The organism is Rhodococcus jostii RHA1, from assembly GCF_000014565.1.
Lineage (GTDB): Bacteria > Actinomycetota > Actinomycetes > Mycobacteriales > Mycobacteriaceae > Rhodococcus_F > Rhodococcus_F jostii_A.
In genome coordinates, this window is record NC_008268.1 from 3491649 (window position 1) to 3603565 (window position 111917).

Consider the following 111917-nt stretch of genomic DNA (forward strand, 5'->3'; position numbering starts at 1 on the left):
CGCCTGCTCGTCGAGGAGCGTGTCGAACACCCGCGCCGACCCCGCCTTCTTCATCAGACCCCGGGTCACCCCGTACACCCCGCCCTTGCGGGCGACGTCCTCACCGAACACCAGCGCCTCGGGGTACCGGGCCAGCACGTCGAGCAGGGCACGGTTGATCGCGAGAGCGGTGGTCAGCGGACCTTCGTCCTCGGGAAGCGGGGATCCGACGAACTGCGCGCGACGGTCCGGGTCGACGCGTTCCGGCGCGGCCGCGGCGGCCTGCTCGGCGCTGTCGGTGAGGGGCTTCATCACGGCCGCGGGACTGTCCAGTTGAGGTAGTTCGCCGACCTGCTCGGCCAGTTCGAGGACCTCGGCGCGCTTCTTCTCGTAGAGGTCGAGGATCTCGGTGGGACTCAGATGTCCGCGCTCGATCAGCAGTTTCGCCGTGCACAGCACCGGATCCCGCTCGAAGTCGGCGGTGATCTCCGCAGATGTCCGGTACGCGGCCTCGACATCGGAACCGGCGTGACCCATCAACCGGATGGTGCGCAGATGCAGAAACGCGGGCTTCCGATTCCTCCGGACCCACTCGGCGGCCGACACTGCCGTGGCGTACGCCGCCGGCAGGTCGGATCCGTCCGCCTCGAAGTACTCGAGGCCCGCACGGTCACCGAAGTTCGCGGCGATCCAGCCCTTCGGAGTCTTGGTGCTGATCCCGATCCCGTTGTCCTCGCACACCAGCAGCAGCGGCAACGGCAACCCCTGATAGGCGGCGTGCACCGCGGTATTGATGGCACCGACGGCGGTGGAATGGTTCGCGGACGCATCCCCGAAGCTGCCGACGGCGATCGCGTCCGCCGGCCACGGCGAGGGCACATGCACCTTCTCCGACCGGGCGATGGAGAAGGCGACACCGACAGCGCGTGGGAGATGCGAAGCGATGGTGGAGGTTTGGGGAATGATGTTGAGATCGTGGCGGCCGAACACCTTGTGCCGACCACCCGATATCGGTTCCTCCGTCGCGGCCACGAGACCGAGGAGGACGTCGCGCAGCGGATCACTGCCGTCCACCTGCTGCGCCCGCGCCAGGAAGAAACCACCGGAACGGTAGTGCAGCAGAGCGGGATCGGTGGGTCGCAGCGCGGCCGCGACAGCGGCATTGCCCTCGTGCCCGGAAGAGCCGATCGTGTAGAAACCCTTGCCCCGCGACCGCAACCAGCGGGCCGCCAGATCGAGATGCCTGCTGCCGACCTGGGCGTCGAAGAGGTCCAGAGCGCCCTGCACCGACAACGGGGACGGCGGCTGGATCGGATCCTCCGGACCGACGCCGGGGCGGCTCTCCACGGGGACCAGCCCCGACACGACAGAGGTGAAGTAGTCGTCGATCTGTTCGGCCATTCCTCGATCATCCTGTGGCGCCGACCAGCGGGCAAGAGTCGCAGGATGGCAGCATGTCTGATTCAGCAGGTAGTGGATGCGCTCGACGGCACCACTACCTGCCGGGACAGACGTACTGCACATTCGAGAGACTGTGATCATGACCAATTCCCCCGCCGCCGAATACACGCTGGTGCGTGCTCGATGACCACGACGAGGACCGGTGTCGCCGTGATAGGTACCGGCACGATGGGCTCCGCAATCATGTGGAGACTGTCGGAGCGGGGTGTTCCTGCCGTCGGTCTCGAGCAGTTCACTCCCGGACACGATCGTGGCTCCGGGCACGGCGAGTCGCGCATCTTCAGAACCGCATATCATGAGGATCCCGCGTATGTCCCGATGCTCCGGGCCGCACTCCGAGGATGGCGGGAACTCGGTGAGCAAACCGGCGAACCCGTCCTGACGATGACCGGGGGCCTCAGCATCGGCCCCTCGACCGGCGTGATCGTGGGTGGCTCCCTCGAAGCAGCCAAGGTCCATGCCCTCACCCAGGAGATTCTCGACCCGGCCGAGTTCGCTACCCGGTTTCCTACTCAGCGATTGCGTGAGGGGGATACGGCCATCTGGGAGAAGGACGCCGGCGTGATAAGGCCGGAGTTGGCGATCACCGGTGCCGCGCGCCGTGCGTGCGAACTGGGTGCCTCTGTGCGTCCCGAGAGCCGCGTACTGAATATCGAGGACGGTCCCGGTGACACGGTGCTCGTGCGGCTCGACGACGAGGTCATTCGAGCCGACCACGTCGTGGTCGCGGCCGGCGCCTGGATTCCCGGCCTCCTCCCGGCCGCCCAGCTCCCGTTGACTGTGGAGCGCAAGATCCTCGCATGGTTCCCGGCCGAAGATCCGACGCAGTTCGGGCCGGACCGGTTCCCGGTATTCCTGAGGGACAGTCCGGAAGGTACGTGGTACGGCTTCCCCAGCATGGACGGCAAGACGGTCAAGATCGCGCTCCATCTCGGCGGGCGCGAGACCGACCCTGACGAGTTGGATCGTGTGGTCCACGACGAGGACACCGCTCCGTTGCGGGATCTCGTTCGTCGTTATCTGCCTGGATTGGGTTCGCGCCCCGTGCGGGCCGCAGTGTGTATGTACACGAACACACCCGACGGCCACTTCGTCATCGGAAATCCACCCGCCTACAGGAACGTGACGGTCATCTCCGCGTGCTCTGGTCACGGTTTCAAATTCGCACCGGTGATCGGGGAGATCGCAGCCGATCTCAGTTGCGGCTCGACCCCCGAGTTCCCTTTGGAGTTGTTCGATGTCAACCGATTCGCGGATTGACACACCGGAATACGGCGTTCGTGCGGTTGCGATCGAGGGGAAGGGCCGCCGGCCCTCCCCCTCGCTGCTGCCTATGCGGAGAAGTACACCGGGGGTGTCGTCGAATCCAGTGCCAGTGCCACAGCCGCACGCGCCGCGACGGGACCCACCAGGTTTCCAGTCCCGTTGTACCCACCGATGGCGATGACACCGGGAAGAACCTCGGAGCAGAGGGGACGGCCGTCGGTGGTGTAACTCACGGACGCACCCCATCTGCGAACGACGTCGACGGGCTTGCCCGCCATACGTTCCGCTACTCGTTCGATGTAACCCTGGACGTCCGGAGTGGGTGACGTGTCGAATGTCCACTCGGTGTCGACGAAACGGTCTCGTCCGCCCCCGACGAACAGGCGCCCATCCTTCGCTTGCTGGGCGTAGTCGTATCCCCAGCGTCCGTACACAGGGCACGGCAGGCGTTCAGGGAGACCCGGCGCCGTCCCGAGCATTTGCAGGCGTGCCGTCCGGACCCGCCCCTGCAAGTCCGGGAGGACCTGTTCGAGTTTGCCGTCCACCGCGACAATGACGACCGGCGCACTGACCGTACCGTGTTCTGTTGTCACCCTTCCACTCTCCACGGAGGTGACAGCCGAGTGCTCGTACAGGCCGGCCCGCCCCCGAAGGAGTGACGCCAGCCCCAGAGCTCGGCGGGAGGGGTTCATGGCCGCGTCGTCGGGCAGAAACAGGCCGCGCCCGAGCTCGCCGTCGTATTCTTCGACAGCGATGTCGCGCTCCCGCAGCACCGCTTCCAGTGCTGCGCAATCCGCGAGTTCCGCCACACGGTCGGCGGCCTCGGCGTCGTCGACAGGTTCGCCGGGCAATCCCGCGAGGCGAATGGAGCCCGTCCGTGCGATGATCTCCGGCCCCAGCATGTCGGCAAGCCGGTCCAACTCGAGAAGAGTTGCGCGATAGAGATCGACCGACGACGTCCCCCAGGTCGAGAGGGACGAGTGGAGGAACGTCGCCGGGCCGCCCAGGAGGAAGCCGCCGTTGCGCCCCGCCGCGCCGGCCGCGACCCGCCCGGCGTCGACGCCGACAACCTGCAGCCCACGTTCGACCAGGGCGCCGATCGCCGCGAGACCCGACCCGCCGAGGCCGACGACACACACGTCGGCCGTGACATTCTGTTCCAACACCGGAAGACCGTTCCACGACGCGACCACCGGGTCGTCGTCCCAGGCGCTCACCGAGTCCCACTGGGTCTCGGATCGACGATTCGTCATCGCATTTCCCTATCGTTCAGCTCGATGCGTTCCGGTACGCCGGGCGGCGACTCTACCCCGTGCCCCTCGGTCGTTCCCGACATTCGCCAGGCGGTGCCGAGCGCGGTGCGGGTCGCGGAGTCCAGCAGGTGAGTGTCATGGCGTTCTCCGATGATAGATCGCGGACGATGCGGCTCAGCTCACCTTCTTGATCAGGTCGGCGAGCTCGGCCAGTTCGACGGCGTCGAGGTCGGTCAACGGCGCGCGGACGGGGCCGGCGGGTCGGTCGATCACCGTCATGCCGGCCTTGATGATGCTGACCGCGTAGCCCTGTTTCTTGTTGCGCAGGTTGCAGTACGGGATCACGAACTCGTTGAGCGCGTTGATGACGAACGCGTTGTCTCCGCTGCGGAGTGCGTTGTAGAAGTCGATCGCGAACTTCGGCACGAAGTTGTAGATGGCCGAGGAGTAGGTGGTGACGCCCAAGGCGAGATAGGGCAGTGCGAACATCTCGGCGGTGGGCAGTCCGCCGATGTAGGTCAGCCGGTCGCCGAGACTCGCGTAGATGCGCGTCATCTGCTCGATGTTTCCGACCCCGTCCTTGAAACCGACCAGGTTCGGGCAGCTGTCCGCGAGCTCCGCGACAGCGGCCTCGGTGTAGACCGCGTTGGCGCGGCTGTAGATAGTCACCCCGAGAGTGGTTGCGGCACACACCTCTTTGACGTGGGCGACGAGGCCGTCCTGGCTCGCCTCCGTGAGATACGGGGGAAGCAAAAGGATGCCGTGCGCGCCGACGCTCTCCGCCGACCGGGCCATCTGCACGGCGGTGGAGGTGCCGTAACCGGCGGGTGCGATCACCGGGAGACCGTCGGGTGCCTCCTGTACCGCGGCCCGGACCACCTGCTCCACCTCGGGCGGGGTGAGCGAGAAGAACTCGCCCGTGCCACCGGCGGCGAACAACCCGGAGGCGTCGAACTGCCCGAGCCAGCCGATGTTCTCGCGGTACGCGGCCTCGTCGAACGAGTGGTCGTCCTTGAAGTGGGTGACCGGGAACGACAACAGACCGGAGCCGAGCTTGTGAGCGATCTCGTGGGGGGACGCAGTGGCCATGGGTTTCGTTCTCCTCGTTCGCAATCGCGCCGCCGTCGGTGCGCGCTGTGTCCACAAGGCTAGGAGCGTCAACCATTCAAGTCCAACACTAGTTATGGATCTTTTGATACCGAAAAGGCATCAAAGGATCCGTCTGCGCCGAACCAACGGGACGCTCGTTCGATCTGACGCAACGAGCGTCCCGTTCGTTCAGGAGATGTCGAGTGCGGCGCGGACGATGCTGTCGGTGTCGATGCCGTGGTAGAGGTACACATCGTCGAGGGAGCCGACCTGCCCGAACTTGCTGACACCGAGCGCGGCACCGGGGACGTGGTTGATCCCGGCCAGGAACGCGAGGGTGTGCGGGTGCCCGTCGAGGACGGTCACCATCGGTGCCGCCCGGTCGGCGGGGAACACCTGGTCGAGGATCCACGACGGGCCGTCGGCGAGTCCGCGGCGCGCCTGCATCGCCTCGAACAACAGTCCGGGGCTGGTCACGCACACGACGTCCGCGGCGATGCCCTGCTCGGCCAACCGGTCTGCGGCGGTCAGGGTTTCGGTGATCATCGCACCCATGCCGACCAACGTGACGGCGGGCTTCTCGGTGTGGCGGAGGGTGTATGCGCCGGCGACGACCTGACGGCGGCGACGTTCCCGGGCGGCCGGGTCGGTCGGCACGGCCGCGAGGGTCTGATCGACCGGGCGGGTCGACAGCCGCAGGTACGACGAGGAGCCGTCCGGTCGGCCCAGCCGGGAGATGCTGTCGAGCAGCGTCCACTCGACGTCGATCGCGAAGGCCGGTTCGTAGCTGACACAGCCGGGTTGCTCGAGGCCGATCGACGGGGTCTTGATCGACTGGTGCGCCCCACCCTCGGCGGCGAGGGTGACCCCGGACGGGGTGCCGACCAGGATCGACTGCCCACCCGCATAGATCCCGTACGACCACGGCTCGAGGGCCCGTTCGACGAACGGGTCGTACATCACCCCGATCGGGAACAGCGGCTGCCCCCACCGGCTCCAGGTGGCACCGAGCTCACCCATCAACCCGACCAGGTTCGTCTCGGCGATGCCGAGTTCCATGTGCTGCCCGGTGGGCTTTTCCCGCCAGTGCATGATCGTCTCGGCGTCGTCGTCGAACCAGTTACGGCGCTCGTTGGGCGACCACACCCCCACCTTGTTCAGCCACCCCGCCAGATTCGTGGTCGAGGAGACGTCGGGGCTGACCGTGACCACCCGCTTCGCCGCGTCGGGGGCCTCCCGGGACAGGTCGAGCAGCGCCCGACCCAGTGCGGCCTGGGTGGTGGAGGTGCCGGACGGGGTGCGGCCGATGTCAGCCGGCACCGCGGGCGGGGTTGCCGGTTCGACGGGGTTCCGCCGCAACCGGTCCGCGGTCGTCGCGCACACCCGGCCCGCCGCACTGCCGGCCTCGAACCGGGCCCACGGGTTCGCCGGGTCCATGCCCAGTTCCGCGGCCAGCTGCTCGTACTGCTCGACGGTCAGCAGCGACGAATGGTTCTGCGGATGCCCCTGCGTCGGCAGGCCGCGGCCCTTGATCGTGTAGGCGATGATCACCGTCGGCCGGGTGTCGTCGATCTGCCCGTACGCGGCGCGCAGGGCGTCGAGGTCGTGCCCGCCGAGGTTCCGGATCGCCCGCAGCAGGGTGTCATCGTCGAGGTCGGCGATCAGCGACGCGATCGCCGCCGCATCGGGGCCGTTCCCGGGCAGCCGCACCCGCACCTGCTCGGCGTCGCACCGCAGCAGCCGCTGATATTCGGGGTTGGGCATCTCCAGGATCCGGGTCCGCAGCGCCGCACCACCGGTCCGGGCGAACAGCGACTCGAGCAGGGTCCCGAATTTCACGGTGATCACCTGCCACCCGGCGGCAGCGAACATGGCCTCGAGCCGGCCGGCGGCGATGTTGGGCACCACCCGGTCCAGGGACTGCCGGTTCAGGTCGACGATCCACACGATCTCACCGAGCTCGGACACAGACGTGTCGAGGATCGCCTCCCACACCGCACCCTCGTCCAGCTCGGCGTCACCGACGAGGGAGTACTGCCTGCCCGTCCCCGCCGAACCGATCTGGGTGTTCACGTAGCGGCGGGCGATGGCACCCCAGATCGGGGCCGTTGCACCGATGCCGACCGAACCGGTCGAATAGTCCACCGGATCCGGATCTTTCGACCGGCTCGGGTACGACTGGAGGCCACCGAACTCCCGCAACGTCGTCAGATACTTCTCGTCCAGCTCACCGAGCAGGTAGTTGATACCGTGCAGCACCGGCGACGCGTGGGGCTTGACCGACACTCGGTCACCCGGCCGGAGCTGCTCGAACCACAGCGACGTCATGATCGACACCATCGACGCGCACGACGCCTGATGGCCACCCACCTTCAACCCCGTCGGATTCGGGCGAACCCGGTTGGCGTGGTGGATCATCGACGTCGCCAACCAGAGCACGCGCTTCTCGATCTCCACGAGCGCTTCCGGAGTGGCCGCGCGCGGGGTGAGCTGCGCCGTGTGGTCGTCGATCGTGCGGGCGTCGTTCATCGTTTCGTCCTTGCCTGTGAGTTCCTGGCACCGAATCCGATCCTCCTCGGCCCAGTTCGTGAGCGAGGCGTATCGGCGGTGACGGGCAGGCGGACCTGTGGGAACCGACCTCACCGCATCTTCGAGGTCTCGTGTGCAGATCTCTCACAACAGTCGACCACCGGAACGCACTTTGAGCAATACCGAGCGTCACGTTTGAGCATCCTGCGCATGTTCGGAGCAGCCACCGTGGGCGGCGGTTGGCAAAATGCCCAGCACGACCGCCGCCGCTACCCTCCGGCGCTACCCTGACCGGGAGGGCTCCGCACCGCGCACACCGACCCGGGGGGAAGCTTGACCACCACACCAGACCGCGTTCGCACGGCGTTCCCGGAGATCAGCTCTCGTGCGTGGGAGCACCCCGCGGATCGGGCGGCGCTCGTCACCCTGCGCACCTTGAAGGGGTTCGACACGGTCTTCCGGACCATCTCGGGTCTGTTGCAGGAGCGCCAGCACCGGCTGATGTACCTCGCGACGTCCGTGCGCGTCGACGAACGGCAGTTCAGCGATCTCCACGACCTGCGCAGCGACTGCGTGCGCATTCTCGGCGCCGACGAAACACCCTCTGATGCGCTTGGCCGGGACCATCGGCTGGATCCCGATCGGCGGGTGGGCGCTGCGCGCGATCATCGCCGCGCTCATGGAATGGCAGCGTAAGTCGGAACTGTCCGGTGACCGTGCCGGATTGCTGTGCGGGCAGGACGTCCACACGGCTCTTCGCGTGCAGCTGAAGTTGGCCGGTGGTTCCCGGGTCAGCGAGATCGACACCGAGGCCTTCCTGGCGCAGGCAGCCGAGTACGACGCCAGCGGCGACCTGCGCGACGGTGTCCTCAAGCTCCTCAACATCGAACTGCTCTCCCACCCGTTCTCGGTGCTGCGCGCCGCCGAGCTGAAGAAGTGGGTGGACAGCGGCGCCTACGCGGCGATCCTCCGCGGGGAGTACCCGCGCCGCAGCGAGGACGACGACGCCAAGATCAGCGAAGAATTTCGCAAGGCCGCGAAATCGTACAAACAGAATTTCGACACCTCGAACGACCCGCTGATCCGCATGCTCCGCGAGATCGGCAGCGGACTGGGCACCACCGTGGACGCCGTCGGCAACGGCGTCGGCGACGTCGCGGCGGACATCAAGGAGCGGTTCACGCACTGGCGCAGGAACTCCGACGGCAAGAAGGATTCCGACGGCGACAGCTGACCGGGAACCCATCGGAGGTCGGGCGCGTTTTCGCGCGCCCGACTCTCCTGTCAGTCGGCCATCGCCTCGGCCAGCTCCTCGACCTCCTGGATGACCGGTTCGGGCACCCGCACGGGGCCGGGGATGTAGGTGACCGACCGCAGTCTGCCGGTGAATCGGAAGGTTCCGCGTCGTTCCCTCAGATTCCACACGACGGGTCCGCGGGCGTCGACGCCCACCGAGATCCCGGTCCACGGCGCCATGCCGACCAGCTGGAACTGGTCGTCGAGTGTGGCCACGTCGGTGGTGACCCCGGCCGAGTCGGTGAGGGTGACGGTGAAGTTCCACCGAACGGATTCGGTGGCCTCCGCCCGCACCTGCACACCCACCACATCCGCACCGAGGGGCGCGGAGGTGTGCGCGACGCGGCCGTAGCTGTTGACCGCGAACACGATTCGGCCGCCCTCGACGTAGAGCACGTATCCGCCGTGCGGGTCACCGTGCGCGACGAGCACACCTTCGTCGCCCGCGGCGATCGCATGGGTGGCGACGTCGATGGTGAAGTCGCGGTACTGGATCAGCACACTGGACCGATAGCGTTCCAGCGTCGGCGTGCCCGCGAGGATCTTCACCGGCTCCGCGAGGCGACGCTCGTCGGGTCGCCGCTGCACGGCCTTGCGGTCGTTGAGGATCGGGAACACGGTGTTGTGCCACGCCGCTCGATCCCACGCCTCGGCGAGTTCCCGCACCTTCTCAGGGAAGAGATGCGCGACGTCCGTGGTTTCGGCGGGGTCGGATTCGACGTCGAACAGCTGCCACTGCGGATCGTCGACCCGGGTCGGATCCGTGTGCAGCGACAGCAGTTTCCAGCCGTCCCGGTAGAACCCGCGGTGACCACCGAACTCGGCGTACTGCTCGGTGTGCGGGGTGGGCTGCGCGGCGTCCCGCAGAACTTCGGCGATGCTGACACCGTCGCGCTCCTGGGCGGGAAGCCCGTTCCGGTGGCTCGGAGTTTCGAGTCCGGCGAGATCCAGGAGCGTCGGGGTGATGTCGGTGACGTACGAGTACTGCTTGCGCAGTCCGGTGTCACCGTCGGCGCGCCCGAGACCCGCCGGCCAGGACAGCAGGAACGGCACCCGGACTCCACCGGCGAACGTCTGCCCCTTGTAGAACCGGAACGGGGTATTCGACGCCTGTCCCCAGCCGCGCGGGTAGTGGACGCCGATCTTCTCCGAGCCGATCAGTTCCTCGTCGTGCGGAACGTCGCGCACCCAGTCCGACGGGACCGGTCCGTGCACGAATTGACTGAAATACGAACGCGTTCCCGCCGCGCCGCCCTCGGCGGTGCCGCCGTTGTCGGACGTGAACACGATGATGGTGTTGTCGGTCTCGCCGAGTTCGTCGAGGGTGTCGAGCACCCGCCCCACGCTCTGGTCGATGCTGTCGACCATCGCGGCGTAGACCTCCTGGTACCGGGCGAACCGCAGCTGCTCCTCTTCGGTGAGCTCGTCCCACGGCGGCGCGTCGTAACCGGGTTCGGTGTTGCGCTCGGCCATCTGGGTGCCGGGCGGGAAGAAGCCTGCCTCGAGCTGTGCGTCGAAGCGGCTGCGTCGCACTGCGTCCCAGCCCTCGGTGTAGCGGCCGCGGTACTTGGCCAGGTCTTCGGGCTTGGCCTGGTGCGGTCCGTGCATCGCGATGTGCGAGAAGTACAGGAAGAACGGCTTGTCGGCGTCGTGTGCGCGCAGGCTCTTGATCCGCGAGACGGCCTTGTCCGTGATGTCGTCGGTGACGTAGTAGTCCGACGGATACTCCTCGACGTCGACCACGGAGTTGTCGGAGATCAACTCGTTCGGGTAGTAGAACGAATTCAACCCTTCGAGCGAGCCGTAGTAGCTGTCGAATCCACGCTGCAGGGGCCAGGAGTCGCGGGTGCGACCCGGCGCGAGGTTGGTGTCGCGCGCGAGATGCCACTTGCCGACCGCGTGCGTGGCATACCCGTTCGCACGCAGAATCTCCGCGAGGCTGAGCGCGTCGTCGGCGAGTTCCATCCGCAGGCCGGGGAAGCCGGGATCGAAGTTGGCGACGCTGCCGTAGCCGGCGCGGTGCGGGTTCAGGCCGGTGAGCAGCGCCGCGCGAGCCGGTGAGCAGACCGAGGTGGTGTGATAGTTCGACAGCCGGTAACCGCTGTCGGCGAGCCGGTTCAGGTTGGGCGTGTCGATCTCGGAGCCGAACGGTCCGATGTCCGAGTAGCCCATGTCGTCGATGAGGATGACCACGATGTTCGGCGCACCGGCGGGGGCTTTCGTCTCCGGCGCCCACCACGGCGTCGACTCCGCACTCGTCCGCCCGATATGTCCGCCGAATCCGTCGTACCCTCGCGCGCCCGAAGGGATCTGCTGCCCCCCGGAACCCTGCCCGTCTCCGCTGGTTGCCGAATCCGTCACAATCACAATCCCTTTCACGATCCGAGGCGTCTTTCCCCACAGAATCGGAGAAATATTTCCCCGTGCAATCCGGGAAATACTACGGTCGCCCAAGGGCCCGTCGAGTGGTTAGAATCATGCAGATTTCAACCACTGATCGAACTTGGTCGGGCCTCCGAGCCGGTGCTAGCTTCGATCCCATGGGTACCCCGACCAGCTGCGATCGCGCCTCCATGCGGTGTCGCTGCCGTAGCTGAACGTCCCCTCACGCCTCTCGTCGTCCGGACAACGCGATCCGGGTTGTTCACGGGTTCCGCGTATCTCCTGCCCTTCCCACTTCCCTTCGGGTGACCCTTAGGACACAGCCATGTCTTCTCGTTTCCGCACGTCGACCACGCACCGGCGACAGGGCCTTGTCGTGTCGGCGGTTGTCGCTGCCCTCGTGGTGCTGGTCAGCGGGTGCACCTCGGCGGTCGGCCTGCAGCGGTCGGGTACGGAATCGGTGCTCCAGCCGGGAGAGGACGTGCCGACGGGCGGGACGGCGCGGATCGGTGTCGGTGCCGACCTGATCCCGGCGACGTTCCTGTCGCTGGGCAACAACCCCACCAACGGCGGGGTCTCGGCCAACGTCTTCGACACCCTGGTCCAATACCCGCACGGCAGTCTCGAGCCCGAGCCCCGGCTGGCCACGGCGTGGCAGCTGTCGGACGACGGACGTCGACTGGAGTTGGCGCTGCGTGACGATGTCCGCTTCCACAACGGCAAGGAATTCACGTCGAGAGACGTCGAATTCACGTTGCGGACCTACACCGATCCCAGTTGGAACGCGCAGTTCCGGCGCACCGCGGCAGCGATCACCGCATTCGACACCAGCGACCCTCACCGCATCGTGCTCACCCTGTCGCAGCCGACCGGGAACATCTTCGACCTCCTGGCGGTCGCGCCCATCCTCGACGGCGACACCGTCGACGGGCTGAAGGAGGGGCGGGTGTTCAACGGCACCGGACCGTTCACGTTCGTCTCCTGGCAGCCGAAGGTCGCGCTGTCGCTGGCCCGCAACGCCGACTACTGGGGTGATCCGCCCCACCTGGACGGCGTGACGTTCGCCGTCGTCTCCGACGATCAGGCGCTCGTGACCAAATTGCGGACCGGCCAGATCGACGCCGCCTACGATCTGCCCTCGCTCGACGCCGAACTCGCCGTCTCCCGGGGCGGGTTCCGCTCCCACGTGCTGGAAGGCGCCGCGTCCGATCAGTACATCGGGATCAACGTCTCCGCACCGCCGCTGAACGACGTACGGGTCCGGCAGGCGATCGCGTACGCGATCGACCGGGACCGCATCCTCACCGACGTCTACCGTGGCAAGGGTTACGCCTCGAGCCTGCCGTGGCCGCGGACCTCGCCGGCCTACGACGAACAGACCGCGAACACCTACGGCCGGGACGAGGAACGGGCGCGCGCACTCGTCGCCGAGGTCGGTGACGTCCCGACCATTCCGCTGAACTACCCCGCCGACCGCACCTCGCGGATCATCGCCGAGATCATCCAGGCGAACCTTCGCGACGTGGGCATCGACGTCGACCTGATCCCCACCGACGCAGCCCAGATGACCAGTCTGCTGGTGGCCGGCCAGTTCCCGGGGCTGTGGGTCACCCAGCACGGGTTCGCGCAGATGACTCCGTCCACCCTGGCCGTGGCCGCCTTCCCGTTCAACGCGGTGAAGAACGCCTCCAACTTCCTCGACCCGGAGTATCAGGCGCACGCGGTGGCGGCCTGGCAACAGCAGGACCCCACGTCACCCGCGGCGATCGACGCCTACCGTGCGCTGAACGCGGACTTACTGGAGTCGCTGTTCCTGGTGGAGATCGGGGTGGTGCAGACCGAGGTCGTGGTGTCCACCAACCTCGGCGGATTCGACTGGTCCCGCACCAACGACCCGCGCTTCGACTCCACGTACCTGCTCCGCACTTGATCCGGCGACCGCCCGCTCACCCACCGACACAGGACTCGACATCATGGTGACCTATCTGGCCAGGCGGCTCCCGTCGGCCGTCCTCGTACTGTTCCTCGCCTCACTCCTCATCTTCGCGATCCTCCGCCTGGTTCCCGGCAGCCCGGAGGAGACACTCGCCGGGGCGGACGCCTCACCGGAACAGTTGGCGGCCGTGCGCGCCGATCTCGGTCTGGACCGGCCGCTGGTGGCGCAGTACCTGTCCTGGCTCGGCTCCCTGTTCCGCTTCGACCTCGGCAAGTCCTACATCGTCGGCGGGTCGATCGGTGACCTGATCGCCTACGGTGCCCAGAACACGGTGGTGCTGGCGGCGTCCGCGCTGCTGATCGCGGTCGTGTACGCGCTCGTCGTCAGCACCGCTTCGGTGATCTTCCGCAATCGAGTGCTCGACGCCGTGGTGACGGTGAACAACTCGATCGCGGCGGCGCTGCCCATCTTCATCACCGGGACGCTGCTGGTGCTCGTGTTCGGGATCCTCTGGCCGATCCTGCCGTCGGGTGGGACCCCACCCGACGGGTTCCTGACCCGGCCCGACATCGCCGCGCAGTATCTGGTTCTTCCGGCGATCACCCTGGCGATACCGGCGGGGGCCGCCCTGACCCGATTCCTGGTGGAGGCGTTGCACACCGAGCTGCGGCAACCGTACGTGGTGACGGCCCAGTCGATCGGTGTCAGTCGTCGCCGCATCGTCCTGGCACACGCGCTGCCGAATGCGCTGCCGTCGGTGTTGACCGTTCTCGGACTGACCGTGGGCGGGTTGCTCGGCGGGGCCGTCCTCGTGGAATCGATCTTCGTCTGGCCCGGCCTGGGGCTTCTCACCGAGGAGGCGATCAACAGCCGTGACTATCCGCTCGTGCAGGTGCTGCTGGTCCTCTCCGTCGCGGTGTTCGTGGTGCTGCAGCTGCTCACCGACGTCGCCCACGCCTGGCTGGATCCCCGTATCCGATTGGGAGGACAGGCATGAGTGAGCTGGTCGATCGTGATCTGACGACATCGGAAGCGTCGCCCCCCGGTGGCCTCGCGGACCTGCGGCCCGGCCTGGTCCCGGAAACCCCGGCGGATCGGGATCCACGCCGCAGCACGGAACCGCTGTGGCGCAGCCTGACCCATGGCCGAGGTCTGGCCGGCGCGATACTCGTCGGAATCGTGGTACTCCTCGGGGCGCTGGCCCCGGTACTGGCTCGGTTCGCGCCGGACGAGCAGTTGGACGCGTCGTTCCTCCTCGGCCCCAGTTCCACACACTGGCTGGGCACCGACGACGTGAACCGTGACGTGTTGTCCCGGGTGCTGTTCGGTATCCGGGCCGACCTGGGGATCGTGTTCCTCGCGGTGCCCGCCGGCGCGTTACTCGGATCACTGATCGGCCTGGTGGCCGGCATCCGGGGGTACACCGACGTCGTCGCGCAGCGCGTATTCGACGTGATCCTCGCGTTCCCGGCGCTCGTCCTGGCGATCGCCCTGACCGCCGTGCTCGGGCCCGGGGTCCGCGCGATCGTGCTGGTGATCGTCCTCGCCGAGATACCCGTGTTCGGCCGGCTCATACGAACGTCTGTATTGAAGGTGCGCGAGCTTCCCTACGTCGAGGCCGCCGTGGTCTCCGGCGCGAGCACCGGCTGGGTTCTCCGCAAGCACGTACTGCCGAACTCGATCGAACCGCTCGGAGTGCAACTGGCACTGTCTATGTCGGTCGCCGTGTTCATCGAGGGCGCGATGAGCTTCCTCGGCATCGGTGTGGTGCCACCGACTCCGTCGCTCGGCTCCATCCTCAGCGACGGCAACCGCTATCTCGAAACCAACCCGCTGTTCGCGGTCGGCCCCCTGGTGGTCGTCTCCCTGCTGACACTCGGCTTTCTGCTGATCTCCCAGGCATTCGCGCACGCGCGGCGCCTGTAGAAAGGACACCTCGTGACCGCAGCATCCACTACTCCCGCCCTCGACGTGACGGACTTGCAGGTGGCGTTCAGCCACCCGCGCCCCGCCGTCCGGAGCATCGGCCTCCGGGTGAATCGGGGCGAGATCGTCGCGCTCGTCGGCGAATCCGGATCCGGCAAGTCGATCACTGCCCGCGCCGCGATGGGACTACTCCCGCCCACCGCAATCGCGACCGGCTCCGTGAAGGTCGACGGCGTCGAGGTGCTCGGCGCATCCGCACGCGAACTCGAGGCCGTCCGCGGCGGACGGGTCGCGATGGTCTTCCAGGAGCCGCAGACGGCGCTCAATCCTGTGCGCACGGTCGGCTGGCTGATCGGTGAGGCCCTGCGTGCCCACGGCCACTCGGGCCGAAAGCAGTTGCGCGAACGCGCCATCGAACTGCTGACCCTGGTGGAGATCCCGGAGCCGGACAAACGCATCGACTACTACCCGCACCAACTTTCCGGCGGCCAGAAGCAGCGTGTGGTCATCGCCCTGGCCCTGGCCAACGACCCCGTCCTGCTCCTGGCCGACGAACCCACCACCGCGCTCGACGTCACGGTGCAGGCCGACATCCTCTCCCTGCTCCGTCGGCTGCGGGACCGCACGAACGCCGGCATCCTGCTGATCACCCACAACCTGGGTGTCGTCGCCGATATCGCCGACAGCGTGGTGGTACTCCAGCTCGGCGAGGTCGTCGAACGCGGCGAGGTCACCGAGATCTTCGCTCGAGCCGAGCACGAGTACACCCGGCACCTGCTGGACTCGGTCCTCCGACTTCCGCAGCCGAGCGACGTTGCAGAACCGGACGCCGAGGTCGAAGAAGCAGGCACACCGGTCCTGGACGTCGACACCGTGTCGGTCGTCTACCCGGGTCGGCGCGGTCAGGCGGCGTTCCGCGCGCTCGATAACGTGTCATTGAAGCTGGCCGCGGGTGAGGTGCTCGGTGTGGTCGGCGAATCCGGTTCGGGAAAGACCACTTTGGGTCGCACGATCGCCGGATTGATTGCTCCGGCGACCGGGGCGATCCGCGTCGACGGCCGAGATGTCGCCGCCACCCGCGGATCCGCGCTGCGGGAACTGCGTCGTCGGCTGGCGTTCGTGCCGCAGGATCCCGCCGCCTCGCTCGATCCCCGCTTCACGCTCGAGGAGAGCATCGCCGAGCCCCTCGACATCCACCGGGTCGGCACCCGCGCCGAGCGACGCAAGAAGGTTGTCGACCTGCTGGACGCGGTAAGGCTGCCGACGTCGTTCGCCACACGGCTGCCGTCCGAGTTGTCGGGCGGGCAGCGTCAACGGGTCGCTTTGGCCCGGGCCCTCGTGCTGGAACCCACCCTGCTGATCGCCGACGAACCGACCAGCGCCCTGGACGTCTCCGTGCAGGCCGACGTGCTCGAACTGTTCGCCACCCTCCAGCGTGAGCTCGGCTTCGCGGCCGTATTCATCAGCCACGACCTCGCCGTGGTCGAGCGGGTGTCCACCACGGTCGCCGTGCTCCGGGCCGGACAGCTGGTCGAGACCGGCCCCGCCACGACCGTGCTGACCCACCCTCAGCACGATTACACCCGGCGACTCGTGGCCGCTCTCCCGATCCCGGACCCCGTGGCACAGCGTGCCCGGCGACAAGCGCCGGCAGCGCTGTGACCTGCATCGCCCGAAACCAGGTGGATAACGTGATCTGCGCGATGAAAGCGGCGACTTTTACACGGGCGTAAGAAATCCAGGACAAGCTTTGCGAAGGCTTGTCCACCGGCGATCGTCGGCCGCGGCGGGCTCTACAGAATGTGCTCCTGCCCACGTGTGACCGTCCAGAAAGCTGTACCGCTGTGCTCCAGCTCATCTCGATACTCGCTCTTCTCCGGAAGGTCGGCTCCTCCGCGCTGCCGTCAGTGCGCGCCGCGTTGCTTCGCTTCGCGGGGTACCTGGTGCCGATTGCGCAGACGGCGGTCACCGCGGGGGCAGCGTGGTGGGTGTCGGTCGAGGTGGCCGGTCACGAACAGCCGCTGCTGGCCCCGCTGGCCGCGGTCGTGTGCCTGAGCGTCGCGCGGGGTGCCCGCAGCCGCCGGGCCGGCGAGCTGATCGCGGGTGTCACCATCGGAACGATCGTCTCGGACGTCGTCGTGCGATACATCGGCAACGGGCCGTGGCAGATCTGCCTCGTGGTGGCGGTGGCGATGTCTTTCGCGGTGCTCCTCGACGGTGGTTCGGTGATCGTCCTGCAGGCGGGTTCGTCGGCGGCGTTGGTCGCAGCCATGGCATCCGCTACGAGCGCCCACCCGTTCGACCGTGTCGTAGACGCACTGATCGGGGGTGCGCTCAGCCTGGTGGCGCTGTCCGTGTTGCCCACCGACCCGGTGCGACGGACACGCCGGTGCGCGGCCGCTGTGCTGGACAGCGTGGCCGCAGCCCTCCGGCAGACGTCGAAGGGCCTGGCCGCGGGTGACGTCTCCGCGCTTGAGGATGCTCTCGCACTTGCCCGTTCGACGCAGTCGACCATCGACAGCATGCGCGTCGAACTGCGCTCCGGATCCGAGGTGGCCCGGATTTCACCGATTCACTGGCGGGGACGTCGCCGCATCGGCCGGCTGGCATCGATCGCCGACCCGATCGACAACGCCGCACGCAACACCCGGGTCCTGGTGCGGCGCGCCCTGATCGCCACGTACGACGGCGAGCGAGTCGACCCGCAATTGGCGGACGCCGTCTCCGATCTGGCGCACCTCGCCGACCGGATGCGGCTGATGATTCTCGCGACTCCCGCGAAGAAACCCAACGAAATCCAGATCAGCGACGAACTCGAGCGATTCGCCCGTTCACTGCCGCAGCAGGAGATCTCGGCGGGGTTCTCCGCGGCGGTCGTCTCCGCCCAGGTCCGGTCCATCGTCATCGACTTCTTCGAAGTGTGCGGCATCCCGCGCGCCGTCTGCCGGCCGATGCTGCCCCGTCCCGCCCACTACGCGGGTGCCGCGTAGCCGGCGACCTCAGGGAATGTCGAGCCGGCACTGTTCCGGCGCGCGAGAGTTGTCGATGACGCAGAACCTGTTGCCCTCGGTGTCTTCCAGGACCACGAAGTCCGAGTCCTCGGGGTACCGGTCCCACAGCACCCGCTGCGCGCCGAGACCGACGAGCCGTTCGATTTCCGCGGCCTGGTCCTCGCTGTCGCGAGCGTGCAGGTCGAGGTGCAGCCGAGGCTCGGGTTCCGCGTCGTGTTCGCTCTGCTGGATCGCCAGCAGTGGTCGGCCGTCGGGCAGCGTCAGGTTGGTGAAGTCGTTGTCGCCGACGGGCGGGAGCGCAGTCAATCCGAGTGCCTCGGTCCAGAACCTGGTTGCACGCCCGATGTCGCGTGCTCCGATCACTGTCGTTCCCAAGATGAGCATGAACCGAATTTATCCGCTGCGCCGGGCCGGGGTGGACGATGTGGGGTGTGGAATTCGACGACCTGGTGTTGCGTCCCCTGGCCGAACGCTTGTGCCGCATCGACGGCGTCGTCGGCGTCACCCTCGGCGGCAGCCGCGCCCGAGGGACGCATACGGCGGAATCCGACTACGACCTGGGCGTCTACTACCGCGGTGCCCTCGACACCGGCGGGCTGAACGATCTCGCGCGGGAGTGGGCGGGCGCCGAGGCATCGGCGACGCGGACGGGTGAGTGGGGACCGTGGGTCGACGGCGGAGCGTGGCTGTCGATCGACGGCCGGGCAGTCGACTGGCTGTACCGCGACCTCGACCGGGTGACCACGGTGTGGCAGGACACCCAGCGGGGTGTGTACGGGTTTCACGCCCAGACCGGACACCCGTTCGGGTTCGCGGACTTCGCGTACGCGGGCGAACTCGCGTCGGCGGTGATCCTCGCCGATCCGTCCGGACGCATCGCTGCTCTTCAAGCCGACATGCAGCACTACCCGGACCCCCTGCGTGAAGCCCTGGTGCGGCGACTGTGGGAGGCGGACTTCGTCACTGTGCTGGCCCGCAAGGCGATCCCGCGTGCCGATGCGACGTATGTGGCCGGTTGCCTGTTCCGCGCGGTGTGCCTGTGCGCGCACGCCCTACACGCCCACGCCCGGCGCTGGCTCATCAACGAGAAGGGCGCCGTTGCCGCCGCCGGTGCCCTGCCGAACGCACCCACCGACTTCAGCGCTCGCGCTCATCTCGTCCTCGGCCGACTCGGAACGACGCCCGACGAACTGACCGCCGCCCTCGCCCTGGCCGAACAACTCGTCGACGACACCCGGAACGCCTGCCCCCTGACGTGATCGTGCGAACCCTCAGGCGTTCTCCCCGAACCGCCCGCGGGCCTCGACCGGAATCAGCGGCTTCTCCGCCCGTGCCTTGATCTGCTGGACCGCCCACGTATTGCCGTCGGGATCGGCGAATCCGAAGAAGGTTCCCCCGTCACGCTCGTCGAACACGGTGACCTCGCTGACCTCGACACCTCGATCGAGCAACTCCTGGCGGGCCGCGGCGGCGTCGGCGACCACCAACTGCAGTCCCCTCATCGACCCCGGTGCCATCTCCGTGTGCGACGGGAGGTCGCCGATCACGATCGAGCAACCCGAACCGGTGGGGGTCAGCTGAACGACGTGCATGTGCTCGTTGGTGGTGTCGTGGTCGAGATGGAAGCCGAGCTTGTCGCGGTAGAACGCGACGGAACGATCGATGTCACTGACGGGCAGAACGACCACTTCGAGTGTCCAGTCCATGATGCGAGTTCCTCCGTATAGGTGGGGAGCGAGATTGCTCCGCATCAGATGGTGGCGCATCCGGCACGTTGTTGCCGTCGTTCTGCTGAGAGATCGGTGCTACCAGCCGCGCAACCCGTCCGGGGTGACGCGGACGAGCGTCGAGTAGTCCTGCCGGAATTTCTCGGGCGTGTAATCCAGACCGGCCATGTCCTCGTGGTACTTCTCGACGTAGGTCTCCCACTCCTCCGGCGACGGACCGTCCGCGTCGACGCGGGCTTTCCCGGTGAACACCGACACGTCACCACCCGTGGGGCTGCTGTTGAAATTCAGCGCGACCTGCGGATTCCTGCCGATGTTCGCCAGCTTGGCGGTGCCCGGTTGGCTGAAGATCAGGAACTCGGTGCCCGACCAGCTGAACCACACCGGGGTCGGAACCGGTGTGTCGTTGCGACCGACGGTCGTCAACCACACGATGGATTCGCGGGCCAGCCGGTCTGCGACGGATGCGGTGATCGCGGACGCTGAAAGAGTCATTGCGTTCTGCTGTGTCGTTTCCGATGTTGACTTCCTCTCGGCCGTGAACGACCGAGAATCCCCTCGAGACTCGGGTCCCGAGGTTCCTGTTTCACCGACAGTCGCCACCCCGCACGTTATGTGCGAGGTGGTCTCACACCGTCTCCGCAGGCAGCCACCGTCAGACCGACGGCCAAAATGTTCCTTGCCGCGTTCACATCCCGATCGTGAACGGCGCCGCATCGGCACGTCCACTCCCGCACGTTCAGCGGCATCGCCGAGGCGACCTCCCCACACACCGAGCAGGTCTTCGCCGACGGACAGAACCGGTCGATCACCACCACCCGCCGCCCGCACCAGTCGGCCTTGTACTCGAGCATCTACCGGAACTCGGACCAACTCGCATCGGAGATCGCCCGAGACAACGACCGATTCTTCACCATGTTCCGCACACTCAGACCCTCGATGGCGATCACTTGATTTTCGCGCACCAGTCGAGTGGAGAGTTTGTGCAAATAGTCGCGGCGCCGATCGGCGATCCGACCATGAATCTGCGCGACCTTCAGTCGGGCCTTGGCCCGGTCCCGGGATCCCTTCTGCTTCTTGGCCAGCACATGCCTTCGCCAGCCGCGCACGGTCCCTGCCCTCGTGTCGCGGGTTGGTGATCTTCTCCCCCGTCGAGAGCGTGTAGAGGCTGGTGATTCCGGCGTCGAGCCCGACCACCCGACCGGTCGACGGGGGCTCGGCGATCGTGTCCTCGACGAGGATCGAAACATGGTACTGACCACGAGCGTTACGCGACACCGTCACCTGCGACGGCACGGCCCCCTCCGGCAGTGGCCTCGACCACCGAATATCCAGGGGTTCGGACTGCTTGGCCAACCGGATCTGCCCGCCGCGGTAGGTGAAGCAGTTCGAATAGTAGGTCGCCGACTCCTTCGACTGACCCTTCCTCTTGAACTTCGGGTAGCCGGCCTGCTTGCGCCAGAACCTGTCGAACGCACCCTGCAACTGCCGCAGCGCCTCCTGCAACGGCCCCTTCGACGGCTCCGCCAACCACTCCGTCTCGGCATCCCGCTTCCATCCGGTGAGCATCTTCGAGGTATCCGCATAGGTCACCCGATGCCGCTCCTGCGACCAGGCACGCGTCCGCTCCGCCAACGCCCGGTTGTAGACATACCGGGTGCACCCGAACGTCCGAGCAAGCTGTTCCGCCTGCACCGCAGTCGGATAGAAACGGTACTTGAACGCCCGCCTCACCACCCTCCCCGCCATGACCCAGACACTAGCCACACAGTCCGACAAAACCAGATCGGCTCACCCGGACCTGAAGGACCGGGTTTGCGCCGAAAGACTCACGGATCAACCGGTTTCAACCGCGGACCGGTGCGCGATCTTCCCCGACGCGGATCAAACGCGTTCAGCCGTGCGCGTGCAGCGGTTTCCCCGACAACGCCAGCATCGCTTCGCTCAGTGCTTCGTTCTGGGTGGGGTGCGCGTGGACGAACGGCGCGACGTCGGTGGGCAGCGCTTCCCAGGCGACGGTCAGTTGGGCCTCGCCGATCAGTTCGCCGACGCGGTCGCCGACCATGTGCACACCCACCACCGGGCCGGCATCGCCGGCGCGTATGACCTTGATTCCGCCCGACGTCTTCAGAATCTGGCTCTTGCCGTTGCCTGCGAGGTCGTACACGACGGACGTGACGTCGCCGTACCGCTCGCGGGCGGCGTCCTCGGTGAGTCCGACGGACGCGACCTCGGGGTGCGAGTACGTCACCCGCGGAACGAGATGCTCGGCCACGGGAACGGGATCGAGGCCGGCGATCTCTTCGGCGACGAACACGCCCTGCTGAAAACCGCGGTGCGCCAGTTGAAGTCCGGCCACGACGTCCCCGACGGCATACACACCGTCGACGTCGGTGCGCAGCCGCTCGTCGGTGACGACGAACCTACGGTCCAGTGTGATGCCGTGTTCCGCGAACCCGCTGTCACCGGTGCGCGGCGCACGTCCCACCGCCACCAGCAGGATCTCCGCCTCGAGGGTCTCGCCGCCGTCGAGTTCCACGAGAATGCCGTCCGCGGTTTCCTTCGCCGCCGCGACCGTCACGCCCGCGCGGGCCGCGATACCGCGCTTACGGAATGCGCGTTCGAGTTGCTTCGAGCACCACGGATCCTCCGCCGCAACCAGGCGGGGGAGCGCCTCGACGACAGTCACTTCGGCGCCGAACGACGCCCAGACGCTGGCGAACTCGACGCCGATCACGCCACCGCCGAGAACGATGGCCTTCTTCGGGACGAACCCGAGATTCAATGCGTCGTCGCTGGTGACGATGCGCTCACCGAGCTCGATGGACGGCACCGTCCGGGCGTAGGAGCCGGTGGCGAGAACCACGGACGTCCCGGTGTAGCGGGTGCCGTCCACCTCGATCGTCCTGTCTCCGGCATACTTTCCGTGCCCGCTCACGCCGCTGATCTTGTGATGGGCGACCAGACCCTGCAGTCCCCTGTGCAACCGGTCGATCGTGCCGTTCTTGTACTGGTGCACCGCCTCGATGTCGATGCCGTCGAACGTCGTTCGCACGCCGAACGCGGCACCGGTCCGCGCGGTGTCGGCGACCTCGGCGGAATGGAGCAGCGCTTTGGTCGGGACACAGCCCCGGTGCAGGCAGGTTCCGCCGATCTTGTCCGCCTCGATCAGCGTGACCGAGAGCCCGAGCTGCGCGGCGCGGAACGCGCAGGCGTAGCCGCCGGACCCGCCACCGAGGATGAGCACGTCACTGTGCGCGTCGGCCATCAGAGCCTCCCCAGCGCGGTGATCGGGTTCTCGATGTAATCGGCGAACAATCTGAGGAACCCGCCCGCGACACCGCCGTCACACACGCGGTGATCGAAGCTCAGCGACACCTGGGTCACCTTCCGAACGGCCAACTGCCCGTCTATGACCCACGGTTTGTCGATGATGCGGCCGACGCCGAGGATCGCGGCCTCGGGATGGTTGATGATCGGGGTCGAGCCGTCCACGCCGAAGACGCCGTAGTTGTTGAGGGTGAACGTGCCACCGGTCAGCCGTGCCGGCGGGAGCGTCCCCTCACGGGCCAACGCCGTGGTGTCCCGCAGTTGCCGGGCCAGTTCGACGGTGGTGAGCGAGTCGGCCCTTTCGATCACCGGGACGACCAGGCCGCGCGGAGTCTGCGCCGCGATGCCGAGGTGGACGTGACCGTATCGGACGATCTCGCCCCGTTCGGTGTCGACGGTCGAGTTCAGTTCCGGGTACTGCTTCAGCGCCGCGAGGGCCAGGCGCGCGAGCAGGGCCATCAGGCTCACGCCGGCGTCGGCGTCGAGGGTGGCGTTGATTGCCCGGCGGGCGACGAGGAGTTCACTGGCGTCCACGTCGACCCAGGTTGTCGCGTCCGGGATTTCGCGTCGACTAGTCGACAGCTTGTCGGCGACCGCTTTCCGCAGGCCCTTGATCGGAATCCGCTGCGCGTCGGCTGGCGCGGGTGTGGTGGCGAGTGCCTTCTCGACGTCGGCACGGTTGATCACACCGCCGGGACCGCTCCCCGACAGCCGCGACAGGTCGAGGCCGTTCTGCCGCGCGAGGTTGCGGACGACCGGCGAGATGACCCGTGGCGCAACACCGGTGCGGTTCGGTTCCGGCCGTGTGGCCTCACGTGTCACGCCGACGCGTCGCCGACGCCGGCGGGTGTCCTCGCTGGTGCCGTACCCGATCAGGACGTTGCCCGAGCCTGCTTGTTCTTCTTCGCGGTACTGCTCGTGCGCGGCGGGGGTTCCGCTGACGGTGATCAGCGGGGTGCCCACCTGCAGCGTCGAGCCTTCGTCGCCGTGCAGGGAGATCACCGTGCCCTCGAAGGGAATCGGCACCTCGACCGCGGCTTTCGCGGTTTCGACCTCGACGACCACCTGGTCGATGGTGACGGTGTCGCCGACCCGGACTTTCCATTCGGCGATGTCGGCCTCGGTGAGTCCTTCGCCGAGGTCGGGGAGCAGGAAGACCTGGTTGCTCATGCGGTCACCGCCCAGCGGGTGTCGGCGGAGTCGTTCCACTGCAATCGGTCGACGCTGTCGAGGACACGGTCGACGCTCGGCAGGTGGAGGCGTTCGAGTTTCGGTGCCGGATAGGGGATGTCGAATCCGCTGACCCGCAACACCGGCGCGTGCAGGTGGTGGAAGCAGCGTTCCTGGACGCGGGCGGCGATCTCGGCGCCGACACCGGCGAATCCCTGCGCCTCCTGAATGACGATGCAGCGACCGGTCTTCCGGACCGATGCCATCACGGTCTCGTCGTCGAACGGCACGATCGACCGCAGGTCGATCACCTCGATGTCGTGACCCTCCGCCGCGGCCGCTTCGGCGGACTCGAGCGCGACGGTCACCGATGGCCCGTACGCGACGATGGTCGCGTCCCGACCGGGACGCCGGACGGCGGCCTGCCCGATCGGCGCGCCCACCGCGAGGTCGACGTCGGCGCGGGAGAAGTACAGGCGTTTCGGTTCGAGGAAGATCACCGGGTCGGGGTCGTCGATCGCCTCGCGCAGCAGGGTGTACGCGTCCTCGACGGTGGACGGGGCGACGACCTTCAGTCCGGGGGTGTGGGCGTAGTAGCCCTCGCTGGAGTCGCAGTGGTGCTCGACCCCGCCGATGCCGCCCGCGAACGGGATTCGAATGACGATCGGCGCGGACAGCGCACCCTTGGTGCGGTTCCGGATCTTCGCGACGTGGGAGACGATCTGCTCGAACGCCGGGTACGCGAACGCGTCGAACTGCATTTCGACGACCGGCTTGAACCCGGACATCGCCATGCCGATCGCGAAGCCGATGATGCCGGACTCGGCGAGCGGGGTGTCGAAGCACCGGTCGTCGCCGAAGTCGCGGGTCAGGCCGTCGGTGACGCGGAAGACGCCGCCGAGGGCGCCGACGTCCTCGCCGAAGACGACGACGTTCTCGTCGGCGGCGAGGGCGTCGCGCAGTGCGGTGTTCAAGGCCTGGGCCATGGTGAGCACGGGCATGGGGTCAGTTCTCCTCGGACTCGGCGGACAGTTCGGCTTCCGCCTGCGCTTGCTGCTCACGAAGTTGCGGGGTCTGTTCGGCGAAGACGTACCGGAACAGGTCCATCGGGTCGGTGGGCCGGTCGACGTTCATGCCGGCACGCAGCGCCGATGCGGCGGCCTCGGCGTCCGCGGTGAGGGCCTCCGACGACGCATCGTCGAGCAGACCCGTTCCGCGCAGGTACTTCTCCAGCCGGGCCAGCGGGTCGCGCCCGAGCCACTGCTCCACCTCGGACGAGTCGCGGTAACGGGTGGCGTCGTCGGCGTTGGTGTGCGCATCGATCCGGTAGGTGTGGGCTTCGACGATGACCGGACCATTGCCGGCGCGGACGAAGTTCGCTGCCTCGTCCATCACGGCGAGCATGGCGACCGGGTCGTTGCCGTCCACCTGCTCCGAGCCGATTCCGTAGCCGACCCCCTTGTGCGCCAACGTGGGCGCCGCGCTCTGCCGGGCGAGGGGCACACTGATCGCGAATCCGTTGTTCTGCACCAGAAACACCACCGGCGCCTTGAACACGGCGGCGAAGTTGAGGGCCTCGTGGAAGTCGCCCTCACTGGTGGCGCCGTCGCCGCAGAACGCCAGGGCGATCGTGTCGTTTCCCTTGCGGTGCTCGCCGTAGGCCACACCCGTCGCGTGCAAGAGCTGGGTGGCCAGCGGGGTGCACTGCGGGGCGCTGCGGTGGGCGGCCGGGTCGTAGCCGCAGTGCCAGTTGCCGGCGAGCATGCTGAGGATCTCGACCGGATCGATGCCGCGGGCGGCGAGCGCAACCGAATCGCGGTAGGTGGGGAACATCCAGTCGCCGGGTTGCAGGCTCATGGCCGCCGCGATCTGGCAGGCCTCCTGACCACGCGACGACGGGTACACGGCCAGCCGGCCCTGCTTGGTCAGCGCCGTCGCCTGCTGATCGAAACGCCTGCCCAGCACCATGTTCCGGTACATCTCGACCAGACGGTCGTCGCTCGGCCTCGGATACCGGGCCTCGCTCTCGGTCAGCTCGCCGGCCGCGTCCAGATACTGCACCGCACACTCGGCGGGAAGGAACTTCCGATACGGCCTCGCCAGGGGCGGCTCTACGAGCGTCACGTCTACCTCCAGATGCATTGTGTTCGTCAATGCTCGCAACTGAACGACCTATCGACAACGACAAGGAGAAATCAGAGACAACCGGTTTAGAATCGGCTCATCGGGAGCAGAATGTCTCACCGGAGTGTGAGCGACCACAGTAGGGATGGACAGATGGCCGGCGGCACAGCGGACACGTATGAACTCGACGCGATCGACCGGCGCATCATCAAGGAACTCGTCGCCGACAGCCGCATCTCGATGCGGGCGCTGGCGGAGAAGGCGCACATCTCCCGCGCGCACGCCTACGTCCGCATCGAGCGGTTGCAAAAGGCGGGGATCATCGAAGGTTTCACCACCCGGATTTCGCACTCCAAGGCGGGACTCGGCTCGTCCGCGTTCATCGCCCTCTCGATCCGGCAGGACTCGTGGCGGGGGATCTCCACCCAGCTCCGGACACTGCCCTTCGTCGAGCACTTCTCGTTGCTGGGTGGCGATTTCGACGTTCTCGTCCTGGTGCGCGCACCGGACAACAGCGCACTGCGCCATGTCGTGCTCGAACGGTTGCAGAGCCTCGAAGGTGTGCAGTCGACGAAGACGTGGCTGATCTTCGAGGAGGCCAACGGGCCCGGACCGGAGTGGGTTCGTTGACGGGACGGATAGGATTCCGTCATGCGCAGCGACCTGATGAAGAACGCGGAACGCAGTGGTGAACCGGGCACCTTCGTGCTACAGAATCCCCGAATGCTCAAGGTGGACTTGGCCGGCACCAGCGGTCACTTCTTTGCCCGGCAAGGATCGATGGTCGCCTACCAGGGCGACGTCGACTTCGCCTACCAGGGCAGCGGCGGCGTCGGAAAGTTCTTCAAGAAGGCCTTCACCGGTGAGGGCATGTCGCTGATGAAGGTCTCCGGCAGCGGCGACGTGTTCCTCGCCCGCGACGCCGACGAGATCTTCCTGCTCGAACTCGAGGACGAGTCGGTGACCGTCAGCGGTTCCAACGTCCTCGCGTTCGACAGTTCCCTGACCTGGGACATCAACCGCGTCGAGGGCGCGTCGATGCTCAGCGGCGGACTGTTCAACACCACGTTCACCGGCCGCGGTGTCCTCGCCGTCACCATCTACGGCACACCCGTCGTCCTGAACGTGGACACCCCCACCTACGTCGACATGCAGAGTGCGGTGCTGTGGTCGACCGGTCTGCACTCGACGATCCGCAAGACCGCGAAGATGGGTGCCGCGATCGGCCGGGGTTCCGGTGAGGCATATCAGCTGTGCCTCACCGGAAACGGCATCGTCGTCGTCCAGGCCTCGGAGGGGCACCCGGTTCCCAAGCCGTAACCGCCGCGGCTGCACGGGTGCCCCGGTCACTCACCCTGCCCGGGTGCGGGCGAGGGCGCCGATCGCGACGTCGACGAGCAGGAACGCGAGGAGACTGACGCCGAGCAGCGGAACGAACCAGCCGACGAGGACGACGCAGGCGGCCCCGGCCACCGCCGCGGCCGGGTGGATTCGGCGCCAGGTGCCCCGCACCGGCGGCCTGCCCACCGCCCGGGTGGTGCCGCGGGTGGGCCTGCGGCGCCACCACAGGAGGTAGCCGCGGACGATCACGGCGAGCAACGCCACCGCGAGGGCGGCCAGGACCAGCTGGTTGAGCAGGCCGAACAGCAACCCCATGTGCAGGGCGATCCCCCAGGACGTCAGCTTCGCGGCGAGCGGCCAGTCACCGAATCGCGACACGTCCGTCACCGCGCCCGTCGCCCCGTCGACCGCGATCGAGTCGGTCGAGAACTGCCACGGTTCGCGGGTCTGCGTGACGGTGAACGCGGTGCCCGCGTCGGCGGGAACGGTCGCCTCGACGGCGCCGGTGACACCGCCCCGCCGGGCCACCTCGAGGACGGTGTCGAGTTCGCCCACGTTGCGGTCGAGGATTCCCGGATCCGACGCGGGGGTGTGCCCGGCGCCGTGCCCGCCGTGACCGCCCGATGCGGCGGCGCCGGCAGCGGGCGCCGAGTCCAGCTTCTTGTCGATCTTGGGGGTGGTCCAACTCAGGGCGGAGCGAAGTTCGCCGACGTTCTCGCCCGCGTACCGCGACCAGGTCAGGCCCGTGGCCGAGAGGAACACCAGGCCGACCGCGATCCAGATGCCGACCACGCCGTGCCAGCCGAGGGTGCGGTTGCGGCCGCGGCTCGACCGGTCGAGCGTCCACAGCCTGGCGGCGTCTGCGTTGCGGGCGCGGGTGGTGCGGTAGCGCTGCACCCACAGGTACACGCCACCGAGCGCGATGACCCACAGCCACGACGCGGCGAGCTCGCTGTAGAGGCGGCCGGGCTCGCCCAGGTGCAGGTGCCGGTGCAACTGCGAGATCCAGGTGCGCATCGGCAACGCCCCGCTGCTGCCGTAGACGACGAGCTCGCCCACCGACTCCGCGGTGACGGGATCGACGAAGACCGCGCGGCGCTCGGACTCTCCCAGGGTGGGATCGGTGAACATCACCTGCGTCGTGTCACCCGCTTCGGTCGCCGGGCGCACGGCGGCGACGGTGAGGTCCGGGCGAACCTGCTGCGCGGCCCGCACCTGTTCGGACATCGGCAGGTCCGGGCCGGTCGAGTCGACGTGCAGGTAGTCGCGGTAGACCAGCTGCTCGACCGACGGCGCGAGAGCGTAGAGGCCGCCGCTGACGGCGGCGATCACCAGGAACGGGGCCACCAGGATCCCAGCATAGAAGTGCAGGCGCAGGATCAGTGGCCGGAAAATGCGCGGCGGCGCGGAGACCTTCGACGCCGGGGAGGACGCGACCGGTGTGTCGCGTTCGAGGTCAGGGATGGACATGACGATCTCGCTTCGAATCGGGTGAGACGGGCACCCAGCGCCGTCGAGGCCGCGCACGTCAGGGGTGCGCTGGGCAACTCGAGGTCAGGGATGCACCGACTCAGGAAGGCGTCGGCACCGGGACCCGCCGGGGAGTCCGCTGGTGCCGCGTGAGGACACGCCGAACCGGCGACGACACGTCTGGTGTGCGCCGGGAAGGCAGTGAGAAAGGATTCGACTAGACGAGAGCAGGTGGTCCGCGGGTGCCGGCGCCCGCGGCGACCAGCAACCACAACGACAGCTTCGCGCGGTAGATCGGGGTCGCGGTCCAAGTGCCGGTATCGACCTGCAGCGGGGCGAGGACGGCGAGAACGATCCGCGACAACGCGGCCAATGCCCTGAGGCAGGCGCGTTCGGCGGACCGGACCAGCACCGCGGCCACCGCGATCGCGGCGAGGTGCGCGGCGATCATCGGGGTGGAAAGCCCCAGCCCATGGGAATGATCGGCGGCCAAGGCCAGCGTGGTGTGGCCGATCAACTGGCCCGCAGCGAGCACCGACAGCACGAACAACCATTCACGGGTGGCCACCCGGACAGCGGCGACCGACGCCCCGACCGCGGCACACGCCGCGAGAAGCAGCACCACCGAGCCATCGCTCGGGGGCATTCCGCCTCCACCGATGCCGTGGGCGGCGACGCTGACCGCGCCGGACAGTGAACCCACGACGGAGCCGCGCACCCGCGCGACCACCTCCAACCGTGAATTCACCCCGCGAGGGTACCGCTTCCGATGCCAGCCCCGGCCGCGGGGCGCAGACGCGCGAGGACGTCGGTCAGGGTGACGACACCGATCAGCTCACCGTTGTCGGTGACGATCGCGAGATGGCTGCGGGTCTCGCGCATGGTGCGCAGTGCGTCGTACACGGCGGCGTCCGCATCGAGGGTCAGCACCGGGCGCATGAGGTCGGCGGCCGTAACAACGGGACCGGCCCGCAGGCTGTCGCGAACGTGCACCACCCCCTTGATCCCGTCCTCGTCGCGCACGAGCAGTCGGAGGTGGCCGCTTCGATCCGCGACCGCCCTGATCGCAGCCGCAGACGCGTCCGGGGCGACGCTGCTGGGGGTGGTGTTCGGCCGCACCATGTCTCGCACGGCGAGCGATTGGAGTTCCAGGGCGCTGGTCAGTTGGCCGTGGTACCGCTCGTCGAGCGTGCCGACGGTCGCCGAGTGCTCGACGAGGTGCCGCAGCGCGTCGGGATCCTGCCCGGCCCCCACCTGGTCGACCGGTTCCACGCCGAACTTCCGCAGACACCGGTTGGCCATCCGGTTCAGCACCAGCAGCAGCGGGCGGGTGGCCCACATGAACCCGCGCATCGGGATCGCCAGCAGTGTCGCCGACTTCTCCGGGTGCGCGATCGCCCACGACTTCGGTGCCATCTCACCGACGACGAGATGCAGGAACGTGACGATGATCAGGGCGAGGATGAATCCGAGCACGTCCGCCAGCCACAGCGGGGCACCCCAACCTGCGAAGGCCGGGGTGAGCCAGTGATGCACGGCCGGCTTCGTGACGGCGCCGAGCGCGAGGGTGCAGACGGTGATGCCCAACTGGGATCCGGCCAGCAGCACGGACAACTCGGAGGCGCTGCGCAGAGCAGCGCGGGCGGCCCTGCTGGTGGGGGCAGCGTCCTCGAGCCGGTGGCGACGGGCAGCGATCAACGCGAATTCGATCGCCACGAAGAACGCGCTGGCCGCGATCAACCCGACGGTGACGAGCACGATGACCCACGGATTACTCATCGGTCGAGTCACTCTCCAGGACGCGGAGCCTCACGAACAGCGAGGACGGGACGTGCTTGTCGACTGCCCGCACCTCGGCGTCGAGGCTGCGGACGGGCGGGTCGGCGTCATTGATCAGGTCGGCCGGATCCGGGTTCAATCGGACCGCGACGACGTCACCGACGACGGGGAGACCGCCGGACTCGGCGATGACGGCACCCGCGAGCGTCTCGAAGTCACCGGGCGGCAGGTCGTGTCCGAGAATGCGCTCCACCTCGTCGATGTGCAGATCGCCGGGCATCGTCCAGCCTTCGGACTCCGAGCCCGTCACGGACGCGTCACCGTCGGGATCGTGCTCGTCGGCGATCTCACCGACGAGTTCCTCCGCGAGGTCCTCGATCGTGATGACGCCGGCGAATCCGCCGTACTCGTCGACGACGAGGGCCATTTCGTCTCGGGCGGCCGTCAGCTGTTCCAGCACGTCGGGCAGCGGCAGCGACGACGGCACGACGACGGCCGGACGGGCCCTGGACGCGGCCGGACCGTCGGACTGCTCGCCCAGCAGGTCGTGGAGGTGGATGACGCCGCGCAGATCGTCGGACGAACTCCCGACCACGGGGTAGCGGGTGTGGCCCGCACCCATCTTCTCGAGAACACTGCTCAGGGAATCGTGGGCCCGGACGGTGTCGACGTGGGCGCGCGGAATCATCGCGTGCCCGGCGGTGCGGGTGGGAAAGTCGAGGATCCGGCCGAGCAGGGTCGACAGTTCCCGCGGCAGCTCACCGGCGTCGCGGGATTCGGCGACGATGTGTTCGAGGTCCCGCACGGTGGCCGAGTGTTCGACGTCGTGGACCGGCTCGATCCGCAGCGCGCGCAGCAGCAGGTTCGACGACTGGTCGAACAGCCAGATCAACCAGCCGAACAGTTTCAGGTAGACCGTCGTCGACAGCGCGAGCCGACGGGCCACCGGTTCCGGCCGGGCGATTGCCAGGTTCTTCGGGAAGAGCTCCCCGAAGAGCATCTGAACGAAGGTGGAGAACAGGACGGCGAGGACGGCGCCGACACCGATCCCGACCGCGGTGGGGATGCCGACGCCGCCGAGGAGCTCACCGAGGCCGCGTCCGATCAGGGGTTCGGCGACGTAACCGACGAGCAGGCCGGTGACGGTGATGCCCAGCTGGGCGCCGGAGAGCATGAACGAGGTGCGGCGAGTGACGCCGAGGGCGCGGGCGGCGCCCGAGTCTCCCGCCTCGGCCCGGGCTTTGAGCCGCGAGCGGTCGACCGACATGTACGCGAATTCCTGGGCGACGAAGTAGCCGGTCAGGGCGGTGATCAGTAATACGACGACGACGCCGAAGCCGATGCTCAGGACGGTCACCATGCGTTCACCCGCGCCCTGCATCCGGGACTGCGGTGATCACTTTGGGGCGGGCTGGGTCTTCGAGGGCGCGAAGCGCTGGTCATGGCTCTCTCTGTATTCGGGATATGAAACATTCATAGTAAAGGACTCTTTACTTTGGCGACCGGCGGGTGCGCAGAGTCACACGGTCGGTGTTACGACCGGATTTCCGGATTCGGGCCGCGGTGAGGGTTACGAAACCTGAGCTTGTTCCGCGCGTGACCATTCGGAAATCACCGAACCGTGTACTTGTTTCAGGTCGACGGAGTGCACAACGCACTCTTCCCACGCAGAGCGAACAGACATCGAAGTCTACGCCCGGGCCGTCACCCGCAGCATCTCATCAGCGCGTTCAGGCCCTTCGGGCGCCTCCGCCCCACGACCGACCAGGAGTCCCCTGTGACCGACATCGAGAACACCATCGCCGCGAACATCCAGAAGTCGCTCGGCGAGATTCCCCACCCGGCGCTGCCCAAGGGCAGCAACATCTACGGGTCGACGAAAATCTTCCCCGACTACAAGGCCGAGGACGGCGAGTCCTACTTCACGCTGGTGCACGGCATCGCGCACGAATCCTCCGTCAGCTTCGTCGCCGTCCTGCAGGCAACCCGCGCACTGCGCAAGGGTTTCGAGTCCGCGATCTACTTCTACGGTCCCGGAGCTCTCAACTGCCTTGCGACACGCGGCTTTCCGACCACCGGCGACAACGGGTTCCCGGGCGAGCAGAACATCAACGACGCACTCGCGACGTTCATCTCCGAAGGTGGAACCGTCTTCGCGTGCCGCTTCGGTCTCGCGCTGCACGGCGGCAGGGAAGAGGACCTGATCGAGGGCGTCGTGCCCGCACATCCCCTCGATGTGCAGGACGCCATCATCCACTACTCCCGCAAGGGCGCCATCATCAACTCCACCTACATGGTCTGAGGTGTGAACGATGAGCGATCTCTCGACACGAGTTGACGTAGCAGTACGTGGGATTCGGTCACTGAACGTCCCGGTCACCCGGACTTCCGGCGCCGGCCCCAGCGACGACGGTCACGTACTGATCGGCGGGATCGGCGGCGCCATCCCCATCCGGTCCGACAGCCCCTACGAAGTCAGCGGAAACCGCCTGCTGATGAACGGCACCGACATGGGGGTGGAGATCGAGCCGGTGCGCCGGCCCCGGTTCTACGACCTGGACACCGCCGACGGCATCTCCTACGAGAAGATCGCCCGGCTGCACGGGACGAACGTCCTCGCCACCACAGTCGTCCAGACCTGCATTCGATACGACCCCCAGCAGCGGTGCCGGTTCTGCTCGATCGAGGCATCACTGCAGTCCGGCTCGACCATCGCGGTGAAGAAGCCCGAACAACTCGCCGAGGTCGCCGAAGCCGCCGTCCGTCTCGACGGCGTCACGCAGATGATCATGACCACGGGCACGTCCGCGGCCAAGGATCGCGGTGCCCGTCACCTGGCGCGATGCGTCGCGGCCGTCAAGGCGGTGGCTCCGGATCTCGCCATCCAGGTGCAGTGCGAACCGCCCGGCGATCTCGGGACCATCACGGATCTCCGGAACGCGGGGGCCGATTCCATCGGCATCCACGTGGAGTCGTTGGACGAGGAGGTTCGGCGGCGCTGGATGCCGGGCAAGGCGACGGTGCCGCTGGACGAGTACCGGGCGGCGTGGCGGGAGGCGGTACGGGTCTTCGGACGGAATCAGGTGTCGACCTATCTGCTGGTCGGATTGGGCGAAGATCCCGACGAATTGGTCGCGGGCGCAGCCGAACTGATCGACATGGGTGTGTACCCGTTCGTCGTCCCGTTCCGGCCGCTCGCCGGCACGCTGGCCGTCGAGGACGGGGCGCAGGCGCCGTCGCCTGCCCTGCTCGCCGACGTCACCTCACGGGTGGCGAAGGAACTGCAGGCGGGCGGCATGCGCGGCGCCGACCAGAAGGCGGGCTGCGCGGCATGTGGGGCCTGCAGCGTCCTTCAGAACGCCGGAGGCTGACATGTGGGACCTACCGACCGCCGAGAGCACTCCTTCCGACTTCGCCGTCCTCACCGGGCCGTCGATTCAGGAGTCGCAGCAGAGCTTCCTCGTGCAACCCGCCACCGGTCGGGTGATGATCGAGGCATACCGGCGACTGCGGCGTGAGACGTTCGTCGTGGAACAGGGACTGTTCACCGCCAGCGACCGGGACGACGTCGACGACGATCCACGCACCGTGGTGCTCGTGGCGATCAGCACCACGGGCGAGGTGCTCGGCGGTGTTCGCCTCGCACCGATGACGGACGGCACCGACCTCGGGTGGTGGGCGGGAAGCCGACTCGTGGTGGGTCGAAACATCCGGAACAGCAGGGGAATCGGGAAGGCGCTCGTGCGCGCCGCCTGCGCCCACGCCGAATCCCGTGGTGTGTTGCGGTTCGACGCCACCGTGCAGAGCCGGAACGAGACGATGTTCGCACACCTGGGCTGGACGCGGATGGGTGACGTCACGCTGGCGGGCGCGCCGCACGTGCACATGACGTGGCCGATCGATCGCGTCGAGCGTCTGGTCCAGAGCACGAAGTCGTGTCTGGCCCACACCCTGGCCCCCTTCGGCACGCACGGTGATGCGCTCGGCGGCAGCGGGTTCCGCGGCGACGACGGCGCACCGGTTCCGGGGAGCGACCTGATCGCGGCGTGCGACGCCATCCTGCCCGCCATGGTTCAGCGCGATCCCGAGTGGGCCGGATGGTGCGCCGCCCTCGTCAACCTCAACGACCTGTCGGCGATGGGTGCCGTCCCGGTCGGGATGCTCGACTCCGTCGGAGCACCGAACACGTCGATCCTGGCGAAGGTGATCCGTGGGCTCAGCCGGGCTGCGGAAGCGTGGGACGTACCGGTACTGGGCGGCCACACCCAGCTCGGTGTTCCCGCGGCGCTGTCGGTGACGGCGCTCGGACGCACCGCGGATCCGGTGCCCGCGGGTGGTGGCCGGATCGGCGACGAGCTCACGCTGACGGCTGACCTCGACGGGCAGTGGCGACCGGGATACACCGGACAACAGTGGGATTCGACGTCCCACCGCAGCCGGGGCGCGTTGCGGGACATGGCCTCGTTCGTCGCCCGCACCCGTCCCGCCGCGGCAAAAGACATCAGCATGGCGGGGATCGCGGGCACTACCGGGATGCTCGCCGAGGCGAGCGGACTCGGTGCCGTCCTCGACGTCGCATCGGTCCCCCGGCCACCTGTTGCGACGGCGGGTGACTGGATGACGTGCTTCCCCGGGTTCGCGATGATCACCGCCGATCGGCGGGGTAGCGCGGTGGCGCCCGCCGGGCCGGCCACCTCGGCCGTCTGCGGGGAATTGACATTTGAGCCGGGGGTCAGCCTTCGCTGGCCCGACGGCGTAACGACACGCGTGGTGCACTCCACGGTCACAGGATTGGGAAGAGCATGACTGACATCGGAATCTCCGTCGCGGCAGCCGAGTTCGGCCGCGACATGGAACAGGCGTATCGCACGATCGGTGAACTGATCGAGCAGGCGCGGGCAGCCGGGAGTTCGCTCCTCGTGCTTCCGGAGGCCTGCCTGGGCGGTTACCTGCCCAGCCTGGGCGGAGGCGACGAAACCGAGGAGCAGCGGCAGCGTCGGCTCCGCAGCCTCCCGCCCGCACTGGAATTGGATGGGCCCGAGATCCGGCGAGTCGTCGACATGGCCGGCGACCTGGTGATCACCCTCGGATTCTGCGAAGCCGACGGCGCCGACCGGTACAACGCCGCGGTGACAGTGCACGGCGACGGGATACTCGGCTCGTACCGCAAGGTGCACCAGCCGCTGGGGGAGAACCTCTGCTACCGCGCCGGCGACAAGTACGAAGCGTTCGACACACCGGTCGGACGGATGGGCATGCAGATCTGTTACGACAAGGCGTTTCCCGAGGCCGCGCGGACGCTCGCCCTCGACGGCGCGGAAATCATCACGTCGCTGTCGGCATGGCCCACCGCCCGCACCAACCGCGTCGAGAATCCCGAAGACGACCGGTGGAAGCAGAGATTCGACATCTACGACCGCGCGCGGGCCACGGAGAATCAGGTGGTCTGGGTGGCGTCGAATCAGGCGGGAACGTTCGGGTCGCTCCGGTTCGTGTGCAGCGCGAAGATCGTCGGCCCGGGCGGCGAAATCCTCGCCACCACAGGCGTGGAACCCGGCCTCGCCTCGGCCACGCTGAATGTGCAGGCCGAACTGGACGCGATTCGCAGCGGCGGAATGTACAACCTCCGGGACCGCCGGCCGGAACTGTACGGCGACGTCGTCGCGGACAACCGGGTCAGCGGCACCCGACTCGACGCGTCGGCGCGACCGTCGTTCCTCCGCACCACAACAGCCGAACTGGAGCCCGTCGATGCCTGAGATGACGTTCACGGTGCGGTGGCCGGACGGACGCACCCAGTCCTGCTACTCGCCGTCGCTGGTCATGCACGACCACCTGGTGGCCGGTGAGGACTACACGGTCGCCGAATTCCTCACACGCACCACGACGGCGCTCACCGAGGCCAGCGAGCGAGTCCGTGCCAAGTTCGGGATGTACTGCACGTCCGCGTCCGAGCAGATGCAGGAACTCGAACGCGCCGGCCGCACCCTCGACCCCCAATCCCTCGTCCGGGTCCTCGAGATGAACCCGGCTTCACTCCCCGGAGAGTCGTGATGACCGAACAACACACAGTCGTCGTGATCGGCGGCGGCCAGGCGGGCCTGTCGATCAGCTGGCATCTGGTGCAGCGTGGAATCGACCACGTGGTGCTCGAACGAGAGTCGATCGCCCACGAGTGGCGCGACAGTCGCTGGGACAGCTTCACTCTCGTCACTCCGAACTGGCAGTGCACCCTTCCTGGATACACCTACTCGGGCGGCGATCCCGACGGGTTCATGAACCGCGAGCAGACCTACCAGTTCGTGCGCGGGTACGCCGACACCTTCGATCCTCCTGTGCGCGAAGGGGTCGCGGTGGTCGCGGTGCGGCAGTCGGGTTCCGGAGGGTTCGACGTGGACACGACGGAAGGCCCGATGCACGCCGACCACGTCGTGGTCGCGGTCGGCGGATACCACACTCCGGTCGTTCCCCGGTTCGCCGAACGGCTTCCCGCCGACATCACGCAATTGCACTCGTCGCAGTACCGGAGCGCCGGCGCGCTGCCCGCGGGCGAGGTTCTCGTCGTGGGCAACGGCCAGTCCGGCGCCCAGATCGCGGAGGATCTTCACCTCGCGGGTCGCACCGTCCACCTCGTCACCGGTGGTGCGCCGCGGGTCGCGCGGTTCTATCGCGGCCGGGACTGCGTGGCCTGGCTGCACGACATGGGTACCTACGACGTTTCCATCGCCGATCACCCAGGTGGTCTGGGCAAGCGGGAGAACACCAACCACTACGTCACGGGCCGGGACGGTGGCCGGGACATCGACCTCCGTGCCTTCGCGCTCGCGGGAATGCGTCTGTACGGGCGGCTGCTTGACGTCGTCGACGGAACCCTGCGGTTCGCGCCCACCCTCGAGTCGTCGCTGGATGCCGCGGACGCCGTGAGTGAGAGCATCAAGGATTCCATCGACGCCTACATCGACCGCGCAGGAATCGATGCGCCGCGCGAGGAACGGTACGTGCCGGTCTGGCGTCCCGAACGTGAGGTCACCGAGTTGGAACTGCCGACGTCGGGCATCACGTCGGTGGTGTGGTCCATCGGTTTCCGGACCGACTACCGGTGGCTCCACGCGGGCGTCTTCGACGGTGAGGGCCATCCCACCCACAACCGCGGCGTCACCGCTGTGCCCGGGCTGTACTTCCTCGGCCTTCCGTGGCAGCACACGTGGGGTTCGGGACGGTTCGCGGGAGTGGCGCGGGACGCGGAGTATCTGGCGGATCGCATCGAACTCGAAGCGGGTGTGTTGCCGGCGACGGCGACACTAGCCTGACGCCTATGGTGACGACACGGTTGGCAGCGTTGGCGGGGCACTTCGGCCGCGACATCGATCGCGCGCTCCTGAAGTTGCAGGCGCTGATCGAGAGTGCCGCGAACGACGGCGTGGACCTGCTGGTCCTGCCCGACGCCTGCCTCGGCGGCTACATCTCGGATCTCCGGCGGCCGGACACGGAGGAACTCCCGCCCGCGCTCGCCGCGGACAGCCCGGAGCTGAAGGCCGTCGCGAAGATGGCGGGCCGCATGACGGTCTGCCTCGGGTATACGGAACTGTGCGACGGGGTGCGCTACAACGCCGCCGCCTGCGTGACCGGCGACGGGGTGCTGGGCAGTCACCGCAAGGTGCATCAACCGGCCGGGGAATCCCTGGCGTACGCCGCGGGTGACTCCTTCACCGCCTTCGACACACCGGTGGGCCGGATCGGGATGCTGATCGACTACGACAAGACGTTCCCGGAATCCGCCCGCACCCTCGCGCTCGACGGCGCGCGGATCATCGCCGCGTTGTCCGCGTGGCCGGCCAGCATCACGGACCGGGCGGCGCGCATGACCCAGGACCGGCAATCACGCCTGTTCGATCTCTACGACTCGGCCCGGGCCGCCGAGAACCAGGTGGTCCTCGTGTCGTCCAACCAGACCGGAATCCAGGGTGGACTGCGATTCCTCGGTCAGGCCAAGGTGGTGGGCCCGGGCGGCGACGTGCTCGCGCGGACGGGGACGAAGGGCGGGCTCGCCGTCGCCGAACTCGACGTCGACTACGAGGTCAACCGGGCCAGGAAGGTGCTGCGGCACCTGGAGGAACGCCGCATCGACACCTACCGGAGACTGCTGGACCGAGGAGAACACTGACGTGCGGATCGCGCTACTGACCTATTCGACCAAACCGCGCGGGGGAGTCGTGCACACCCTGGCGTTGGCGGAGGCCCTCGCCCGGCAGGGCGCGGACGTGACGGTCTGGACCCTGGGCAGGCACGGCGACGCCGCCTTCTTCCGTCCGGTCGACCCGACTGTCGCCGTACGGGTGGTGCCGTTCGCACACGTCGACGACGAGACCGTCGGTGAGCGGATCCTCCGATCCATCGAGACGATGCGCGCCGCCTTCACACCGGAGGCCTACGACATCGTCCACGCGCAGGACTGCATCAGTGCCAACGCCGTGGGACGGTGCGTGCGAACCATCCACCATCTCGACCAGTTCACGACGCCCGCGCTCGCCGCCTGCCACGAGCGCGCCATCGTGGATCCGTACGCGCGGATCTGCGTGTCCGCCGCCGTCGCCGCGGACGTCTCCGCCGGGTGGGGTCTCGAGTGCGCCGTCATTCCGAACGGTGTGGACGCCGCCCGATTCGAGGAAGCCCGCGAGGACGCCGACCGCCGCCGCAGGTGGGCCGGCGAATTGGGCGACTACGTGTTGGCGGTCGGCGGTATCGAACCGCGCAAGGGCAGCATCGACCTGGTGGAGGCGTACGCACTGCTCGTGAAGGAGCGACCCGAACTGCGGCTGGTGTTCGCCGGCGGCGAGACCCTGTTCGACTACCGGGGGTACCGGGCCGAGTTCGACCGACGGGCCGCAGAGCTGGGTGTCACGCCGACCATCCTCGGAACGATCGACGACGCCGAACTCCCCTCGCTGGTGGCCCAGGCGCGCTCGTTCGCCTTCCTCTCCACCAAGGAGGGATTCGGGCTGGCCGCGATGGAAGCCCTGGCGGCAGGCGTTCCCGTCGTCGCACGTGACCTGCCGGTCCTCCGGGAGGTCTTTCGCGGGACGGTCCGGTACGCGTCCACCCACGAGGAGATGGCACGCGCCCTGACCGAACCTGCCGACGGCTCCTCCCTCGACGCGGGGCGCGCCTTCGCTCGCTCACATCGATGGGACGACGTCGCGCAGAAGCACCTCGAGTTCTATCGAGAGGTCGCGGTGCACCGCTGACTCAGTCGGCGCTCTTGATGGTCTTCATCGTGATCAACGAGGTGACCCGCGAGACCGCGGGGAGCCCGCTGAGTTTGGTAGCCATGAAGTTCTCGTACGTCGCGAGGTCGCGGACCGCCACCCGGATGAAGTAGTCGGGGATCCCGAACAGCCTCCGGCATTCGATCACCTCGTCGAAGGCGGCGACCCGCGACTCGAACTGCTCGATGGTCGCCTGGTCGTTCACCCCGATCTCGGCGGTGACGATCACCTGGAAACCCCGATCGAGCGCTTCCTGGCTGACGATGGCGCGGTAGCCGGTGATGACTCCGTCCGCCTCGAGCTTCTTGACCCGGCGCAGGCACGGGGAGGGAGTGAGACCCACGAGATCCGCCAATTCCGTGTTGGTCAGACTGGAGTCGTTCCGCAGGTGGTCGAGAATTGCGTGATCGATATCGTCCATTGAACTATTATTGCGCAGAGTGCGCCGAATGGGCATTCTCTCGCAATCGTGCACCTGGATAGTTGCTATAGATTTGCGTGGTGATCGATCCAGTTACCCTCTCGACGACCGCCGTCGTCGACCCCGACCCCCGGCAGTCCCCGGAGTGGCGTCGCGCCCTGCAGGCGTCCCTCCCCGTCGGAATCGGGCTGGTCCCGCTGGGGATCGCCCTCGGGGTGCTCGTCGTCCAGCAGGGGCTCAACCCGTGGTGGGCGATGGTCTTCACGTCGCTGATCTACGCCGGTTCCCTCGAGTTCATCGCGGTCGGCATGGTGGCCGCGATGACGCCGCTCCCGTACATCGCGCTGACCGCGTTGCTGGTGAACTTCCGGCACGTGTTCTACGCCTTGAGCTTTCCCCTCGACAGGGTGAAGGGCCGCCTTGCCCGCTTCTACAGCATGTTCGCGCTGACCGACGAGGCCTACGCCATGACGGTCACCGGCGACCGGAAGTCGATGTCCGGGCGGGTCATCGTGTACTCGCAGGTGTATCTCCACGCGTACTGGATCGGTGGAGCGATGCTCGGAGCGACCGCGGCGCAATGGATCCCGGAGAACATCGTCGGCCTCGACTTCGCACTGACCGCGCTGTTCGTCGTGTTGTCCATCGAAGCCATCCGGGCCCAGCGCGGTTTCGCGGTTCCCTCGATGGCCGTGATGTGTGCGCTGATCGCGCGACTGGTCGACCCCGAACACATGCTGCCGATAGCGATGGGCGCCTTCGTGGGCCTGCTCGTCATCCGCTACCTCGTCACCCGGCGAAAGGTGCGCACCGATGCCTGACCCCGGTTACATCCTCGCGGCCATCGCGATCATGGCGATCGTCACGTTCGCCCTGCGCGCCGTCCCCTTCGCGATCGTCATGCCGTTGCGCTCGTCCGCACTCGTCGGCTACCTCGGTGTCTACCTGCCCGCCGGGATCATGCTGATCCTGGTGGCGTACTCCCTGAAGAGCGTGTCCGTCACCGCCCCCTCGCACGGGATCCCCGAACTGATCGCGGTGGGGGCGACGGCCGCGGTGCACCTGTGGCGCAAGAATGCGGTGCTCTCGATCGTCCTCGGAACCGGGCTCTACGTCGTCCTCATGAACTGGGTATTCGCCTGAGCCCGGCGCGCCTCACGTTTACGACGCAACCACACGGGTAGGCAGGAACCACAAGACAGTCGGCCGTTTCTCGGGAAGGACGCACTGATGAGTGAACAAGATGCACGCTCGGTGACCGGTGTTCGGGACAAGGACTACAACCTGATTTGGTTCGTCGAAGCGTCACTGAGCAACGCGCTGCGTCTCGAGGGCTACATCTCGGATGCCGACATGGACGGCGACGCCGAGTTGGCCGACTTCTTCCGCCGCGCCCAGGCCGTCAGCCGAAAGGGTGGCGATCTGGGCAAGGCCATGCTGGCCGCCCGCCTGAAGAAAGAACAGTAGGTCCACCGCAGAACGAAAACCGCCGGCACCAAATGGTGCCGGCGGCTTCTGCGACGGTGCCGTCATATCGCCTCTCGGCAAGTGGTCGCTCTCGGCGACAATTTTAATGTGGTACCCGGGGTATGTCCGACACCGTCGACGGATTCAACAGTACCGTCCTCGGAGATATTCCGCCGCTCCGGCGTCACACTTCGTCGTCAGCCGTCGGATGCGCGATCGCGAGCAGCGCCGGCGCACCTCGGCCCGGCCAGGTGCCCTCGAGGGTGTGCGAGCCGACGGGCGCGACCCGATCCGGATCGATCACGCGGAACACCCGCACGCCGATCTGGTCCGTCGTGATGACGGTGGCCGTTCCCTCATTCACACAGGTCACAGCATCGATGACCGGTACCGGCGAGCCCACCGAGCCGGAACCCGACACTCTGGTGGTCACCTCTCGGCGCTCGCCGGGTGTGGCGAACTGGAGTTCCGCCTCGGTCCCTCCCGTCAGGATCGCCGTCGCGAGCGCACCGGCGTACACCGGGTCGACGCACGCGTCGTAGACCCAGCGCTCACCCAGCACGGAATGCTGCATCGTGGTGATCAACGACGCCTCCGCACCGGCCATTGGGGCACCGCGATAGGTCACCGGCACCTGCACGACCCGCCCGTCCGCCGTCCGGACCAGGTGGGTTTCGATGCCGACATCCCCGGCCGGATCGTCGAAGCGGTACGCACCGACGACCTCGACGGACGACGCGTCGGCGGACCCGATCCAGGGCTGGCGCGGAACCCAGTCACCGAGCATCTCGGCCTTGGACGGGGACAGCTGAGCGTGATGGATGAGAGCCACGCGGGCGACGGTACCGCGTCACCAAGTGCCGCGACGACAGCGCCGATCAGGATCGGGACGCCGCAGTGAGCTTGGCGATGTCGGCGGCGTAGACGGTCATCCACTGCGGATGCAGCCGGTAGTAGACAACGTCGTTATCCCAGTCGAAGAAGTCTTCGCCGTAGAAGCCCTTGAAGTAGGCGAGCAGGTCCGGCCAGTCCGCGGCCGGCTCGCCCTCCTCGGGGTTGAGGATCTCCACCGTGCCGTGCGTGAACACACCCAGGTCCTCACCGCGCAGGTGCGCAGCACTGACGGCGGGCCGGGCGGCGAGGTGGCGGGCCTTGGCGGCGCCCCGCGCCGTGCCGAAGTGCCACTTCCCGTGCAGGAAGTGCCCGTCCACACCGCTGATGCGCGGTTCGCCCTTGGCTGTGACGGTGGACAGGGCGAGGGTGCACATGCCGGTGACGACCTGGGTGAGCTGCTCCGCGGTCAGGGTGCTCCCGGTGTTGATGATCGAACGCAGATGTGCGGTGGAGCGGGACAGGGAGGCGTCGAGGAGGGTTTGGAGCTCGTCGAGCTCTTCTCGTGTTTCGCGCATGGAGGTCCTTGTCTGCGTCGATGTCGATCCGGGGTCCGGTCCACGTCCACCATCGGCGCCGAACGGTGCAACCATGCTCGCACCGAGACCCTGACAACCTGTGTCAGGTTTCGCTCACATCACCGGGACGGAGGAGATTCGGGCTGCGTCAACGTGGCGGTCAGGCCCGCGAGGAGGATGTCGACGCCGCGTTCGAGTTCGGCGGCCCCGTCGTAGGACGCCAGAACCGGTGCCAGGCCCCGGATCATTGGGAACTCGCCGATCGGCAGGCGGTGAAGGCCGAGGCGCAGAAGGTCGTCGGACTCGTCGGGACGCTCGACGAGCTCCTGCAGTTCATTGAGGACGTGGCCGTAGAGGAAGCCGAACAATGCCCGATAGACGTGCAAGGCATCGGCGTCGGTGAACCCCGCCTTGGTGAGCAGGGTCAGGATGTCCTCGAGCGGACGCAGGGTGCCGAGCGGCCTGAGCCCGAGCGGCGTGGACAGCGGCCTCGTGACCAGTAGCGGGACCACCTGAGGATGGGTGAGGGCCAATCGGCGAAAGCCCCGCGCGACCTCCCGCAGCTGCGTGGCCCAGTCGCCGTCGTCGGTGTCGACCTCGAGTTCTTCGAGGACACGCTCGGCGACCCCGTCGAGCAACGCGGCCTTGTTCGGCGCGTGGCGGTACAGGGTCATCGGGTCGCGGCCGAGTGCTTTACCGAGGCGGCGCATGGACAGCCCGTCGATGCCGTCACGGTCGATGATCTCGAGCGCGCACGCGAGTATCCGCTCACGGGTCATCGGGCCACCGTCGGAGTGGATCGATCGACGCTCGGGCATCTTCGCCATCACGGCACCTTCCCTCCCTTCTAACTGTAGGCCTAAACCGTAGATCTACAGTGTTGACATGCGAGGAAATCCGGCGTTGACTTAGTGGTGCAACGTGGGCCACAGGAGGCCGTCATGATCGTCCGAGATCGTCGGAGTCGCAAGCGTGTTGAACTCCAGCGGTGACACACACCCCGCTGACGAACGACCATTGGTCCGCGCCCGCCGCGCAACCGAGAAACGAGAAACACCGCCATGAGTATCGGGAAAAAGCTTCGCCACAAAGCTGAAACCGCCGAAGGCTCCGCCAAGAAGACCGTCGGGAAGGCGCTCGGAAACGAGCGCATGGAAGCCGAGGGACGCGCGCAGGAAGCCAAGGGCAAAGCCAAGCAAGCCGGCGACCAGATCAAGCAGGCAGGGCAGAAGATCAAGAAAATATTCACCCGCTGACCCTCCACACCAGTCCAAACCTCGACCCCCGTCCCGAAATCAGGCCCCATCATGATCATTCTCGGAATCATCCTCGCCATAGTCGGCTTGGTCCTCAGCGTCCCGGTACTCCTTTACATCGGGATAGCGCTCATCATCATCGGAGTGGTGCTCGAGGTCATGGGCATGGCCGGGCATGCGGTCGCGGGCCGACGCCACTACTACTGACGCACAGCCGGTCCGGGGTGGGTCCGGAATCTGGAGTAGACCATGGCGATATCCGACATCAAGGAATATGCGCACCTCTCAGCGGAGGACGTCGAGGCGCTCAGGACCGAACTCGACGCGATCAGGCGGGATATCACCGATTCACTCGGTGAGCGCGATGCCACCTACATCCGCCGCACAATCGCCTTCCAGCGCGGGCTGGATGCCGCTGCGCGGCTGGTGATTCACGCAAGCCGGACGCGCGTCGGATGGGCACTCGGGACCACGGCTCTCGCCGTGGCCAAGAGTGTGGAGAACATGGAGATCGGGCACAACGTGTCCCACGGCCAGTGGGACTGGATGAACGACCCGGAAATCCACTCCAGCACCTGGGAGTGGGACATGGCGGGCCTGTCGTCCCAGTGGCAGTACTCCCACAACTATCGCCACCACGTGTTCAGCAACGTGATCGGGATGGACGACGACCTCGGATTCGGCGTCATCCGCATCACCCGCGACCAGCCGTGGAAACCGGACAACCTTCTGCAACCGCTGCGGAACCTGTTGCTGGCGGCCACGTTCGAATGGGGTATCGCCCTGCACGGGCTGTATTCCGAACAGGAGCGCGCAGGCACCGCCGCCGAGAAGTCCGGCCACACCCGAGCACTGATCGGCAAGATAGCCCGGCAGACCGGCAAGGATTACGTACTCTTTCCCGCCCTCGGCGGGCGGCGGTGGCGACGGACGCTGAAGGCGAACCTCGCCGCCAACCTACTGCGAAACCTGTGGGCCTACGTCGTGATCTTCTGCGGACACTTCCCGGACGGCGCAGAGAAGTTCACCCCCGCCGAACTGGAAAACGAGACCCGGGCGGAATGGTATCTACGTCAGATGCTCGGCACCGCCAACTTCCGAGCCGGCGCGGTGCTGGCCTTCCTCAGCGGCAACCTCTGCTACCAGATCGAGCACCACCTGTTCCCCGACCTCCCCAGCAACCGCTACCCGGAAATCGCGACACGGGTCCGCGCACTGTGCGAGAAGTACGATCTGCCCTACACCACGGGTTCGCTTGCCAAGCAATATCTTTTGACCCTGCGCACCATCCACAAGTTGGCCCTCCCGGACCGGTTTCTGTCCGCCACCGCCGACGATGCTCCCGAGACCGCGTCCGAACTGAAATTCCGCACAGCATCCACCACGCCCACCGACGGAGCCACCGGACGTCGAACGGGCCTCCGCACCGCCCTGCGCGCGCACCAGCGTTGACTCCGCGGGCATTTCGCCGTCATGAACGAAATCGACCGAGTCGGGGTGGTCGAAGATACCGGCGGTCCTTCTCCGTCGTGCCGCCCCAGACGCCGAATTGCTCACCGGTGATCAATGCGTGATTTCGGCACTCGGTCAGCACCGGGCAGGGCTCGCAGACATGCTTTGCGGCTCGTTCTCGCCGAATGCGTGCACCCTGCCCTTCGCCCTCGCACGGGAAGAAGAGCTCTGTGTCCATGGACCGGCAACGCGCGTGCATCCGCCAATCCCAGTCCGACGCGGAGGGCGCGATCGGCTGGAGTTCGATCCTGTGCTGAGACATCCTGCTCGCCTCTTTCGTGAGAAACGGTGTTCGCTCGACGCGAGGTCGTGGTGACCGCTCGGACCACTTCCGTCCCTTCGGTATGTGAAGGGTCTGTACATACGGCCATTAGATCGGTCGATGCCTCTCATCGGATTCTGCGCTCTCGACCAGCAGAGATGGTACCGATCAGGACTAGATCGTGGCACCGAATGCGCGCCGATGTCAACGCGAAGGCTTGACTCGGAAGTACAAATTGGAGAATATGGCCGTACAAATGTTGTGCGAGTGCGAGGTGGAGTGATGGGCAAGCTGAACGAGGAAGAGGCGTACCTGGTCGAGACGGTGCGCGCCTTCGTCGACCGCGACGTGAAGCCGACGGTGCAGGCGGTGGAGCACGCCAACGAGTACCCCGAGAAGTGGATCGAGCAGATGAAGCAGATCGGGATCTACGGTCTGGCGGTCCCGGAGGAGTACGGCGGATCACCGGTGTCGATGCCCTGTTATGCGCAGGTGACCCAGGAACTGGCCCGCGGGTGGATGAGCCTGGCCGGGGCGATGGGTGGGCACACCGTCGTGGCGAAGCTGCTGTCGCTGTACGGCACCGAGGAGCAGAAGCGGCAGTATCTGCCGCAGATGGCGACCGGCGAGATCCGGGCCACGATGGCGCTGACCGAGCCCGGCGGCGGGTCGGATCTGCAGGCGATGTCCACCAACGCCAAGACCGACGGCGACGATCTGGTGATCTCCGGTTCGAAGACGTGGATCTCCAACGCCCGCCGGTCCGGGCTGATCGCGCTGCTGTGCAAGACCGACCCGGGCGCGTCCCCCAAGCACAAGGGCATTTCGATCGTCCTGGTCGAGCACGGTCCCGGCCTGACGGTGTCGCGGGATCTGCCCAAGCTCGGCTACAAGGGCGTCGAAACCTGTGAGCTGTCGTTCGACAACTACCGGATCTCGTCGGACGCGGTCCTGGGTGGCACCCCGGGCAAGGGGTTCGCGCAGATGATGAAGGGCCTCGAGACCGGCCGCATCCAGGTGGCCTGCCGGGCCCTGGGTGTGGCGACGGCGGCGCTCGAGGACTCTTTGGCGTATGCGCAGCAGCGGGAGAGCTTCGGCAAGCCGATCTGGAAGCATCAGTCGATCGGCAACTACCTGGCGGACATGGCGACCAAGCTGACCGCGGCCCGGCAGCTGACCTGGCACGCGGCCGAGCAGTACGACAGCGGTGATCGGTGCGATATGGAGGCCGGGATGGCGAAGCTGTACGCGTCCGAGGTGGCGATGGACATCGCCCTGAACGCGGTGCGCATCCACGGCGGCTACGGCTATTCCACCGAGTACGACGTCGAGCGGTACTTCCGGGACGCCCCGTTGATGATCGTCGGCGAGGGCACCAACGAGATCCAACGCAACGTCATCGTCTCGCAACTCGTATCGCGCGGAGGGCTCTGATTCGCGCGCGACTAGTTGTCCGGCTTCCAGTGAGCGGACGGCCACTCACCGTGCTCGACGGCGTCGCGCATCTGGCGGACGAGCAGATCGGCCACCGCGTGCACGGCAGGCGGGATCCGGGGGGTGCTCGGTAACGCGAGCACGACGGTGCGTTCGACCGCCGGGGAATGGAGCGGCGCCGCACTGAGAACGCCGCCGGCGACATCACCGGCAACGGCGATGCCCGGCAGGATCGTCCAGCCGTGACCGGCTCGCACGAGTCTCTTCTGAATGCTCACCTCGTTGGTTTCGACGACGATGTTCAGACCGATGTCGAGTCTCGCGCACGCCTCCGCTACCAACGTCCGAATTCCGTGGGGCGCACTGGGCATCACGACCGGGTGGGTCGCCACTTCCTCGAGGGTGACCGGTCGTCCGGTGTCGAGCCCGCCGTCGGCCGGGGCAACCGCCCACAGGTTTTCGGCGAGCAATGCTCGCACGTTGAGCGAAGACGTGGATTTCAGGTTGTAGAGCAGGCCGAGGTCGATGTCACCGGCATCGAGCCACTGCCGCACGTGTCCGGCGTACCCGGACACTATTCGCAACCGGACCGCCGGATGTTTCTGCAACACGGCCGCGACGAGTCGTTCGGCGAGCAGTTCGGAGGTGGAGGAAAGAAGCCCGACCGTCACGATCCCTTGCAGCACTCCCGGATTCGGGCGGATCTCGGCGCGCGCCCGCTCGAGTTCGGACAGCACCCTCCGGGCGCGCTCGAGCATGAGCCGGCCGGAGTCCGTCAATTCCATTCCCGCACGGCTGCGTTCGAACAGGGGAACACCCAGTTCCTGTTCGAGCGTGTGAATTTGGCGTGTCACCGCCGGCTGAACCAAGTGGAGTAGCCCGGCTGCGCGGGTCACGCTCCCGGCGTCCGCCACCGCAACGAGTGCGGTCAACTGCTTGACGTCCACCGGACGACCACCTTCCCGAGCTACTCGCCGTCCCGCACCATCAGCAGGCGATATGCAAGAGCGACATCGATCACAACGAAGAATAGCAATGGTCAAACAGACGAGAAAGCCGGCTGCCATGAGCCAGGAGGGCATGTCAGCGGCGAAGGTCGGCATCGCCATGCCCGGGTCCGGTAACTAACGCGCCTCGACCCCACTCGCGGACGCAGGCTTACCTTTCGGCGAGGAAGCCGATCGCCGCGGCGCCCGCGGCAGTGCGCTCCTCTTCGAAGTACGCGTGCCGTGCGCCCGGGAGCAAGTGCACGCGGGAGTTCGGGATCCGTTCGGCGAGCAGGGGTGCGTTGTCGGCCGGGGACAGAAGGTCGTCGGTCCCGTGCAGGACGAGGGTCGGTGCACTGATCGACGGCAGCGCATCCCACGCGTCATGACCGTTGCTGGCCCGCAAGTGGGCGAGCTTGGCGTGCGCGGGCATGCCCGGGTCCCCGAGGGTGTTGTAGGGTCCGGGATTTCGACTGAGCCACTCAGGCGTGTACATCAACTCCAGCAGGGCGCGGCGCGACCGGTCGGGGTCGGATTGCGCCAGGCTCGCGCGGACTTCCCGGCTGCGCTCCACCGCGTGCGTTCCGCCTGGTGAGGTGCAGCCGAGGATCAGGGCGCGGACACGCTCCGGGTGACGCACGGCGACCCATTGCGCCACCCGGCCTCCCATCGACGTGCCGTAGACGTGCGCCCTCCCGACGCCGAGGGAGTCCAGCACGCTGATCACGTCGTCGGCGAACAGTATTGTGCTGTAGGCGGTCTCGGGCTTGTCGCTTGCTCCGGTGCCGCGGTAGTCCACTGTGATGGTGCGGAAGTGCGTGTCGAAGTCCGCGCGAACACGATCCCACCAGTGGTGGGTGTTGGCCTGACCGGCGAGCAGCAGCAGCGGCGGTCCTTCGCCGCTGACCTGGTACGCGATTCGAGTTCCATCGGACGCCACTGCGTGGGGCACTGCCGAGCCTCAGATCGAGTCGGCAGTACGCAGTTCAGAGATCGCCGCGTTGGTGTAACCGAGCTCCCCCAGGATGGCATCGGTGTGCGCACCCAGAGCGGGAACCGGATCGAATCGAGGCTCCACACCGCTGAGGTTCGCCGGCGGCAGCAGCGCTCGCACCGGACCACCCGGGGTGTCCACCTCACGCCAGCGGTCACGTCCGGCCAGGGACGGGTGGGACAGAAAATCCGAGACGGAGCCCAGCCGTCCGTTGGCGATCGACACCTTGTCGAGTAGCGCTAGGGCGTCGTCCGTGTTGAGCAGACGCGTCCGCGCGGAGATCAGAGCGTTGCATTCCTCACGGTGCGCCACCCGCGCGGAGTTGCGGCAGAAACGTGGGTCGGTGGCGATCGACTCGTCGCCGAGCACCTCCGAGCAGAACGCGGACCATTCGCGGTCGTTCTGGATCGACAGCAGGACAGTGCCGTCAGCGGTGGGGAACGGGCCGTACGGGGCGATCGTCGCGTGTTCCGATCCGACCCGGTTCGGCTGCGTGCCACCGTATTCGGTGTAGTAGGCGGGCGATCCCATCCATTCGCCGAGCGCCTCGAAAAGAGCGACCTCCACCGCGCGGGCGGTACCGGTGGTTGCGCGCGTGTACAGCGCGGACAGGATCCCGCTGTAGGCGTACATGCCGGCCGCGATGTCGGCGATCGACACACCGACCTTGGAAGGGCACTCGTCGGGGCCGGTGAGCGACATCAGGCCGGATTCGCCCTGGACCAGCATGTCGTAGGCCTTGCGATCGGACCAGGGACCGGTGTTGCCGTAGCCGGACACGTCGCACGGAATCAGCGCGGGATACCGCTGCTGGAGAGACGGGGCGTCGAGGTTCATCCGGGATGCGGCGCCGGGCGCAAGGTTCTGCACGAAGACATCCGCTGTGGACAACAGCTTTTCGAGGATGTCGCGGCCCTCGTCGGACTTCAGGTCCAGCGTCAGCGACTCCTTGGAACGGTTGAGCCAGACGAAGTAGCTCGATTCGCCGTGCACGGTCTCGTCGTAACGCCGCGCGAAGTCGCCGGCGTCGGGACGTTCCACTTTGATGACGCGGGCACCGAGGTCGGCCAGTTGCCGGGTCGCGAAGGGTGCAGCAACTGCTTGTTCGATGCTCACGACTGTGATCCCCGCGAGCGGTAGGGCGGTCTGCGATGCCATGGAGCCAGCCTTCCTCGAAATGTACGGCCATTTTGCCTTTATGTACGCGCCACCGTCAATCGGGTGGGGGTCAGGTTTTACACGTACTTGAGGTTGCCGGCCGTACCCGGCCGCCTTCTAACCGTGGTGACGGCGGTACGCCTCGACAGCCCCCGGATGGCGAGGGACGCCGGCTGTCTGGATCAGTGATCGGGCGTCGAGGAACTGTGCGCCGACGGTATCGGCGGGGATCAGGTCCTGGGCTCGATCGATGAGAAGGTCGACGAGGGCACCGGCCACGGCGTCGGGCAGCTGCGGCGACGCGACGAGCAGGCTGGGAACCCCCACCGTCGCGGTCTCGGCAGTGTCACCGTACGTCCGGGCGGGGACCGAAACCGGTTCGTACATGGGCCCGTAGATCCTGCGCATCTCGACGTACTCGGCAGACAGGTCGAGTAGCCGGATCCCGCCGTCCGGACCGTGCCCGGGCCGAGGCATCGCCGCCGGGGTGGGTACGCCACCGGCCCACAGTGCGGCGGCGACCGTACCGTCGCGCAGGGAGTCGAGGACGGTGGTGAGTGACACCGGGCGCACCGTCACGTCGTCGACGGTCAGTCCGCTCGCCTCGAGGACCCGCCTTCCGGTTTGTGCGGTTCCGGAGCCGGGAGAGCCGAGACTGATCGCCTGGCCGCGAAGATCTTTCATCGAGTGAAAGGGTGAGCGCGCGGGCACCGCGCACTGGAGATAGTTCTCGTACACCCGGCCGATGGCCAGCATCGGAGTGGCCGACTCGACAGCGGAGTCGGCCAGCGTCAGCCCGATGAGTACCTCACCGGAGGCCAGCAGCGACAGGTTCTCCAGGGAACCGGTGGTGTAGCGCACCGTCAACCGGAGATCCCCACCCGAGGGGGGCGGAACGTCCGCAAGCAACTCGGCGAACTCGGACTGGAATCCGTCGCGCTCCCCGGACGCGATTTCGTACGTCCCCGTGGGCTGGGCACGAGCGCATCCCGACAGTGCGACCGCTACGGCCACACCGCCGATGAACTGTCGCCGGCTAATCATCGTCCAGCTTCTCCACGTGCGGTTCGAGCCACAAGCGTACGCGCAGACCGCCGGCGGGGGCCTCGTCGATGACGAGACGACCGCCGTAGGCCGCGGTGACGACCTCGACGATGGACAGGCCGAGTCCCGTTCCGGCCTGGTCGCTGGCCCGGAAGAAGCGGTCGGTGAGCTTGTCGCGCAGCTCTTCCGGGACTCCCGGACCGTCGTCTGCCACCCACACGCACACCGGAGAGCGGCCCGGTGCCGGCTCCACGACGACGCCGATCTCGACGGTGGGGTGCGGGCCCGCGTACCGGGATGCGTTGTCGATCAGCACATCGAGCACCTGGGACAGATCGTTCTCGGCGATCGCGACCGGAACACGGTCGACGTCGGGGGCTGCGACGGTGACCAGACGCGCACCACGTTCGCGGGCCGTCACCGACCAGAAGTCGACCCGGTCGGCCACCACCGACAGTGCGTCGCAGGCCGCCTCGGACCGATCCGCCCCGAATCGCGGTGTCTCGGCCGAGGCGAGCGAGAGAAGGCTGTCGAGAATGGTCTGCAAGCGTTTGGCCTCCTCGGTCACGCTGTGATAATCCTCGCGCGCACTGTCCGGCACACCGTCGTCGAGAAGGTCGAGGCGAAATTGCAACGCCGCAAGCGGGTTCCGCAGTTGATGGGCGGTGTCGGCGATCAGGCGCTGTTGCGCGTCCGCTGCCCGCAGCACCGCCGAAGACATCACGTCGAACGAATGCGCGAGCCGGCGCACCTCGGGAGGCCCGCCTGCCGCCGTGGCCGGCAGCACCGATTGTGGCGGCGCGGACGTCTGCGGCATCCCCGTGTCGGGCATGCGGCGGATGAGTTGCACGATCCCCTTGGACAAGTTCGCGAGCGGTCCGAGCACCCACCGGCTCAAGACGATCGCGAGGACGCCGAACGCGGCCAGAGCCAGCACCGCGCCGGCCGCGATCACGGCCCATTGCCGGAGGATGTCGGAGCGAGCCTCGGCGGTCGAGGCGCGCAGCACGATGGTGCCGTTCACCTGAGCGCCCGACCCCACCGGCTTGACGAACAGGGCCTCGTCGTCGCTCCATGGGAACAACCGGTCGACGGTGGAGACCCGCTCGTTGCGCAGTCCGCTGCGAATCGCCGCCTCGATCCCGGGTTCGTTGCCGTCGAGGCCTACCCCGAGGGTCGGGACACCACGCGTGGAGACCACCAGAACGCCCTCGCTGTACACGTCGTCGTACGCCTCGACCTCGCCGGCGATCCGCGCCGGGTCGCCGGTCCTGACGTACTCCTCGGCGAGGACGGCGAACCGTTGGATGTCGCCCTCGCGGCCGAGTGTGAACTCCTGCGTCCGCGCGTCCGCAGTCGCGAGCGCGAGGGGAATCGCGAAACTCGCGACCGCGCAGGATCCGAGTATCGCGAGAATCAGCAGTAACCGTCGGCGCATGTCGTTTCGACCCCGAGGTCAGCACACCCACCGGTAGCCGAAACCACGGATGGTGCTGATCAATCCGGGTCGGTCCAGCTTGGCGCGCAGTGTGCCGATGTGGACGTCGAGCGAACGCGAGACCGCCACGAACGCGTCACCCCACACCCGGTCCATCAGTTGCTGACGGCTGACCGCGGCCCCCGGGTTCTCGAGCAGGATCTCGAGGAGGGCGAATTCCTTCGACGTCAGGTCGACCTCGGTGCCCGCCACGGTGACGGTGCGGGAATCGAGGTCGACGCGGACGTCGCCGGTGACCACTTCACGTGGTGCGCCGCCTTCGACGGCCATACTTCGCCGGCGCACCACTTCGATGCGAGCGAAAAGCTCGGACATACGCGCGGGCTTGACGAGGTAGTCGTCGGCGCCGCCACGCAGGCCGCGCACCACCGAACGTTCGTCGTCGCGGGCGGTCAGGATGATGACGGGGACGGCACTGACCTGGCGGAGCTGACGCAACACCTCGAGCCCGTCGCGGTCCGGTAACCCCAGATCGAGCAGGACGAAGTCCACCTCGCCGTGGTGCAGCAGCAGTTCCGACCCGAACTTCATCCGCACGGGCTGGTGTGCCTGCCGGGTCAGTCCCGCAACGATTGCGTTGCCGACGCCGTCGTCGTCTTCGACCACCGCGATGCGCATAACCGGCATTGTCCCCCGGCCGCGGTGCGCCGGGGGAACATTGCCGGAGGACGAGGGATCAGACACGCTCGAGTCGGCGGTCGTCGCGGTCTTCCTCGCGTCCGTCGCGGGCGTGATTCTCCGTCTCGGGATCGAGGGTGGTGCCGCCCTTGCCCTTGGCCATGAACAGCGCGGCAACCAGGGTCAGCGCCGAGCAACCTACGACGTAGTAGAAGAACGCCGATTCATGTCCGGCCTGCTTGAGAGCGAGCGCGAGAGGCTCGGCCGTGCCACTGAACAGGGCGGCGGTGATCGCATGCGGCAACCCGACACCGAGCGCGCGGACCTTCGTCGGGAACAGTTCCGCCTTGACGATCGCGCTCAGCGCGCTGTAGGCGGTCACGATGACCAGTCCGGTCATCATCAGGCCGAACGCGACGAACGCGTTGGTGGTGTTGCCGAGAACGGTCAGGATCGGGACGGTCAGCACGGTCGAGCCGACACCGAAGAACAGCATGACCTTGCGGCGACCGATGCGGTCGGAGATCAGTCCGGCCACGGGCTGCAGCAGCATGTAGATGAACAGTGCGGCGAAGTTGATCCACGCCACCGTTTCCGGGGCGATCCCCGAGGTGTTGATCATGTACTTCTGCAGGTACGTGGTGTACGTGTAGAACGCGACGGTGCCGCCGATCGCGAGGCCGAACACCATCGCGAGCTGCTTCGGGTACTGCAGCAGCAGGCGGAGGGTGCCGCGCTTGGCCGACGGCTTCGTGCCGGATGCCTTCTCGGCAGCAATCTGGGCCGCTTCCTCCTTGTACTGGTCCGACTCGTCCATCCCACGACGGAAGAGCATCACGGTCACGGCGGCGATCGCGCCGATCACGAACGGAATACGCCAACCCCAGGCCTGCATCTGGTCGATGGTCAGAAGCTGCAGCAGAATGATCTGGACGCCGAGCGCGGCGAGCTGACCCAGAATGATCGACACGTACTGGAAGCTCGAGTAGAAGCCGCGTCGGCCGGGCGTCGCGACCTCGGACAGGTACGTCGCGCTGGAAGCGAATTCGCCTCCCACGGAGAGTCCCTGGATCAGCCGCGCCATCACCAGCAACGCCGGGGCGAGCATTCCAATCGCCTCGAAACTCGGTGTCGCAGCGATGATCAACGATCCTGCGGCCATCATCAGCACCGACAACGTCAGAGCGTTCTTGCGCCCGTACCTGTCCGCGTATCGACCCAAGATGTAGCCACCGATCGGGCGCATCAGGAATCCGACGGCGAAAACCAGTGCCGTGGAGAGAAGCTGGGCAGTCGTGCTGCTCTGCGGGAAGAAGGACGCCGCGAAGAACACGCTGAACGCTGCATAGACGAACCAGTCGTACCACTCCACGAGGTTGCCGATGCAGCCGCGAACCACGTTCGCTACAACCCGCCTCTCGCCGGTCGACGACGTTGGGTTCGAAGTCGTGTGTCGCATGATGTTCCTTCCTCGACTGCTGTGATGATGCATAGCCACTGACACCAATGTGGTCGCCACCACAGCGAGAGGGAAGGGATGGGCCGCTTTCCTTACATTCGCTTTAGACGGCACCGCAGCGGGTCGGTCCGAGCCCACCCGAGGGTGAGCCTTATCGGCATCGGCCGAGCTCGAGGCCATTTTTCTCGTCGCGACCCGAGTTGACGTCTGTCATGCCTTCACGTTCCGCGGTCGCATGCCCGATCGGCATGGTTCCATCACGAAATAGCATTTTCCAACGCCGTCCATCACACATCAGAATATTGGCGACACCGACTTCCCCAAGAAGGAGCCACCATGCAGACCGTCGAGAAAGAGACTCCGGTATGGCAGAAGGAGATCTTCGAGATCCTGAAGTCCGGAGACGTCAAACAGATTACCTACGTCCCCGATGCCGGACATTCCCACGCCATCCGTGAGGCACAACAGGACCCCGACATCCGAGATGTCGTGCTGACCACCGAGGAAGAAGGTGTCGCGGTCGTCAGCGGAGCATGGCTCGGCGGCCAACGGTCGGTTCTGCTCATGCAGAGCAGCGGAGTGGGTAACTGCGTCAACATGTTCTCGCTGTTGGAGATGTGCAAGTTCCCGTTTCTGACGCTGGTCACCATGCGGGGGGAGTACGCCGAGTTCAACCCGTGGCAAAGCCCGATGGGACAAGCCACTCAGGCGGCTCTGGAAATCATGGGGATCACCGTTCACCGCGCAGATCATCCCGACGAAGTCGCAGATGTGGTCGCGGCGGCCTTCGACTCCGCGTTCCTGGCCGGTGAGCGCGTCGCAGTCCTCCTGGGCCAGAGCCTGATCGGACGCAAGAAGTGGGAGAACATGTGATGAGTGCCGATACTACATCCAGGATCGATCGACGCCTCTTCGTGGCAGACCTGCTGTCCGAGGTACCCGACGCGCTCATGGTCACCGGGCTGGGGTCGCCCTCCTACGACGTGTGTGCCGCCGGCGCCAGGCCGCGCATCTTCTATCTGTGGGGTGCCATGGGCGCCGCAACACCGCTCGGACTCGGTCTCGCGCTGGCGCAGCCCGACGAATCCGTTGTAGTGATCACCGGCGACGGCGAACAACTGATGGGAATCGGCGCACTCGGGACGATCGCCGTCCAGGCTCCGCCCAATCTCACCATCGTGGTACTCGACAACGGCCACTTCGGCGAGACCGGGATGCAGCCGAGTCACTCCAGTCTCGGAACCGACCTTTGCTCAGTGGCACAGGGATTCGGAATCGAGACGACATTGAGGATCGACTCGCACGACGGGTACGCGCAGATCGGCGACCACGTCCGCGCTCGTCGCGGAACGACGTTCGCGCAGGTACTCATCTCGAGTGCAGAAGCCCCGCGTGTGCTACCCCCGCGCGACGGCATCCACGTCAAGAACATCTTCCGGGCCGAACTCGGGTTCTCCCCCTTCTGACGAGAGCGAGGCAGCGATGCAGCGATATCCGCTCCACATCGACGGCACACAGCGGCACCCCCGGGACGATCGCTGGATCACCAGCGACAACCCGTACACCGGTAAGCCGTGGGCAGAGATCGCGCGGGGAAACGACAACGATGTCGACGAGGCCGTTCGGGCCGCCCACTGCGCGTTCACCGAAGGCCCGTGGTCGAGCACGACCGCGACCGACCGCGGGCGGGTATTGCGCGACATCGGTGACCGCATCGCCGAGGACGCCGATCGGCTCGCCCGAATCGAAGTGCAAGACAACGGAAAACTGCTCTCCGAGATGGGTGGGCAGGTCGACTACGTCCCGCAGTGGTTCTACTACTACGGGGGGCTGGCCGACAAGATCGAGGGCACCGTGCTCCCTCTCGACAAGAAGGGCTACTTCGCCTACACCAGGCGCGAGCCCATCGGGGTCGTCGCCGTCATCACCCCGTGGAATTCGCCGCTGCTGCTCCTGGCGTGGAAACTGGCGCCTGCCCTGGCGGCGGGATGCACGGTGGTGATCAAACCGTCCGAGTTCACTTCGGCATCCACCCTCGAACTGGTGAAACTTCTCGAAGAAGCGGGCCTGCCGCCGGGAGTGGTCAACGTGGTCACCGGATTCGGCGACGAGGTCGGCAGCCCCCTAGTAGTACTTTGTTAGGTTGGGAAGGTGTGGTCACAGAGTGGGCAGGTACCGATCCAACGGGCAAGTGCGCGTTGGAGTTCGCGGAGAACGGCGTAGAGGCTCAGTCCTGCCCAGCTGCTTTTGGGTCGGTGAGTCGGAGGGTGGTGAGGAATAGGTGAGCGGCGGTGACCAGGGTGGCGTGGTGATGCCAGCCCAGCCAGGAACGACCCTCGAAATGATCCAGTCCGAGACCGGTTTTCAGCTCCCGGTAATCGTGCTCGACGCGCCAGCGGAGTTTCGCCAGGCGCACGAGTTCTTTCAGTGGGGTGTCGGCGGGCAGGGTGGAGAGCCAGTAGTCGGTCGGTTCGTCGGCGCCGGCGGGCCACTCGGCGAGCAACCAGAGCTCGGGCAGGGTGCCGTCGTCGGCGCGGGGAATGTCGCGGTTCGCCGGGCGGAGGCGCAGTGCGGCGAACCGCGAGCGCATCGCCGCGGTCGGATTGGTCGGGTCGGCCTTGCCGCCGCGGCGCCAGGTCACCGTCCGCAGGGCCTTCCGTCCGGCGGCCAGGACCAGGTCCTTGCAGCTGGCGGCCGGTCCCGGGTAGCGCGGGGCCGGTTGCCGTCCGCGCCCGCTGTAGGGAGGTGTCTCGGGGACCGCGTCGCCGGGAAAGGCGCTGGTGGACCCCTTGACGGCGACGACGTAGTCGATGCCCCGCTCGGTCAGCGAGAGCCGGAAGGCGGTGGCGTCGCCGTAGCCGGCGTCCGCCACCGTGGTCGGCGGAATCCGGCCCCACTCGATCAGCTCGTCGATCATCTCGATCGCCATCTCCCACTTGGTGCGGTGCTGCTCCGCGTCGGGGATCGCGGACCGCTTCCTGCGGGCGGCGATCTCCGCGACCGCATCGGGATCGGTGGTGGACCGATCGTCCCAGCTCTGCGGCAGGAACAGTCGCCAGTCCAACGGGGCCGACGCGGCATCGGTGGCCGCGTGCACGCTGACCGCGATCTGGCAGTTGCCGACCTTGCCGAGGGTGCCCGAGTACTGCCGGGCCACACCCGGCGAGCGGTCGCCGTCCTTGACGAACCCGGTGTCGTCGATGACCCACGCATCCGGGGCGATCAGATCGCACGCTTTGCGGGAGAGGGTTTTCCGTACCGGAACCACGTCCCACGGCGAGGTCGTCACGAACTGCTGCAACTGTTGATGGTCGACCTGCAACCGCTGCGCCATCGGCTGCATCGACTTCCGCCGGCCGTCGAGCATCAACCCCCGCGCATACAGCCCCGCCTTCTCCCGTTGATCCTTCCGTGCCAGCGACGAGAACACCTCACCGACAAACGTATCCAACTGTTCCCCGACCCGGGCGAGAGCGGCTGTATCCATGCCCGCATGCTCTCGAGAAAACCACGAAAACTCGAGCCGACACGCCGAGCTAACAAAGTACTACTAGTCGACCACCCACTGGTCAAGAAGGTCAGCTTCACCGGGTCCGACCTCACCGGACGCCGGATCAACGAGCAGGCCGCCCGAAGCTTCAAGCACGTCAGTCTCGAACTCGGCGGCAAGTCACCGAATATCGTGTTCGACGACGCAGACCTGGACTCTGCCGTCAACGGGGTCGTGTCGGGAATCTTCGCCGCCACCGGCCAAACCTGCATCGCCGGATCCAGGCTCCTGGTGCAGCGATCGATTCACGACAGCTTCGTCGACAAGGTCGTCGACCTCGCTCGCACCGCGCGGATGGGTGACCCCCTCGATCCGCACACACAGGTCGGGCCGATCACCACCCGGCCGCAGTTCGCGAAGGTTCTCGAATACCTCGACGTCGCCAAGCACGACGGAGCCCGGGCAGTGCTCGGCGGCTCGGCGGCGCAACGACCCGAGTGCGGCAACGGCTGGTTCGTCGAACCCACGATCTTCACCGGCGTCGACAACAGCCACCGCCTCGCACAGGAAGAAGTGTTCGGCCCGGTACTCGCGGTCATCCCGTTCGACGACGAGCACGACGCGGTTCGTATCGCCAACGACGTCCGGTTCGGCCTCGGTGCCGGAGTGTGGACGAGTGACATCGCCCGGGCCTTCCGCATGGCCGAGGCGATCCAATCCGGAACGGTCTGGGTCAACACCTACCGGGCAGTGAGCTTCATGGCGCCCTTCGGCGGCGTCAAAGACTCCGGTCTCGGCCGGGAGAACGGAATCGGAGCACTGGACGAATACCTGCACACCAAGAGCGTCTGGATCAACACCGGAGCCCCATCCGGCAATCCCTTCGTCATGCGCTGACGCGCCTGTGAGTACTTATTAACCGTGGGGGGTTAACAAGTACTCACGGGCGCGTGAGCGCACAGGGGTGGGCAACGAGCACCCTAGGGTGTCTGTCGAACCGCTTGCCCGGAAGGCAGTGTTGTTGTGGCCAAGGAATACTCGACCACACACCACCAAGGACACCGCATGTTTCGCCACACTGCCATTCGCGCCGGCCTGATGTTCGCCGCGGTCGCGTTCTCTCTCACCGGCGCAGCCGGAATCGCGCACGCCATGCCCGCCTCGTCGGGCACTGATGTCGCGGTGGCCTCACAGTCGGACCGCGATGCCCGCGACCGGGATCGGCGCGACCGTTTCGACGACGACGAGCAGGCCATGCTCTGCGAAGGTCAGGCCATCGTCGACCGACCCAGCTGCTCGTCTTTGCCGTACTGATTCGCATCGATCGGACGGCCCTCCGTCGGCGCCGCTGCCGCGTTCAGTGCGGCAGCGGCGGTCGAACCGATGCGGCAGGGCGCGTATCGTCTGCTGCACGGTAACCCCGCACCCGATGGCGTCGCCCATCGGTCCGCCTACTGCGCGGGGTCTGACGATGCTCGACGAACGACCACGACGCACCCCTGACCATGCCTCACCCCGGACGCTCACGGTCTTCGTCGACGACGAGCCTGTCGCCGCAGACTCCGTCTGGCACCCGGGTGACACCGTGACCACCGCCCTCTCGTGGCTCGACGAGCAGCAGCTTCCCGCCGAGCTTCGATCACTGGCAGAGGAGGTCGAGAGTCGGAAGAACGGTGTCGGCCGAGGAGTCTTCTACGTCGACAGGTACCCGGGGTTCTCCCCTCAGCCCGTGCTGTCCGTGAGCGGAGTGGTCGCGACCATCGAGGTCGTCGCGAACCTCGAACTGCACACCGACCAGGGCTGGAAACTGTTGCCCGACAACGTACACATGTGGGACGTACCCGACACGGGCACGTGGCGCATGCCGAATCGGCAGTACTCGGTGCCCGGCACGTCCGGTGACCTTCGGTTCGTCGAACAGCACGAGTTCATCGAGCGGTACGGCGTCACCACACCGACCTTCCGTCGCGATTCACGATACTTCCGGGTGGCTCTCTACCTGGCCGAGTGAGAGCTACCGCCTACCGAAGGTCGATCCGCACATCCCGGAACTCGAAGATGCCGACAACCCAGTCGAAGGCCGTGGGCCCGTCCTCCCTCAGCGCGCGCTCGAGATCGGCACGCACCCTCTCCCGGTTCGTCGGGTGGCACTGCGCGAGACGCTGCTCGAGCTGACGCGCAGTCTCTGCATACCCGAGGGCCTCGCGGGATCTGTCGCTGTTCTCCCATACGAAGAGGAAACCACCGTCATCAGGCGTGCCGTATCCACCGGTGAGGCAGTCGGCGAACGCATCCAGGTTGCGGCCGAAGTACCCGCCTTCACCGCGTACCGCTTCTCCGACCACCGTGAAGACGTCGTCGAGCGTGTGGATGCGCGCGCCGTCGATCACGTACATCACGGGTTGTCCGGTCATGGTTCGATCATTCCCCACCCGACAGGTGGAGGGTTCGTGAAGAGCTCGGACCAGCGGACCTCGGGATGCGTCGCGAGCAGTGCCCGGCGCTGCCGTTCCGTCATCCCACCCCAGATGCCGAATTCGACTCGATTGTCGAGTGCGTACGCACCGCATTCCATCAGCACCGGGCAGTGCCTGCAGAGGGCGGCGGCTTTGCGTTGCGCGGCGCCTGTGACGAAGAGCTGATCCGGGTCTCCTTCTCGACACTGAGCCCGCGTTATCCAGCCGAGGTCCGCTGCGGGGTGTGCGAGGTCGTGACGCCTGTTCGGTTTGCTCATGTGGAGCCATCCCATCTCGAAGACCGAGCACAGTCAGGGCACTGGGAATGCGGGCACGGCCCGATGGATCGTGTGAAAGGTTCGGTTGCGGACAGATTTTCGCAACGCCTCGGCTCCGGCGACGAGGTGCGATCGACAATTGCACCGCTGACAGATTAACTGCACTCCGTGCCGAGCGCGCGTCGGAGGTCGGCCCTGCCGTCGTGGGTGCAGACTGGATCCATGGTGTCGACGCAGCGGGAGCGGGAAGACAAGTACGAGGTGGGGCTCGAGTTCGTTCTGCCGGATCTCGAGGACGTGTTGCCTGCCGGTGGACGGATCGAGCAGGGCACGGTGAATCTGAACAGCGTCTACTACGACACGGATGACCGCGATCTGCTCCGTCAGAAGATCACGTTCCGCCGCCGGACCGGGGACGCCGATGTGGGATGGCAGTTGAAGGTCCCCGCCGACAAAGCACGCACCGAGATTCGGATGCCTCCAGGGGAGAGTGACGCGGTTCCTGACGATTTGGCGACCATGATTGCGGGTGTCGCACGGGGTAAACCTGTGCATCCGGTGGCGACGCTGAAAACCGTGAGACGCACACAGCGACTCCTCGACCGGGACGACCGTCTGCTGGCGGAAGTGGCGGACGACCGGGTGCGCGGCGCCGTCGCCGGCGATCGCGCTGTCCTGAGTGAGTGGCGGGAGGTGGAGGTCGAACTCGGCGACGCCGGGGACGAGAAACTGCTCGGGAAGATCGGTAAGCGCGTCACCCGCCGCGGTGCGCAGCCGTCCCCGTATCCGTCGAAGCTCAGCCGTGTGCTCACCGTCGCGCACCTCGCCGTCGACGGCGGGGACACGACCCGAACGACCGTGGAAGCGGCGCTCGTCGACTATCTGGATGCTCAGGTTCAGGCGATCGTCGCCGGCGACGTGTGGTTGCGGCGCGGGCTGGACCCGGTCCACCCCACCCGCGTGGGGATCCGACGTTTCCGCAGCACGTTGCGGGTATTCACGCGCCTGTTCGAACCGGTCGCGCGGGCAGAACTCGACGCGGAACTGTCCTGGTACGCCGGTTTGCTCGGGGAGGTGCGGGATCGGCAGGTGCAACGCGCACGGTTCGCGGATGCGCTCGCCGCCCTGCCTCCGGAACTCGTGATGGGGCCGGTTGCCGCGCGCATCGAGAACGATCTGCTCGCCGAGCAACTCCGTCAGAGAACAGAGGTGATGGCAGCGCTCGACGGTGACCGCTACCGTGCGCTGCTGGCCACCCTGGCGCAGTGGCGCACCACTCCACCGCTGACCGCCGAGGCCGGCGACGATCCCCGGGTGATCGACAAGTGCGTACGGAAAGCCGAACGCAAAGCGCTCACACGCGTCGCCACCGCAGCTGCCGACGACGACGATGCGGCCCTGCACCGCGCGCGGAAGGCCGCCAAACGGGCCCGGTACGCCGCCGAACTCGCCGCACCGATTCTGGGAAAGAAGACGGCGAAGAAGAAGGCGGCACGGTTCAAGAAGATGCAGACGGTCCTCGGCGAGCACCAGGACAGCGTCGTCGCCGCGGAGACGCTCCGGACTCTCGGTGCCCGCGCCGGCGCGACACCCGGCGAGAACGGTTTCACGTTCGGCCTGCTGTACGGCCTGGAACTGCAGAAGGCGCGGCAGGCCCGGGAGGACGCCGCCCGGCTCGCGTCGGCCTAGAAGTCGAGGTCAGCCCGCCGGAATCGGAGCGAGGTACCGCAGCGTCGGGGACGGACCTGCACCGCAGTCGACGAACCACGCGCCCCCTTTCGCGGTCGCGCCCGAGGGCGGGACGTCCGGTATCCCTCGCGACCGCGCGAACTCGGCCAGCGCGTTGAGGATCTCCCCGTGCGTGCAGAAGATTGCCCGGTCGGCGTCGGGCTCGTGGAGCGTGGAAAACAGTTCGTCGGGGGACGCGTCCGGTGCCAGCAGCGGGTGATCGTGGACAGGCAGACCGCGCGCCTCGGCGAGTGGAAACAGGGTCTGGCGACAGCGGGTGGTGGGACTCGAGAACAGACTCGTGATCTCGATGCCGCCCAGCGCAGCGACGAAACCGTGGGCCTGCTCGTGCCCGAGTGGGCTCAGCGGTCGCTCGGCGTCGGGGCCGTGCCACAGCTTCTTCTCGCCTGCATGGGAGTGCCGGACCAGGACTAACATTCTCACCTTCTCCCGGCGCAGGGATTGTCGTTGAAGACTCCCACGCGGGACGCCAATTGGCCACCGCGAACAAAGGGTCGAAATGCTCTGCGGGGTAGCGGCACACACCCTCGACGGTCAGGTACGGAGGGAAGTGCGGATCCCGTAGATCACAGCCCCCAGCCCGAGGACGATCACACCCGAGATCACCGAGGCCAGGGGGAGGAACGCGGCGAGAACGAGGCACCCGACGGCGCCGACGACGGCAATGAGCCGCGACCACGGTTTCGCGGACAAGGTGCAGGCCGATGCGTTGGCGATCAGGTAGTAGACCAGCACCGCGAACGAGGAGAACCCGATGACGCCGCGCAGATCCGCTGTCGCGGCGAGGAGCGCCACCACCGCACCGACGGCCAACTCGGCCCGGTAGGGCACCGCGAACCGGGGGTGGACGGCGGTGAGCAGACGTGGCAGGTGGCCGTCCCGTGCCATCGCGAACGTGGTCCGTGACACCCCAAGGATCAGGGCGAGCAGCGAGCCGAGCGCGGCGATCACCGCGGCCACCCGGACCACCGGCTCGAGGCCCCCGAACCCCGCAGCGGCAACGGCCTGCGCGAGCGGATCCGTCGCGGCAGCGAGTGCGTCGGCGCCGAGAGCCGTCAGGACGGCGATTGCGACGCACAGGTACACGACGAGCGTGATCGCCAGAGCAATGGGGATCGCCCGGGAGATGGTCCGGGCCGGGTCCTTCACCTCCTCGCCGAGCGTGGCGATCCGGGCGTACCCGGCGAACGCGAAGAACAGGAGACCGGCGGCCTGCAGAACCCCGGTCGCGCCGTGGCCGGAGGTGATCTCGAGCCCGTCGAAGCCGGTATCGGAACCGGTAAGGCACACGACGACGATCACAGTGAGGACCGCGAGCACCGTGAAAACGATGACCCGGGTGACCAGGGCAGACTTCTGCACACCCAGGTAGTTCACCGCCGTGATGACGGCGACGGCGATCACCGCGACGAGATGCTCACGCCCGGGCCAGGCGTAGGCGCCGACGGTCAGGGCCATCGCAGCACACGAGGCTGTCTTGCCGACCATGAATCCCCAGCCCGCCAGATACCCGAAGAACGGTCCCAATCGTTCACGGCCGTAGACATAGGTGCCACCGGATTGCGGGTACAGCGCGGCGAGCCGGGCCGAGGAATGCGCATTGCAGTACGCGATCACCGCGGCCACGGCCAACCCGACGAGCAGGGCGCCTCCGGCGGCGGCCGCGGCAGGCCCCAGCGCGGCGAAGATTCCGGCCCCGATCATCGACCCGAGGCCGATCATCACCGAGTCGAACACCCCCAGCCGCCGGCGCAACTGTGGCGTCGCGGTCGGGTGCGCATCGTTGCCTTCCGAAATCTCGTCACCGGCCATTCGTGGCAGTCTCCCCTTCGGACGTGCGGATGTCGGGCACTCCAACGCTAGCGGTTGTCCGGAACTGACACGTGAACCATTCGGGGTCAAGCAGTTTCGGCGCGGCGACAGGATCACGTTTCACGACCAGGGCTGCGTCGGCCGTGGCGAGGGCTGGTGCGGGCATCGCGCGTGAAACATCGATAAGCGCGCGAAGGGGTGATTTCCGCCAACCGCTCGGACCATAATTGTTTCATCGGGAAAACGGATATCCGAAATCATGTGTAACCCGAGAATCATCGGCCGGTGAGACGCCGGGCGACAATCGAATCAAAGGTGACATCAGATGAACACGTTCGCATTGCGCACGGCGATTACATCGGCTGCGATCGCCGCCTCTTTTGCGCTCGGTTCGGGCGTCGTAGCGGCGGCACCGGCATTTCATGGGGACCCGAACACACCCGGCTCGCAGCTCCACGTCCACGCCGACCCCAACACCCCCGCCGACAACAACAGTTACCAGTGCGGGGCGATCGGCGTCGGCGGTGCCGGAGTCGGATCGAACGCTCCCGGACAAAGCGGGCAACTCAACGGCGTCTTCTTCGGCAGCGGCCCCGTCCAGGGTGGTTGCATCGGGAATGACGGGTCGGTGCACTTCCCGTCCGGACGTGCCGAGTAGTACGCGGCGCTCGGCCTGATCCGCGCCCTGGCCGTCCGGTGCGTTGCACTCTGATTCGACATCTGTCAATATCGACGCATGTCGAATCAGAAGTTGTCGGACGGTGGTGCGTGTTGCTCGCCGCTCGCGCGTGAACCATTGACCGAGGACTGGGCCGGGGATCTGGCCCGGATGTTCAAAGCCCTCGGCGATCCGGTGCGCCTGCGCCTGCTGAGCCTGATCGCCAGCCACGCCGGAGGCGAAGCCTGCGTGTGCGATATCTCCGAGTCGTTCGACCTGTCGCAGCCGACGATCTCGCATCACCTCAAGGTGCTCCGCGCCGCCGGCCTGCTGGACTGCGAGCGACGCGGCACCTGGGTGTACTACTGGGTGATCCCGTCGGCGCTGCAGCAATTGTCTGCTGTGCTACTGACCGAGAGCGGCACCGCCGTACCGTCCCCGACGTGCGCCGAGGCGCGGGCATGAGCGGGGCCACCACGACCGGACACCCAGCCGTCGTCGGGAAGCTTTCCACCCTGGACCGGTTCCTGCCGGTGTGGATCGGCGTCGCCATGGTCACCGGACTGCTCCTCGGCCGGATGATCCCCGGACTCGGGGACGCCCTGAGCGCCGTCGAGATCGACGGCATCTCGTTGCCGATCGCCCTCGGCCTGCTCATCATGATGTACCCGGTGCTTGCGAAGGTCCGCTACGACCGACTCGACACCGTCACCGGCGACCGCAGACTGCTCATCGGATCGTTGGTACTGAACTGGGTGCTCGGTCCGGCACTGATGTTCGCCCTCGCCTGGTTGCTCCTGCCGGATCTGCCGGAGTACCGCACCGGTCTGATCATCGTCGGCCTGGCCCGCTGCATCGCCATGGTCATCATCTGGAACGACCTCGCGTGCGGTGACCGCGAGGCAGCCGCCGTCCTGGTCGCGATCAACTCGGTGTTCCAGGTCATCATGTTCGCCGTGCTCGGCTGGTTCTATCTGTCCGTGCTACCCGGCTGGCTCGGCCTCGAGCAGACCACCATCGACACCTCACCGTGGCAGATCGCGAAGTCGGTGCTCATCTTCCTGGGCATCCCGCTGCTCGCCGGCTACCTCACCCGTCGCTTCGGCGAGAAGGCCAGAGGCCGCACCTGGTACGAGAGCACGTTCCTTCCCCGGATCGGGCCGTGGGCGCTGTACGGATTGCTGTTCACGATCGTGATCCTCTTCGCGCTGCAGGGTGACCGGATCACGTCCCAGCCGTGGGACGTCGTCCGCATCGCGATCCCGCTTCTCGCCTATTTCGCGATCATGTGGGGCGGCGGCTACGCCCTCGGCGCCGTCATGGGCCTGGGTTACCAGCGCACCACCACTCTCGCGTTCACCGCCGCGGGCAACAACTTCGAACTCGCCATCGCCGTCGCCATCGCCACCTATGGTGCGGCGTCGGGCCAGGCGCTGGCCGGTGTCGTCGGACCGCTGATCGAGGTCCCCGTCCTCGTGGGGCTGGTCTACGTGTCGCTCGCGCTCCGTTCCCGGTTCCGCGCGTCCGCTACGGAAGGTTCGCTGTCATGACCAGGCCCAGTGTGTTGTTCGTCTGCGTCCACAACGCCGGCCGCTCCCAGATGGCCGCCGGGTTCCTGGCCCACCTCGCCGGTGATCGGATCGAGGTCCGCTCAGCTGGGTCCGCGCCGGCCGCTACCGTCAACCCGGCAGCGGTCGACGCCATGGCCGAGATCGGGATCGACATCTCCGGCCAATCCCCGAAGATCCTGACCCCAGGGGCCGTCGAAACCTCCGACGTGGTGATCACGATGGGCTGCGGCGACGCCTGCCCCGTCTTCCCCGGGGTCAGCTATCGGGACTGGGCGCTCGACGATCCGGCAGGCAAGGGCGTCGACGCGGTTCGTCCGATCCGCGACGAGATCAAGGCGCGAGTCGAAGCGCTGATCGCCGAACTCGTCCCCGCCACCGCCTGAGACGCGAACCGGTACGAGTCGCCGGTCAGATCGCGGTCGCCTGCGTACCGTCCTTTTGACGGCAACCGGGGCCGCTCGCCTGCCGCGTGGCCCGGTCGCCCTGATCACCCCTCCACCTGCGATTCCACTACCCATGCCGCAATTTGTGCGCGTGAGTTGAATCCCAGCTTCGTCAGGAGATGTTCCACGTGCCCCTGTGCGGTGCGGGGCGATATCACCAGCCGCGCGGCGATCTCCTTGTTGGTCAGCCCCTCGGCGATGAGGGCGGCAACCTCACGCTCCCGCTTCGTCGGTGTGGGCGACGGACCGGCGGACGTCGGAGAGGGCGAAACCTGCTCGCCCAGCGCGTAGGCGACTGCTGCGTCGAAGCCGAGCGCCGCACCCTTTCTGCGGGCCGCGGCGAAGGCCTGCTCACTCATCGCCTCTCGGGTCCGGCGTTCGCACTCGTCCTGGTACACGCTCATGCCGGGCACCAACACCGTCGAACTGCCCACCGATCGGATGCACTCGTCTGCGGCGCCCATCAATACGACCGCTCGTTCCATATTGTGTTCCTCCGCGGCGAGCCACGCGAGCGCCTGCAGGCACACACTGGCGCTGAGCCGGTCGTTCACGCGACGGTCGATCTGGAGAGCCTGCCCGAGGAGCTGCGACGCCCGTGCGCTCTCCCCGAGCCGCCACACCGCGACAGCCAGCGCCCACAGCGAATACGACCGATACACCGATTCGCCCTGCGCCTCGGTGATCGCGAGGACGCGCTCATGGCATTCGACGGCTCGTTCCGTGTCGTTCACGAGGTCGTGCGTCATGCCGAGACCCACGACTGCGGCGACCTCGTAGAGGTCGTTGCGTGCCGTGAACCCTCGGACAGCCTTCTCGAGATGTGCGCGGGCGTCGGAAAGGCGCCCGGCGAACAGTGCCGCGTAGCCGGCCGCGTGGTCGGCGTGCGCACGCACCAGCGGGTCGCTCGACTGAGCGGCAACCGCCTGCGCTTGCTCCGCCAGCGCGTCCGACACGGAAATGTCGCCCTGCACTCCGGCCAGCATACTGCCGGCGTAGAGCGCCTTGACGCGATCGCCGGTAGACTCTCCCGGTTCTCGAGCGAGGAGGCGACCGAGCCATCGCCGACCCTCGCTGAACAATCCCCGGGACAGCCAGAACGGGTACAGTGCGGCAGCGATCCGCAGTCCCGTTGCGGGACTGTCGGACATGCAAAAATCCAGCGCCTCACGGAGATTCGGTTGTTCCCGAGTCAGTCTGGCGATCAACGCGAGCTGCCGGGAACTGATCCATTCGGTTTCCGCCTCGACCGCCAGCCGCTCACACCAGTCGCGGTGTCGACGGCGAAGCGCGGTGTAGTCGCCCCTCTCCTGCATCTTTTCCCGCCCGTAGGCGCGCACGGTCTCGAGCATTCGGAACCGCACCGCGGAACCCGACTCTTCTCTCGTCAGGATCGACTTGTCGACGAGAAACGTCACGGTGTCGAGGAGGTCGTCTGCGTCGTCGCCATGGCAGACCTGTTCCGCGGCCTCGAGTTCGAAACTGCCCGCGAACACGGAGAGCTGCGCCCACATCCGTTGTTCCGCAGGTGTGCACAGGTCGTAACTCCAGTCGATGCACATCCGCAACGTCTGCTGCCGGGAAGGCGCGTCCCTGCTGCCGCGAGTGAGGAGTAGGTAACGATCGGTGAGACGCTGCAGGATCTGATCGGGTGTCATCGCGCGTAGCCGGGCCGCCGCCAGTTCGATCGGCAGCGGCAGCCCGTCCAGCCGCTGACAGATTCGGGCGATGGTGACCTTGTTCTCCTCGGTGAGCTCGAATCCGGGGACTACGGCGGCGCCGCGTTCCGCGAAGAGGGTGACCGCGTCGTTGCGGGGCGGTCCTTTCGGCAGGTGATCGGGATCCGGGACGGGCAACGGGGGAATAAGAAGGGCTGTTTCCCCACCGATTCCGAGCGGTTCGCGACTCGTCGCGAGAATTCGCAGCCGAGGGCACGCGCGCAGCAGGATTTCGGCGAGTTTCGCGGCCGCGTCCACCACCTGCTCGCAGTTGTCCAGCACGAGCAACACTTCACGCGGGGCGAGGAACTCGACGAGCACCTCGTGTGAAGGTCGCGCAGACTGGTCACGCAAGCCCAGTGCGGCCGCTACGACCCCCGCGACCAGCGAATCGTCCAGCAGCTCAGCCAGTTCCACCAGTGTCACACCGTCCGAGAAGTTTCGTTTCGCTTTGGCGGCTGCACGCAGAGCAAGCCGGGTCTTTCCCACCCCGCCGATTCCGGTCAACGTCACCAGCCGCGACGTCGAGAGCAAGTTCGTCGCCTCGGCGAGTTCCGTGCGGCGGTCGACGAAACTGGTCAGCTCCAGCGGAAGTCCACCCGTTCGGCCCGAATCCGCCGGCGACCACGACGGCCGGACTGGCTCTCCGCCATGCGCTGCCCCCGGTTCCGCATGCATTGCCATCTCGTCGACCGGGAAGCCGTGCTGCAGTTGGGACTCGCGGAGTTGCCGACCCAGTTCCACTGCGGAGGGGCGAGCGCCTGCCTCTGCGGACATGGCACGTTCGATGACAGCGCTGACCCCCTCGGAAATGCCGTGTTCGCGCGGGTTCGGCACCGGCTCGGACGTGATCCTCAGGAACTGTGCCACCACCTGCTCACCGCTTCGGCGTTCGAACGCCGCATGACCAGTGATCGCCGCGAACAGGGTGGCACCGAGGCCGTACACATCGGCAGCAGCACTCGGGGGCTCACCGGCCACCACCTCGGGGGCGGTGAACGCCGGCGAACCCGTCACGACGCCGGCCGTGGTTTCGAACCCACCGGCGATGTGAGCGATGCCGAAATCCGTCAGCGCAGGCTCGCCGTAGTCGGTGAACAGGATGTTCCCGGGCTTGACATCGCGATGCAGGATCCCGAGCCGGTGGGCAGTTTCGAGGGCGCCGGCAATCTTCACCCCGAGTCGCAACGCTTCGTCGAGCGGGAGCGGCCCGTGGCGCCGGATCCGCTCGTCGAGCGACCCCTGGGCGTGGTACGGCATCACGATGAAGGGCCGACCGTTATCGGTGACACCGGCGTGGAAAACATTGACGATGTTGGGGTGACCGGTCAGCCGGCCGGCCGCACGCTGCTCACGCAGGAACCGTGCCCGATTCTCCTCGTCGAGGTCTGCGGTGAGGACCTTGACCGCCACGGTGCGGTCGAGCGCAGCCTGCGTGCACCGGTACACGACGCCGAAACCGCCGCGGCCGATCTCCTGGGCATCCTCGAATCCGGCCGCCGCCAACTCCGCCGTGACCGAACCGGACACGTCGCGTTGCGTCGCGAACGGATCGACGTCCGTCATCGACTACATCGATTCATCCCGCTCGAGGCACTGCCGAACGAATGCCACACTGCTCACCTCTCGACGATGTACCCCAGGATATCGCCGCGCCGCACCGCTGCGAAGTCGACGAGAATGGTGAACACGGGGTTGGCTGCACAACCGAAGGCGAACCGAGTGGCTCGGAATGAGCCACCCGGTCGCTCTCAGCTCGTGCGCTGGCACACACGTCCTGGTCGTTATCGAAGCGACCGCAAGCCCACGCGGAGCTCGTTTACCAAATGCTGGGGCTGCTCCCAGGCGGCGAAGTGCCCGCCCTTGTCGAGCTTGTTGAAGTGGATGAGGTTGGGGTAGGCCTTCTCTGCCCAACTGCGCGGTGCCTGATAGAGCTCGTCGGGAAAGACGCTCACGGCAACCGGGATGGAGACGCTACCCGCGGCGAAGAACGGGGCATTGTTCTCCCAGTAGAGACGAGCCGCCGACAACGCCGTGTTCGTCAGCCAGAACAGGGTGATGTTGTCGAGGATGTCGTCTCGCGTCAGACCTTCGGGCTGTCCCGCGAAGACCCGCGAGATCAGCGCCAAACTCGCCGGGTCGTGGTCGATCATGAACGCGGCCAGACCGACGGGCGAATCCGCCAATCCGATCAGTGTCTCCGGCCGCGACCCCATCTCCACGGCGTAGCCGATGTGCTGATAGAAGAATGCGAGCTGGTCGCACGCAGCCTGTTCGTCGTCGGACAGATCGGCGGGCACGGGATGCCCGGTGAGGAGCGCCTGGTCGATCTCGGGTGGAACCACCTTGGCCATGTTGGTGTGAATGCCGAGCAGTTCCGGCGGCCCCTGCACCGCCATCGCCTCTGTCACGATCGCACCCCAGTCCCCGCCCTGTGCCACGTACCGGTTGTACCCGAGGCGCTTCATCAGCTCCACCCAGGCACGTGCGATGCGGTCGGGGCCCCAGCCGGTCGTCGTGGGCTTGCCCGAAAATCCGTAACCGGGCATCGACGGAATCACCAGATGGAAAGCATCCGACGCGTCACCACCATGGGCGGTGGGATTGGTCAGGGGGTCGATGATCTTCAGCTGCTCGACGATCGAACCGGGCCACCCATGTGTGACGACGAGCGGCAACGCATCCTCGTGCTTCGAGCGGACGTGAATGAAATGAATGTCCAACCCGTCGATCTCAGTGATGTACTGCGGCAGAGCATTCAGCTTCGCCTCGACCTTGCGCCAGTCGTATTCCGAGGCCCAGTACTGCGCCAGTGCCTTGCTCGTCGCGAGCGGTGTGCCCTGCGACTGATCTGCGACGGTTTCCGTTTCGGGCCAGCGGGTGGTCTCGATGCGCTCACGCAGTGCCTCGAGTTCGGAGTCGGGGAACTGGGCTGTGAACGGCCGGATGGTGACGTCGGTTGCGAAAGACATGAAGGGTTTCCTTGCTGTGTTGGTTGTTGTTCGAGAAGGTTTTTGTTGGATTGGCGCCGCTTCTGACGGGGCCAGGGAGCGATGACGTTGGTTCGGCCCTCGGGGGAGCGTTCGACGGTGCGACCGTCTACCTCGGGGTGCTGCTGCCCCAGCCGTCGAGGATCTCGTTGCCGATGGTGATTTCGGCGCGGCGGTCCTGCCTCTGGTGGCGTTGACGGTCGTGCCGGCGCTGCTGCATGGTGTTGTCGTGATCGCGGGGGATGTCGTGGCTGGCGACGGCTGCGAGGGGGATGGGCGCCGGCGTGCTGGTGGATGCGGCCGCGACGCCGGCGGGGATGATGGCGAGTGCGGCGGCGGCGACTCCGACGGTGGCGAACCGCTTCCAGGACGTGCTGGTGGTGTGTGTCTTGATGTGGTGTTGGTGTGTGCTGTTCATGCCGATAAGACTCGCAATTGCGCGGCGAGTGGGACGGCGAAGATCTACGTGCTTCACTACCCGCATTTCCTACGCAGGTACCCGCGGGGACCAGCGAAGCCCTCGATGAGTTCAGCCCGGGTCCGCACCCAACGCAGCGGGGGCACTGCCCGAACTAGGGATTTCGGGACTCGATGCTCTCCTCGCGGGCGATCCAGGCGGCAAGCTGCGCGCGGGATCGATGCCCGGTCTTCGTGAGGATGCGATCTACATGTCCTTCTGCGGTACGGGGCGAGATAACCAACCTTTCCGCGATCTCCTTGTTCGTCAGTCCCTCGGCCACCAGCTTTCCCACTTCTTTTTCACGAGGTGTGAGTTTCACCTTCGCTGCAGGAGTGGCCGGCGCCGGCTTGGACGTGCGCTTTTGCAACGCGAATTCGATCGACGCGAGGTGTTCGAGACGCTCACCGACCCGGGATTCTTTCTCGAACGCAGAGTCACCCAGCAGCTGACGGGTGCGTTGTTCGTAAGAAGTCCGCATACGGATCAACGTGTCGTTTCCGAAGAGTGGAGTGCTCCCCATCTCGCCGCACAGTGTGCGCCCGATACCGAGCAGGCGGGCGGATCGGACGGGGTTTGCTTCCTCGATCGCGATCCACGCCAGAATCTCGGTGCATGTACTCACGCCCAACCAGTCGCTCAATGACTGCTTCAGTTCGAGCGCTTCTTTCAACGAGTCCGAAGCTTGCGGGTACTTGCGCTGGGTCCACAGGGCAAGTCCGCGGGCCCACAGCGCCCATGACGTCGAGAAGTGCTCCTTCAGCGACTTGCCTGAGGCGATGGTGTCGTCCGCCCAGGCAAGGGATTGTTCCAGGTTTCCGGACAGGCAGTGCACTAAAGCGAGCTGAGCGCCGCCCAGCAGTGTCAGGGAGTTGACTTCCCCTGACTCTGCGTGAAGTGCCATGCCGGCAGTCAGATACTCCAGCGCGACGTCGAGATTTCCGTTTCCGAGCATCTCCGCCGCACCCCGGAACTGAACTGCAAACGCCTGGGCGGTTCGATCACCGATCGCTTCCGCGACTGCGCTGCATTCCAGCAAATACTGCTTGGAGGTCGGGTTGTCGCCCTGAACCATGGCGTTCCACGCGATCACCCAGAGCGCTTTCGCCCTCTCACTGCTCGGCTCCCGGTCGGCCTCCAAGGCCCGGGTCAGCCAGTACCGCCCGTCGCGCAGCAGGCCACTCGCGTTCCAGAAGAACCACAACGCACCCGCCATCCGAAGACCGGTTCGGGCCTCCCCGGGGGTGGACAGGCAGTACTCCAGCGCCGCCCGCAGATTCGCCCGCTCGTGCCGCATACGACGGTTCCATACCAGCTGCCCTGACCCCAGTGACTGGCTCTCGCTGCGTTCGGCCAAACGCAGGAAGTAGTCTCGATGATTCCTGCGCCACGCATTCGCGTCGCCGTGCTCGGCAAGTTTCTCGGCCGCGTAGTCCTTGATGCTTTCCAACAGTTTGTATCGAACGGTGGATCCGGATTGAACGGTGGAAATGACCGACTTTTCGACAAGACTGGAGATCAGGTCAAACGCGTCCGGAACGATGTCCGGATCGGTGCAGACGCTCTCGACCGCATCGAAATCGAACCCGCCCGCGAAGACGGACAGCCGCGCCCACAGGGCTTGTTCCTCCGGCGAGCACAGATTGAAGCTCCAATCGATGGCGCCACGCAGCGTTTGATGCCGTACCGGTCCGCCACGGTTTCCTCGCGTCAGAATTTCGAAGAGTGCGCCCTCGCGCGACAGGACGCGGTCGAGGGGAAGGGACCTGATCCGGACCGCTGCGAGTTCGATCGCCAGAGGGATGCCGTCCAGCCGCTGGCACAGGCGTGCAACCTCCAGGCGGCTCACGTCGTCGAGGGTGTATCCGGGGACGACGGAGGCAGCGCGTTGCTCGAAAAGATCGACCGCCTCGGAGTGAAAGCTCTTGGCGTTCTGTCCGTCGGCGAGTTGAGCTTCGTCGGGGACCGGCATGGGGGGTACCTCGAACACGGTCTCACCCAGCACACCGAGAGGCTCCCGACTGGTTGCCAGGATCTCCACACGGTCCGACCGCCGAACAACCTCGGCGGCGACGCTTCCGCTCGCCTCGATCAAGTGCTCGCAGTTGTCCAAAACGATGAGTGCATGTCTTCCACCGAGGAATTCGAACAGGTAGTGACTACCGTCCGCATTCATTCCGTCTCGAATGTCGAGCGCCTCGGTAATCGCGCTGACGACAAGGTCTGGAGTGGAGATCGCGGCGAGATCCACAAACCAGACGCCGCCGGTGTAGGTTCTGCGCACTTCCGAGGCGACGCGGCACGCCAGCCGGGTTTTCCCTACCCCACCAAATCCGGTGAGGGTCACTATCCGGGAATCCGACAGACGGGCCTTGACTGCGGCTACTTCATTGCGGCGTCCGACGAAACTTGTCACTTCGCGAAAGAATTCGTGTGCATGGGAGACGAGTTGGTGAGGCGGCGGCACCCTCACGTCCTCCTTTGGCTGCACGGCTCCCGCTTCGGCGTGCAGTGCCATCTCGTCAACGGGAAAACCATGGAGGCGTTGAGATGCTCGGAGTTGTTGACCGAGTTCCGTGGCGGAGGGTCGGCCCTCCGAGGTGCCGGACATGGCACGTTCGATGATCGTGCTGACGTCCTCGGGAATGCCGTGCTTCCGTGGGTCCGGACCGGGCTCGGCGGCAATCCTCAGGAATTGGGCCACCACCTGCTCCCCGCTACGGCGTTCGAAGGCAGCGTGACCGGTCATCGCAGCGAACAACGTGGCGCCGAGGCCGTACACGTCGGCAGCGGCACTCGGGGGTTCGCCGGTCACCACCTCGGGGGCAGTGAACGCCGGCGAACCCGTCACGACGCCGGCGGTGGTCTCGAACCCGCCGGCGATACGGGCGATGCCGAAATCTGACAGTGCCGGCTCGCCGTAGTCGGTGAGCAGGATGTTTCCAGGCTTGACGTCGCGGTGAAGGATCCCGAGGCGGTGGGCAGTCTCGAGGGCACCGGCCATCTTCACCCCGAGTCGCAGCGCTTCGTCGAGCGGGAGAGGTCCGTGGCGGCGGATCCGCGTGTCGAGTGAGTCCTGGGCGTGGTACGGCATGACGATGTACGGCCGACCGTTGTCGGTGACGCCCACATGGAGGACATTGACGACATTGGGGTGCCCGGTCAGCCTGCCCGCGGCGCGCTGCTCGCGGACGAAACGCTCCCGGTTCTGCTCGTCGAGGTCGGCGGTGAGGACCTTGACCGCCACAGTGCGGTCGAGGGCCGCCTGGGTGCAGCGGTAGACGACGCCGAAACCGCCGCGGCCGATCTCTTGTGCGTCCTCGAATCCGGCAGCCGCCAGATCGGCCGTGACCGAACCCGACGCGTCGCGTTGCGTCGCGAAGGGATCGTCGTCGGTCATAGACCGGATCGATTCTTCCGGTCCGAGCCACTGTCGAAGTACACCACCCTGGCCTCTCGAGGAGATACCCAAGGATATCGCCGACGGCCCCCATCCGATGGCCGACTTTACGACCCACTCGGGCAGAGTTTTCTCGAGATTCCCAACTTTTCCCCCGAGAACCGAGTAGCCCCGCACATCGGCGGGTACCCGGATTCCACGCTGCACCCGGGCTCGACGGCCCCGGGCAGCCAGGCCCCCTGGCCGGTCCCCCTCGGCCGGGAGGGCCGTCTGCCGTTCGTGTCCGAGGACGCCCCCCTCTTCCTCGGACGCGGGCGGCACCGTGTCCGCCTGCACGTGGTGCGGTCAGAACGGGCGACGATACGCCGGTGCCCGGCGACATCCTGTACGTGGCCAACGGAAGCCGCAGAATACTGTAATCGTTCACACGACCCGCCGAAGCCGAAACACGGTTGTCATTTTCTGCGCACCTTGCACATCGAATGGGCGCTCGCATAGTCACTTTGACGTTGACGACGCTTCAAAGGTAGGCCACGATCATGCGACAACCGGGCTGCGGCCCCGCGTCGTGACCCGACAAAGGTCGCTACTCGGCCGTCCTCGCCCGCAACACTTCCGAGGTATTCGCCGCAAGTAGTTCGATACAAGGAGTCGCACGTGGGCGCTGCGCAGATCGTGTTCTTAGTCGGCCTTGCTTCTCTCATCGTGGCCATGGCGCTACGCAAGAACGTCATGATCCCCGCGATACTCGCGACATTTGCCACGGCACTTGCGTACAGCGGCAGCGTCCCGAATGCCATCATGTCGGTGTTCCGGGCCACCATCACTTCCGGCACCGCGCTGTTCGAGATCTTCATCGTCATCGCCGCGGTGACTTCGATGCTCGCGGCGATGCGGGCGATCGGTTCCGATGAGGTGATGGTGCGCCCCATCAGTCGGTGGATGGTCAATGGCCGCGTCGCATACATCGTGTTGTTCGTCTTCACCTATCTTCTCTCGTTGTTCTTCTGGCCGACCCCGGCACTGGCCCTGATCGGTGCGGTCCTACTTCCTGCCGCGATCAAGGTGGGTCTGCCACCGCTCGGAGCCGCGGTTGTTCTCGCGATCTCCGGCCAGGGGATGTCGATCGCCTCCGACTACGTGATCGGTCTTGCGCCGTCGATTTCCGCGAGCGGCGCAGGAGTTCCCGCCGATGACATTGCCGACCGTGCCCTGGTGATCTCATTGATCGTCGGTGTCACCGCGGCGGTGCTCGCCTACTTCCTGACCGTCCGCCGCAGGATGCGAACGGACGCAGTTCCGGGCACCGACCCGATCGGCGGAACCGTGCATCCCCCCGGTGGTGTCGGTGGTACGCCCGGTGGCACGTCCGTCGGTTTCTCACCGAGCCCGGACGTCGCGGTCTCACCCACCGTCACGGACGTGCTCGACGAGGAACTGCCCGGCTTCGAGGACGACGGAACGAGAATCACGGATCGCCCGACACTGACCCGCGCGTGGGCGATCGGCGTGCCCGCCGCGTTCCTCGCCGTCCTGGCCTACATGTTGGTCGGTCGTTTCACCGACCTCGTCCCCTGGGAGGACGGTGGCGGCGGTGCAGAACGATTTCTGCTCTCCCGACGGGTCGCTGGCACAGAGGGGTTTCGACGTGACCGCCCCGGTGGCGATGGCTCCGCGACTGGAGCACCTCGTCGCGTCCGCGCGCACAGCCGGGGTCCGGGTGATCTTCGTACGCACCCTGCACGACGAAACCACCGATACACCCCAGTGGCTCGGCCGTGTGGGCGAGGGACCGGACGCGGCACGCACCGGAATTACCTGCCGCACAGGAACACCCGGGGCAGACTACTATGCCGTCGCTCCGCACGACGGCGACGTGGTGATCACGAAGAACCGGTTCAGCGCATTCGTCGGCACCAACCTCGACCTCACTCTGCGTTCCCTCGGCATCGATTCCCTGCTCTTCACCGGCGTCGCCACCGAGGTGTGTGTCGAGTCGAGTCTGCGGAGCGCGCTGTTTCACGAATACTGGGTTTCGCTCGTCGAAGACTGCGCTGCCACCTACAGTCGAACAGCCCACGACGCTTCGGTGTCCGTCGTCGCACAGAACTTCGGCACCGTGATCACGGCCGAGAAGCTCGCGACGTTCTGGACTGCAGGATTGTGAACGGCTTCAGTCGGCGACGGGCGCGTTGAGCGACCGTCAGATTTTCGCCGGAGTCCAGTCGGGTGCCTCGACGAGGGCGACCTGCTTCAGGAGTGTCGCCGCCCGGCCGACGCCTTCGAGGGAATTGACGAGTGCGTCCTCGTGCTCGATGTTGAGGGTGCCGTAGTATCCGACCGCGCGGAGGTTGTAGACGAAGTCCGCCCAGAACGTGGCACCGGCCGGGTGACCGAGACCGAGGGTGACGTAGTTCCAGGCCCGACCCAGCGGATCGGTCAGCGGCCCGGTGTCGAGGAGTCCATCACGCTGCGCGGTCCAGGAGTTGATGCGGATGTCCTTCGCATGCACGTGGAAGATCGACGTTCCGAGCGCGCGAATGACGGTGGGGATGTCGGCGCCCATCCACATCAGGTGGGACGGGTCCAGGTTCGCGCCCACCACGTCGGCACCCGCGCTGTCGATCAGCCGGAGCATCGCCGAAGCGTTGTGCACGAGTTGACCTCCGCACGCTTCGACAGCGAGCTTGACGTCGTGATCCCGGGCGAAGGCCGCGAGCTCCTTCCAGTAAGGAATCGCGACCTCGTTCCACTGATAGGCGAGGACATCGAGGTTCTCCGGCGGCCACGCCGTGGTGATCCAGTTCGGGTTGGTGTCACCTTTCGCGCCCGGCAGTCCGGACATGAGGACGACGGTCGGGACGTCGAGTGCGCTCGCGAGTTCGACGGTCTTGCGGATGACGGCGTCATGCGCCTGTCCCGACACCGGATGCAGTTGGTTGCCGTTGGCGTTCAGGGCGCTCAGCGTCAGGCCCCGGCTGGAGATCTTCTCGGCGAACTCGGCGCGCGCGTCCGCGGACGAGACCAGTGTGTCGAGGTCGGCGTGCGGCGCCTCCGACCAGTTTCCCGTTGCGACCTCGACCGAGTTCAACCCGTGTTCCTGCGCGAGGTCGAGAGCTGTCTCGAAGGGTAGATGGCTGACCGAGTCGGTGATCAGTCCTATTTCCATGTCTGCTCTCCCTCATACTCGGTGCTTCGTCTAACTAGTACGTTCTAGTACTCCTATTTGTCAAGACATTCTCAGCTGTGACTGTGCAGTGGTGTTCCCGCGAGAGCGAGGTGTGCCTCGCCGAGCGCTTCGGCCTGAGTGGGGTGCGCATGCACGAGGGTGGCGACGTCGTCGGGGTAAGCGCCCCAGTTGACGATCAGTTGGGCCTCACCGATCAGTTCGCCCACGCGTTCCCCCACCATGTGGATCCCGACGACCGGTCCCTCCGTGGCTCCGGCGCGCACCAGTTTGACGCCGCCGCTGGTTCCGAGGATCTGACTCTTGCCGTTGCCGGCGAGGTCGTAGACGACGGTGGCGACGTCACCGTGCCGCTCGCGGGCCTGGTCTTCGGTGAGCCCGACCGACGCGACCTCCGGTTTGGAGTACGTCACCCGGGGGATGCCGCTGTCCTCGATCGGTGTCGGAGTCAGGCCGGCGATCGTTTCCGCGACGAAGATGCCCTGCTGGAATCCGCGATGCGCGAGTTGCGGTCCGGCGACGATGTCACCGACCGCGTACACGTCCGGCTGCGAAGTGCGCAGGGAGTCGTCGACCGTGACGAAACCGCGGGAGTCGAGTACGACGCCGTTCTCGGTGAGCCCGATGTCGGGGGTCCGGGGTCCGCGGCCGACCGCGACGAGCAACAGGTCCGCCTCGATCGTGTCGCCCGACTCCACCGTGACGCTGACCGTGCTCTCGTCCTGGACCGCTTTCGCGAATCGGGTGGCGGTCATGATCGTGATGCCGCGTTTGCGGAGGGCCCGGGTGAGTTGCTTCGACGACCACTCGTCCTCTGCGGCGACGAGCCGGGGCAGCGCTTCGACGATCGTGACGTCCGCACCCAACGATGCCCAGATACTGGCGAATTCGACCCCGATGACACCGCCACCGAGTACGACGACGCGCTTCGGCAGCTCCGGAAACGTCAATGCTTCGTCGCTCGTGAGGATTCGGCCGCCGATCTCGAGTCCGGGCAGGCCCCGGACCTGGGAGCCGGTCGCGAGGACCAGGGACGCGCCGGTGATCGTGCGATCGCCGACGTGGACGGTGCGGCCCCCGCCGTAGCGACCGGTGCCGTGCACCACCTCGATCTTGTGGCTGCGAACCAGCCCCTGCAGGCCCTTGTACAGGCGTTCGACCGTCGCGTTCTTGTACGCGTGGACACCGCCGAGGTCGATTCCGTCCAGCGTCGCACCGAGCCCGAGGGCCGACGCGTGCGTGACGGTGTCGGCGACCTCGGCGGCGTGCACGAGCGCCTTGGTGGGGATACACCCTCGGTGCAGGCAGGTGCCGCCGACCTTGTCCTCTTCGATCAAGGTGACGGTCTTGCCCAGTTGCGCGGCGCGGAAGGCGCAGGCGTACCCGCCGGATCCACCGCCGAGAATCAGGACGTCCGGTTGGTCGGACATGGGAAAACTCCCTCGGTCGGGCACGCCATGGGACGTGCAGCAAAAGGTCGACGTGGGCTGGGTTTCAGCTCAATGCGATCAACGTCAACGGGTCCGACAGAATCTGACCGATGGCCGCGAGGAATCTCGATCCCTGCTCGCCGTCGACCAGTCGATGGTCGAACGACAGGCTCAGTGTGGTGACCGACCGCAACGCGATCTCGCCCCGGTATTCCCACGGCCGCCTGCGGATCGCGCCGAAGCACAGGATCGCCGCCTCGCCGGGGTTGAGGATGGGCGTGCCCGCGTCGATTCCGAAGACGCCGACATTGGTGATCGTGATCGTGCCGTCGGCCAGATCGGCGGGCCCGGTCTTGCCCTCCTTCGCCGTGGTCGTCAGATCCGACAGGGCGATCGCGAGGTCGCGCAGACCGAGGGTGTGGGCGTTCTTGATGTTCGGCACCATCAGCCCCCGCGGGGTGGCGGCCGCGATGCCGAGATTCACGGAGCGTTTGACGACGATCTCCCCAGCGTCCTCGTCCCAGGACGAATTCAGGGTCGGGTTGGTGCGCAGCGCCACGAGCAATGCCTTGGCCACCAACGTCAGTGGTGTCAGGCGCACGTCGGTGAAGTGCTTCGTTTCGCGCAGCTCAGCCAAGAGGTCGATCGTCGGGGTGACGTCCACCGTGACGAACTCGGTGACGTGCGGGGCGGTGAATGCGCTGCGGACCATTGCTGCGGCGGTGTGCTTGCGGACGCCCTTGATCGGGATGCGTTCCTCGTCGGCGTCCGGTGGGACCGTCGCCGCCGACGTCGTCACCGAGGCGGCGGTGCGGTGGCGCTCGAGGTCGTCCCTGGTGACTTCACCGTGCACCCCGGTTGCGTCCACTTCGGTGAGGTCGACTCCGTGTTGCTTCGCGGCGAACCGCACCGGGGGAGAGGCCAACGGCCGCGACGTGCGCGGCGCCGGGGTGACATCGACCCGGGTTCCCGCCGGACGCCGCTGCCGGCGCCTGCTGGACGAATCCTCGGCCACGCCGTAGCCGACCAGGACCGGGGTCCGCTCGGCCGGGGCCGCGGGAGTGGTCGGCTCGGGCGCGTCCGCCGGGTCCTCGCCGGCGACCGCGACGTCGATGAACGGGCTGCCGACGTCGACGGTTGTCCCCTCCTCGGCGTGCAACGCGACCACCGTTCCGGCGTAGGGCGAGGGCAACTCCACGGAGGCCTTCGCCGTCTCGACCTCGGCGATGATCTGGTTGAGCGTCACGGTGTCGCCGACCCTCACCAGCCAGCTCAGCAGCTCGGCGTCGGTGAGGCCCTCGCCGAGGTCGGGCAGCAGGAATGTCTTGACAGTGGGCATGGAAAACTCCTGGTTCCTACGCGGTGAAGGTGCGGTCGACGGCGTCGAGGATGCGGTCGACGTCCGGCAGGAAGTGCTCCTCGAGTTTCGCCGGCGGATACGGGACGGTGAAGCCGCCGACGCGGGCCACCGGCGCTTCGAGGTGATAGAAGCAGCGCTCGCTGATGCGGGCCGCGATCTCGGCACCGATCCCGAGGAACACGGGCGCCTCGTGGGTGATCACCAGGCGTCCGGTGCGCTGCACGGACTCGGCGACGGTGTCGACGTCGAGCGGGGAGATGGACCGCAGATCGATCACCTCGATCGACCTGCCCTCGTCCGCAGCGACTTTCGCGGCCTGAAGTGCCGTCGTCACGAGCGGCCCGTAGGCGACTACGGTGGCGTCGGTGCCCGGTACGACCACCCGGGCCTTGTGCAGGGGACTCGTCTCGGCGGCCGGGTCGATCAGCCCCTTCTCCCAGTACCGGCGTTTGGGTTCGAAGAACAGCACCGGATCGTCCGACGCGACGGCCTGCTGAATCATCGTGTGCGCGTCGGCGGCGGTGCTGCAGGTGACGACGCGAAGACCCGCGGTCGCGGCAAGATATCCCTCCGGCGACTCGGAGTGATGCTCGATCGCACCGATGCCGCCGCCGTACGGGACGCGGATGGTGATCGGCATCTTCACGTTGCCGCTCGTGCGGTAGTGCAGTTTGGCGACCTGCGAGACGATCTGGTCGAAGCCGGGGTAGATGAACCCGTCGAACTGGATCTCGCACACCGGGCGGTATCCGCGCATCGCGAGACCGACTGCGGTGCCGATGATCCCGGATTCGGCGAGCGGAGTGTCGATGACACGGTTGGGACCGAAGTCCTTCTGCAGTCCGTCGGTGATGCGGAAGACGCCGCCGAGTTTGCCGATGTCCTCTCCCATGAGCACGACCTTCGGGTCGTTCTCGAGGGCGCGGCGCAGGCCGGCGTTCAGGGCCTTGCCGAGCGGGAGCGTGGTCGGGGCGGCCGCGGAGATGGCTGTGCTCATGCGTCGGTTCCTTCGAAACTGTCGAGGTAGGCGGCGAACTGGCGCCGCTCTTCGTCGACGAGGGGATGAGGTTCGGCGTACACGTTGTCGAACAGGGACATCGGCTCGGGTTCGACGGTCTCGAGGCACCCACGGCGCAACGCCGCTGCGGTGTCGTCGGCGCGCTGCTGCATGGCGGCGAGGTAGTCGTCGTCGATCGCGCCCGCCGACTCGAGCAGGGCGCGGATGCGGTCGAGGGGATCCTTGCGTTTCCATTCCTCGTCGAGCGCGGCCGGCCGGTACCGGGACGGGTCGTCGGACGTGGTGTGCGGGCCCATCCGGTAGGTGACCGCCTCGATCAGGGTGGGTCCGCTGCCTTCCCGTGCCCGTTCGAGCGCGGCCCGGGTCACGGCGATCACGGCGAGGACGTCGTTGCCGTCGACGCGCACGCTGGGAACCCCGAAGCCCCGGCCCCGCGCGGCGATACTCACCCGCGATTGCAGACTGACCGGTTCGGAGATCGCCCACTGATTGTTCTGGCAGAAGAACACCACGGGTGCGTGGAAGCTCGCGGCGAACCCGAAGGCCTCGGAGATGTCGCCCTGGCTGGTGGCACCGTCTCCGAAGTAGGTGATCGCGGCGCCGTCGGAGCCGTCGAACTGCATGCCCATCGCGTACCCGGTGGCGTGCAGCGCCTGCGCGCCGACGATGATCGCGGGGGTCGTCATGTTGTATTCGAACGGGTTCCAGCCCGAGTGCGTCGACCCCCGCCAGAACCTGAGCATGTGGGTGGGGTCGACGTCGCGGCAGTACGCGACGCCGTGTTCGCGGTAGCTGGCGAACACGAAGTCGTCCGGACGGAGGGCGCGCGCCGACCCGACCTGCGCGGCTTCCTGCCCCAGCAGCGGAGCCCACAGCCCCAGTTCGCCCTGGCGCTGCAGCGCGGTCGCCTCCGCATCGATGCGCCGCACCACGACCAGGTCTTCGTACAGCGCACGCACCGCGGTGATGTCGACATCGTCTACGTATCGGGAATAGTCCGGATGCTCTACTCGCGCACCGGTTTCGGTGACCAGCTGCACCACATCGTCATTGTCGAACACGAAAACCTCCGAAAGTGATGTACCGGGAGAGCTCGCCACCCGCGAGTGACCGTGTCGGTCAGAATGTTACATTCACACAATCATCAGGACTCATCATGCGCAAGTGTTGTCAATCTAAATAAGCAGAATGCTCAAAACTCGGGCTTCGATCTCTGGCATACTGCGCTACATGACGAAACTCGATCGGACCGACGCCCGGTTACTGCTCGCCCTGTGCGACGCCCCACGCGCCACCGGGGTGCAGCTGGCCTCGCTGCTGGGGATGGCACGGAATACTGTGCAAGCACGGATGTCTCGCTGGGAGGAGCAACGAGTGCTCGCACCGGTCGACCGCTGCGTGTCACCCCGCGATCTGGGATACCCCCTGCAGGCGTTCGTCACCGCGGTGGTCGATCAGCATCGCCTCGAGGACGTCATCGAACACCTGCGGGACATCGCCGAGGTCGTGGAGGTCGTCGGCATCTCCGGGGCGGCGGACCTGCACATCGGCGTGGTCGCCGTCGATGCCGACGATCTGTATCGGGTCGCCGGCCTCATCCTCGCCGTGCCCGGGATCGAGCGCACCACCGTGTCCGTCGCGATGCGCGATGCCATCCCCTACCGCACCCGGCCGCTGCTCGAGCGGATCGCCGAGGAGCAATGACGAAGGCGCTGCCGTCGACCGCCCGGCAGCGCCTGTTCTCCGATCAGTGGTGTGCCGCGACGACCTCCCCGCCGACGTCTTCAGCACTGCGAGTGGGACTTACCCGCGATCTGAGCACGAGAACCAGCACCACGGCGACGAGCATAACCGCCCCGACAACCCACAGGCCTGCGCGTGAGTTGCCGGTGGCGTCGAACAGCCATCCCGTGACGTACGGGGCGCCGAAGCCGCTCATGTTGCCCACCGAGTTGACCACGGCGATGCCTGCGGCGGCCCCTGCGCCGGTGAGGAAGGCGCTGGGCAGGTACCAGAACACCGGCAGTGCGCAGAACACACCAACCGCGTTGACGGTCACCGCGATCATCGTCGTCAGCGGCGACTGCATGTACAGGGCGACAGGAATGGAGACGGCGCCGATCAGGGTGGGGATGGCGACATGCCAGATCCGCTCACCGGTACGGTCGGAGTGTCTGCTCCACAACACCATTGCGACAGCACCGACCGCGAACGGGACCGCGACGATCAACCCGGTGGTGAACAGCGAGAAGTCGGTGTCGAACGTCTTCTTGAAACCGGCGACGATGCTGGGCAGGAAGAAACTGAGCGAATACAACCCGTAGGTGATTCCGAAATAGACGAGCCCCAGCATCCACACGCGGGAGTCCGTCAGCGCCCGGCGCACCGACATGTGAGAGCCGGATTCGGATGCCTCGGATTCGAGTTCGTGTGTGAGCCAAACCTTTTCGTCCTCGTCCAGCCACTTGGCCTGCGAGGGCCGGTCCGTCAGGTAGAACCAGGTGACCACCGCGAGCGCGACGGCGGGGATCCCCTCGAGCAGGAACATGACCCGCCACCCGGACAGTCCGAACAGCCCGTCCCAGTATTGAATGATGGCGCTCGACAGCGGGGCGCCGAGCGCCGACGACACCGGGAGCGCGAGAAGGAACAGGCCCATCAGCCGGACCCGATAGGCGCGGGGGAACCACAGGGTCAGGTAGAGCAGAACACCCGGGAAGAATCCCGCCTCGGCGATACCCAACAGCATGCGCAGCGCGTACAGCGAGCCGGCATTGGGCACGAAGGCCATGGCCGCCGCGACGATTCCCCACGTGAGCATGATCCGGGCGATCCACCGGCGTGCCCCGAACCTGTGCAACGCGAGATTGCTCGGCACCTCGAACAGGAGATATCCGATGAAGAAGAGCCCGGAGGCCAGACCGAACATGGTCTCGGTGAGTCCGAGTTCCTCGCTCATCGTCAGCTTCGCCAGCCCGATATTGGTCCGGTCGAGATAGTTGACGAAGTAGGCCAGGCCGAGGAACGGAATGAGCCGCCGGGCGACCTTCCGGACCACCCTCGCCTCGATCTCGGGTTGCTGCAGTACAGACGACATGAATGACTCGGCTTCCTGAAGATTGGGCGCCCGACCGGGCAACGTGATGTAGACCACTGTATGAGCCGGGTCGAGTGGAAACCATGGAGAAATCACCCATACCGCGATGAGATCAGTGGAGACAATCACCGCCTTCGGTGACCAGCGTGTGCCTCACGCCGTCGAGGCGCCCTCGCCGGAGTTGCCGCGTCCGACGAGCCCGTGCAGGAGTGAGTCGACGATGCGCTCGGGTAGCTCCGGGTCGAGAGCTTTGCGGGTGAGCAGTACCTTGAAGTGTATTGGGGCGACCAGCATTTCGATGGCGAGTCGGACATCGGTGGTCTCGGGCAGCTCACCCCGTCCGATCGCCCGCTTCACGATCTCACCGGATCGCGCGAAGCGCGCCTCCCAGTACCGGTTGCGCGCCTCGGTGGCGGCGGGGTCGTCGCCAGAGGCAGCCAACGCCCTGTCGAAGGCCGAGCCGACCGGGCTGGTCAGGTACGTCACGAGTCGACCGGCGTAGGCGATCAGATCGTCACGGAGCGATCCGGTGTCGGGCACCTGACCCCATTCTTCCGCTTCCTCGAGCAGCGCCTCGATCATCAGGTTCTCCCGCGTACCCCACCGACGGTAGATCGACGTCTCGTGCACGCCCGCCCGCGACGCGACATCCGCGACCGCCAACCCCTCCATGCCGTGTTCGTGTAGCGCGTCGAGAGCGGCATCGAGGACTGCACGGCGGACTCGAGCGGAACGGCCACCGGGGCGACGCTGGGCTCCTTGATCACTCACGACTCCACTTTAACGCAAGACCCTTGCGTTAATGACGTGACTCAGCTCATACTGTTAATGCAAGTTTCTGGACTTTAGAAGGTGGGTAGTCATGACAACGCAAACCAGTGCGGAGATCACCGAACGCAGCGAGACGGCGGACGGGATGCGCATCGACTGGGACGTACCCGTGCCGATGGCGGACGGCACGATCCTGCGGGCCGACGTCTTCCGGCCCGACGACGAGGGCGCATATCCGGTGCTGATGACCCTCGGGCCGTACGGCAAGGGCCTCGCGTTCCAAGAGGGTTTCGGGCCGATGTGGCAGCAGCTGATCAGCGCGCATCCGGACGCGTCGGCCGGGTCGAGCAACCGCTACCAGGTGTGGGAGACCGTCGATCCGGAGAAGTGGGTCCCGGACGGATACATCTGCATTCGGGTCGATTCCCGCGGTGCAGGCCGCTCGGCCGGACTGTTGGACATGCTCAGCGAGCAGGAGGCCCGCGACTACTACGAGGCCATCGAATGGGCCGGCACCCGAGACTGGTCGAACGGCCGGGTGGGACTGCTCGGGATCTCCTATTACGCAGCCAACCAGTGGCTCGTGGCGGCACTGCAGCCGCCGCAGCTGACGGCGATCTGCCCGTGGGAGGGCTTCACCGACATCTACCGAGACCTCAACCGGCACGGCGGCATCTTGACCCGGTTCGGCCAAGCGTGGCAGGAGCACCAGATCTTCACCGTTCAGCACGGGGCCGGGGAGCGGGGCCGACGCAATCCCAACACCGATGAATTGGTCGCCGGACCGCCGACGCTGACCGACGACGAACTCGTCGCGAACAGAGTCGACACGATCGGGGAAGGCAAACGCCGGGAGCTGCTCGACGAATTCGCGCAGGCCCGCACGCCGGACCTGACGCGGATCGAGGTCCCGGTGCTGTCGGCGGCGAATTGGGCGCACCGGCTGCACACCCGCGGCAATTTCGACGCCTACGCCCAGGTGTCCTCCTCCCAGAAGTGGCTGGAGGTGCACGGTCACGAGCACTACGCGGAGTTCTACACCGACTACGGCGTCGACCTGCAGAAGCGATTCTTCGGCCACTTCCTCAAAGGCGAGGCGACCGGCTGGGAAGACCAGCCACCGGTGCGACTGAACGTGCGCCACCTCGACGGCTCGTTCGAGGGCCGCGACGAACAGGAATGGCCGCTGGCCCGCACGCAGTGGACGCGGTTCCACCTCGACGCCACGTCCGGAGCGATGAGCCCGGCCGAACCCCCGGCCGAGGGCACGGCCGAGTTCGCGGCGCTGGGGCCCGGTGTCGACTTTTGGACCACGCCGCTGACCGAGCCGTTGGAGATCACTGGACCGGCCTCGGCACGGGTACGTCTGTCCTCCTCCACCACCGACGCCGACCTGATCGTCACCCTGCGCGTGCAGGACCCGGACGGGAACGAGATCTCTCTGGTGGACGCGATCGATCCCCACGGTGTGCTCGGTGTGGGCTGGCTGCGCGCGTCCCACCGCGAGCTGGACGAGCAGGCCAGTCTGCCGCACCGCCCGTGGCACCGGCATTCGAGCAAGCAGCCGCTGACGCCCGGCGAGGCTGTCGATCTGGACGTCGAGATCTGGCCTACCTCCATCGTCGTCCCGACCGGCTATCGGCTCGGCGTCACGCTGGCCGGCCGCGACTTCGACATGCCCGGCGACGGACCGTGGCCGGTGATCTACGGCATCGAGATGCGCGGCAACGGATTGACCCCGCACGACGATCCGGACGACCGGCCTGCCGGCATCTTCGACGGCACGACAACAGTGCACACCGGCCCGGACGCCGGCACCTCCCTGCTCCTTCCCGTGATCCCGAAGTAAGGCTCGACATCATGCGACGCATCATCGACCTGTCCGTCTCATTGCAGGCGGGCATTCCCTCCGACCCACCCGACCATCTGCCCGAGATCGACTACCTGGACCACGCACATACGCGCGGTGACCTGCTGCAGTTCTTCCCCGGCACGCGGGTCGACGACCTGCCCGACGGGGAAGGCTGGGCCATCGAGCGCATCCAGCTGTCTACCCACAACGGCACCCATCTCGACGCCCCCTACCACTACGCGTCCACCATGGACGGCGGCCAACGGGCCATCACCATCGACGAAGTGCCCCTCGACTGGTGCTTCGGGCGCGGCGTCAAACTCGACTTCCGGCACTTCGACGACGGCTACGTCGTCACCGCCGACGACATCGACACCGAACTGGACCGGATCGGGCACACCCTGGCCCCGTTCGACATCGTCCTGGTCAACACGAGCGCGGGTGCCCGCTACGGCCACGACGACTATGTGAGTACCGGCTGCGGCATGGGCCGTGATGCCACGCTGCACCTGCTGCGCCAGGGCGTGCGGGTGACCGGCACCGATGCCTGGAGCTGGGATGCGCCGTTCGTCTACACCGCCCAGCGGTACGCCGAAACCGGCGACGCCGACATCATCTGGGAGGGCCACCGCGCCGGCCGCGACATCGGCTACTGCCACATCGAAAAACTCGGCAACCTCGAATCGATCCCCTCGTCGGGTTTCCAGGTGGCGTGCTTCCCCGTGAAGATCCACAAGGCCTCGGCCGGTTGGACCCGCGCCGTGGCCATCTTCGACGAGGAGCAGGCATGAGAATCGGTTCCCTGATCGTCGACGGTGTCCAGCGTTACGGCGTCGTCGACGACCACCACATCACCCTGTTGACGGAGTCCACCGACGTCTTCGACGTGCTCGCCGCCGACGACCCGCGCGGGGCCATGACCGGGCACCGGCTGCCGTGGGATCCGACTGCCCACCTCGCGGTGCCGGTTCCCGTCGTGAGCATCCGTGACTTCATCACCTTCGAACAGCACACGGCAGGCTCACTGCGCGCGGTCACCGGGGCGGCCGCGATCCCGGACGCCTGGTACGAAGCGCCCGCCTTCTATTTCACCAACCCCCACGCGGCCATCGGCTCGGGCGCAACGGTTCCGATGCCGCCGGGCTGCGAGGTACTCGACTTCGAATTGGAAGTCGCCGTCGTGATCGGCACGGCCGGCTACAACCTGTCCGTGGACGAGGCCTTCGACCATGTTGCCGGGTTCACCATCCTCAACGACTGGTCTGCCCGCGACCTGCAGGGACGTGAAATGCGGGTGGGCCTGGGAACTGTGAAGGGCAAGGACACCGCCACCACGCTCGGGCCGGCACTCGTCACCGTCGACGAGTTCGTCGACTGTGAGGTCGATGGTCGCTTCGACCTGGACATGGAGGTCTTCGTCAACGGCACCCGCATCGGCGGCGACACCCTGGCGAACATGGCGTGGACCTTCGCCGAGTTGATCGCCTACGCCAGCCGCGGCACCTGGGTGCGGCCCGGTGACGTACTCGGATCCGGAACCTGCGGGGGCGGCTGCCTCGCCGAACTGTGGGGATGGCGTGGAGATCGACAACCACCACCGCTGCGCATCGGTGACACCGTCAGCATGACCGTGGAAGCCATCGGCAGCATCCACAACACCGTGATCGCCGGACCACCACTCCACGAGGTGGCGCCCGCGCGCCGATAGCCGGATTACTCGAAGATTTTGCCGGGGTTCATGATTCCGCGGGGGTCGAGGGCGTTCTTCACCGATCGATGCATGTCCAGGACGACCGGATCGAGTTCCTGGGCGAGGCCGTCCATCTTCAGTAGACCGACACCGTGCTCGCCGGTGACCGTGCCGCCGAGTTCCAGTGCCGCGTCGATGATGTCCGCGAACGCGGCCTGCGCGCGGGCGCGGGCCGCCTCGTCGTCACGGGGCGTAATGAGGAGCGGGTGCAGGTTTCCGTCGCCCGCGTGTGCAATGTTGGCGATGGTGGTCTCGTGGGCGATGCCGATCTGTTCGATGCGCGCAAGCATCTCGGGGACAGCTCGTTTCGGTACGCACACGTCTTCGGTGAGGACCGGGCCGAGTCGCTCCATCGCGGGGTAGGCCAGACGACGCGCAGCGAACAACGCGTCGGCTTCCTCCTGGTCGGTGGAGACGGCAGACCAGGTGGCTCCGGCTTCCTCGAAGCACGACAGCATCTTCTCCGCTTCCTGGTCGCCGACGACTCCCGCGGTGTCGATGCGGCCGAGCAGAACCACGTTCGCCTCCACCGACAGGCCCATCTTCTTCCATGCGTCGACGGCGATGAGGCACTGTTTGTCCACCAGTTCGAGCGCCGACGGGGTCAGTCCCACCGCGGCCACCGCGCTGACGGCCCGGCCCGCGTCGACGATGGAGTCGAAATAGCCGGCCACCGTGCGCTGCGGGTCCTGGAGTGGGCGCAACTTGACGGTGATTTCGGTGATGACGCCGAGCGTCCCCTCGGACCCGACCATCAGACCCGCCAGATCGTAACCGGCCACGCCCTTGGCGGTCTTGCGTCCGAGGCGCACGAGGTCGCCGGTGCCGGTGACGATCTGCATGCCGAGCACGTAGTCACGGGTGACGCCGTACTTGACGCAGCACAGTCCGCCCGCGTTGGTGGCGACGTTACCTCCGATCGTCGACCACGGTGAGCTGGCCGGATCCGGCGGATACCAGAGCCCGTGTTCGGCGCACGCGGCGCGGAGATGGTCGTTCACCACGCCGGGCTCGACGACGGCATACCGCTCGAGCGGATCGATCTCCTTGATCGCGTTCACGCCCTCGAGCGCGAGGACGACACACCCGTCGGCCGCGTTCGCGCCACCGGACAGACCGGTCCCGGCACCCCGCGTGACGACGGCGGTGTCGTGGTCGAGGCACGCGCGCACGACAGCCTGGACTTCGAGGGCCGTTCGGGGCCTGACGACAGCGAGCGGAGCGGCGTACGGCGCCCACTCGGCTTCGTCGTGCTGGTACTTCGCGACGACGTCGGAGTCGCGCACGACGCGATCCGCGGGAAGGGATGCCAACAGTGCATCGATCAACATGGCGAAAACCGGTCCTTTGCGGGCGAGAAGGTGATGTCTCGAATCTAGCTGTGATCTGGATCTCGGCCAATGTAGATTCCATCTATCAAATCCAGGAATCCATGGATGGAGACACCAGTGAGTACTGCCGATCGCGGCTGGATGGAACTGCTGCTCGACGACGCACCCATCGACGAACTCGATGCCCTCCGGCGCACGTTGATCGAGGAATCCGACGCGTCCGACAGGGCCACGGTCGAACGCGAAGCCAACGCCGCACTCCGGCTCCGGGCGCAGCTCGATCAGCGCCAACAGCGCAGTAGGGAGTTGGCGGCGCTCAACGACATCGCCGCCCGATTGACGACGGTTCGCTACGACCGGGTGTTGCTGCAGGAAGTGGTCGATCAGGCGAGGCAACTGCTCGGAGTGGATCTCGCCTACATGGGATCGGTGTACGACGAGGAATTCGTCATCGAGGTCACCAGCGGGGCCCTGACCCCGAACCTCGTCGGAATCCGGTTGTCCCTGGACGAAGGACTCGTGGGCCTGATCGTCCGCAGGTCCACGCCGGAGTGGACGCCCGACTACCAGAGCGAACCGGCGTTCCGGCACATCACCGGAGCCGACAGCGCAGCGCGGTCGGAGAACATGCGCGGCCTGCTCGGGGTGCCCCTGCGCGTCGCCGATCGCGTCATCGGCGCACTGTTCGCGTGCAAGCGTCAGGAACGGGCCTTCACCGAATCCGAGATCGCGCTGCTGTCGGCGCTGGCAGCCCATGCGGCGATCGCGATCGAGAACGTTCGCTCGTTGGAACGCGAACGAGACACCGTCGCACGGCTCGAATCGGTGAACGCCGAATTATCGCAGCGCACAACCGAGCTCGAACAGATACTGCAATGGGATCGGACGCTGACTCAGGTGGTGCTGCTCGGCGCCGGGGTGCAGCGTCTGGTGCAGGAGGTCGCCCAGCTCTCCCGGCAACCGGCCTATTTCGTACAGGATGTAACCGAGTTGCCCGTGGACCTGATGCCGCATGCCGATGATGTGTCGGCGGCGGTCCGTGAGCTGCGCGCGGGCGGGAAGGACCACGCCGAACGCGGCGAGGTGATCGCGCAGCGTGTCGCGGCTGCCGGCGAGATGCTCGGCGCGCTCCTGTCCGTGGGAGCCGGGCAGCCGACCACTCGTCTCCTGCTCGAACGCGCGGCACCCGCGATCGCGCTGTCTCTCGCCGAGGAACGTGCGGCGGGGGAGGCGACGCGCCGCGCACGGGATGCGTTTCTCGTCGATCTGCTGACCCATCCCGCCGCCACCGCACAGGACGAGCGCCGCCAATTGCGGTTGGCCGGACTCAACCCCGACACGACGTACTGCGTCGCCGTGGCGATCGCCACGGGCCAGGACACGGTCCGCACCGCTCTCGGGACATTACCCTTCCCCTCGGGAACCGTTGCAGCGGAACATGGCTCCCGCGCGCTGGCGGTCGTGCCCGCCAAGGATTCTGCCTCCGTCCAGGCGGTGTTCACCGCCGGACGGCTCGACGCGACGATCGGTATCGCGGAGCCCGCGCGTGGTGCGAAGGCACTCGCGCGTGCCTACGTCGAAGCCCAGCAGACCGTCGATGTGCTCGACACATTGGGACGCGCGGGTGAGGTCTCGTCCGCGCGCGGTCTGGGCATCTACCGGATCCTGCTGAGCCACATGGCGCGCGAGCACCTCGACGAACTGACCGAAGCTCAACTGGGCCCGCTGATGGCGGAGCAGGCCAAACGCGGAGTGCCACTGCTGGAAACACTGTCGGAGTATCTGGCTCACGGCCGTCACCATTCGGCGACCGCGTCGAGTCTCGGCGTGCACGTCAACACCCTCTACCAGCGTCTCGACGCGATCGACCGCCTCCTCGGCCCGGACTGGCGCGACCCCGACAAAGCTCTCGATCTGCAGGTGCTGATGCGGTTGCGGAGAACGGCGGAACTACTCGGCGCACGAACTCGGTGACACGGTTCAGGCGCTGATGCCGCCCGTGAGGATGGCGGCGAGTTCGGCGTAGGCGTGTGCGTCGTCGAGTCCGGTGCTGTCGCGGACCCCGCGTTGCTGGATGCGGACCATCATGGTGGCGGCGAGGTCGGCGGCGAAGGCGGCGTGCACGTCGCGGAAGTCCCCGCCGGCGACGCCTTCGGTGATCAGCTCCTGGACTCGACCGGCCGCGAACTGGGTGTTCCGTTCGTACACCTCGCGTGCCGGCGGGAAGGCGTCGAGGTCGGCCATGAACTGGTCGGATGCGGCCGAGAGGGCGGTGCCCACGGCCGACAGGTAGGCGGTGATCCGCTCGCGGGCCCCGGCGATCGGCTCGATGTGCGACTCGACGTCGTCGGTCGCGCGGCGGAAGAAGTGCACGGTGGCGGCCCGGACCAGCTGCTCTTTGCTGCCGGCGAGGGTGTACAGCGTCGACTTCGAACAGCGCAGCCGGTTCGCGATCTCGTCGAGCGTGAGGTGGGCGAACCCCTCGACCAGGATCAGGTCGACGAGGGCGTCGAAGAGCTGGGTGCGCCGTCGGGTGGCGAAACCGGGTCGGGTGGGCTGCTCCATGACAGAAATAGTACTGGGAGATGCCTTGCAGTACTATTTCGCAATCAGTACCCTGGGGCGTAATCCAGTACTGTTTTCCGTAGCCTTCTCGAGGAGAAACCGTGGCCGTCGATCGCTTGCTGCCTACTGACGAAGCCCGTGACCTGATCCAGCTCACGCGTGACGTCGCCGACAAGGTCCTGACGCCGATCGTCGACGAGCACGAGAAGTCGGAGACCTACCCCGAAGGCGTGTTCGCCACCCTCGGCGAGGCCGGACTGCTGAGCCTGCCGTACCCGGAGGAGTGGGGCGGCGGCGCGCAGCCGTACGAGGTGTACTTGCAGGTGCTCGAGGAGATCGCCGCCCGCTGGGCATCGGTCGCGGTCGCGGTCAGCGTCCACAGCCTTGCCTGCCACCCACTGATGGCGTTCGGCACGGACGAGCAGAAGCAGCAGTGGCTCCCGGAGATGCTCGGCGGCAACACCATCGGCGCCTACAGCCTGTCCGAGCCGCAGGCCGGATCCGACGCCGCCGCACTGACCTGCAAGGCCTCCGCAACCGAGGGCGGGTACGTCGTCAACGGCGCGAAGGCGTGGATCACCCACGGCGGCATCGCCGATTTCTACAACCTCTTCGCCCGCACCGGTGAGGGATCGAAGGGGATCTCCTGCTTCCTGGTCCCGAAGGACACCGAGGGCCTGACGTTCGGCAAGCCCGAGGAGAAGATGGGCCTGCACGCCGTGCCGACAACGTCCGCGCACTACGACGACGCCTTCGTGCCCGCGGAACGACGTATCGGCGCGGAAGGGCAGGGTCTGCAGATCGCGTTCAGCGCACTCGATTCCGGCCGGCTTGGCATCGCCGCGGTCGCCGTCGGGCTCGCGCAGGCCGCCCTCGACGAGGCCGTCGCCTACGCCCAGGAGCGGACTGCGTTCGGCAAGAAGATCATCGACCATCAGGGACTCGGCTTCCTGCTGGCCGACATGGCCGCCGCCGTCGACTCCGCGCGCGCCACCTACATCGACGCGGCCCGTCGCCGCGACGCCGGCCTGCCGTACTCCCGCAACGCGTCCGTCGCCAAGCTCGTCGCCACCGACGCCGCCATGAAGGTCACCACCGACGCCGTCCAGGTGCTCGGCGGCTACGGCTACACCCGCGACTTCCGCGTCGAGCGGTACATGCGGGAAGCGAAGATCACGCAGATCTTCGAGGGCACCAACCAGATTCAACGCCTGGTCATCAGCCGCACCCTCGCCGCGAACTGACGCACCCACCCCCGAGAAAGGCTCCTCCTCACATGCCCACCTCTGTGATCGTCGCCGGCGCCCGCACCCCGATCGGCCGCCTGCAGGGTTCCCTCGCCGGGTTCTCCGGCGCCGACCTCGGCGGAATTGCCATCGAGGCGGCGCTCGGCAAGGCCGGTGTGGCCCCGGACCGGGTGCAGTACGCCATCATGGGGCAGGTCCTCACGGCCGGCGCCGGGCAGATGCCCGCCCGGCAGGCCGCCGCGAAGGCCGGCATCCCAATGAGCACCCCGTCACTGAACATCAACAAGGTGTGCCTGTCGGGGGTCGAGTCGATCATCCTCGCCGACCAATTCATCCGGTCCGGCGCATTCGACGTGATCGTCGCCGGCGGCATGGAGTCGATGAGCCAGGCACCGCACCTGCTGCCCGGTTCACGCGGCGGTTTCAAGTACGGCGACGTCACCCTCGTCGACCACATGGCCCTCGACGGGTTGCACGACGCGTTCACCGATCAGCCGATGGGGCTGCTCACCGAGGCCGGCAACGACAGGGACGTCATCGCCCGCGAGGACCAGGACGCGTTCGCGGCCCGCTCGCACCAGTTGGCGGCCAAGGCCTGGGACAACGGAATCTTCGACGACGAGGTCGTGCCCGTCGAGATCCCCGCCCGCCGCGGTGAGAGCACCTGGCTGCGCCGCGACGAGGGCATCCGCCCCGACACCACCGCCGAAACCCTGGCGCGGTTGCGTGGCGCGTTCCGGGACGGTGGCACGGTCACCGCGGGGAACGCGTCGACGATCAACGACGGCGCCTGCGCGGTGGTGGTGATGAGCAAGGAACGCGCCGAGGCCGAAGGGCTGACCTGGCTGGCGGAGATCGGCGAGCACGGCATGGTCGCCGGCCCGGATTCGGGTCTGCAGTTCCAGCCGTCCGGTGCCATCGCGAAAGCGTGTGATGCAGCCGGTATCGCGCCTGCCGAGTTGGATCTGATCGAGATCAACGAGGCGTTCGCCGCGGTCGGGATCGCCTCCACCCGCGAACTCGGCGTCGACCCCGACCGGGTCAACGTCAACGGCGGTGCGATTGCCCTCGGTCATCCGATCGGGATGTCCGGCGCCCGCATCACCCTGCACCTCGCGCTCGAGTTGCAGCGCCGCGGCGGCGGCATCGGCGCCGTCGCCCTCTGCGGCGGCGGCGGACAGGGCGACGCCCTGATCCTGCGCGTCCCCTGACAACCCCCTTCCCCATACTGCCGCAAACCTATTCGAGGAGAACTTTGTGAAGATCGATGGAGCCGTCGCTGTCGTCACCGGCGGAGCATCCGGACTCGGTAACGCCACCGCCAGGGCCCTGCACGAGCGCGGCGCCCAGGTCGTGCTGCTCGACCTTCCGTCGTCCGACGGGGAAGTGGCCGCCAAGGAGATCGGGAAGGGCGCCTACTTCACGGCCGCCGACGTCACCTCCGCCGGTGACGTCACGTCCGCGATCGACTTCGCCGCGTCGCTCGGCGACCTCCGCGTGGTGGTCAACTGCGCCGGAATTGCTACGCCCGGCAAGGTTCTCGGCAAGGCCGGCGTCCTTCCCCTCGCGGACTTCGAACGCGTCGTCCGCATCAACCTCGTCGGCACCTTCAACGTCCTGCGCCTCGCCGCCGAGAAGATCGCCCAGACCGAACCCGTCGACGGGGAACGCGGCGTCATCATCGACACCGCCTCCGTCGCCGCATTCGACGGCCAGATCGGTCAGCCCGCCTACGCGGCGTCCAAGGGCGGCGTCGCCGCCATGACGCTGCCGATCGCCCGCGAACTGGCCCGCCACCTCATCCGCGTCGTCACCATCGCACCCGGAATCTTCGAAACGCCCATGATGGCCGGACTTCCCGAGGAAGCGCAGAAGTCCCTCGGACAGCAGGTGCCGCACCCCTCCCGGCTCGGCAAGGCCACCGAATACGCCGCCCTCGCCGCGCACATCATCGACAACGCCATGCTCAACGGCGAAACCATCCGCCTCGACGGAGCCATCCGCATGGGTCCCAGGTAGGCGGCCGGGGCTCGATGATCTCCGCGGTGTGTTCTCGCAATGCCGGGACGGGCTTCAGAAGTGGCCGTGTGCCGGCGAACGTGACCCGGGGGGACACTTTCTGACGGTGGAGCTTTCGAACAACGAACCGCTGGCGGATGCGCACAACGCCCTGCTGCCGCCGGATGCCTTCCACCTGCCGGTGGGCCGCCCCGTCACCCACAAGGTCTACCGGGACGCCGCGCACCATTCCCGCCTCGTTCTGCCGTTCACGACACGCAAGACGGAGGAAATGTAGCGACGGTGGATTCGGCCCGCGGACCGGCGGAGCACTGGCCATCGGCGAGCGGATCGGTCACGATCGACGGGTGGACCGCACCGCCCGACTCGCCCTCGCCGTCGACAGACAGGGCGGACGATGCCTGTGGTGCGGTCGTCGTTTCGGACCGTTGATTCCGCCGACCACCGAACACCTCGTGCCACGACTCAAGGGCGGGCCCAGCATCGCAGCCAACGAGGCCGCCGCGTGTCCGCGGTGCAACGCGGACCGCGGCCACACCGGTCCGGTCGACTGGCTCGCGCAGTGCCGGAACCGACACGGTTGGGCCCCGCAGGCAAGCCTGCTCGCGACACTCCTGAACACGTTGGACGCCGAACTCGACAACGTGGGTGGGCATCGCCGCGCCAAGCGGTACCTGTCCGGCCAACTGCGGCGCTGCCGGAGCGATCACATCGACTGAATCGGGTCAGCGTCGCCCGTTGGCCGCCGTCTCGTTGCGCGCGCTCGGAATACCACCGGTAAGTCCGCTGTTGAGGAGAATGACGGTGGCGCTCATACCCCGGGTACCACACCAGAAGAGTCGCTGCGAGCGACCACTTGCCGAGAGGCGATATGGCGTCACTGTCATCTCTGACCGGGTAAGACCTACATTGCGTAGCGTTCCCGGAAGGATGAGGAGTCGCTGACACCGGGGAAGGTGTCGGCGGCTTCCCTCTGCCTTGGACCCTGAATTCACGGCAATCCTGAGACCACAGGCAGACATTTCGGACAGCGTTCTCAGGTTCGGGCCGTAGACTTACGCAGATCCACCGGGCCGGCTCTTTCCGGCCTCGCTCGACACATCTCGTTCGACAGAGAGAATCCACTATCACCAATCCACACCGCGCCGGATCACCGAGAACCCACAATCTTCGCCACGCGGCAGCTGGCACGGCCTGGGTACTTTCGTTCGCCTACTTGTTGGCGGAGGTGTTCACCGCGGCGGCGTGGAGCACGCCTTACAGCTTCGCGCAGGACTCGATCAGCTCCCTGGGCGTGACGACCTGCGAAGTCGGATCGTGCTCACCGCTGCACGACGTCATGAATTCGGCGTTCGTCGCGCTCGGCGTGCTCACACTCCTCGGTGCACTGTTTCTTCATCGGCACATCAGAAGTGGCCGGGAGAAGAAGTGGATACTCTCGCTTGCCGTGATCATCGCGGTGAGCACCGCCGCCACCGGTCTGTTTCCGGCGAACGATGGAACGATCATCCACTGGTCGGCCGTGTTGCCGGGCTTCGTGGCGCGCCACGTGGTGCTCGTGCTCATCGCCTGGCATATGTGGCACGAGAAGCGGCTGGTCGCCCTGTGGTCCGCGCTGTGCGCACTCGTGGGCCTGGTCGGCGCCGGCCTCATGCTGGGTCAGGCGCTGCATTTCGGCCTGGGGGAGCGTCTCGCTCTCTACCCGTTACCGATGTGGATGGCCGTGACCGGCATGGCGGTACTGATGGGGCTGGCGCGCCGCACGGTGTTCCGCAATGTCGAGTTCTCGCTGCGCGCTTTCCACCCGCGCACCGCTATTTCGCGGGCGTGGACTCGGCCACGATACCTTCGTCGACGAGCTGACGCACGGATGTCCGACGGCGCCGTGACTGCGGGCGGTGGGGCGTCCGGACGCTCAGTGCGGTGATCGTCGCGGGCGTCGTCGGCGCAACTGCTGGTCAGTGACGCTCGCCGGTCGGGGCTGTTCCGGTGCCCGGTGGCGGCGTCTCTGCGCGGGCCAGTTCGGCGACGCGGTCGGCCAGCTCTCCGGTCAGTGTCGTGTCGGGTTCGGTGCTCGTGACGTCCGCGAGCTGGGTTATGACGTCGGCGGTCGCGGGGTCGGCAGTGTCGGTGGCCGCGGAGTGCTCGAGCTGGCGCGGCGCCTCAATGTCTTCGAGGTGCTCGGCGAGCAGGTCGGTGTCGAGTTGTTGTGCCGCCTTCTCGTTCAGCTCGGCGTTCTCGACGGTCGCGGACCGAGGGGCGGTCTCGACATCAGCGGCAGCGATATTCGATGCGCCGGCATCGTCCTCCCTGTCTGATGCACTGCCGGAGATCAGGGTGCTGCTGGGTGCGGTGTCAGCGGCACCATGGGCACGGTCCGGGTTACCCAGAACGGTGCCGACGGCACAATCGAGAAGGCTGAGGCTGCCCCGATACAGCCGCCGGGCCGGTGCCGCGGGCGCCAGGTGTGCGACTAGCTGGTCGTCGATCAGGTGAAGGGGGTAGCGCACGATTGTGTACTGCACACGCAGTATGGCCACGGGTAGTGCGGTGAGGATGTTCATGAAGGCTCCAGGTTCGGGGTGGCAGGTCTATCGGCAGGGTGCGGAGTGATCGGCTGCGCGCGGCGCCCATCCGTGGTGGGGTGGAGTCAACCGTGCGCTGCGGGTCGTTTCCTCCCGCGTTTCCTGTACAGGACATAGGCGATCACGCCGACCAGAATGACGATTCCGATAACTTCCACAGGGAGCGGTTACCCGATCGGTGCGTTCCTCACGCGGTGCGCGAATCCAAGCTCGGGTCTGGCCGTCACCGCGCCCGGACGCGGTGACGACACGTGTACCGAGGTACTCAACCGTGACCGAAAGCAAGCCTGCGCGCCTGCACCGGCGGGTCAGCGTTGCCCGTTGGCTGCCGTCTCGTTGCGGCGCTTGGCCTTTTCCGCTTCGGCCAGCTTCTCCACGCGGTCGGCGCGAGCGCGTTTGTCCGCCGCCTCGCCCTGCTTGTCCGCGGCATCCTTCAGCTGGGCCTTGGCCGGCGCTGCCGCCGCTTTCTCCGCTTCCCGGAGTTTGGTCTGCTCGGCGCGGTGCTCGGCCTCTGCGGCCCGGGTGCGTTGGGCGGCAAGTTGATCGGCGTTCTTCTTCGCGACCTGCTTGCGTTGCTCGGCGTCCCGTATGGCGGCCTGCTTGCGCTCGTCCTCACGCCGGCGGGCCTGCTCGACGTCGCGCTGCTTCGCCTCCCGCGCCGCCACCTGCTCCCGGTGGACCTGCTTGCGCTTGGTTTCCAGTGCCGTGTCGGCCTCGGCCTCGGTACGCGCCGCCTCCTGGTCGAGTTCCGCCGCCCGCGCCAGCGCGTCGCTGCGCTCGGTGAGCGCCTCACCGCGCCGCTCGGTGTCACGGTCGCCGAGTGCACTGCCGACGGCGCCGTCGAGCACCCCCAGGGTGCGTTCGTACATCAGCCGGGCCGGTGATTCGGTGGCCAGCCGGGACATCAGCTGGTCTTCGACGAGTTGCAGAGGGATCCGCAGGATCGTGTACTGCAACCGCAAGATCGTGATGGGGACGGTGAGGATGTTCATGAAAATCTCCGATGATTCGTGGGGAGTGGATCAGGACAGGCCGGCGTCGCCGGTGAGGCCCTCGGCGGCGCGCCGAACTCGTTCCGCCTCGTCGCGGGCGGCGTTCGCCTCACGCACCGCCCGCCGGTGTTCGTCGGTGGCGTCGACGGCTTCTTCGGCGGCAGCTGCCGTCTTCGCTCGTGCGGCGGTTTCCGCGCGGGCCGCTTCGTCGCGGGCGTCAGCCGCCGCGCGGGACTGCTCCTGCGCGACCTGGCGGTGCTGGTTCTGCTCCGCTGCCTGGTGCTCGGCGTGCTGCCGGTTCCGGGCAGCTTCTTCGGCGGCCGCCGTCTCCGCACCGATCGCAGCGCGTTCCTCGGCACTCTCGCGACGCACCTCACCGAGTTCCTCTGCGGCCTGCGAGGTTTCCGCGCGGGCCACGGCCTCGGCGCTGTTCGCCTCTCTACGTTGCTGCGCCTGCGCCTGTTGCAACTGTCCTTCGGTGGCCAGCGAGTCGTTGCCGGTCACTGCCCCGGCCACTTCCTTCACCTTGCCCTTGACCGAGTCGAGGAGACCCTTGCGCGCTTGTCCGGACGTGTTCTGCTCATTCATGAGAATGTTCTCCTGGTATTCGGGCGGGCGACGGTACCGCCACCCGCGGGTGGGGTGGTCCGATCAGTTGATGCCGACGACTTCCTGCGCGATGGCGGCGAGGCGGGTCTGCGCTGCCGATACCACCCCGTGGCGGTTCTTGTTCGCCTCTTCGTGGGCGATGATGATGCGAATTTCGCCAGGTACGGTGAGTTCCTTCACCGCGGCCACCGCACCGGAGACATTGAGTTCGGTGTATTCGGAGATCGGGAGCTCTTCGTCCTCGAGAGAACCATTGACGGTTCGGGCATTGCGGATGGCATCCGCGACACCGGATGCGCCTTCTCGGCGGGTCACCTCTTCGGCCGACTCGAGTGCCGCGTCGCGACTGGCGACGAGCGTCTTCGTGGCCACGTCACCGGCGTGGGCACCGCGGCTCAGAAGCGCACCGATCCGGTCCGGGGTGGCCCGGACGGTGTCGATGGCGCGATCGATTCCGCGCGCCGACCACGTCGCCGGGACGTTGATCAACCGGATCGCGGTCCCGGTCGCGGCCTGCATCGGGGTGCGTCGCAATGCCGCCGGGCCCCCGAGGGCGTCCTCCGCCAGCACCGTCGTCAACCATTCGACTGTGGCGGTGTGGGCGGTGATCAATCGTCCGGCCAGTGCAATGACGCCGGTGTGCTGCGACGCGGTCGCCAGTGCCCGGAGATAACGCGCCCGGTCGAGGAGCTGGTGCTCGAGGATCAGATCACCGAGCAGGGCCTCGTCGAACGGCTGCGCTTGCTCGGCCATCGCCTTCACCATCGCAGTCGCGCGACCGAGGAACGGGCCCACGACGTCGGGAAGTCCACCGAGGTCCCGGATCGCTTCCTCCACTGCGCCGGCGCGCTCACGCGCATTGCCGGCATTCTGCGACAGCTCCCGGCGGACCGCTTCTGTTCGAGCTTGCGCGATCCGGGTCTCAGCGACCTGAATTTCGTTGTGCGTCAGGTCCAGTACGATTCGCAGCTGGTTGATCACTGTGGCGGTGTTGTCGGTCATGCATTACTCCTGAGGTCGAGTGAGTCGGGTGCGCGGTGTGCGCCGGCCGGACGCGTGGCGGCGTCATCGGCGCCGGCCCGGCGACGGGCGAACCGCGAGATTCCGAGCAGGCCGCGCGATGCGGTGGTCGGTTTGCCGGCGCGGCGTTCGAGGTGATTACCGAGTCGGGACAGTACGGCGGCCACGAGGGGAAGAGCGAGAACGATCATCTTCCATCGGCGTAGCAGACGGCTGACGAGAATCCACATGGGATGAACCTTTCTTATCGAGCAGTCAAGCTGCGGCGCAACGCAGCCCGGGCGCCGATCACGGAGAGCAGACCGAGGGTCGCAACTGTGAACGACGTCGTGGCGGCCACGGCAACCGACAGCATGGTGATCGCCGCGAGGTCGAGAACACGCCGGACGCCGGGGAGTTCCACCAGGGAGGGGTGCCCGGCGTGGACGGGAGCTGTATCGATAGGCGACGGAGTTGCACCGTCAACGAACAAGGGGGAGAACAAATCTGACAAGATCTTGATCCAACTGTCTGGGGCGCGGACGCTCCTCGGACGAAGGGTGCCGCGGAGTCGATCGACCAACGACGCGGCGCGGAGGTCCGGCAGATGTGGCGCCGGAACCCCCGCGCTACGAGAAGGACTAGACGCCCGTGTGCCGATCGGTGTCCGTGTAGTGCTCGCGGCTACCCGACTTGGCAATGCCCCGGCTGACGATGTAGGCGATCGTCAGAATGACGATGTAGAACCAGGCGCGGTCCGCCCGGAAATAGTCCTCGTGTGCGTCGGTCGTCTGCACCAGATACGAGGCGATGAGGACACCGATGACTGCGGCGATGTAGACGAAGAACTCGGTGGTCTTGAACGCGGCCTTCGTCTCGGTGCTGCGGCGCTGATCGAGCTGAACGCGCGGACCGGAAGCTACGGCGCCGGTGTTGCTGTGGGTGACAGGATTAGGGGAGGTCATGGATGACTCCTTCAACGGGGTGCCCGGTATTGCAGATTCGGGTCACCATGTACGTCTCCTCGAATGAGGTGGACGTTGGTGAGCGCGACCCTCTGCTGGAGCGAACCCATACAACGCAAGTATACCCATTAGTAACTACAGTGCAAGTGTACGGTGTAGATAAGGGCTGCATAAGACGCGATCCGGCGTGGACGCGTCTCTTATGGTCGGTCTTGCATGAGGAGGCAGTGATGAGTGCGCGCACGGACTCGGACGAGTCGAATACCCCGAAGGACCGTCCCCGGATGCGAACTCGTCTGACCCGCTTGACCACCGAGCAGGTGCTGGCCACCGCCCTCGAGATCGTCGACCGCGAGAGCGTCGATGCCCTCTCGATGCGCCGGTTGGCGCAGGCACTCGACCGGGACGCGATGAGTGTGTACCGCTACGCGGAGAACAAGGCCGCACTTCTCGACGGTGTCGTCGAACTGGTACTCCGGGAACTCGTCATCGACCCGGACGCGCAGGACTGGACGCAGGAATTGCGGTTACTTGCCCACCGCTACCGTGACCTCGCACTCGCGCACCCCAATGTCGTTCCACTACTGGTGACCCGCCCCCTCGCGACACCACTGGGCTTACGACCCCTGGGCACGCTGCGTCCGCTCGAGGACTTCCTCGAACTGCTCATCCGGGCCGGCTTCTCCCCACCGATTGCGTTGCGCTCCTACCGGCTGTTCTTCGGATTCCTGCAAGGGCACATTCTCGACGAACTCCAGGAACTGATCGAGGACCCAGAAGAGTCGGAGGATGTTCTCCGGCTCGGACTGCACCGCCTGCCGCGCAGCAAATTCCCCCGGTTACGCTCTCTCGCTTCCGAACTCGCCGACTACGACGGTGCGCAACTTCTCGACGAGGGCCTCGATGTCACCATCGGCGGCCTCGAGACCCTCTTCCAGACCACCACCTCCGCAACCGGCACATGATCGGGCCCCGGCGATCCTTCCGCGTGTAACGACGCCCGGGGCCGGGCACTCTCGAATATGGGATCGAACGCACGCCGCCCCATCAGCTCGTCGGCCGCGACTCTCGGCGGTCGGCTGGTGCAGCTGGTCGGTGATCGCGACGCCGCCGGGTTCTCGTTCGAGGTATCCCGAGTATGCACCGAACCGCACCCCGTCGGAGAGCGGCCGGAATACGGCGATGTGATTGCGTGGGTTGTCGATGCCATCGTCGGCGTGGTCATCGCGCGCCTGGGCGCCGCGGGCCCAGGGGAGAGGTTCGTTCTCGACCTGCGCTTCGCGGACGGCGGGTACGTCGACGTCGACGCCCTGCCGGCATCGGCACGCTGGGTGCTGCGGACGGTGTCGGCCTTTCTCGCCGAGGATCACGCCGAGGTGGAGCGGTCGCTTGCCGACGAGCAACAATTCGACCTCACCATGCGCGCGGAAACCCTGGCCGACGCGGTCATCTGGCTCGACTTCGTCCTCGATGTCGACCTCCCCGATCCACCCGACGTCACCACCGCATAGGGAGAGTTTCCTGTGCGGAAAGCAGTTCCTGCGGGTCTCGGTCCAGGTTCAGGTCTGCCGGTCAGGCCGGGTGGTCCGCCTGTTCGTCGGGGTATTCGTGTGCGGTCAGGAGCAGGTGGTCGAACCGGGCGCGAAACGACGCCGGGAGGGTCGCCTCGGCGGCGAGGGCCCCGACGAAGCGCTCGGCCAGGGTGTGAAGTTTGATGTTCGTCTCCTGTGAGCGCCAGGTGAGGATGCCGAAGGCACGCTCGGAGGAGATGCCGTAGACGAGCATGAGAGCACCCTTCGCCTGCTCGATCACCGCCCGCGATTTCTCGAGTCCGGCGACGGCCTCGGTGAGCGCCTCGTTGAATTCCCTGAGGTCGGTCTCCAATGTTTCGGTGACGTCGATGTAGTACCCGGATGTGCCGATGACCTGGCCGTTCTCGTCGAGCATTCGATCGCCGACCACGATGACGTGGTGGATGCGGCGGTCGGTATCGATGATGCGGTGCTTGCTGCTGAACGGTTCGCCGGCATGGATCATCTTGTCGAAAAGTGCAGCAACCTGTGATTGATCGTCTGGATGCTTGTGGGAGAGCAGAATTTCGTTGGTGGGGATGACCTCACCCGGTTGGTAGCCGTGCATCCGGGCAACGGAGTCGGACCATTCCCAGCGCTCGCCGTCGAGGTAGAACCGGAAACTTCCGCCCTGTGGCGGTGCATTCGCGCCGAGGAGCTCATCTCTGTCCACAGCCACGCCCACTGCCCGCCGTGCTCAACCCTCGCCTCGATCCCACTGCCACAGTATGCCGAGCACCCATACCGGCGTGCACAGAAATAGTCCACACCGGTGTACCCGACGGCGTCACCACGCCCGAGAGCACGGTCACGAGACGGCTGGAACCGGGTGAGTGCTGTTCGTGATCTCCGCACTACCGCTTCCTGCAAGCCCCTGCGCTGATGATTAATCGCCGCTGTCCGGGGTACGCACGGCTTACGCACCCCGCCGGGCGCGGACCCAAGTCGTGTCTCGCCGCCCGCCGACGCCGAGGTGCGTGGGTGACACTCGGCAACTGTGGGTGAGGGAGATGAAGACCAGAGGTCAATTGGTGGTAGCCGTCGGCGCGGGATTTCTCCTGGGGCGGAGGACCGCGAAGCTCGCGAGTTCCCCGGAAGTCGCCAAACTGATCGAGACCATTCGGGGAGACCTGATGAGCTCCGCGAAAGCCGCGGCGGTCACCGCGGTCAGCTCGCGTATCGATTCGCTGAGCAGCCGGCTCCAGTCGAGCGGCGAGAACCCGGTGGGCGGCGTGGGCCAGGTGGCCGACACCAAGCGGAGGTCGAGCGAGACCCGCGACAGCCACCCCGCCGAGCCGGAAGAGAGTGCAGGAGAGGAGCAGGCCGAGGAGACGGGCGTTACCGACGAAGACGGCACCGAACCGCCGCAACAGGAGGAACAGCCGAGGCGCCCTCCCCGCGTCAGACGGACCCGGGACGCAAGCACAGCCAAGGAAATTCGGGAGTGGGCCGTTCAGCAGGGACTCGAGATCTCCTCGCACGGCCGCATACCTGCGAACATCGAGCACGCTTTCCGCGACGCCCACTGACAATCGAGCGAGGATGCGGCGGTACCGGACGGTGATGGTCGACGGCAGGCGTCGGATCCTGTGTGGCCTTGGGTTCGATTGCTTGGGTTCGATGCTGTCACCCCGTCGTTCGGCTCGGCGCGAACGGGGTACACGCAGTCCATGCCGGATCAGCAGATACCGAATCCCCCCGACCACTCGAGGCCCACCCGAGCGCGTGACGAAGAGGTTGCCGCTGCCGGCAAGCTCTCCGAAGCCCTCGAGACCGTAGAACGTGCGCGTGGACGTCTGTACGACTTTCACCAATTGATCGGTCATGCCGATCTGATGCTCGATGAGGCCGTCCAGAAGTTGCGTGAGTCCGGTCGCGACGATATGGCGGAACAGGTGGAGAAGGAGCTGATCGGCCGCAACGTCCTCAACGGTCGGTGGACGTTCCAGATCGTCGAGGATTTCGACGACCACTACTGGTCCGCTTTTCGTGAATGTGAGGCGATCGTGCGCAGCGAACTGTGCGACGAACGCCGGCACGTGTTCGAATCCGAAATGAAGGAATCTCGTCGAACACATGGGCATCCCCGGCACGACGCGCGACCGTAGCCGCACCAATTGGTTGCGATGCGCAACGCAACCCTCGATCCCGGCGGTTCCAGTACCCCGCTGGGGGGTTCGATCCGGCGGGGTACCGGGCCACCGCGCCGGGCAGGCGCGGCGACATCATCAACGGTAACCGTGTCGTGGGCAGTTCCGGGTGCGAGCGGTCTTCACGCGGAACCACAGACCGGGCCGAAGATCAAGCACTGATCCAGATGCTGTCGAGCGTGCGGACGCGGTGATCATCGTTACTCGTCACCGTTATCGCCTCGCCGCCTGCCCGCCACCTCCATCGGCGTACCCGACTCCACCTCGAGATGTATCGACCGGTCGGACTCGAGTGCGGCTATCCGCTCCTTCAGCTTTCGATTCTCGAGTTCGAGGTCACTGCTCTTGCCGGTCAGCCAGGGATCGTTCTCCCACCAGTTGATCCCGACCTCCTTCGCCGTCTCCAGCGAGGCGATGACCAACCGCACCTTGATCGTCAGCAGTTCGATGTCGACGAGGTTGACCTGAATGTCCCCGGCGATCACCAGGCCCTTGTCGAGTACCCGCTCGAGGATTTCCCCGAGATTCGTCGACTGGTGCCCGCCGCCCATGCCACCGGCGGGGCTCTGCGGGAGACGCCCGGAGTCGCCACTGGACAAGGTCATGACTGCCCGCCCGTGCTGTCGCAGGCGCCGCGGCCGTAGCGCCGGGTTCTGTGGTAGGCCAACAACTCTCCATCCAGCTCCAACACCACTTCGTACAGGGCGAGCAGGTCGGTCGAGGACGGGATGCGCCGATCCTCGACCACTTCCACTTCCACGGTCCACCCGTCGTCGGTCGGCATCACCGACGTCGCACCGAGCGGCTTCTTGCCCGTCAGCTGGGTGATGTCCCGCACCGCGACCTCGGCGATGTCCTGCGCCGGCAGTGTCGGTGGCTGCTCCTGCGCCATGACCTGCTCACTCCTTCTCCCGAGTGGTGGCCGCGCCCGTCTGGTCATCCGGTGGCGAGGTCACGCCACGCACCCGCGCCCGCGCGAGGTGTCGGCGTGACGATCAACGACACCTGCCCATCGCCTCAGCCCTCCGGCGTCGGGGACAGCACGAAGTCGTAGGCGGCGAGCGGTCCGAGCAGCCGCATCTCGACCCGGCCGTCCCACTGCTCCGCCAACGCTCCCACCGCCTGCTCGAGCTCGTCCTGCCGGGCAACCTCGACCAGGACCGCCACCTGGGCGGCATCCTCCTCGTGGGTGGGTTCGCGGACGTTGACCGAGTCGGCCAGCGAGTCGAGGGCCTCGACCACCGTGGCCGTATCTTCCTCCCGCTTCGCGACGATGGCGTTGGCCACGATCTCGCCGAGGGCCATCCGGGCGTCGCGGGTGGCGGCCTCCGGCTGGTCCCGGATCGTGTCGCGCAGGGCGCTGGCCCGCTCGTTCTCGCCGATCACCTCCCACAGGATGGCGTGTTCGACGTAGCGGCCCTTCACCACGTATTGGGCCTTACCCTCGAGTTCCTCCATGGCGGCGGCGAACTCGTCGGCGTGCGCGGTGAGCAGTTCGTCCTTCACTGCGTCGGTGTCGGTCAGGACCGCCCCGAACCGCAGCGGCAGTACCGGTGCCACCCGCGCAACACCGTCCAGCAGGTGGGCGTGGGCCTGGAGGTCCGCGGGTTTACCGATCGGCCGGTCCACCGAAATTTCACTGACCAGCGCCGCGATGTCGCCGTGTTTGATGGTGCTCACCCGCGAGTCGTCGACGCCGACCGCGTCGTCTTCGGTCTCCACATCCGCGGGCACGATGCCGTAGACGTAGACGCCGGTGGTACGCGGCTCTTCGGACGCATCGGCAGCCTGGTCCGACGCATCGGCCTGCTTCGACGTGGACATCACTTGTCCCCTCTACTGGATTTACGTGACACCCGCTCGCGCTCGGGCTCCTCTTCTCCGCCGCCGAGGAGGTCACCGAGTTTGTCGCCGGCAGCCTCGAGCGCGCCCTTGGTCTTCGACTTGGCACCGCCCTCAGTGGCGCCGCCCACCAGGTCGGACAGGCCCTTGGGTTCGCTGCCGATCTCGAGCCGATTCACCGCCTCCGCGAACCGCAGATACGTGTCGACACTGGCCACGACGATGCGGGCGTCGATCGTCAACAGTTCGATCCCGACCAGCGAGACCCGCACGTACGCGTCGATGACCAGACCCTTGTCCAGGATGGTGTCGATGACGTCGGCGAGGCTGCTCGAGCTGGGCCCACCGGTGGTCATCGGCGGGCTCCTCGCCTCGAGGCGGCGGACTTGGTGGCCGCGGTCTTGCGTGGGCGGCCACGGCGTGCCGGTGCAGTGTCTTCACCCGACGCCGCGGTCTTGCGTGGGCGGCCACGGCGTTTCGGCGGTTCACTCGCGGCCGCGGTCTTGCGCGGACGGCCGCGGCGTGCCGGCGCGGGCGCCTCGTCCTCCTCGGCCTCCTCGTCGACCGCTTCCTCACCCTCGTCCTCGTCGGCCTCGTCTTCCTCTGCCTCGGGTTCCTCGTCCTCGGCTTCGTCTGTTTCCTCCGGCTCCTCGTACTCCTCGTCCTCACCCTCGCCCTCGTCAGCCTCGGCTTCGTCTGCCTCGGGCTCCTCGTACTCGTCCTCTGCCTCGGGCTCCTCGGTCTCGTCCTCTTCGCCCTCGTCCGGCTGGCTTTCGTCCTGTTCGTCTTCCGTTTCCGCCTCGTCCTCTTCGGGCTCGACCACCTGACCGTCCCGGATTTCTCCGCGCCAGCCCTCGACGTCGTCGGGATGGAGGATCGACTGTGTCATGACGTGGCGTGCAAAGTGTTTCAATTCCAGCCGTGCTCGTCGTCCCTGTGCACGCCAGAGGTTTCCCGTCTTCTCGAACAATCCCTTCGGGTGATACTCGAGGATCAGAACGATGCGGGTGAGATCCGGGGTCACCTCGTGGAACGTCACCGCACCGTCGATGAACCCCTTGGCGCCCTTCGAGCGCCACACGATCCGCTCGTCGGGAACCTGCTCGAGGATCGTCGCTTCCCAGGTTCGGTGCGACAGGAAGATCTGCGCCTTCCACTCGAGCTTCTCGTCCGCTTCCTGCTCGACCCGTTCGACCTTCTTCATGAACGACGGAAAGTCGGCGAATTGGGTCCATTGGTTGTAGGCCAGCTGAACCGGGACCCCGACATCGATCGTTTCGACGATGTTGGTCAACTTCAGCTTCTTGCCTTTTCCGCTACCGCCACCACCACCGCCGGTGACCGCGTCCTTGAGGTCGGACGCCTTGTCCTTGACCGTCTGCTTGGCGCCCTCCCACCAGCCGCCACCGGTGTCGGACTCGTCCGGTGACTCATCGTCATCTGACTCATCGTCATCCGTTTTCTCGGAACCGGTGAGGGCGGCGAGCAGCCCTCCTTCGCCGCCGTTCTCGGCGTACTCGGTGAGCCGCCCGGAGGTGTTCGCCACCTTGTCCGAGACCGAGGACAGTGCCTTCTCGGCGACCGTGCCGACCAGCCTCTGCATTGCTTCCTGCAGCACGCTCGACGCGCCGTCCCCGTCACCCGGTGCGGCCTCTCGTAGTTTCTTCGCGGCGCTCGTCATCGCCATCACCTCCGTGCCCGT

At 66.8% G+C, this 111917-nt stretch carries 111 protein-coding genes and 5 pseudogenes (2 of these 116 cut by a window edge); 53 read left to right on the top strand and 63 right to left on the bottom strand.

Annotation, left to right across the window (positions count from 1 at the left end; all coding sequences use genetic code 11):
* Positions 1-1380: the 5' portion of a thiamine pyrophosphate-dependent enzyme gene (locus RHA1_RS16000; RefSeq protein WP_011595950.1), read on the bottom strand. The gene continues 843 nt to the left of window position 1, outside the view; 1380 of the gene's 2223 nt are visible here — the first part of the coding sequence; its start codon is at positions 1378-1380; its stop codon lies beyond the left edge, outside the window.
* A 183-nt stretch (positions 1381-1563) separates the two neighbouring features.
* Here RHA1_RS16000 and solA point away from each other — a divergent pair, with 183 nt between their 5' ends.
* Complete coding sequence (gene solA, locus RHA1_RS16005; RefSeq protein WP_011595951.1) at positions 1564-2700, top strand: N-methyl-L-tryptophan oxidase; 1137 nt, start codon at positions 1564-1566, stop codon at positions 2698-2700.
* Between the two features lie 71 nt (positions 2701-2771).
* Here the strand turns inward: solA and RHA1_RS16010 are convergent, their stop codons facing one another.
* The 3 genes from RHA1_RS16010 to RHA1_RS16020 form a co-directional block, all read right to left on the bottom strand.
* Positions 2772-3959, bottom strand: coding sequence for an NAD(P)/FAD-dependent oxidoreductase (locus RHA1_RS16010; protein WP_011595952.1), 1188 nt, complete (start codon positions 3957-3959; stop codon positions 2772-2774).
* Between the two features lie 174 nt (positions 3960-4133).
* Positions 4134-5048: a 5-dehydro-4-deoxyglucarate dehydratase gene (gene kdgD / locus RHA1_RS16015; RefSeq protein WP_011595953.1), complete on the bottom strand. Its 915-nt coding sequence runs from the start codon at positions 5046-5048 to the stop codon at positions 4134-4136.
* Between the two features lie 189 nt (positions 5049-5237).
* A complete protein-coding gene (locus tag RHA1_RS16020; protein WP_081437527.1) occupies positions 5238-7577 on the bottom strand; it encodes a thiamine pyrophosphate-binding protein in 2340 nt (779 codons plus the stop codon).
* A 333-nt stretch (positions 7578-7910) separates the two neighbouring features.
* On the opposite strand from RHA1_RS16020, the pseudogene RHA1_RS16025 reads away from it, so the two are divergent.
* Positions 7911-8811, top strand: a pseudogene (locus tag RHA1_RS16025) (M48 family metallopeptidase).
* Positions 8812-8861: 50 nt separating this feature from the next.
* Here the strand turns inward: RHA1_RS16025 and RHA1_RS16030 are convergent.
* Entirely contained in the window at positions 8862-11234 is a 2373-nt protein-coding gene (locus tag RHA1_RS16030) for an arylsulfatase (RefSeq protein WP_011595957.1), read from the bottom strand.
* A 346-nt stretch (positions 11235-11580) separates the two neighbouring features.
* Here RHA1_RS16030 and RHA1_RS16035 point away from each other — a divergent pair, with 346 nt between their 5' ends.
* The 5 genes from RHA1_RS16035 to RHA1_RS16055 all read left to right on the top strand — a co-directional run bounded on the left by RHA1_RS16035 (position 11581) and on the right by RHA1_RS16055 (position 18107).
* Positions 11581-13185 (top strand): ABC transporter substrate-binding protein, encoded by a 1605-nt coding sequence (locus tag RHA1_RS16035; RefSeq protein ID WP_011595958.1) that lies wholly within the window; start codon positions 11581-11583, stop codon positions 13183-13185.
* Positions 13186-13228: 43 nt separating this feature from the next.
* Positions 13229-14188: an ABC transporter permease gene (locus RHA1_RS16040; protein ID WP_011595959.1), complete on the top strand. Its 960-nt coding sequence runs from the start codon at positions 13229-13231 to the stop codon at positions 14186-14188.
* Positions 14185-15117 carry an ABC transporter permease gene (locus RHA1_RS16045; RefSeq protein ID WP_011595960.1) on the top strand — a complete coding sequence of 311 codons (933 nt, stop codon included), beginning with the start codon at positions 14185-14187 and terminating at the stop codon, positions 15115-15117. Before RHA1_RS16040 ends, RHA1_RS16045 begins: the two co-directional genes overlap by 4 nt.
* Positions 15118-15129: 12 nt before the next feature.
* On the top strand, positions 15130-16779 hold the full coding sequence (locus RHA1_RS16050; RefSeq protein WP_011595961.1) for a dipeptide ABC transporter ATP-binding protein: 1650 nt from the start codon (positions 15130-15132) through the stop codon (positions 16777-16779).
* A gap of 182 nt (positions 16780-16961) precedes the next feature.
* Positions 16962-18107, top strand: coding sequence for an FUSC family protein (locus tag RHA1_RS16055; RefSeq protein ID WP_041811537.1), 1146 nt, complete (start codon positions 16962-16964; stop codon positions 18105-18107).
* A gap of 9 nt (positions 18108-18116) precedes the next feature.
* Here the strand turns inward: RHA1_RS16055 and RHA1_RS16060 are convergent, their stop codons facing one another.
* On the bottom strand, positions 18117-18512 hold the full coding sequence (locus RHA1_RS16060) for a VOC family protein (protein ID WP_016881922.1): 396 nt from the start codon (positions 18510-18512) through the stop codon (positions 18117-18119).
* Between the two features lie 38 nt (positions 18513-18550).
* Between RHA1_RS16060 and RHA1_RS16065 the strand changes: the two genes are divergently transcribed.
* Complete coding sequence (locus RHA1_RS16065) at positions 18551-19387, top strand: nucleotidyltransferase domain-containing protein (protein WP_011595964.1); 837 nt, start codon at positions 18551-18553, stop codon at positions 19385-19387.
* 12 nt (positions 19388-19399) lie between these two features.
* Here RHA1_RS16065 and RHA1_RS16070 read toward each other — a convergent pair whose 3' ends face one another.
* The 9 genes and pseudogenes from RHA1_RS16070 to pdhA (RHA1_RS16100) all read right to left on the bottom strand — a co-directional run bounded on the left by RHA1_RS16070 (position 19400) and on the right by pdhA (RHA1_RS16100) (position 26497).
* A complete protein-coding gene (locus RHA1_RS16070; protein WP_011595965.1) occupies positions 19400-19834 on the bottom strand; it encodes a VOC family protein in 435 nt (144 codons plus the stop codon).
* Positions 19835-19933: 99 nt separating this feature from the next.
* Positions 19934-20350 (bottom strand): TIGR03667 family PPOX class F420-dependent oxidoreductase, encoded by a 417-nt coding sequence (locus tag RHA1_RS16075; protein ID WP_041811539.1) that lies wholly within the window; start codon positions 20348-20350, stop codon positions 19934-19936.
* A gap of 116 nt (positions 20351-20466) precedes the next feature.
* Positions 20467-20709, bottom strand: a complete 243-nt coding sequence (locus tag RHA1_RS53980; RefSeq protein WP_237726913.1) for a zinc ribbon domain-containing protein — start codon at positions 20707-20709, stop codon at positions 20467-20469.
* Positions 20710-21105: a transposase gene (locus tag RHA1_RS53985; RefSeq protein ID WP_237726914.1), complete on the bottom strand. Its 396-nt coding sequence runs from the start codon at positions 21103-21105 to the stop codon at positions 20710-20712.
* Positions 21002-21604, bottom strand: a pseudogene (locus RHA1_RS53990) (RNA-guided endonuclease InsQ/TnpB family protein); the annotation flags it as partial. The gene RHA1_RS53985 and the pseudogene RHA1_RS53990, both read right to left, overlap by 104 nt.
* Positions 21605-21749: 145 nt before the next feature.
* Positions 21750-23123: a dihydrolipoyl dehydrogenase gene (lpdA, locus tag RHA1_RS16085; protein ID WP_011595967.1), complete on the bottom strand. Its 1374-nt coding sequence runs from the start codon at positions 23121-23123 to the stop codon at positions 21750-21752.
* Positions 23123-24355, bottom strand: coding sequence for a dihydrolipoamide acetyltransferase family protein (locus tag RHA1_RS16090; RefSeq protein ID WP_011595968.1), 1233 nt, complete (start codon positions 24353-24355; stop codon positions 23123-23125). The genes lpdA (RHA1_RS16085) and RHA1_RS16090 overlap by 1 nt, the downstream gene beginning before the upstream one ends.
* Positions 24352-25356 (bottom strand): alpha-ketoacid dehydrogenase subunit beta, encoded by a 1005-nt coding sequence (locus tag RHA1_RS16095; RefSeq protein WP_011595969.1) that lies wholly within the window; start codon positions 25354-25356, stop codon positions 24352-24354. The genes RHA1_RS16090 and RHA1_RS16095 overlap by 4 nt, the downstream gene beginning before the upstream one ends.
* Positions 25357-25360: 4 nt before the next feature.
* Positions 25361-26497 (bottom strand): pyruvate dehydrogenase (acetyl-transferring) E1 component subunit alpha, encoded by a 1137-nt coding sequence (pdhA, locus tag RHA1_RS16100; protein ID WP_081437450.1) that lies wholly within the window; start codon positions 26495-26497, stop codon positions 25361-25363.
* Positions 26498-26632: 135 nt separating this feature from the next.
* Between pdhA (RHA1_RS16100) and RHA1_RS16105 the strand changes: the two genes are divergently transcribed.
* Both RHA1_RS16105 and RHA1_RS16110 read left to right on the top strand, forming a co-directional pair.
* Positions 26633-27109, top strand: a complete 477-nt coding sequence (locus RHA1_RS16105) for an Lrp/AsnC family transcriptional regulator (RefSeq protein ID WP_029538936.1) — start codon at positions 26633-26635, stop codon at positions 27107-27109.
* Positions 27110-27130: 21 nt separating this feature from the next.
* Positions 27131-27799 carry an AIM24 family protein gene (locus tag RHA1_RS16110; RefSeq protein WP_011595972.1) on the top strand — a complete coding sequence of 223 codons (669 nt, stop codon included), beginning with the start codon at positions 27131-27133 and terminating at the stop codon, positions 27797-27799.
* A 30-nt stretch (positions 27800-27829) separates the two neighbouring features.
* On the opposite strand, the gene RHA1_RS16115 is transcribed toward RHA1_RS16110, so the two are convergent.
* From RHA1_RS16115 to RHA1_RS16130, 4 genes are all read right to left on the bottom strand, one after another.
* Positions 27830-29290: a PepSY-associated TM helix domain-containing protein gene (locus tag RHA1_RS16115; protein WP_011595973.1), complete on the bottom strand. Its 1461-nt coding sequence runs from the start codon at positions 29288-29290 to the stop codon at positions 27830-27832.
* A 217-nt stretch (positions 29291-29507) separates the two neighbouring features.
* Positions 29508-30038 (bottom strand): hypothetical protein, encoded by a 531-nt coding sequence (locus RHA1_RS16120; RefSeq protein WP_041811542.1) that lies wholly within the window; start codon positions 30036-30038, stop codon positions 29508-29510.
* The gene (locus tag RHA1_RS16125; protein WP_011595975.1) at positions 30035-31069 is read right to left on the bottom strand and encodes a hemolysin family protein; all 1035 of its coding nucleotides are present in this window, start codon (positions 31067-31069) and stop codon (positions 30035-30037) included. The genes RHA1_RS16120 and RHA1_RS16125 overlap by 4 nt, the downstream gene beginning before the upstream one ends.
* On the bottom strand, positions 31062-32429 hold the full coding sequence (locus RHA1_RS16130) for a hemolysin family protein (protein ID WP_011595976.1): 1368 nt from the start codon (positions 32427-32429) through the stop codon (positions 31062-31064). The genes RHA1_RS16125 and RHA1_RS16130 overlap by 8 nt, the downstream gene beginning before the upstream one ends.
* A gap of 417 nt (positions 32430-32846) precedes the next feature.
* Here RHA1_RS16130 and RHA1_RS16135 point away from each other — a divergent pair, with 417 nt between their 5' ends.
* The 8 genes from RHA1_RS16135 to RHA1_RS16170 are packed head-to-tail and all read left to right on the top strand — an operon-like array spanning position 32847 to position 40314.
* On the top strand, positions 32847-33371 hold the full coding sequence (locus RHA1_RS16135; RefSeq protein WP_009476287.1) for an MSMEG_0572/Sll0783 family nitrogen starvation response protein: 525 nt from the start codon (positions 32847-32849) through the stop codon (positions 33369-33371).
* A 10-nt stretch (positions 33372-33381) separates the two neighbouring features.
* Positions 33382-34440: an MSMEG_0568 family radical SAM protein gene (locus tag RHA1_RS16140; RefSeq protein ID WP_011595978.1), complete on the top strand. Its 1059-nt coding sequence runs from the start codon at positions 33382-33384 to the stop codon at positions 34438-34440.
* Between the two features lies 1 nt (position 34441).
* Positions 34442-35875, top strand: a complete 1434-nt coding sequence (locus RHA1_RS16145) for an MSMEG_0567/sll0787 family protein (RefSeq protein ID WP_011595979.1) — start codon at positions 34442-34444, stop codon at positions 35873-35875.
* Positions 35872-36828 carry a carbon-nitrogen hydrolase family protein gene (locus tag RHA1_RS16150; RefSeq protein WP_011595980.1) on the top strand — a complete coding sequence of 319 codons (957 nt, stop codon included), beginning with the start codon at positions 35872-35874 and terminating at the stop codon, positions 36826-36828. Before RHA1_RS16145 ends, RHA1_RS16150 begins: the two co-directional genes overlap by 4 nt.
* A complete protein-coding gene (locus tag RHA1_RS16155; RefSeq protein WP_009476291.1) occupies positions 36821-37123 on the top strand; it encodes an MSMEG_0570 family nitrogen starvation response protein in 303 nt (100 codons plus the stop codon). Before RHA1_RS16150 ends, RHA1_RS16155 begins: the two co-directional genes overlap by 8 nt.
* The gene (locus tag RHA1_RS16160) at positions 37123-38379 is read left to right on the top strand and encodes an MSMEG_0569 family flavin-dependent oxidoreductase (RefSeq protein ID WP_011595981.1); all 1257 of its coding nucleotides are present in this window, start codon (positions 37123-37125) and stop codon (positions 38377-38379) included. The genes RHA1_RS16155 and RHA1_RS16160 overlap by 1 nt, the downstream gene beginning before the upstream one ends.
* 5 nt (positions 38380-38384) lie before the next feature.
* Positions 38385-39233, top strand: a complete 849-nt coding sequence (locus tag RHA1_RS16165; RefSeq protein WP_011595982.1) for a carbon-nitrogen hydrolase family protein — start codon at positions 38385-38387, stop codon at positions 39231-39233.
* 1 nt (position 39234) lies between these two features.
* Positions 39235-40314, top strand: a complete 1080-nt coding sequence (locus RHA1_RS16170; RefSeq protein ID WP_011595983.1) for an MSMEG_0565 family glycosyltransferase — start codon at positions 39235-39237, stop codon at positions 40312-40314.
* A gap of 1 nt (position 40315) precedes the next feature.
* Here RHA1_RS16170 and RHA1_RS16175 read toward each other — a convergent pair whose 3' ends face one another.
* Complete coding sequence (locus RHA1_RS16175; protein WP_005254660.1) at positions 40316-40756, bottom strand: Lrp/AsnC family transcriptional regulator; 441 nt, start codon at positions 40754-40756, stop codon at positions 40316-40318.
* Between the two features lie 77 nt (positions 40757-40833).
* Here RHA1_RS16175 and RHA1_RS16180 point away from each other — a divergent pair, with 77 nt between their 5' ends.
* The 3 genes from RHA1_RS16180 to RHA1_RS16190 all read left to right on the top strand — a co-directional run bounded on the left by RHA1_RS16180 (position 40834) and on the right by RHA1_RS16190 (position 42223).
* Positions 40834-41577 (top strand): AzlC family ABC transporter permease, encoded by a 744-nt coding sequence (locus RHA1_RS16180; protein ID WP_011595985.1) that lies wholly within the window; start codon positions 40834-40836, stop codon positions 41575-41577.
* Positions 41570-41899, top strand: a complete 330-nt coding sequence (locus RHA1_RS16185) for a branched-chain amino acid transport AzlD family protein (RefSeq protein ID WP_009476296.1) — start codon at positions 41570-41572, stop codon at positions 41897-41899. The genes RHA1_RS16180 and RHA1_RS16185 overlap by 8 nt, the downstream gene beginning before the upstream one ends.
* 87 nt (positions 41900-41986) lie before the next feature.
* Positions 41987-42223 (top strand): hypothetical protein, encoded by a 237-nt coding sequence (locus RHA1_RS16190; RefSeq protein ID WP_005254663.1) that lies wholly within the window; start codon positions 41987-41989, stop codon positions 42221-42223.
* Between the two features lie 184 nt (positions 42224-42407).
* Here the strand turns inward: RHA1_RS16190 and RHA1_RS16195 are convergent, their stop codons facing one another.
* From RHA1_RS16195 to RHA1_RS16205, 3 genes are all read right to left on the bottom strand, one after another.
* Positions 42408-43055 (bottom strand): CG0192-related protein, encoded by a 648-nt coding sequence (locus tag RHA1_RS16195; RefSeq protein WP_011595986.1) that lies wholly within the window; start codon positions 43053-43055, stop codon positions 42408-42410.
* Positions 43056-43101: 46 nt separating this feature from the next.
* Positions 43102-43632, bottom strand: coding sequence for a pyridoxamine 5'-phosphate oxidase family protein (locus RHA1_RS16200; RefSeq protein WP_011595987.1), 531 nt, complete (start codon positions 43630-43632; stop codon positions 43102-43104).
* 119 nt (positions 43633-43751) lie between these two features.
* Positions 43752-44459, bottom strand: a complete 708-nt coding sequence (locus RHA1_RS16205) for a TetR/AcrR family transcriptional regulator C-terminal domain-containing protein (RefSeq protein ID WP_011595988.1) — start codon at positions 44457-44459, stop codon at positions 43752-43754.
* A gap of 234 nt (positions 44460-44693) precedes the next feature.
* Between RHA1_RS16205 and RHA1_RS16210 the strand changes: the two genes are divergently transcribed.
* The 3 genes from RHA1_RS16210 to RHA1_RS16220 are packed head-to-tail and all read left to right on the top strand — an operon-like array spanning position 44694 to position 46340.
* The gene (locus RHA1_RS16210) at positions 44694-44888 is read left to right on the top strand and encodes a CsbD family protein (RefSeq protein ID WP_011595989.1); all 195 of its coding nucleotides are present in this window, start codon (positions 44694-44696) and stop codon (positions 44886-44888) included.
* 51 nt (positions 44889-44939) lie between these two features.
* Positions 44940-45095: a DUF6131 family protein gene (locus RHA1_RS50535; protein WP_005249980.1), complete on the top strand. Its 156-nt coding sequence runs from the start codon at positions 44940-44942 to the stop codon at positions 45093-45095.
* Between the two features lie 42 nt (positions 45096-45137).
* The gene (locus RHA1_RS16220; RefSeq protein WP_011595990.1) at positions 45138-46340 is read left to right on the top strand and encodes a fatty acid desaturase family protein; all 1203 of its coding nucleotides are present in this window, start codon (positions 45138-45140) and stop codon (positions 46338-46340) included.
* A 19-nt stretch (positions 46341-46359) separates the two neighbouring features.
* Here the strand turns inward: RHA1_RS16220 and RHA1_RS46145 are convergent, their stop codons facing one another.
* The gene (locus RHA1_RS46145) at positions 46360-46662 is read right to left on the bottom strand and encodes a WhiB family transcriptional regulator (protein ID WP_011595991.1); all 303 of its coding nucleotides are present in this window, start codon (positions 46660-46662) and stop codon (positions 46360-46362) included.
* 282 nt (positions 46663-46944) lie between these two features.
* On the opposite strand from RHA1_RS46145, the gene RHA1_RS16230 reads away from it, so the two are divergent.
* A complete protein-coding gene (locus tag RHA1_RS16230; RefSeq protein WP_011595992.1) occupies positions 46945-48096 on the top strand; it encodes an acyl-CoA dehydrogenase family protein in 1152 nt (383 codons plus the stop codon).
* 11 nt (positions 48097-48107) lie between these two features.
* Here the strand turns inward: RHA1_RS16230 and RHA1_RS16235 are convergent, their stop codons facing one another.
* The 7 genes from RHA1_RS16235 to RHA1_RS16265 all read right to left on the bottom strand — a co-directional run bounded on the left by RHA1_RS16235 (position 48108) and on the right by RHA1_RS16265 (position 55853).
* Entirely contained in the window at positions 48108-49043 is a 936-nt protein-coding gene (locus RHA1_RS16235; RefSeq protein WP_011595993.1) for a LysR substrate-binding domain-containing protein, read from the bottom strand.
* A 211-nt stretch (positions 49044-49254) separates the two neighbouring features.
* The gene (locus RHA1_RS16240) at positions 49255-50034 is read right to left on the bottom strand and encodes an alpha/beta fold hydrolase (RefSeq protein ID WP_011595994.1); all 780 of its coding nucleotides are present in this window, start codon (positions 50032-50034) and stop codon (positions 49255-49257) included.
* A 9-nt stretch (positions 50035-50043) separates the two neighbouring features.
* Complete coding sequence (locus RHA1_RS16245) at positions 50044-51234, bottom strand: CaiB/BaiF CoA transferase family protein (RefSeq protein WP_011595995.1); 1191 nt, start codon at positions 51232-51234, stop codon at positions 50044-50046.
* 117 nt (positions 51235-51351) lie between these two features.
* Complete coding sequence (locus RHA1_RS16250) at positions 51352-52278, bottom strand: TAXI family TRAP transporter solute-binding subunit (protein WP_011595996.1); 927 nt, start codon at positions 52276-52278, stop codon at positions 51352-51354.
* The gene (locus RHA1_RS16255; RefSeq protein ID WP_011595997.1) at positions 52271-53716 is read right to left on the bottom strand and encodes a sensor histidine kinase; all 1446 of its coding nucleotides are present in this window, start codon (positions 53714-53716) and stop codon (positions 52271-52273) included. The genes RHA1_RS16250 and RHA1_RS16255 overlap by 8 nt, the downstream gene beginning before the upstream one ends.
* Positions 53717-53734: 18 nt before the next feature.
* Positions 53735-54394, bottom strand: coding sequence for a response regulator transcription factor (locus RHA1_RS16260; protein ID WP_050787317.1), 660 nt, complete (start codon positions 54392-54394; stop codon positions 53735-53737).
* A gap of 58 nt (positions 54395-54452) precedes the next feature.
* The gene (locus tag RHA1_RS16265) at positions 54453-55853 is read right to left on the bottom strand and encodes an MFS transporter (protein ID WP_011595999.1); all 1401 of its coding nucleotides are present in this window, start codon (positions 55851-55853) and stop codon (positions 54453-54455) included.
* Between the two features lie 336 nt (positions 55854-56189).
* On the opposite strand from RHA1_RS16265, the gene RHA1_RS16270 reads away from it, so the two are divergent.
* Genes RHA1_RS16270 through RHA1_RS16280 form a run of 3 tightly spaced genes read left to right on the top strand, consistent with a single transcriptional unit; the run spans position 56190 to position 57995 of the window.
* Positions 56190-56726, top strand: a complete 537-nt coding sequence (locus RHA1_RS16270) for a thiamine pyrophosphate-binding protein (RefSeq protein WP_011596000.1) — start codon at positions 56190-56192, stop codon at positions 56724-56726.
* The gene (locus RHA1_RS16275) at positions 56726-57319 is read left to right on the top strand and encodes a thiamine pyrophosphate-dependent enzyme (protein WP_011596001.1); all 594 of its coding nucleotides are present in this window, start codon (positions 56726-56728) and stop codon (positions 57317-57319) included. The genes RHA1_RS16270 and RHA1_RS16275 overlap by 1 nt, the downstream gene beginning before the upstream one ends.
* A gap of 16 nt (positions 57320-57335) precedes the next feature.
* Entirely contained in the window at positions 57336-57995 is a 660-nt protein-coding gene (locus RHA1_RS16280) for an aldehyde dehydrogenase family protein (RefSeq protein WP_011596002.1), read from the top strand.
* 85 nt (positions 57996-58080) lie between these two features.
* On the opposite strand, the gene RHA1_RS16285 is transcribed toward RHA1_RS16280, so the two are convergent.
* A complete protein-coding gene (locus tag RHA1_RS16285; RefSeq protein ID WP_011595195.1) occupies positions 58081-59340 on the bottom strand; it encodes an IS701 family transposase in 1260 nt (419 codons plus the stop codon).
* A 6-nt stretch (positions 59341-59346) separates the two neighbouring features.
* Here RHA1_RS16285 and RHA1_RS16290 point away from each other — a divergent pair, with 6 nt between their 5' ends.
* From RHA1_RS16290 to RHA1_RS16300, 3 genes are all read left to right on the top strand, one after another.
* Positions 59347-60240 carry an aldehyde dehydrogenase family protein gene (locus RHA1_RS16290; RefSeq protein WP_011596003.1) on the top strand — a complete coding sequence of 298 codons (894 nt, stop codon included), beginning with the start codon at positions 59347-59349 and terminating at the stop codon, positions 60238-60240.
* Positions 60241-60408: 168 nt separating this feature from the next.
* Positions 60409-60657, top strand: a complete 249-nt coding sequence (locus RHA1_RS16295) for a hypothetical protein (protein WP_009476319.1) — start codon at positions 60409-60411, stop codon at positions 60655-60657.
* A gap of 115 nt (positions 60658-60772) precedes the next feature.
* Positions 60773-61354 carry a hypothetical protein gene (locus tag RHA1_RS16300; protein WP_016881895.1) on the top strand — a complete coding sequence of 194 codons (582 nt, stop codon included), beginning with the start codon at positions 60773-60775 and terminating at the stop codon, positions 61352-61354.
* A 10-nt stretch (positions 61355-61364) separates the two neighbouring features.
* Here RHA1_RS16300 and RHA1_RS16305 read toward each other — a convergent pair whose 3' ends face one another.
* The gene (locus RHA1_RS16305) at positions 61365-61757 is read right to left on the bottom strand and encodes a barstar family protein (RefSeq protein WP_011596005.1); all 393 of its coding nucleotides are present in this window, start codon (positions 61755-61757) and stop codon (positions 61365-61367) included.
* Complete coding sequence (locus RHA1_RS16310; protein WP_011596006.1) at positions 61754-62077, bottom strand: WhiB family transcriptional regulator; 324 nt, start codon at positions 62075-62077, stop codon at positions 61754-61756. The genes RHA1_RS16305 and RHA1_RS16310 overlap by 4 nt, the downstream gene beginning before the upstream one ends.
* Positions 62078-62299: 222 nt before the next feature.
* Here RHA1_RS16310 and RHA1_RS16315 point away from each other — a divergent pair, with 222 nt between their 5' ends.
* Positions 62300-63766, top strand: a complete 1467-nt coding sequence (locus RHA1_RS16315) for a CYTH and CHAD domain-containing protein (RefSeq protein WP_011596007.1) — start codon at positions 62300-62302, stop codon at positions 63764-63766.
* A 9-nt stretch (positions 63767-63775) separates the two neighbouring features.
* Here the strand turns inward: RHA1_RS16315 and RHA1_RS16320 are convergent, their stop codons facing one another.
* Together RHA1_RS16320 and RHA1_RS16325 are read right to left on the bottom strand one after the other, a co-directional pair.
* The gene (locus tag RHA1_RS16320) at positions 63776-64243 is read right to left on the bottom strand and encodes a SixA phosphatase family protein (protein WP_011596008.1); all 468 of its coding nucleotides are present in this window, start codon (positions 64241-64243) and stop codon (positions 63776-63778) included.
* Positions 64244-64360: 117 nt separating this feature from the next.
* Positions 64361-65638: an APC family permease gene (locus RHA1_RS16325; protein WP_050787318.1), complete on the bottom strand. Its 1278-nt coding sequence runs from the start codon at positions 65636-65638 to the stop codon at positions 64361-64363.
* Positions 65639-65963: 325 nt separating this feature from the next.
* Between RHA1_RS16325 and RHA1_RS16330 the strand changes: the two genes are divergently transcribed.
* The 4 genes from RHA1_RS16330 (at position 65964) to RHA1_RS16345 (ending at position 68250) form a co-directional block, all read left to right on the top strand.
* Positions 65964-66296: a hypothetical protein gene (locus RHA1_RS16330; protein ID WP_041811548.1), complete on the top strand. Its 333-nt coding sequence runs from the start codon at positions 65964-65966 to the stop codon at positions 66294-66296.
* A 78-nt stretch (positions 66297-66374) separates the two neighbouring features.
* Entirely contained in the window at positions 66375-66761 is a 387-nt protein-coding gene (locus tag RHA1_RS16335; protein WP_011596010.1) for an ArsR/SmtB family transcription factor, read from the top strand.
* Positions 66758-67846, top strand: a complete 1089-nt coding sequence (gene arsB, locus RHA1_RS16340; protein ID WP_011596011.1) for an ACR3 family arsenite efflux transporter — start codon at positions 66758-66760, stop codon at positions 67844-67846. The genes RHA1_RS16335 and arsB overlap by 4 nt, the downstream gene beginning before the upstream one ends.
* Positions 67843-68250: an arsenate reductase ArsC gene (locus tag RHA1_RS16345; RefSeq protein ID WP_011596012.1), complete on the top strand. Its 408-nt coding sequence runs from the start codon at positions 67843-67845 to the stop codon at positions 68248-68250. The genes arsB and RHA1_RS16345 overlap by 4 nt, the downstream gene beginning before the upstream one ends.
* Before the next feature lie 104 nt (positions 68251-68354).
* Here RHA1_RS16345 and RHA1_RS16350 read toward each other — a convergent pair whose 3' ends face one another.
* From RHA1_RS16350 to RHA1_RS16365, 4 genes are all read right to left on the bottom strand, one after another.
* Positions 68355-71594: a protein kinase domain-containing protein gene (locus tag RHA1_RS16350; protein WP_011596013.1), complete on the bottom strand. Its 3240-nt coding sequence runs from the start codon at positions 71592-71594 to the stop codon at positions 68355-68357.
* 218 nt (positions 71595-71812) lie between these two features.
* Positions 71813-73000 (bottom strand): epoxide hydrolase family protein, encoded by a 1188-nt coding sequence (locus RHA1_RS16355; protein WP_011596014.1) that lies wholly within the window; start codon positions 72998-73000, stop codon positions 71813-71815.
* Between the two features lie 127 nt (positions 73001-73127).
* Positions 73128-73436, bottom strand: a complete 309-nt coding sequence (locus RHA1_RS16360) for a hypothetical protein (protein WP_043780069.1) — start codon at positions 73434-73436, stop codon at positions 73128-73130.
* A gap of 154 nt (positions 73437-73590) precedes the next feature.
* Complete coding sequence (locus RHA1_RS16365; protein ID WP_011596015.1) at positions 73591-76875, bottom strand: protein kinase domain-containing protein; 3285 nt, start codon at positions 76873-76875, stop codon at positions 73591-73593.
* A gap of 657 nt (positions 76876-77532) precedes the next feature.
* Here RHA1_RS16365 and RHA1_RS53610 point away from each other — a divergent pair.
* Together RHA1_RS53610 and RHA1_RS44600 are read left to right on the top strand one after the other, a co-directional pair.
* A pseudogene (locus RHA1_RS53610) lies at positions 77533-78474 on the top strand (permease); the annotation flags it as partial.
* Positions 78461-79042, top strand: coding sequence for a cysteine hydrolase family protein (locus RHA1_RS44600; protein ID WP_011596017.1), 582 nt, complete (start codon positions 78461-78463; stop codon positions 79040-79042). The pseudogene RHA1_RS53610 and the gene RHA1_RS44600, both read left to right, overlap by 14 nt.
* Positions 79043-79078: 36 nt before the next feature.
* On the opposite strand, the gene RHA1_RS16375 is transcribed toward RHA1_RS44600, so the two are convergent.
* The 5 genes from RHA1_RS16375 to pdhA (RHA1_RS16395) all read right to left on the bottom strand — a co-directional run bounded on the left by RHA1_RS16375 (position 79079) and on the right by pdhA (RHA1_RS16395) (position 84931).
* Positions 79079-80044: a sugar phosphate isomerase/epimerase family protein gene (locus RHA1_RS16375; RefSeq protein ID WP_011596018.1), complete on the bottom strand. Its 966-nt coding sequence runs from the start codon at positions 80042-80044 to the stop codon at positions 79079-79081.
* A 71-nt stretch (positions 80045-80115) separates the two neighbouring features.
* Positions 80116-81492 carry a dihydrolipoyl dehydrogenase gene (lpdA, locus tag RHA1_RS16380; RefSeq protein WP_011596019.1) on the bottom strand — a complete coding sequence of 459 codons (1377 nt, stop codon included), beginning with the start codon at positions 81490-81492 and terminating at the stop codon, positions 80116-80118.
* Positions 81493-81556: 64 nt separating this feature from the next.
* Positions 81557-82831, bottom strand: coding sequence for a dihydrolipoamide acetyltransferase family protein (locus RHA1_RS16385; protein ID WP_011596020.1), 1275 nt, complete (start codon positions 82829-82831; stop codon positions 81557-81559).
* 16 nt (positions 82832-82847) lie between these two features.
* Positions 82848-83849 (bottom strand): alpha-ketoacid dehydrogenase subunit beta, encoded by a 1002-nt coding sequence (locus RHA1_RS16390; RefSeq protein ID WP_011596021.1) that lies wholly within the window; start codon positions 83847-83849, stop codon positions 82848-82850.
* Positions 83846-84931: a pyruvate dehydrogenase (acetyl-transferring) E1 component subunit alpha gene (pdhA, locus tag RHA1_RS16395; RefSeq protein WP_011596022.1), complete on the bottom strand. Its 1086-nt coding sequence runs from the start codon at positions 84929-84931 to the stop codon at positions 83846-83848. The genes RHA1_RS16390 and pdhA (RHA1_RS16395) overlap by 4 nt, the downstream gene beginning before the upstream one ends.
* A gap of 169 nt (positions 84932-85100) precedes the next feature.
* On the opposite strand from pdhA (RHA1_RS16395), the gene RHA1_RS16400 reads away from it, so the two are divergent.
* Positions 85101-85574: an Lrp/AsnC family transcriptional regulator gene (locus RHA1_RS16400; protein ID WP_016881876.1), complete on the top strand. Its 474-nt coding sequence runs from the start codon at positions 85101-85103 to the stop codon at positions 85572-85574.
* Positions 85575-85617: 43 nt separating this feature from the next.
* Here RHA1_RS16400 and RHA1_RS16405 read toward each other — a convergent pair whose 3' ends face one another.
* Together RHA1_RS16405 and RHA1_RS16410 are read right to left on the bottom strand one after the other, a co-directional pair.
* Complete coding sequence (locus RHA1_RS16405; RefSeq protein WP_011596024.1) at positions 85618-86967, bottom strand: MFS transporter; 1350 nt, start codon at positions 86965-86967, stop codon at positions 85618-85620.
* A gap of 153 nt (positions 86968-87120) precedes the next feature.
* Positions 87121-87738 (bottom strand): TetR/AcrR family transcriptional regulator, encoded by a 618-nt coding sequence (locus RHA1_RS16410; RefSeq protein WP_011596025.1) that lies wholly within the window; start codon positions 87736-87738, stop codon positions 87121-87123.
* 91 nt (positions 87739-87829) lie between these two features.
* Between RHA1_RS16410 and RHA1_RS16415 the strand changes: the two genes are divergently transcribed.
* Genes RHA1_RS16415 through RHA1_RS16425 form a run of 3 tightly spaced genes read left to right on the top strand, consistent with a single transcriptional unit; the run spans position 87830 to position 91298 of the window.
* Positions 87830-89587 (top strand): CocE/NonD family hydrolase, encoded by a 1758-nt coding sequence (locus RHA1_RS16415; protein WP_011596026.1) that lies wholly within the window; start codon positions 87830-87832, stop codon positions 89585-89587.
* Positions 89588-89598: 11 nt separating this feature from the next.
* Entirely contained in the window at positions 89599-90381 is a 783-nt protein-coding gene (locus RHA1_RS16420; protein ID WP_011596027.1) for a cyclase family protein, read from the top strand.
* Positions 90378-91298 (top strand): fumarylacetoacetate hydrolase family protein, encoded by a 921-nt coding sequence (locus tag RHA1_RS16425; RefSeq protein ID WP_011596028.1) that lies wholly within the window; start codon positions 90378-90380, stop codon positions 91296-91298. The genes RHA1_RS16420 and RHA1_RS16425 overlap by 4 nt, the downstream gene beginning before the upstream one ends.
* Before the next feature lie 5 nt (positions 91299-91303).
* On the opposite strand, the gene RHA1_RS16430 is transcribed toward RHA1_RS16425, so the two are convergent.
* Positions 91304-92671 carry an FAD-binding oxidoreductase gene (locus RHA1_RS16430; protein ID WP_011596029.1) on the bottom strand — a complete coding sequence of 456 codons (1368 nt, stop codon included), beginning with the start codon at positions 92669-92671 and terminating at the stop codon, positions 91304-91306.
* Between the two features lie 105 nt (positions 92672-92776).
* On the opposite strand from RHA1_RS16430, the gene RHA1_RS16435 reads away from it, so the two are divergent.
* Positions 92777-94645 (top strand): helix-turn-helix domain-containing protein, encoded by a 1869-nt coding sequence (locus RHA1_RS16435; RefSeq protein WP_011596030.1) that lies wholly within the window; start codon positions 92777-92779, stop codon positions 94643-94645.
* A 6-nt stretch (positions 94646-94651) separates the two neighbouring features.
* Here the strand turns inward: RHA1_RS16435 and RHA1_RS16440 are convergent, their stop codons facing one another.
* Positions 94652-95236, bottom strand: a complete 585-nt coding sequence (locus RHA1_RS16440; RefSeq protein WP_005567928.1) for a TetR/AcrR family transcriptional regulator — start codon at positions 95234-95236, stop codon at positions 94652-94654.
* A 101-nt stretch (positions 95237-95337) separates the two neighbouring features.
* Here RHA1_RS16440 and RHA1_RS16445 point away from each other — a divergent pair, with 101 nt between their 5' ends.
* The 6 genes and pseudogenes from RHA1_RS16445 to RHA1_RS16470 all read left to right on the top strand — a co-directional run bounded on the left by RHA1_RS16445 (position 95338) and on the right by RHA1_RS16470 (position 100429).
* On the top strand, positions 95338-96480 hold the full coding sequence (locus RHA1_RS16445; protein WP_011596031.1) for an acyl-CoA dehydrogenase family protein: 1143 nt from the start codon (positions 95338-95340) through the stop codon (positions 96478-96480).
* A gap of 32 nt (positions 96481-96512) precedes the next feature.
* The gene (locus RHA1_RS16450; RefSeq protein ID WP_011596032.1) at positions 96513-97694 is read left to right on the top strand and encodes an acetyl-CoA C-acetyltransferase; all 1182 of its coding nucleotides are present in this window, start codon (positions 96513-96515) and stop codon (positions 97692-97694) included.
* Positions 97695-97740: 46 nt separating this feature from the next.
* Entirely contained in the window at positions 97741-98502 is a 762-nt protein-coding gene (locus RHA1_RS16455; protein WP_011596033.1) for an SDR family NAD(P)-dependent oxidoreductase, read from the top strand.
* A gap of 91 nt (positions 98503-98593) precedes the next feature.
* Positions 98594-98779 (top strand): annotated as a pseudogene (locus RHA1_RS45340) (X-Pro dipeptidyl-peptidase domain-containing protein); the annotation flags it as partial.
* 70 nt (positions 98780-98849) lie between these two features.
* A complete protein-coding gene (locus RHA1_RS16465) occupies positions 98850-99221 on the top strand; it encodes an HNH endonuclease (protein WP_041811558.1) in 372 nt (123 codons plus the stop codon).
* Positions 99222-99730: 509 nt separating this feature from the next.
* The gene (locus tag RHA1_RS16470; RefSeq protein ID WP_011596035.1) at positions 99731-100429 is read left to right on the top strand and encodes a DUF998 domain-containing protein; all 699 of its coding nucleotides are present in this window, start codon (positions 99731-99733) and stop codon (positions 100427-100429) included.
* A 31-nt stretch (positions 100430-100460) separates the two neighbouring features.
* On the opposite strand, the gene RHA1_RS16475 is transcribed toward RHA1_RS16470, so the two are convergent.
* The 7 genes from RHA1_RS16475 to RHA1_RS16500 form a co-directional block, all read right to left on the bottom strand.
* Positions 100461-101066, bottom strand: a complete 606-nt coding sequence (locus tag RHA1_RS16475; RefSeq protein WP_011596036.1) for a leucine-rich repeat flightless-interacting protein — start codon at positions 101064-101066, stop codon at positions 100461-100463.
* A gap of 329 nt (positions 101067-101395) precedes the next feature.
* Complete coding sequence (locus RHA1_RS16480) at positions 101396-102079, bottom strand: hypothetical protein (RefSeq protein ID WP_009476401.1); 684 nt, start codon at positions 102077-102079, stop codon at positions 101396-101398.
* 30 nt (positions 102080-102109) lie between these two features.
* On the bottom strand, positions 102110-102667 hold the full coding sequence (locus RHA1_RS16485) for a CsbD family protein (RefSeq protein WP_011596038.1): 558 nt from the start codon (positions 102665-102667) through the stop codon (positions 102110-102112).
* Between the two features lie 63 nt (positions 102668-102730).
* Positions 102731-103690, bottom strand: coding sequence for a hypothetical protein (locus RHA1_RS16490; protein WP_011596039.1), 960 nt, complete (start codon positions 103688-103690; stop codon positions 102731-102733).
* A complete protein-coding gene (locus RHA1_RS16495; protein ID WP_009476404.1) occupies positions 103687-103938 on the bottom strand; it encodes a hypothetical protein in 252 nt (83 codons plus the stop codon). Before RHA1_RS16495 ends, RHA1_RS16490 begins: the two co-directional genes overlap by 4 nt.
* A 14-nt stretch (positions 103939-103952) precedes the next feature.
* Positions 103953-104111: a hypothetical protein gene (locus tag RHA1_RS50540; protein WP_009476405.1), complete on the bottom strand. Its 159-nt coding sequence runs from the start codon at positions 104109-104111 to the stop codon at positions 103953-103955.
* A gap of 217 nt (positions 104112-104328) precedes the next feature.
* Positions 104329-104652, bottom strand: a complete 324-nt coding sequence (locus RHA1_RS16500; protein ID WP_011596040.1) for a hypothetical protein — start codon at positions 104650-104652, stop codon at positions 104329-104331.
* A 230-nt stretch (positions 104653-104882) separates the two neighbouring features.
* Between RHA1_RS16500 and RHA1_RS16505 the strand changes: the two genes are divergently transcribed.
* The gene (locus tag RHA1_RS16505; protein WP_016881865.1) at positions 104883-105617 is read left to right on the top strand and encodes a TetR/AcrR family transcriptional regulator C-terminal domain-containing protein; all 735 of its coding nucleotides are present in this window, start codon (positions 104883-104885) and stop codon (positions 105615-105617) included.
* A gap of 57 nt (positions 105618-105674) precedes the next feature.
* On the top strand, positions 105675-106163 hold the full coding sequence (locus RHA1_RS16510) for a hypothetical protein (protein ID WP_011596042.1): 489 nt from the start codon (positions 105675-105677) through the stop codon (positions 106161-106163).
* A 61-nt stretch (positions 106164-106224) separates the two neighbouring features.
* Here RHA1_RS16510 and RHA1_RS16515 read toward each other — a convergent pair whose 3' ends face one another.
* Positions 106225-106908, bottom strand: coding sequence for a PAS and ANTAR domain-containing protein (locus tag RHA1_RS16515; RefSeq protein ID WP_011596043.1), 684 nt, complete (start codon positions 106906-106908; stop codon positions 106225-106227).
* A gap of 325 nt (positions 106909-107233) precedes the next feature.
* Between RHA1_RS16515 and RHA1_RS16520 the strand changes: the two genes are divergently transcribed.
* Positions 107234-107752: an Lsr2 family DNA-binding protein gene (locus tag RHA1_RS16520; protein ID WP_011596044.1), complete on the top strand. Its 519-nt coding sequence runs from the start codon at positions 107234-107236 to the stop codon at positions 107750-107752.
* A 141-nt stretch (positions 107753-107893) separates the two neighbouring features.
* Complete coding sequence (locus RHA1_RS16525; protein WP_011596045.1) at positions 107894-108331, top strand: hypothetical protein; 438 nt, start codon at positions 107894-107896, stop codon at positions 108329-108331.
* Between the two features lie 242 nt (positions 108332-108573).
* Here RHA1_RS16525 and gvpJ (RHA1_RS16530) read toward each other — a convergent pair whose 3' ends face one another.
* From gvpJ (RHA1_RS16530) to RHA1_RS16555, 6 genes and pseudogenes are all read right to left on the bottom strand, one after another.
* Positions 108574-108978, bottom strand: coding sequence for a gas vesicle protein GvpJ (gvpJ, locus tag RHA1_RS16530; protein ID WP_011596046.1), 405 nt, complete (start codon positions 108976-108978; stop codon positions 108574-108576).
* Entirely contained in the window at positions 108975-109265 is a 291-nt protein-coding gene (locus RHA1_RS16535; RefSeq protein WP_011596047.1) for a gas vesicle protein GvpO, read from the bottom strand. Before RHA1_RS16535 ends, gvpJ (RHA1_RS16530) begins: the two co-directional genes overlap by 4 nt.
* 125 nt (positions 109266-109390) lie before the next feature.
* Entirely contained in the window at positions 109391-110197 is an 807-nt protein-coding gene (locus tag RHA1_RS16540) for a GvpL/GvpF family gas vesicle protein (RefSeq protein ID WP_009480808.1), read from the bottom strand.
* Complete coding sequence (gene gvpJ, locus RHA1_RS16545) at positions 110197-110571, bottom strand: gas vesicle protein GvpJ (RefSeq protein WP_011593952.1); 375 nt, start codon at positions 110569-110571, stop codon at positions 110197-110199. The genes RHA1_RS16540 and gvpJ (RHA1_RS16545) overlap by 1 nt, the downstream gene beginning before the upstream one ends.
* Positions 110568-111896, bottom strand: a complete 1329-nt coding sequence (locus tag RHA1_RS16550) for an SRPBCC family protein (protein ID WP_011596048.1) — start codon at positions 111894-111896, stop codon at positions 110568-110570. Before RHA1_RS16550 ends, gvpJ (RHA1_RS16545) begins: the two co-directional genes overlap by 4 nt.
* A gap of 5 nt (positions 111897-111901) precedes the next feature.
* Positions 111902-111917: pseudogene (locus RHA1_RS16555) on the bottom strand (hypothetical protein); it runs 742 nt beyond the window's last position.

Bases quoted from the DNA above. Each gene is read 5' to 3' on its own strand.
- solA (WP_011595951.1), top strand. From the start codon at position 1,564: ATGACCACGACGAGGACCGGTGTCGCCGTGATAGGTACCGGCACGATG.
- RHA1_RS16010 (WP_011595952.1), bottom strand. From the start codon at position 3,959: ATGACGAATCGTCGATCCGAGACCCAGTGGGACTCGGTGAGCGCCTGG.
- kdgD (WP_011595953.1), bottom strand. From the start codon at position 5,048: ATGGCCACTGCGTCCCCCCACGAGATCGCTCACAAGCTCGGCTCCGGT.
- RHA1_RS16020 (WP_081437527.1), bottom strand. From the start codon at position 7,577: ATGAACGACGCCCGCACGATCGACGACCACACGGCGCAGCTCACCCCG.
- RHA1_RS16035 (WP_011595958.1), top strand. From the start codon at position 11,581: ATGTCTTCTCGTTTCCGCACGTCGACCACGCACCGGCGACAGGGCCTT.
- RHA1_RS16040 (WP_011595959.1), top strand. From the start codon at position 13,229: ATGGTGACCTATCTGGCCAGGCGGCTCCCGTCGGCCGTCCTCGTACTG.
- RHA1_RS16045 (WP_011595960.1), top strand. From the start codon at position 14,185: ATGAGTGAGCTGGTCGATCGTGATCTGACGACATCGGAAGCGTCGCCC.
- RHA1_RS16060 (WP_016881922.1), bottom strand. From the start codon at position 18,512: ATGCTCATCTTGGGAACGACAGTGATCGGAGCACGCGACATCGGGCGT.
- RHA1_RS16065 (WP_011595964.1), top strand. From the start codon at position 18,551: ATGTGGGGTGTGGAATTCGACGACCTGGTGTTGCGTCCCCTGGCCGAA.
- RHA1_RS16070 (WP_011595965.1), bottom strand. From the start codon at position 19,834: ATGGACTGGACACTCGAAGTGGTCGTTCTGCCCGTCAGTGACATCGAT.
- RHA1_RS16075 (WP_041811539.1), bottom strand. From the start codon at position 20,350: ATGACTCTTTCAGCGTCCGCGATCACCGCATCCGTCGCAGACCGGCTG.
- RHA1_RS53980 (WP_237726913.1), bottom strand. From the start codon at position 20,709: ATGCTCGAGTACAAGGCCGACTGGTGCGGGCGGCGGGTGGTGGTGATC.
- RHA1_RS53985 (WP_237726914.1), bottom strand. From the start codon at position 21,105: ATGTTTCGATCCTCGTCGAGGACACGATCGCCGAGCCCCCGTCGACCG.
- lpdA (WP_011595967.1), bottom strand. From the start codon at position 23,123: ATGGCCGACGCGCACAGTGACGTGCTCATCCTCGGTGGCGGGTCCGGC.
- RHA1_RS16090 (WP_011595968.1), bottom strand. From the start codon at position 24,355: ATGAGCAACCAGGTCTTCCTGCTCCCCGACCTCGGCGAAGGACTCACC.
- RHA1_RS16095 (WP_011595969.1), bottom strand. From the start codon at position 25,356: ATGCCCGTGCTCACCATGGCCCAGGCCTTGAACACCGCACTGCGCGAC.
- pdhA (WP_081437450.1), bottom strand. From the start codon at position 26,497: ATGCATCTGGAGGTAGACGTGACGCTCGTAGAGCCGCCCCTGGCGAGG.
- RHA1_RS16105 (WP_029538936.1), top strand. From the start codon at position 26,633: ATGGCCGGCGGCACAGCGGACACGTATGAACTCGACGCGATCGACCGG.
- RHA1_RS16110 (WP_011595972.1), top strand. From the start codon at position 27,131: ATGCGCAGCGACCTGATGAAGAACGCGGAACGCAGTGGTGAACCGGGC.
- RHA1_RS16115 (WP_011595973.1), bottom strand. From the start codon at position 29,290: ATGTCCATCCCTGACCTCGAACGCGACACACCGGTCGCGTCCTCCCCG.
- RHA1_RS16125 (WP_011595975.1), bottom strand. From the start codon at position 31,069: ATGAGTAATCCGTGGGTCATCGTGCTCGTCACCGTCGGGTTGATCGCG.
- RHA1_RS16130 (WP_011595976.1), bottom strand. From the start codon at position 32,429: ATGGTGACCGTCCTGAGCATCGGCTTCGGCGTCGTCGTCGTATTACTG.
- RHA1_RS16140 (WP_011595978.1), top strand. From the start codon at position 33,382: ATGAGCGATCTCTCGACACGAGTTGACGTAGCAGTACGTGGGATTCGG.
- RHA1_RS16145 (WP_011595979.1), top strand. From the start codon at position 34,442: ATGTGGGACCTACCGACCGCCGAGAGCACTCCTTCCGACTTCGCCGTC.
- RHA1_RS16150 (WP_011595980.1), top strand. From the start codon at position 35,872: ATGACTGACATCGGAATCTCCGTCGCGGCAGCCGAGTTCGGCCGCGAC.
- RHA1_RS16155 (WP_009476291.1), top strand. From the start codon at position 36,821: ATGCCTGAGATGACGTTCACGGTGCGGTGGCCGGACGGACGCACCCAG.
- RHA1_RS16160 (WP_011595981.1), top strand. From the start codon at position 37,123: ATGACCGAACAACACACAGTCGTCGTGATCGGCGGCGGCCAGGCGGGC.
- RHA1_RS16165 (WP_011595982.1), top strand. From the start codon at position 38,385: ATGGTGACGACACGGTTGGCAGCGTTGGCGGGGCACTTCGGCCGCGAC.
- RHA1_RS16175 (WP_005254660.1), bottom strand. From the start codon at position 40,756: ATGGACGATATCGATCACGCAATTCTCGACCACCTGCGGAACGACTCC.
- RHA1_RS16185 (WP_009476296.1), top strand. From the start codon at position 41,570: ATGCCTGACCCCGGTTACATCCTCGCGGCCATCGCGATCATGGCGATC.
- RHA1_RS16190 (WP_005254663.1), top strand. From the start codon at position 41,987: ATGAGTGAACAAGATGCACGCTCGGTGACCGGTGTTCGGGACAAGGAC.
- RHA1_RS16200 (WP_011595987.1), bottom strand. From the start codon at position 43,632: ATGCGCGAAACACGAGAAGAGCTCGACGAGCTCCAAACCCTCCTCGAC.
- RHA1_RS16205 (WP_011595988.1), bottom strand. From the start codon at position 44,459: ATGGCGAAGATGCCCGAGCGTCGATCGATCCACTCCGACGGTGGCCCG.
- RHA1_RS16210 (WP_011595989.1), top strand. From the start codon at position 44,694: ATGAGTATCGGGAAAAAGCTTCGCCACAAAGCTGAAACCGCCGAAGGC.
- RHA1_RS50535 (WP_005249980.1), top strand. From the start codon at position 44,940: ATGATCATTCTCGGAATCATCCTCGCCATAGTCGGCTTGGTCCTCAGC.
- RHA1_RS16220 (WP_011595990.1), top strand. From the start codon at position 45,138: ATGGCGATATCCGACATCAAGGAATATGCGCACCTCTCAGCGGAGGAC.
- RHA1_RS46145 (WP_011595991.1), bottom strand. From the start codon at position 46,662: ATGTCTCAGCACAGGATCGAACTCCAGCCGATCGCGCCCTCCGCGTCG.
- RHA1_RS16230 (WP_011595992.1), top strand. From the start codon at position 46,945: ATGGGCAAGCTGAACGAGGAAGAGGCGTACCTGGTCGAGACGGTGCGC.
- RHA1_RS16245 (WP_011595995.1), bottom strand. From the start codon at position 51,234: ATGGCATCGCAGACCGCCCTACCGCTCGCGGGGATCACAGTCGTGAGC.
- RHA1_RS16250 (WP_011595996.1), bottom strand. From the start codon at position 52,278: ATGATTAGCCGGCGACAGTTCATCGGCGGTGTGGCCGTAGCGGTCGCA.
- RHA1_RS16255 (WP_011595997.1), bottom strand. From the start codon at position 53,716: ATGCGCCGACGGTTACTGCTGATTCTCGCGATACTCGGATCCTGCGCG.
- RHA1_RS16260 (WP_050787317.1), bottom strand. From the start codon at position 54,394: ATGCGCATCGCGGTGGTCGAAGACGACGACGGCGTCGGCAACGCAATC.
- RHA1_RS16265 (WP_011595999.1), bottom strand. From the start codon at position 55,853: ATGCGACACACGACTTCGAACCCAACGTCGTCGACCGGCGAGAGGCGG.
- RHA1_RS16270 (WP_011596000.1), top strand. From the start codon at position 56,190: ATGCAGACCGTCGAGAAAGAGACTCCGGTATGGCAGAAGGAGATCTTC.
- RHA1_RS16275 (WP_011596001.1), top strand. From the start codon at position 56,726: ATGAGTGCCGATACTACATCCAGGATCGATCGACGCCTCTTCGTGGCA.
- RHA1_RS16280 (WP_011596002.1), top strand. From the start codon at position 57,336: ATGCAGCGATATCCGCTCCACATCGACGGCACACAGCGGCACCCCCGG.
- RHA1_RS16285 (WP_011595195.1), bottom strand. From the start codon at position 59,340: ATGGATACAGCCGCTCTCGCCCGGGTCGGGGAACAGTTGGATACGTTT.
- RHA1_RS16290 (WP_011596003.1), top strand. From the start codon at position 59,347: ATGCTCTCGAGAAAACCACGAAAACTCGAGCCGACACGCCGAGCTAAC.
- RHA1_RS16295 (WP_009476319.1), top strand. From the start codon at position 60,409: ATGTTTCGCCACACTGCCATTCGCGCCGGCCTGATGTTCGCCGCGGTC.
- RHA1_RS16300 (WP_016881895.1), top strand. From the start codon at position 60,773: ATGGCGTCGCCCATCGGTCCGCCTACTGCGCGGGGTCTGACGATGCTC.
- RHA1_RS16305 (WP_011596005.1), bottom strand. From the start codon at position 61,757: ATGACCGGACAACCCGTGATGTACGTGATCGACGGCGCGCGCATCCAC.
- RHA1_RS16310 (WP_011596006.1), bottom strand. From the start codon at position 62,077: ATGAGCAAACCGAACAGGCGTCACGACCTCGCACACCCCGCAGCGGAC.
- RHA1_RS16315 (WP_011596007.1), top strand. From the start codon at position 62,300: ATGGTGTCGACGCAGCGGGAGCGGGAAGACAAGTACGAGGTGGGGCTC.
- RHA1_RS16320 (WP_011596008.1), bottom strand. From the start codon at position 64,243: ATGTTAGTCCTGGTCCGGCACTCCCATGCAGGCGAGAAGAAGCTGTGG.
- RHA1_RS16325 (WP_050787318.1), bottom strand. From the start codon at position 65,638: ATGGCCGGTGACGAGATTTCGGAAGGCAACGATGCGCACCCGACCGCG.
- RHA1_RS16330 (WP_041811548.1), top strand. From the start codon at position 65,964: ATGAACACGTTCGCATTGCGCACGGCGATTACATCGGCTGCGATCGCC.
- RHA1_RS16335 (WP_011596010.1), top strand. From the start codon at position 66,375: ATGTCGAATCAGAAGTTGTCGGACGGTGGTGCGTGTTGCTCGCCGCTC.
- arsB (WP_011596011.1), top strand. From the start codon at position 66,758: ATGAGCGGGGCCACCACGACCGGACACCCAGCCGTCGTCGGGAAGCTT.
- RHA1_RS16345 (WP_011596012.1), top strand. From the start codon at position 67,843: ATGACCAGGCCCAGTGTGTTGTTCGTCTGCGTCCACAACGCCGGCCGC.
- RHA1_RS16350 (WP_011596013.1), bottom strand. From the start codon at position 71,594: ATGACGGACGTCGATCCGTTCGCGACGCAACGCGACGTGTCCGGTTCG.
- RHA1_RS16355 (WP_011596014.1), bottom strand. From the start codon at position 73,000: ATGTCTTTCGCAACCGACGTCACCATCCGGCCGTTCACAGCCCAGTTC.
- RHA1_RS16360 (WP_043780069.1), bottom strand. From the start codon at position 73,436: ATGAACAGCACACACCAACACCACATCAAGACACACACCACCAGCACG.
- RHA1_RS16365 (WP_011596015.1), bottom strand. From the start codon at position 76,875: ATGACCGACGACGATCCCTTCGCGACGCAACGCGACGCGTCGGGTTCG.
- RHA1_RS16375 (WP_011596018.1), bottom strand. From the start codon at position 80,044: ATGGAAATAGGACTGATCACCGACTCGGTCAGCCATCTACCCTTCGAG.
- lpdA (WP_011596019.1), bottom strand. From the start codon at position 81,492: ATGTCCGACCAACCGGACGTCCTGATTCTCGGCGGTGGATCCGGCGGG.
- RHA1_RS16385 (WP_011596020.1), bottom strand. From the start codon at position 82,831: ATGCCCACTGTCAAGACATTCCTGCTGCCCGACCTCGGCGAGGGCCTC.
- RHA1_RS16390 (WP_011596021.1), bottom strand. From the start codon at position 83,849: ATGAGCACAGCCATCTCCGCGGCCGCCCCGACCACGCTCCCGCTCGGC.
- RHA1_RS16400 (WP_016881876.1), top strand. From the start codon at position 85,101: ATGACGAAACTCGATCGGACCGACGCCCGGTTACTGCTCGCCCTGTGC.
- RHA1_RS16405 (WP_011596024.1), bottom strand. From the start codon at position 86,967: ATGTCGTCTGTACTGCAGCAACCCGAGATCGAGGCGAGGGTGGTCCGG.
- RHA1_RS16415 (WP_011596026.1), top strand. From the start codon at position 87,830: ATGACAACGCAAACCAGTGCGGAGATCACCGAACGCAGCGAGACGGCG.
- RHA1_RS16420 (WP_011596027.1), top strand. From the start codon at position 89,599: ATGCGACGCATCATCGACCTGTCCGTCTCATTGCAGGCGGGCATTCCC.
- RHA1_RS16425 (WP_011596028.1), top strand. From the start codon at position 90,378: ATGAGAATCGGTTCCCTGATCGTCGACGGTGTCCAGCGTTACGGCGTC.
- RHA1_RS16430 (WP_011596029.1), bottom strand. From the start codon at position 92,671: ATGTTGATCGATGCACTGTTGGCATCCCTTCCCGCGGATCGCGTCGTG.
- RHA1_RS16435 (WP_011596030.1), top strand. From the start codon at position 92,777: ATGGAGACACCAGTGAGTACTGCCGATCGCGGCTGGATGGAACTGCTG.
- RHA1_RS16440 (WP_005567928.1), bottom strand. From the start codon at position 95,236: ATGGAGCAGCCCACCCGACCCGGTTTCGCCACCCGACGGCGCACCCAG.
- RHA1_RS16450 (WP_011596032.1), top strand. From the start codon at position 96,513: ATGCCCACCTCTGTGATCGTCGCCGGCGCCCGCACCCCGATCGGCCGC.
- RHA1_RS16475 (WP_011596036.1), bottom strand. From the start codon at position 101,066: ATGAACATCCTCACCGCACTACCCGTGGCCATACTGCGTGTGCAGTAC.
- RHA1_RS16480 (WP_009476401.1), bottom strand. From the start codon at position 102,079: ATGAACATCCTCACCGTCCCCATCACGATCTTGCGGTTGCAGTACACG.
- RHA1_RS16485 (WP_011596038.1), bottom strand. From the start codon at position 102,667: ATGAATGAGCAGAACACGTCCGGACAAGCGCGCAAGGGTCTCCTCGAC.
- RHA1_RS16490 (WP_011596039.1), bottom strand. From the start codon at position 103,690: ATGACCGACAACACCGCCACAGTGATCAACCAGCTGCGAATCGTACTG.
- RHA1_RS16495 (WP_009476404.1), bottom strand. From the start codon at position 103,938: ATGTGGATTCTCGTCAGCCGTCTGCTACGCCGATGGAAGATGATCGTT.
- RHA1_RS16500 (WP_011596040.1), bottom strand. From the start codon at position 104,652: ATGACCTCCCCTAATCCTGTCACCCACAGCAACACCGGCGCCGTAGCT.
- RHA1_RS16505 (WP_016881865.1), top strand. From the start codon at position 104,883: ATGAGTGCGCGCACGGACTCGGACGAGTCGAATACCCCGAAGGACCGT.
- RHA1_RS16510 (WP_011596042.1), top strand. From the start codon at position 105,675: ATGGGATCGAACGCACGCCGCCCCATCAGCTCGTCGGCCGCGACTCTC.
- RHA1_RS16520 (WP_011596044.1), top strand. From the start codon at position 107,234: ATGAAGACCAGAGGTCAATTGGTGGTAGCCGTCGGCGCGGGATTTCTC.
- RHA1_RS16525 (WP_011596045.1), top strand. From the start codon at position 107,894: ATGCCGGATCAGCAGATACCGAATCCCCCCGACCACTCGAGGCCCACC.
- gvpJ (WP_011596046.1), bottom strand. From the start codon at position 108,978: ATGACCTTGTCCAGTGGCGACTCCGGGCGTCTCCCGCAGAGCCCCGCC.
- RHA1_RS16535 (WP_011596047.1), bottom strand. From the start codon at position 109,265: ATGGCGCAGGAGCAGCCACCGACACTGCCGGCGCAGGACATCGCCGAG.
- RHA1_RS16540 (WP_009480808.1), bottom strand. From the start codon at position 110,197: ATGTCCACGTCGAAGCAGGCCGATGCGTCGGACCAGGCTGCCGATGCG.
- gvpJ (WP_011593952.1), bottom strand. From the start codon at position 110,571: ATGACCACCGGTGGGCCCAGCTCGAGCAGCCTCGCCGACGTCATCGAC.
- RHA1_RS16550 (WP_011596048.1), bottom strand. From the start codon at position 111,896: ATGACGAGCGCCGCGAAGAAACTACGAGAGGCCGCACCGGGTGACGGG.